A 111,198-nucleotide genomic window follows, 5' to 3' on the forward strand; every position below is an offset into this window, starting at 1 on the left:
CCGCAGAAAATGGCCGAGATCGGCCACGCCGAGTTGATGCGCGTCATGACGGCCGCGGGCTATACCGTGGAAACGGAAGGCTTTCCTAAGGGATAGCGGGAGCAAAAAGACCCCTCCCCAACCCCTCCCAACAAGGGGAGGGACTTAACTTGAGGCACCACCTCGCACCAGACAGCGGCCACCTTGCAAGAGAGAATGCCGCAATATGGGCGAGACAGCACGGCAGGTTGGCCCCTCCCCCTTGTGGGGAGGGGTTGGGGAGGAGAATTTTCCAACTTACGAGGAAAACACCAATGCCAAATCTCAAGATGAAACCATCCGGCACGCATGGCCGCGTCACGCATGTCACCCCGGAAAATGCCGGCTGGACCTATGTCGGCTTCGATCTGCATCGGATGAAGCCGGGCGAGACCGTTTCGGGAGAGACGGGCGATCGCGAAGTCTGCCTCGTCTGGGTGACCGGCAAGGGCAAGGCGTCTGCCGGCACCAAGGATTTCGGCACGCTCGGCGGCCGGATGAACCCGTTCGAAGGCGCCCCGCATGCGCTCTACATCCCGATGGAATCGACATGGTCGGTGACGGCGGAGACCGATCTGGAGCTCGCGGTCTGCTCCGCACCCGGCGGCGGCAGCTATCAGGCGAAGGCCATCCCGCCCGGCACGCACCCGCAGGTGACGCGTGGCAAGGGCACGAATGTGCGCTACGTCAACAATATCATGCCGGAAGACGACAGCTCGGCGCATTCGCTGCTGGTCGTCGAGGTGATTACGCCTGGTGGACACACCTCTTCCTATCCGCCGCACAAGCACGACCAGAACGACCTGCCGAACGAGAGCTTCCTGGAAGAGACCTATTATCATCGCCTCAACCCGCCGCAGGGCTTCGCTTTCCAGCGCGTCTATACCGACGATCGCTCGCTCGACGAGGCAATGGCGCTCGAGGACGGCGATGTGACGCTGGTGCCGAAAGGCTATCACCCCTGCGCCGCCTGCCATGGCTATGACCTCTATTACCTCAACGTCATGGCCGGCCCGCAGCGGATCTGGAAATTCCACAATGCCGCCGAGCACGAGTGGCTGCTGAAGGCGTAAGCGTCGCGCTCGATCGCTAAATAATCTGACAGCGCGAAAACGCCGCTGATGGTTCACTGCCTCCATCCAAACACGGATGGAGGATTACCATGCATAGCTCGAATTTCACGATACCGGCCCGAAATATTCGCTCTTCGCGTCTTACGCGACCCGGCCTGTTCCTTGCCGCAATCAGGTCGGCGCGCTGGCTGGCGCGCAAAGTAAACGAACGACGCAACCGGAATGCGTTAATGGAGCTTTCCGACGAACAACTGAAGGATATCGGCCTTTCCAGGGGGCAGACGGAAAGCGATGTTCATGTCTACAGCCGTTACTGAAGTGCTGTTATAAGTACTGTCGGTTCTGGCCTGTCTGATACGGAATATGCAATGTCGCAGTACTCAACGGCACCGCTTCTGAAAACGAAGATGGTCACCATTCGTGACATCGTCTGCAATGGCGAGTGCCGTCACAAGAGCGACGAGGAATGCGCCCACAGGACGAGCCTCGTCTATCCCTATCGCGGCGTCTTCATGCGGCATGTCGGCCGCAACGATACGGTGGCCGAAGCCAATCAGGTCCTGTTCTTCAATGCCGATCAGGGATATCGGATCAGCCATCCGATCGAGGGCGGCGATGCCTGCATCGATCTGGCGATCGACGAATCCATGCTCGAAGAGCTTACGCCGAAGGAGCAGGTGCAGCCCGGCCCGCCCTTTGCCTTCCGTCGCCAGCGCCGACGGATCGATCCGCGCGCACAGGCTCTGGTCGCTCTCCTGCGTCATGGTCTCAGCCGCAATGTCGCCGAGACGCTGGAGGCGGAAATATTGGCGCTGACGCTCGTGCGCCGCTCTCTCGGCGAGCGCACATCGCATGCGGCGGGCGCCAGCGCCGGCCGGCAGAAGCTCGTCGACCGGGCAAAGCTGGTGCTTTCCTCCGATCTCGCGCGGCGCTGGACACTTTCGGAAATCGCCGCCGAAGTGGGTGTCTCGCCCGTTTATCTCACCCAGGTCTTCCAACAGGTCGAGGCGACGCCACTTTACCGCTACCAGCTGCGGCTGCGGCTTGCCCGCGCGCTCGATCTGCTCGGCCAGTATGAGGATCTGACCGCGCTCGGTCTCGATCTCGGCTTTTCCAGCCACAGCCATTTCAGCGCTTCCTTCAAGCAGACTTTCGGGCAGACTCCGGCCGAATTCCAGCGCGCGGCGCAATTGCGGCGCAAGCGAAAGCCTACAGCGCCGCGCCTCTTTTCGAGAGCCGCAAAGGATGCTGTAGCACTTTGACCCCCCGCATAATTTCTTAAATCGATCCCGATTTAAGGAATTATGCGGGGGGTCAATCGCTAAAGATTTCGACAGCGGCGATGCGGTCTTCGATGATCTTATCAGCCTGTCCCGACCGCGGGACGATCAACGGAGGATCACCAGATGAAGAAGACCACCTGCGCTGCCTGCGACTGCGAACTCGGCGCGGAGACCATCGCCGTCAAACTCGGCGGCAAGACTGTCGAGGTCTGCTGCCAGGAATGCGCCGAGGCGCTGAACGAGGCGGAAGCCGCGACAACGGCCGCTTCGAGCGGCAAGGAATAGACGATGCAGGAAAAGCCGCGCTGGTGAGCGCGGCTTTTCCATCTATACTTTTGTTTTGCGCAATTCCGGACGATCGGTGCCGCCGTTTTGATGAAGACGCCAGCCAGCCGGTGAGAAAGGCATTGCCTTGGAAGAGATCGGACATGGAGAAATCCGTGCGATAGCGGGCGAGGCCCGATCCGGCTTAAAAATCCTGCAGATCCGGACCGCCTCAAAGAATGAAAGCTGGATTAAAGAATGAGAGCATGATGTTGTCCGAAAACCGCTCACACTTTTCGGCATCATGCTCTATAGATCGAGCACCAGATGCGGCACGCCGTTCGAGGTCTTTCTCGGCGAGATGCCGTCGGCATCAATCTGCGCGTTCACACGCTGGCGAAAGGCCGAGAAGCTCTCGAAGGTTACGACATCCACCGGCTCGTCGAAATGGATGGTGATCCTGTGGAGGTCGCCGCCCGGCAGGGCCGAAAGCGCCAGGACTTCGCCGGTGAACGGCTGGTTGAGATAACGGCCGCGAATATGCGCGCCGACGAAGAGCGGCGTCTTTGGAGCGGCATTGGGCTTTGCCGCAAGGGCCGCGAGCGTGTTCCAATCGCGCACGCCGTGCTGGCGGGCAATCATTTCCAGGGCCGCACTGTGGGTCAGCGTGGTGCCGCGATCGTTCATCGCCTGGCGCAGGCGCTTGGCCTGGGCCTTCAATTCGTCAATGGCAGGATAGGTCGTCGTCATGGCGTGAGCCTTCGCAAGGCATGCTCTTCGACTGCGGATGGGAGCTCGCATTGCCGTCAGTCAGCATGCACAAAGGGCCGTGACCATGATCGCGAGGACTTCACCATGGATTTTCATCCGCGAGCGGCCGGTGCCTCGAACCGGCCTTTGTATGCGCGAACGCCGCCGACATGTCAAGAATGGCGCATCTGCTTCAGGAATGCGCAGCTTTGGGGCAAATCTGCACGAAATCGATGCGATTTTCCCGCGGCTTTCACATAAGCATTCAATCTTAACGGTGTTCTTCAGCAAATGTCAGCATTCTTCGGCTAATATCCTGTCGTATTACAAGCGGAGGCTAAAAGGGCCTTTCAGATGCACCTCGACACAGAACACCCCAAGCCGGAACGTGCTTACAGGGAATTCAACCTCGACAGGCCCGGCAACATCATCTTCGTCGGCCATCACCTCAGCACCGGGACGCAGGTGCGCTGCCTGATCCGCACGATCACGCTTGCCGGCGCATTGCTCGAAGTCCGCCCGAACCTGGAAATGCCGAGCCATTTCTTTCTCGAAATCCTCGGCATCCATGACGAGATCGGTGCGACCGTGGTCAAGCGCGAAGGCGAAATGGTGACGATCAGCTTCAACATGCTGATCAATCCGGAATTCCTGCACCACGTGTTGCGATTGAACTTCGAAACCTGAGGCTTTCTCCGATCCGCGAATCATCGCGGCACGGCACCTTTGTTTCTGCATCCCGTCGTGCGACAAGGCGCGCGATGATCGGAACGGCCCAGAGAAATCCGCGCCATTCCGGACGATCGAGCGGATCGGCCAAGGGATCATGGCGGATCCGGCGATTGCCGATTTCGATTTCCCTAAAGAGAACAACCCAGTTGAGATCCATTGCTGCATTCTCCATCTATTTGGCTCAAGCACTTGAGCTAAGCCTTCGCGGCCTTCCGATGTAGAGGCGCTGGGGAAAGGGGGTTTTCATCCATGAAAGATGCGAGCTGGGACGACCTGCAGCTTTTCTTCCATGTTGCGACCGGCGGCGGGCTTTCGGCGGCGGCGACGCGCACCGGGCTCAGCGCACCGACGATCGGCCGGCGCATGCTGGCGCTCGAACGGGTGACGGGCCGCTCGCTGTTCAGCCGCGGCCCCACCGGTTATCTGCTGGCCAAGGACGGGCAGGAGCTGCTCGATCGCGTCCGACTGATGCAGGATGCGGCGCGTGGGATCTCCGACTGGCGCGGCGAGGTGCTGACGCTGCCGATCGTCTCGACGGCCGCCGACAGCTGGACCTCGCGCTTCGTCGCCGACCATCTGGCCAGCGTCTGGACGCCGAAGGACAGCTTCCGCATGTGCTACAAGACCTGCGATGCGAGCGTCGATTTCACCTATCGCGAGGCGCATATCGCCATTCGCCACAGCCGGCCGGAGAGCGGCAACGTCGCGATCCGCCGTTCGTCAAGGTGGCACATGCGGCTTATCAGGCGGCCGGCTATGACGAGAAAAACTGCAACTGGATCTCGCTCGGTACAGATACCGCCATCACGCCGGCGGACAAATGGACGTTCGAACAGCCGGATTCCTGGATTACCAGCTGGACGAACACGCCGCATATGCTCTTTTACCTCATCCGCGGCGGTGCCGGCCGCGGCGTACTCCCCTGTTTCATCGGCGATCAGGAGCGCAGGCTCGTCCGCGCCGGACCGGTCATCGAGGAACTGACCTACGACATGTGGATCGTTGCGCATGACGACGAGCGGCAACGCCCGGAAGTCAGGATCGTCATCGACCGCCTGGCGGCGCTCTTTGCCGATCATGAAGATCTGTTTGCCGGGCAGAAACCATCCGCGTGACGCGAAAACGCGGGCCTCTCGACCCGCGTTCCCTCAGATTGGGCTAGAGCGGTTCAGCTTCACGGGAAGCGCATAACCGCTCTAGCCGTCTGTTTTACACAATTCCGGACGGAAAACCGCTTCACACTTTTACTGGAATTGCTTTAACGGCTCAGGCGGCGAGATGCCGCTCGATCTCATCGACAGGCATATTGGTATAGTCTTTGGCCAATTCCGCGGAGATCGCTGCCTGCGTATCGGCGCTGAGTGCCGGCCGCAGCGCGCCGAGTGCTTTCGGCGGCGCAACGAGGACGATGCGGCGGACATCCTTTTCCTGCGCCAGCTCATCCAGCCTTTCCGCGACCTGTTTCAGGAATTGGGCTTCGGCCTGATCCTGCCAGTTGGTCTCCTCGACAGCACTGCGGCTGAAGCCATCGGCGGCATGGCTGCGGCCGGGCTTGTCGGCGCCGATCTCGCGGTCTGGCTCGCTCGGCTGCGTTAGAGTTTCCAGCACCTTCAGGTTCATCAGCTGGGCATCGCCGGCATTCTGCATGATCAGAGCCTTGGCTCCGTTGCAGACCACCACCCATGATTTCGAAGGGATTTTGACGTCGGTCATCTTCAACTCCTCGCTGTCGTCATTCGAAGCGCGCCGTGCTTCATCGATCAAGGCACAACGCTCGGCCATTGAAAGAGTTCGGGAAAATTGCGCCGAAATCGAACGAGGCGGCGATCCGGCCGACCCTTGCTGCGTAGAAGGCCAGGCTCGGGAGATTGACGATGAAGACATCACTGCTCGCCTATGCCGGCACCTTTCTCATCCTTCTCATCGGCGACGGGATATGGCTCGGCCTCATCGCCCGCAACTTCTACCGCGACCAGTTGGAAGCGCTGATGCTGCCCAATCTGGCGGTCGGCGCACTTGTTCTACCTGTTCTTCGCCGCCGCGATGGTTGTGCTTGCCGTGCTGCCGGCGCTGTCGGCGGGCTCGATCGCCACGGCGTTTCTCCACGGTGCCATTCTGGGACTGGCGGCCTATGGCACTTCACCAATCTCGCCACGCTTTGCAACTGGCCGCTCGCCATGAGCCTGGTCGACATGGCCTGGGGCACGGCGCTGACTGCAGTCGACGGATATCTCGCCGTCAGATTTTTTGGCTGAAACGGGAGCCTGGAGATGAAAGCCCGCGTCCCGATAATGGACATCAGGCGTCCCGCTTGGGAACAAAGTTTAAACTCGTTAAAATTGTAATTTTATATTTGACGAATGTGCAAAACATTCATGTGACCTTGGTTCGAGCAAGACCCCAGCTTGAATGAGATCAAGACCAGCTTGCTCGTGATCAAGACCAGCTTGCTCGCGATCAAGACCCCAAATGTGCCCTGTCTGACGGAGAATGTGAATGACTATGCTCCGCGCTACACACCTTGCCACGGTCAAATCCGCTGTCTACGACCTGCGCTGGGAAGAGTTCAACGTCAAACGACCCGCCCGCATCGTCGCTGTCCGTCCGTGCCTGACCGGTGTGTCGATGCGAAGCGCCGAGATCATCGATATCTCGCAGGGCGGCGCCACCTTCATCGTATCGACCACCGCCGGTCTGCCGAAACATTATTATCTCAACATTCTCGGCCTCGCCTACCGGATCGGCTGCGCCGAAGTCTACCGCCACAAAGAACGCATCGGGGTGCGGTTCATCAACATCATGGACCCCGAGGTTCTGCGCCGCGTCGTCCGCACCGATTTCATGATCGGCAACATGGAAGCGATCGACGCCCGGCGCGCGCCGATCTTCCGCGCGTAATCAGGCCGGCCACACGCGCGGCGCTGCCATTGCGGAAATAATCTTGCTTGCGTTGGCCGTGCCCGGGCCTATTGTTTCGCCGATTGTCAATATGTCCGGGAAGCTGCCTTCGCATGTCCGCCTTTTCGCGCTTCACACCTCTTGCCAGCGCCTTGCCCTCCACAGTTCCCTTCGTCGGCCCCGAGGCGATCGAGCGCCAGCGCGGACTTGCCGTTTCGGCGCGCATCGGCGCCAATGAGAACGGCTTCGGCCCAGCCGCCTCTGTCTTTGCAGCGATGCGCGAGGAGGCCGGCAATATCTGGAAATACAATGATCCGGAGAATTTTGCGCTCCGGGAAGCGCTTGCCGCCCATCTCGGCGTCTCGGCCACCAATATAGCCATCGGCAGCGGCATCGACGAATTGCTCGGCCAGATCGTCCGGCTGGTGATAGAGCCTGGCGCGCCCGTCGTTACGTCGCTCGGCGCCTATCCGACCTTCAATTTCCATGTCGCCGGTTTCGGCGGCCGGTTGGTGACCGTTCCCTACGCAAACGACCGCGAGGATCTTGACGGGCTGCTCGATGCGGTGAAACGCGAGAATGCGCCGCTCGTCTATTTCGCCAATCCCGACAATCCGATGGGAAGCTGGTGGGATGCCGACAGCATCGTCGCTTTCGCCCATGCGCTGCCCGAGACGACGCTGATGGTGCTCGACGAGGCCTATAGCGAGACGGGGCCGGCAGGGTCGCTGCCGTCGATCTCCTCGCTCATTGAGCTGCCGAACGTCGTTCGCACCCGCACCTTCTCCAAAGCCTACGGACTTGCCGGCTCACGCACCGGATACGCGATCTCGACGGCAGGCACGGCACAGGCCTTCGACAAGATCCGCAATCATTTCGGCATGAACCGGCTGGCGACGGCAGCAGCGCTCGCGGCGCTGAAGGACCAGGCCTATCTCGTCGAGGTGGTCGAGAAAATCCATGCCGGCCGGGAGCGGATCGGCGGTATCGCCCGGGCGAACGGCCTTCAACCGCTGCCCTCGGCGACGAATTTCGTGGCGATTGACGCCGATCGCGACGGCGCTTATGCCAGGGCGATCGTCGACGGATTGATAGAGCACGGGGTCTTCATTCGCATGCCTGGTGTGGCGCCGCTCAACCGCTGCATCCGCATCAGCGTCGGGCCGGAAGCGGATATGGCGCTCCTCGAAGAAGCGCTGCCGCGGGTGCTGAAACAGATCAGCCGATAAAACGAAGAACCGCGGCCGGTGGAGGATTCCGGTCGCGGTTCCGTTCTCCCGGCGTCGGCCCCGTCCAAAGCGCCCCGCCAGCCCCCTCTTTTTGAGGTTGTTATTGCTGCTCTTGTCGAATGCCTGATCGGAGACGGTCCTGGAGCATGATGCCGAAAAGTGTCAGCGGTTTTCGGACGACATCATGCTCTAACTATTTAATTTAGAACAGGATTCAGATTTTAGGCCGAAGCGGCCTAAAATCGTCCTGTTCTAGTGGACCGTCATCCACTCGCGGGCGGCGCGCAGCGCTGCTGCGAGCTGCATCTTGTCCATGGCGGCGGCCACGTCGGCGCGAAGCTCGGCGGCGCGATCGTTGCCCTTGATTGCGGCGATGTTCAGCCATTTGTGGGCTGCGACGAGATCGACTTCGCAGCCGCGGCCGGTCGCATACATCAGACCCATTTCGCAGAAGACATCGGCGCTGTTGTTGTCGCCACCCATGGTGGCCGTTTCAGCATTGTGCATTTCAAAGCGTGCCATCGGTTTTATCCCTGTTAGCCTGTTTATGACTGACCCTGTTTTACCTCTAGGCCTTGCCGTCTGTTGCGGCTTGCGGCCCTTTCGGTCCGGCGGGTTTGCCCCGCTCGTTTGATGGGTTCACTATGCCAAACGGCTTTCAAAAAACGCCTAAAATGCATGATTAATTTGAGACAAACAAAGTGCAAACACTTGGTAAAATTGGATTTTCGTTAAACATCGGACTCCCTGCGAATTAAGGATTTTCGAGCGGATTTTACGAAAGATTCAGATTTGAAAATAAACGGATCGTTCATCATGAAATCAGCAGGCGATCTCTTTCTAAGCTGGACGAACGGCTTTTTCTCGCGTTTTTCAGCCGGTCAGCTTGACAGCGATTGACCCTGTTTACCTTTACGTTCGCGTCAGTTATTTTCGCGACGATCAGGGATATCGTGGAGGAAAAGATGATCCGCAGCTTCGTTCTCGTCGGCGCCATAACAGTGATCGCGGGGTTCGCCCATGCCGAGGAGCCGATCGTCGGCAACTGGAAGACGGCCGCCGGCGATACGGCGGTGATCGCATCCTGCGGCGGCAGTTACTGCGTGACGCTGAAGACCGGTAAATATGCCGGCCGGAAGATCGGCACGCTTGCGGGAACCGGCGGCAGCTATGCCGGCGAGATCACCGACCCGGCCGCCGAGAAGACCTATAGCGGCTCGGGCAAGATTTCCGGCAATTCGCTGAGGATGCAGGGCTGCGTGATGAAGATCCTCTGCAAGTCGCAGACCTGGACGCGGCTCTGAGAGAATGCGGGGCGGATAGCGGGCAACGGCCGGGATGTGTTAGAGTGTACACAGCTCAACACAGGAGTTTTCGAAATGGCCGGCAGCACGACCATGACAATTCGAGTCCGCCCCGACGTAAAAGAAAAGCTCGACAGGATTGCGGCCGACACCCAACGCAGCAAATCATTCCTCGCCGGCGAGGCCGTAGCGGCCTATGTGGAGCGCGAGCTTGAAATCATCGAGGGTATCAAGCGCGGCATGGCCGATGCGGAAGCCGGGCGCGTTATACCGCACGAGCAGGCTGTCGCCGAAATGCGTAAGGTCATTGAGGATGCCAAGCGTAGGAAGACCCCGCGCGGATGAGGCCGGTTCTTTGGTCGAAGGAAGCACATCAAGATAATCTGGAAATTCTGCGTTACATCGCAAAGGACAACCCCGATGCGGCCGAAAGGGTTGTGGACGCCATCGAGGATTCCGGCAAGAAACTTGGCGATTTTGCAACCGGTCGGCCAGGACGAATAACCGGCACTTATGAAAAATCCCTCACCCGGCTCCCCTACATAATTTCCTATGAGCTGCGGTCGATCGCGGGACGCGAAAGCGTCGTCATCTTGCGTGTGATCCATACCGCGCGGGATTGGCCGGCCCAAGAATAGCCGAACCAACTTATAAGCGTATCGTAACGCACCTGCGCAACCATCATCCAAAACGCCAAACATGTCGACGCCCGCATGCCTCAAAGCCTTGGTCGGCCAGAGCCTGCCCGGCAAGCTGAACGGCTGATGAACCGGCATCTCAGCACTCGTTCAGCCGTCGCATGCCAAAACTCTTCTCACGATAGAGTTGCGTATCGGGGGTAAGGCAGTGAACCACTATATTCTGGCAAGACGCCTTAGCATCATCACACTGTTTGCGGCGATCTTCGCGGTCACGTTTTCGGCAGTCGTGGTGCACGAGGGCGGCGGCGGTGCGCAGTCGCATTTCGGGGCGAGCTATACCTGCCTGGAGAGAAACGGCACCTTCTGCGCGCCGACGGTGCGGTGACTGGCATCAGACACGGATGGAGATAAAAAATCGAATTCCGCCGGCGCGCGTCGTTTGCTTGTCAAGAACAACTCTCTATAATGCGTCATGAACAAACGAATCTCCCTTTTGTCGCCCCTCGACACATCCTCTCCACCGCCTTTCCAGCCTCAGAGCTTCGATGATCCCGCCAAGGCGGTCGAGACTTTGACAGCGCTTTACGAGCGCAACACGGCGTTCCTGATCGAGAGTTTCAGCGAACTTGCGCAGGGCGCTCCGATCTCCTCGCGCTACCGCGCATTTTATCCGCAGGTCAGCATCGAGACGACAAGCTTCGGCCATGTCGATTCGCGGCTTTCCTACGGTCATGTCACGGCACCCGGCATCTACACGACGACCGTCACCCGGCCGAAACTCTTCAAGCATTACTTGAAGGAGCAGCTGGCGCTCTTGATGAAGAGCCACAATGTGCCTGTGATCGTCTCGGAATCTGCGACGCCGATCCCCTTGCACTTCGCTTTCGGCGAGGGTGCGCATGTGGAAGCTTCGACCAACGCCTTCGTCGACGTTCCGATGCGCGATATCTTCGACACGCCCGACCTCAACACCACCGACGACGAGATCGCCAACGGCGAATATATCCCGCCGCCGGGAGAGCCCTCGCCGCTTGCGCCGTTTACCGCGCAACGCATCGACTATTCGCTTGCCCGGCTATCGCACTATACGGCGACGCATGCCGAGCATTTCCAGAATTTCGTTCTGTTCACCAACTACCAGTTCTATATCGACGAATTCTGCGGCTGGGCGCGCAAGCTGATGGCGGAGGGCGGCGACGGCTATACCGCCTTCGTCGAGCCCGGCAATGTCGTCACCCTTCCCGGCTCGAACGCGCCGGAAACGGATGCCGCCCTCACCCGCCTGCCGCAAATGCCGGCCTACCATCTGAAGAAGAAGGGCCATGCCGGGATCACCATGATCAATATCGGCGTCGGCCCCTCCAACGCCAAGACGATCACCGACCATGTCGCCGTGCTGCGCCCGCATGCCTGGCTGATGCTCGGCCACTGCGCCGGTCTTCGCAACAGCCAGCGGCTCGGCGACTATGTTCTCGCCCACGCCTATATGCGTGAGGACCATGTCCTCGACGACGACCTGCCGGTCTGGGTGCCGATCCCGGCGCTGGCCGAAGTGCAGGTGGCGCTCGAAGCGGCCGTTGCCGAAATCACCGGCTATGAAGGTTTCGAGCTGAAGCGCATCATGCGCACAGGTACCGTCGGCACGATCGACAACCGCAACTGGGAACTGCGCGACCAGCGCGGGCCGGTGAAGCGGCTCTCCCAGGCGCGAGCCATCGCGCTCGACATGGAATCGGCAACGATCGCCGCCAACGGCTTCCGCTTCCGCGTGCCCTATGGCACGCTGCTCTGCGTCTCCGACAAGCCGCTGCACGGCGAATTGAAGCTGCCGGGCATGGCAACGGCCTTCTACCGCACGCAGGTCAACCAGCATCTGCAGATCGGCATCCGCGCCGTTCAAAAGCTTGCCGCCATGCCGAAGGAAGCGCTGCATTCGCGCAAGCTGCGCAGCTTCTTCGAAACGGCCTTCCAATAGGCCGTTTCCTCATCTGCCGGTCATGACAGGCGCCGAGCCCTCGGCCAGCATCTGCGGCCTACCGGCGGCAAGATTCAGCCCTGATATCAGCAGGGTGAAGGCCACCACGACGAAAGCGATGCGCAGGAGAACCTTCAGCACATCGGCATCGTCGAGTACTACCAGCTGACGCTTCTCGTTGCGACGTGCCCAGATCTGGCTTGCCAGAGCGATTTCAAGAATGCTCATTTCCATTCTCCTCGACAGGTTTCGATGAAGCCTTGTCGAGTGCTGCCTTGCGATTTCGACACCTCGTCCGCACATTTTTTTTCGCGGCGCTGTCGAAATGCATGCAGGTCGTTCGTCCATGTTTATGGGAACAGGGTGAGGAGGCTGCCTGCGATGAAATATCTCTGTCAGGTCTGGTTCGATGACGGGGTACTCGACGCCATGACGCAAGAGGAAAAGACCGAACTCGATACCAATTCCTTGAATTATGACAAGGACCTCGTCGATAGCGGGCATATGATCGTCGCGCAAGCGCTGCAGCCGCCGAAATCGGCGGTGACCGTACGGGTGCGCAATGGCGAGATGTCGGTGACGGACGGTCCCTTCGCCGAGACGAAGGAGGCGCTTGGCGGCTTCATCCTGATCGAGGCAAAGGATCTCAACGAAGCGATCCGCATTGCCGCCGGTATCCCGCTCGCCAGGCTCGGCGCGATCGAGGTGCGGCCAATCCACGAATTCGAAGCTGAATGAGGAGAGACCAATGAAATTTCTATGCCAGATCTGGTTCGACACGGAAAAAAGCAAGCTGGTCCCTCAGACCGAATGGGATGCGCTCACACAGGAGTGCATCACCAGCGACAATCGCTGGCGCGAAAGCGGTCATCTGCTGGTGGCGCTCGCCTTGCATGAACCGTCAACGGCGATCACGGTTCGCCTGCGCAATGGCGAAGCCTTTGCGACCGATGGCCCATTTGCCGAAATCAAAGAGCACCTCGGCGGTTTTTTGCTGATCGAAGCCGAGACTATCGAGGAGGCGAAGACGATCGTGTCGAGTTTTCCGATCCTCAAATATTGCTCGATCGAAGTGCGCCCGACTTACTCCATTGAGGATGGGAAATAGCGATGCGCTACATCTGCCTGATTTATAACAGCACCGACACGGACGGAACGCTGACGCCTGATGAAACCGCCGAACTTATCAAAGCGCATTTCGCTTTCGATGAGGAGCTGAGCCGCGAAGGCATCATGATCCACTCCGATGCCTTGGAGATGCCTGACACGGCGACCGTGCTGCGCGTTCGCAACAACACGCTCTCCGCCACGGACGGTCCCTATGTCGAAACGAAGGAGCATCTGGCCGGCTTCTACGTCATCGAGGCGCCCGACATGGTCAAGGCCAAAGAGATCGCCGGGCGAATCCCGTCGGCGCGTTACGGCGCGGTCGAACTGAGGCCCGTGCGGACGCTGACCCTGCCAGACTGAGGTGCCTGATTGGAAAGCATTATCGAGGAAATCTACCGAACTCAGTCGCGCCGGGTGCTGGCGACGCTGATCCGTCTGCTCGGCGATTTCGACCGGGCGGAGGAGGCGCTTCACGACGCCTTTGCCGCCGCCGCCCGGACATGGCCGACGGACGGCATTCCCGGCAATCCCTTCGCCTGGCTCGTTTCGACGGGGCGTTTCAAGGCGATCGACACGATCCGACGGCGGGCGCGTTTCGATGCTTCGCAGCATCATATCGAAGACAGCCTCTACACGCCCGATGCAACGGAGATCGGCGACATGGAACCGATCGAGGACGACATGCTGCGGCTGATCTTCACCTGCTGCCATCCGCTCATCCCGGCCGATGCGCAGATGGCGATGGCGCTAAGGGAAATCTGCGGGCTGACCACCGAAGAGATCGCCCATGCCTTCCTCATTCCGGCGCCGACGGTGGCCCAGCGGATCGTGCGCGCCAAAGGCAGGATCCGGGCGGCGAAGATCCCCTACGAGGTGCCGGGCCGCGAGGCGCTGCCGCCGCGACTCGACCGGGTGCTGCACGTCATCTACCTCGTCTTCAACGAGGGCTATTCCGCCTCTTCGGGCGAGGAGGTGGTCCGCGCCGACCTGACCGCAGAAGCGATCCGTCTGGCGCGACTGCTTCTGGCGCTGCTGCCGCATCCCGACGTCTCCGGCCTGCTGGCCTTGATGCTGCTGCAGGATTCCCGTCGCACCGCCCGCCGCGTCGGAGACGGATCGCTGGTGCTGCTTGCCGATCAGGACCGCTCGCTCTGGGATCATGCGAAGATTACGGAAGGCCTGGCGCTGCTCGCCGCGGCGATGGAAGCGGGAGAGATCGGCACCTATACGCTGCAGGCGGCGATCGCCGCCGAGCATGCCAGGGCGCCGGCTGCCGAAGAGACCGACTGGCGGCGGATCGCCTTCTATTACGATCTGCTGCTGGCGGCGCAGCCCTCTCCAATCGTCGAGCTCAACCGCGCCGTGGCGATCTCGATGGCCGAAGGACCGGCAGAGGGGCTGGATCTGGTCGACGCCATTCTGGGGCGCCAGGAGCTTGAGGCCTATCACCTTGCCCATTCGGCGCGTGCCGATTTCCTGCGCAGGCTCGGCCGCACCGAAGAGGCGATTGCGGCCTATCAAACAGCGCTGTCGCTCTGCCGGCAGGAGCCGGAGCAGGCGTTTCTGAGAAAGCGGATTTCAGAGCTTGCCACGACGTCCGAGCGGTAGTGAGATCGCCGTTCCCGTCAGCGCCGAGACAATGATCAGCAGGTGGGCATTGACGCTCGCCTGCGCCACCGCGGCCAGGGCCAGCCGCTCGCTCGAGGCGCCCAAGGCGATGGCGCCGGCGGTGATGCCGGCCGGATAAGTGCCGACGCCGCCCGGCGCATGCATCGGCAGCACGGAGGAGAGCTCGCCGCCGAGCGCGCCGCCGAAACTTGCCGCCATCGGCAGAACGCCCATCAGGCCGAGGGCCCAGGCGAGCACCATCACCTTCACCAGCCAGTTGACGATGGTCATCGCCCAGGCGCGCGCAAAGGCGACGGCATCGAGCGGCAAGCCGTTTTCGATCTCGGCGACGAATTTCTGCGCCTTGTTCGGCAGCAGCCTAGCGGCCAGGCGCAGCAGCGGCTTACGGGCGGCGAAGGCCGCAACCGGCAGCAGCAGGAAGACAGTCCAGAGCGACCAGGCAACAGCGGCATCGGCTGAAGCGACGGCAAAGCCGATGCCGGCGGCGGCCAGAAGCGCGTGCAGGTCGAGCAGCCGCATGACGAACAGCGCCGAGGTTCCGCGCGTCAGCGGAATGCCGAATTCGGTGCGCATCAGCAGTGGAAAGCTGGTCTCGCCGGCGCGGAAGGGCAGCATGATGTTGAGCAGATTATGGATTTGCGTGACGCGGAAGAGGACCGCGAAACGGCCGGCTGTCTCGTTCGGGAAATAATCATAGATGCGCCAGGTGCGCAGGAAATAGGTGCTCGTCAGCAGCACCAGCGCAGCGATCACCGGACCCGCGCCGACATCGGCCCACTGCCTGATGATAACGGGCCAACCCCAGAACCATTGGATGAAGAGGCCATAGGCTGCGACGATGACGACCGTCAGAACGGTCATGCGATTGCGCATAAACCAGGATTGCCGGCTTTCAACGATCGAACTCTTCATGTAGTAGGCATTCCTCGCTTGGTGTCGGCATAGCGGTTCCGTCGCCAGGCGTTTTAGGAGAAATGAAGGTTGCGCACAACGGCGGAGTTGACGGCGACGGCGGCGAGATCGCCTTAAGGCCGACGATCCTCCAGGACGACCGAAAATAACGACGCCTTGCCGGCCTGACTTGGAGATCGATGTTGGAGCGCATTACCAGAAGCATTACGAGCGCAAGCCTGTTTCTGGCAGTCTATTTCCTGCTGAACATCGCGCTCCGCATCGCATTGCCTCATACGCTCGATCTCGACGAGGCGGAACAATCCTTCTACTCGCAATACCTGCTTGCCGGCTACGGTCCGCAGCCGCCCTTCTACAACTGGATCCAATATGCCATCGTTTCGGTGACCGGCATATCGATGTGGGTGCTCTCGGTGCCGAAGAACATCATTCTCTTCGGCTGCTATCTCTTCTACGGACTTGCTGCCCGCGAGGTGCTGAAGAGCCGTTCGCTCGCAGCCGTCGCCATGCTGAGCCTGATTACCCTGCCGCAGGTCGGACTGATGGCGCAGCGCGAACTGACCCATACGGTTGCCCTGCTGTTTGCGACCTCGCTCTTCCTCTTCGGTTTTTTCCGGACGCTGCGCCAGCCGACGATCTGGAGCTATCTTGTCATCGGCATCGCCACCGGCATTGGGCTCATCTCGAAGTATAATTTCGCCATCCTGCCATTTGCCGCCCTCATCGCCGTACTGCCGGAACGGAAATGGCGCAGCCGTCTCATCGACTGGCGTTTGCTGCCGGCCGCCGTCCTTGCCATTCTGATCGTGCTGCCGCATGCGCTCTGGCTGCCTGACAATCTCGCCAGCGCCTCCGCGCCGACGCTGGAGCGGATGACTGCCGAAGACCTGGCACCGGCCGGCCTCCCCCGCATCGGCCAAGGACTGCTGTCTCTTGTGATCGCCGTCCTCGGCTTCGTCGCTTTGCCGATCGTTCTCATCGCTGCCGCCTTCCGGCGCGACTTCTTTCGCGCGCTCTCCGCTTCCAGCCCGATGATCCGGGTGATCGAGCGGATGATGGTCATCAGCCTGCTCGCCTTCGTCGGCGTGGTCCTCTTCGCCGGTGCGAGCGACATCCACGAGCGCTGGCTCGACCCCTGCCTGCTCGTCCTGCTGATCTATCTGTTCTTGAAACTGGAAACCGCAGGCTTCGATCTTTCCGCCGGCCTTGCCCGCTTCCGACCCGTGGTGCCGGTCTTCATGGTCGCCATCCTGTCGATCCTTCTCTTCCGGATCGTCGGCATTCAATATATCGGCACTTACACGAGAACGAACGTACCCTTTTCCGGCTACGTGGCTGAATTGACCGCGACCCGCAAGCCGGTTCTCATCGTGGCGGCGACCAAATTCGTGGCCGGCAACATGCGGCTGAGATTTCCCGATATTCCCGTCGTGATCCCGTTCTTCCCCGGACCCGGGGTTCCCGAATATGCGGCTGCGAAGGGACCGGTGCTGGTTATCTGGCGCGGCGAGACCGCAGATGATCCAACAATTTCCCCCGGCTTCGCCAATGACCTGGTGAGATCGGGCATTCATCTGCAAGAGTTGAAGACGCTAACGCTGCCCTATCTCTTCGGTGACGGCAAACGCAGCTTCTCCATTGGCTACTCCTGGGTGGAAGGCGGCGCGAAATAGCGCCCCGGCAGATCAGCCGATTGCGGGAAACCAGCATTGCCCGCTGGCAACCGGCGGACACTTCATGTAGTAGCCTTCCGCAAGTGCGGCGGCAGCATTAAAGATTGCTCGGCTGTCCGGCCTTTTGGAGATGAAAGTTGCAGACAACGGTAGAGCCCATTCGCGATACGAATGATCCGGTACAATCGCTCGAGCTGTCGCTGGTCGTACCCATTTTCAACGAAGAGGAAAGCGTCGGCCCGCTTATCGAGCGTGTCGTGGCTGCGATGGTCAGCTACCCCCATCGCTGGGAGCTGATCCTGGTCGACGACGGCAGCACGGATCCGACGCTCGTCAACGCCCGGAAGTACGTCGGACGCGAGGGGTTGGCGCTCAGGATTGTCGAACTGCAGCGCAACTTTGGCCAGACAGCCGCCATGCAGGCCGGCATCGATACCGCCCGTGGCCGCCTGATCGCGACGATGGACGGCGACCTGCAGAACGACCCGAAGGACATTCCTTCGATGGTCTCCGAGCTGGAACGGCGTGAACTCGACCTCTTGGTCGGCTGGCGCAAGAACCGCAAGGACGGCCTGTTCCTGCGCAAGATCCCCTCCTGGTGCGCCAACTACCTGATCGGCCGCATTACCGGCGTCAAGCTGCATGATTACGGCTGCAGCCTGAAGATCTACCGCGCCTCGATCATCAAGCAGGTGAAGCTGATGGGCGAGATGCACCGCTTCATCCCCGCCTGGGTCGCCGGTGTCGTCCCGAGCTCGCGCATCGGCGAGATGGCCGTCACCCACCACGCCCGCGAGCACGGCGTTTCGAAATACGGCATTTCGCGCACCTTCCGCGTCATCCTCGATCTGCTGTCGGTGATGTTCTTCATGCGCTACAAGGCGCGGCCGGGGCATTTCTTCGGTTCGCTCGGTCTCGGCCTCGGCGCGCTCGCCATGCTGATCCTGCTCTATCTCGGCTTCGACAAGTTCATCCTCGGCAACGACATCGGCACGCGACCGATGCTGATGGTCGGCGTCGTGCTGCTGCTGTCGTCGGTGCAGATGATCACCACCGGCATCCTGGCGGAAATGATCGCGCGCACCTATTACCGCGACGACGCCTCTCCGAATTATATCGTGCGGCAGATCTTCGACGATCAAAGCCAAGCCTAAGCCGGCAGCACGATGCTGGAGCGCGTAACGAGGACGATCAGAACCGCGGGCCTGCTGCTTGCAGCCTATTTCGTGCTCAACATCGCGCTGCGCATCGCGCTTCCGCATTCACTGGAGCTCGACGAGGCGGAGCAATCCTTCTTCTCGCAATATCTGCTGGCGGGCTATGGCCCGCAGCCGCCCTTCTACAACTGGATGCAATATGCCGTCGTTTCGGTGACGGGCATGTCGATCGGCGCTTTGATCGTTCCGAAGAACATCCTGCTGTTCCTGTCCTATCTCTTCTATGGCCTTGCCGGGCGGCGCGCGCTGAAGGACGAGGCGCTTGCCGCCGTCGGCATGCTGGCGCTGCTCACCCTGCCCCAGGTCTCCTACATGGCCCAGCAGGATCTGACCCACACGACGGCGCTGCTCTTTGCCAGCTCGCTGTTTCTCTACGGCTTCTTCCGCACGCTCGACCGGCCTGATATCACGAGCTACCTGCTGCTCGGGCTTGCGACCGGCATCGGGTTGATCTCGAAATATAATTTCGCGCTGATGCCTGTCGTCGCCTTGATGGCCATCCTGCCCGATGCCGAATGGCGGCGCCGGGCGCTTGACTGGCGCATGCTGGCAGCGATCGCTGTTGCGCTCGTCATCGTCCTGCCGCACGCGATCTGGCTGCAGGGCAATCTCGCATTCGCCTCCTCCGACACTCTGGTCAAGATGGCCGCCGGCAGCGAACCCGCCGGCGCCGTGCGGATCGGCAAAGGGCTTGTCGCCTTCCTCGTCGCCATCATCGCCTTTGCGGCGCTGCCGGTCGCTATATTCGCCGCCACCTTCCGTCGGGATTTCGTCCGGGCGCTTTCGGCGGGCAACCGCTGGACCGGCATGATGGAGCGGATGATGCTCGCAAGCCTCGCCGGCATCGCTCTGATCGTGCTGTTGACCGGCTCCACCACGGTGCGCGAGCGCTGGCTCGACCCCTTCCTGCTGGTGCTGCCGATCTATTTCCTTGCGAAGATGCAGGCTGCCGGGTTCGACCTTTCCGCCGGACTGCGCCGCTTCCGGCCGGTGTTGCCGGTGCTGATGGCTTGCGTGCTGATCGCCCTCGGCTTCCGCGTCATCGGCGCCGGACTGATCGGCACCTACAGCCGGCCGAATGTGCCGATGGCGGGTTTTTCGCGCGAGATGACGCGACAGGCGCAACCGGCGCTGGTGATCGCCTCCGACACCTATATCGGCGGAAACATGCGGCTGCAATTTCCCGATGTGCCGGTGGTGATCCCGGATTTTCCGGCACCGGGCATTCCGGCCTATGCCGAGGCCAAGGGGCCGGTGCTGATCGTCTGGCGCGGCAAGAAGACGGCGACTGCTGCCGATGCGATCATGCCGGAGCGTTTTTCCTCGGCGCTGACGGCGGCTGATATCGCGTTGCAGGAGATCGGCTCGCTCTCGCTTCCCTATTATTTCGGCCGCCAGGGCGACAATTTCGCGCTCGGCTACGCCTGGGTTCGGCCGGAGACCAGATAGAATGACCGAGAGCAACCGTCGCGACATCAGTTGGATCTTCGCCCTGCTGGCGGCCTATTTCGTGCTTCAGGTCGGCGTGCGGCTTGCAACCTCGCATTCGCTCGATCTCGACGAGGCCGAACAGGCCTTCCGCTCGCAATGGCTTGCCGCCGGCTACGGCCCGCAGCCGCCGTTCTACAACTGGCTGCAGTACACCGTCTTCCAGTTTGCCGGCGTCTCGCTGATCGCCCTTTCCATCGTGAAGAACCTTCTGCTGTTCATCTCTTACGTGCTCTACGGCCTGACCGCGCGGCTCGTGCTGCGCGACAAGGCGCTGGTGGCGATCGCCACGCTCGGGCTGCTGACGATCCCGCAGATGGCTTTCGAGATGCAGCGCGACCTGACGCACACGGTCGCGGTGTTCTTCTCGGCCAGCATCTTCTTCTACGGCTTCATCCGCAGCCTGAAGCAGCCGAGCCTTGCTTCCTATCTGATATCAGGCATCGGCATCGGTTTCGGCCTGCTTGCCAAATATAATTTCGCGATCCTGCCGGCGGCAGCCCTGATCGCCGCGCTTTCGGATGCGCGCCTGCGGCCGCGGATCTTCGACCGGCGGCTGGTGCTGACGGCGGCGGTGGCGCTCGTCATTACCCTGCCGCATCTCTTCTGGCTAAAGGACAATCTCGATTTCGCCACCGCACGCACGCTGGAGAAGATGACTGCGAGCGGCGATGCGAGCTATCTCACGCAGGTCGCCATGGGCGTCAGCTCGCTCGCTCTCGCCATCATCAGCTTTGCCGCATTGACCGTGACAGTATTCGCGATTGTCTTCGGCAAGAGCCTTCGTCCGGCGCTCGGCTCCGGCTCGGAATGGACGCGGCTTCTCGAGCGGATGATGCTCGTCTTCTTGGCCGGTATTCTGCTTCTGATCGTCTTCGGCGGTGCGGCCGGCATCAAGGATCGCTGGCTGGTGCCGATGCTCTTCATCCTGCCGCTCTATTTCTGCCTGAAGATCGAGGCAGCAGGCGTCACGACAGACAGAGCGTTTCGGCGTTTTATACCGATCCTCGCCGTCATCATGATCGGCGTGCCGGCGGCCCTTTACGGGAGCGTCGCGACTGCGCGCTTTACCGGCCATTACGAACGGCTGAACAGGCCCTATGCCGGTATGCTGGAAACATTGCGCAAACAGGCCGAACCGGCGGGGATTCTTGCCGGCGACAGCCTGCTTGCCGGCAATCTCAGGCAGGATATTACGAGCGTTCCGGTTCTCTCCGTGGACTATCCCGGCTTCAACCCGGATCTTACCAGCCGGCGACCGCTTCTCCTCGTGTGGCTCCTCCCCAAGGGCGGAAGCGAAGCGCTGCCGCCGGCCATGGCTCAATGGCTGCAGGCCAATCTCGGCGCGTCCGCACCGCAGGCGTCGGTGATCGACGTGCCCTATGTCTATGGACGCGGCGACGACAGCTATCGTTTCGGCTATGCCTGGGTCAACCAGCCGGGCTGAGCGAAGATTTCAGCTCCTTCCAGGCCAAATCCAGCGCCAACCTGGTAATCCTCGCCATCTCGTCCACCTCGGAGTGGCTGATAACGAGAGGCGGCGAGGCGAGCATGCGGTCGCCGGTGGCGCGCAGCACCAGACCGTTTGCCAGCGCGTGGTTGCGCACCAGCGCACCGACTTGATCGGGCTTGGCATAACGGGTGCGCGTGCTCTTCTCGGCGGTAAGCTGCAGGCCGCCCATCAAGCCGATGCTGACGGCTTCGCCGGCGAGATCATGGCCTGCCAGCGCTGCCCAGGCTTTGCCGAAATAGGGGCCGATATCGTCGCGCACGCGTTCGACCAGTCTTTCCTCTTCGATGATACGCAGGTTTTCGAGTGCTGCGGCAGCGCAGACCGGGTGGCCGGAATAGGTGAAGCCGTGGTTGAAGTCACCGACCTCGTTGATCAGCACGTCGGCGATGCGGTCGCTGACGAGCACGCCGCCGATCGGCAGATAGCCGGAGGAAAGTCCCTTGGCGATTGGCGCCAGATCGGGCTCGACGCCGAAATACTGGTGACCGAACCATGCGCCTAGGCGGCCGAAACCACAGATGACCTCGTCGGTCACCAGCAGGATATTGCGCGCCTTGCAGATGCGGTCGATCTCCGGCCAGTAGGTCTCGGGCGGGATGATGACGCCGGCAGCCCCCTGCACCGGCTCGGCGACGAAGGCGGCGACATTCTCCTCACCGAGTTCGTCGATCTTCGCTTCGAGCTCGCGGGCAACCTTGAGACCGAATTCGGCGGGCGAGAGATCGCCGCCCTCGCCGTACCAATAGGGTTGGCCGATATGGACGATGCCGGGAATCGGCAGGTCGCCCTGCTCATGCATGTATTTCATGCCGCCGAGGCTGGCGCCGGCGACGGTCGAACCGTGATAGCCGTTCCTCCTCGATATGACGATCTTCTTCGACGGCTTGCCGACGGCGCTCCAGTAGACCCGGGCCATGCGGAACCAGGTGTCGTTCGCCTCCGAGCCGGAGCCGGTGAAGAAGATGTGGTTGAACCGCTCACCGGCATGGGATGTGACCTTCTGCGCCAACAGCGTCGCCGGCGTCGAGGTCGTGCCGAAGAAGGTGTTGTAATAGGGCAGTTCATTCATCTGCCTGGTGGCGGCATCGGCGATCTCCCGGCGGCCATAACCGATATTGACGCACCAGAGGCCGGCGAAGCCATCGAGATATTTCCTGCCGTGATTGTCGAAGATGTAGACGCCCTCGCCGCGCTGGATGATACGCGCGCCCTCGGCATTCAGCTTCTTCATGTCGGCGAAGGGGTGCAGGTGGTGCGCGGCGTCGATCGCGGCAAGATTCGAGGGTGGGTAAGTAAAGACCCTCGCGGATTGAAAGGCTGATGTCGATGGGATAGGAGCTTGGCCTTGTCCCGGAGGATTTTCAAGGTCATGGCGAGCGACAGGATGGACGGCAAGACGAAAGGCGACGACCCGCGTTTCGAGATCCTGATCGTCGGCATGAACGGCGACCTGCGTGGCAAGCAGCTTCCGCCCGATGCCGAAGACAAGGTCTGGGCCGGTGACATCCGCCTTCCGACCTCGACGCAATCGCTCGACATCTGGGGCGACGATAATGACGACATCACCGGCCTGTCGCTGACGATCGGCGATCCTGACGGCAAGGTCATCCCCGACCGGCGCAGCTTGGCGCCGATGCCCTGGGCGCCCGAGGGTTCGATGCAGGTGCTCGCCACCATGCATGAATTCGACGGCAGCCCGAGCTTCATGGATCCGCGCGCCATCCTCGCTTCAGTGCTGGAGCGCTATGCGGCGCGCGGACTGACGCCCGTCGTCGCCACCGAGCTGGAATTCTACGTGATGTCGGGAGACTGGCGCGAGACCGGGCGCCCCTGCCCGCCCGAGAGCCTCACCTATCGCGGCGAACCGAACGGTTTCCAGCTCTACGACATGAGCGCCGTCGATGCGCTCGATGGCTATTTGCAGACGCTGAGGGCCTATGCGAAGGCGCAGAACCTGCCGGCGGATGCGACGACGGCGGAATTCGGTCCGGGCCAGTTCGAGGTCAACCTGCTGCACCGCGCGGATGCGCTGGCAGCCGCCGACGATTGCCTCTATCTCAAGCGCATCGCCGAACAGGCGGCGCGCCGGCACGGGCTGAAATCGACCTGCATGGCCAAACCCTATTCCGAACATGCCGGCTCCGGCCTGCATGTGCATGCGAGCATCATCGACGAGCAAGGCCGCAACATCCTCGATGCCAAGGGCGGTGAACCGAAGATGCTCAAATCGGTGATATCAGGCCTGCTCGACACCATGCGCGCAGCGCAGCTGATCTTCGCCCCCTTCGCCAATTCCTACCGCCGCTTCCAGCCGGGCTCGTTTGCGCCTGTGGATCTGACCTGGGGCAGCGGCCATCGCGGCACGGCGATCCGCATCCCCGACAAGGATGGTCCGGCCGCACGCATCGAACACCGCGTCGCCGGCGCCGACGCCAATCCCTATCTGCTGCTGGCAGCGATCCTCGGCGGCATGCTCACCGGTCTCGACGGTGAACTCGATCCCGGTGAGGAGACGACGCCCTCGCACATACCTGCGAATACGAGGCGGCTCACGCATGATTTCCTGAGCGCCGTCGACACCTTCCGCACCTCGCCCTTCATCGCCGATATCTTCGGTGCGCGTTATCAGGCGCTCTACGGCGACACCAAGCGCAAGGAAGCGCTTGCGCATCTGCGCACCGTCTCGGATTTCGACTACCGCACTTATCTGCCGCGGCTCTGAAATTACGAGGGCACCGACCTACGCAGCGGGCCGACTTACGCAGCGGGCTCGCGGCGTTCGTCAGCATTCACTTGAGCGGCGAGACCCTGCTTGACAAGAACCTTCAATTCGCCCGGATGCAGCCGGATCAAGACGTCGCGTTCGAGCGGCAGCAACTCGCCGTCCATGACACAGTTGGCCTTGGAGCGCAGTTTCGGGAAATGCAGGTGCACTTCGGCCGGGTGCATCACCATGACATCGGCATTCTCCCGGACCTTGCCGCGCAGCATGTCGATGGCGAGACGGGCCACACCGAGGGGTTTCAGCGGATTTGCCGTGTAGAAGCCGAGCTCGCCGCTTCTCAAATTATCGGCGTAGAGCAGCGCGTTCTCGCCGAAGGGATTGTTGGAGACCGATATCGCCGACACCCTGCGGCGCTCGCGCATGCCGATCGCCTCGAACTCGACCTCGAATTCCGGCGGGTTGAAGATGACGCCTAAAGCCGCCTTGGTGCTCGCCCGCATCTTGCCCAGTCGGGAACGATAGCTGTAAGCGTTGCGGTAGCGCACCATGCGGGCATGAAGGCCGGCGGAAAACTGGTGGATGAAGGGCCGGCCGTTGGCGCTGGCGATATCGACATTGTCGACCTCGCCGGAGGCAAGCACATCGAGCGCCTGCCAGATATCGAGTGGCACACGCAGCGAGCGGGCAAAGAGGTTCATCGTGCCGGCGGGCACGACGCCGAGCGCAATTCCGTTTTTCCAGGCAATCGATGCCGCTGCCGAAATCGTGCCGTCGCCGCCGCCGGCGACGATGCCGTCGATATCATCGCGCTTGGCCGCCCTCTCCATGGCGGGAACGATTTCCTTTCCTGAGAAGACGATGGCGTCGAAATCGTGCCCCGCTTCGCGGAAAGCCGTCTCCGCCCTTTTTTCATAGGCCAGCATGTCGGTGGTCTTGAAGGTCCCGCCGTCGCGATTGAAAAAGCCTACAAGCTTCATAAGAGCTCCCGTCCCTGGCGCGGAAATGCTCCTGCCTTGCCCCTGAGATGGTTGCGGTATCGCCGATTTCAAGCGCAACCTTCTTTCCTGACAAAGGGCAGAAATGCAAAAATTGCAACAGACGTATGCACATAGCAGGACGCTGCACTGCAAAAAATGCACTCGACGGCGGCCGAGAGGTCACGGATAGATGGCGTACCGGAGACGTACTCTCCACCTCCCGCCATTTCAACGATCGGTCCGCGGTCGCGCCTGCGCCAAGGCCATTGCAGAGCAGAAAACCGCCTCGAGGAGCTCTCGTGAGTGAGATCGCCGTCAATGTTTCCATCGATACCCCGGACGAAGAGCTGCCGTCGGCAACGACCGTAGCGCTGGTTCAGCTGGCGCTTGCCTGCGGCGGCTTCGGCATCGGCACCGGCGAATTCGCAATCATGGGATTGCTGCCCAATGTCGCCGAGACCTTCTCGGTCACGACACCGCAGGCCGGCTACGTCATCAGCGCCTATGCGCTCGGCGTCGTCGTCGGCGCACCTGTCATTGCGGTACTCGCCGCGAAGATGGCGCGGCGCACGCTGCTTTTGACGCTGATGCTGATCTTTGCCGCCGGCAATATATCGAGCGCCATGGCGCCGACCTTCGAAAGCTTCACGCTGCTGCGCTTCGTCAGCGGCCTGCCGCATGGCGCCTATTTCGGCGTCGCGGCCCTTGTCGCCGCCTCGATGGTGCCGGCGCATCGCCGCGCCCGTGCCGTTGGCCGCGTCATGCTCGGCCTGACCGTTGCGACACTTCTCGGCACGCCGTTGACGACCTTCTTCGGCCAGTCGCTCGACTGGCAGGTGGCGTTTTTCTCGGTCGGCGTGCTCGGCCTGCTGACGGTGGCGCTGATCTGGTTCTACGTTCCGAAGGACAGGGTTTCCGCGGAAGCGGGCTTCCTGCGCGAACTCGGCGCATTCCGCCGGCCGCAGGTGTGGCTGACGCTCGGCATCGCCGCTGTCGGTTACGGCGGCATGTTCGCGATGTTCAGCTATATCGCCTCGACGACGACTGAGGTGGCGATGCTGCCGGAAACGGCCGTTCCGATCATGCTGGTCCTCTTCGGTGTCGGCATGAATGCGGGCAATTTCATCGGCTCGTGGCTCGCCGACAAATCGCTGCTCGGCACGATCGGCGGGTCGCTGATCTATAATATCGTCGTGCTGACCACCTTCTCGCTGACCGCCGCCAATCCCTATTTGCTCGGCCTCTCCGTCTTCCTCGTCGGCTGCGGCTTTGCCGCCGGCCCGGCGCTGCAGACGCGGCTGATGGATGTCGCCGCCGACGCGCAGACGCTTGCGGCCGCGTCCAACCATTCCGCCTTTAACATCGCCAATGCGATCGGCGCCTGGCTCGGCGGCCTCGTCATCGCCGGGGGTTACGGTTTTGCGGCGACCGGTTATGTCGGCGCAGCACTATCCTTCCTCGGCCTGTTCGTCTTTGCAGCCTCGCTACGCCTCGAGCGCCGCGACCGGAGCGCGCAGGCCGTCTGAGGCCAGGCGCAGTTCGCGGCCTTCCGGACTGCAGAAGACATAATCGTCACCCCAGGCGGCCAATGCCTGGATGACGGGCTTCAGCGTCATGCCGAGCGGCGTCATTGCATATTCGACCCTCGGCGGCACAACCGGATAGACGGTGCGTGATACCAGGCCGGACTCTTCCAGTTCACGCAGCTGCTTGGTCAGCATGCGCTGGGTCACAGCCGGCAGCTTACGCCGCAATTCGTTGAAGCGCAGAGTTCCTTGCATCAGGTGAAAGAGGATCACGCCCTTCCACTTCCCGTCGAGGTAAGTCAGCGTCGCTTCGACCGGGCAGCCGGGGAAATTCTGGACGAGCTTGGCGCGTGGCAATGACATTTTACGGTATCCTTTTGGGTACTACGTACAGAATTTGTGCATTCTTGCGTTGTCAGAACTTAGTGCGCATCTACCTTCCGTGCAACGAACACAGGAGTTTCCCATGCGCGCCGTCGCCTATAAAACGCCACAACCGATCTCCGCCGAAACCTCGCTGATCGATGTCGAGCTGCCGATGCCGGAGGCTGGGGGACACGATCTGCTCGTCGAAATCAAAGCCGTTTCGGTCAATCCCGTCGACGTGAAGGTGCGCGCCCATTCCGCGCCGCCCGCGGACGAACTCAAGGTGCTCGGCTGGGATGCCGCCGGCATCGTCAAGGCCATCGGCGCCGATGTCACTCTGTTCAGGCCGGGCGACGAGGTGTTCTACTCCGGGGTCATCAGCCGCCCGGGCAGCAATGCCGAATTCCATCTCGTCGACGAGCGCATCGTCGGCACCAAACCGAAGAGCCTCGATTTCGCTGCCGCGGCCGCCCTGCCGCTGACCTCGATTACGGCCTACGAGGCACTGTTCGACCGGCTGAAGGTGCAGGACGCGGTTTCGGGAGGGGCACGCTCCATCCTGGTCATCGGCGGCGCCGGCGGCGTCGGCTCGATCGCCATTCAGATCGCCCGGGCCTTGACCGACCTGACGGTGATCGCCACGGCCTCGCGGCCGGAAACGCAGGACTGGGTGAAGGAACTCGGCGCGCATCATGTCGTCGACCATTCCAAGCCGATCGCGCCGCAGGTGGCAGCGCTCGGCATCGGCGCGCCCGGATTCATATTCTCGACCACCAATACCGACAGCCATATCGGCGACATCGTCGAAGCGATCGCGCCGCAGGGCCGCTTCGCTTTGATCGACGATCCGAAGACGCTCGACATCATGCCCTTCAAGCGCAAGGCCGTCTCGGTTCATTGGGAGCTGATGTTCACCCGCCCGCTCTACGGCACACCTGACATGATCGAGCAGCACAAGCTGCTGAACAGGGTCTCCGAGCTCGTCGATGCCGGGAAGATCCGCACGACGCTTTCAGAAATCGTCGGGCCAATCAATGCGGCGAACCTCAAGTCGGCGCATGCCATGGTCGAAAGCGGCAGGATGAAGGGCAAGGCGGTGCTTGCGGGATTCTGAGACCGCTTCGGGCCAGCAAGGCTACAAACCATACCCGTCTAGAATGCCGCATCGCGGGTGCGGCATTCTGGCGTTAAGCATTTATCCCGCTTGATTTTTTCCGCGTCCGGGACCACGTAGCATTCACGTGGATGACGCTCGTCAGCCACGGATTTCAACGGAGCCATCATAACGATGCCAAGCGACAGTAGCAGTCGATTGCCTTTGCCGTACGCGGCCCTCGTGCGCTGACCGACTCCTGTCGGCTCGCCCGATCGGACGCTACGGCGGATCGACGGAAAGGCGAGCCTCAAATGAATATCAATCGCTTCCCTCTTCGGGCAGGCCATGCCGCCCGTGCCTTCATCAACAACAGCCGCGGCGCAACGATCGCCGAACGCGTCGAAGCGTTGAATGCGCTGAGCGTCCAGGACGCCGGGCGGGTGCTGACCGGCATGCCGCTCGACTATGCGGTCAACATTCTCGACCGGCCGGAGCTTCGCAACGCCACACAGATTCTTGCGCTGATCAGCGCCGAGGACGCCGCACGGCTGCTGCACGGCATGTCGAACGACCGCGTCGCCGACGTGCTGCTCGAACTCGACGGCGAGACCCGCTCCCGGCTGTTCTCCAGCCTCGACGAACCGGTGCGCATCGCCATCCAGCACCTGATGGGCTATCCGCCGCGCACGGCCGGCGGGATCATGACGACGGAGTTCGTCAGCGTGCCTGACAGCTGGACCGTCGCCCGCACACTCGACCATGTGCGCCAGGTCGAACGCTCGCGCGAGACCGTCTACGCCATCTATGTGCTGGACGAGGTCAGCCATGCGCTGCTGCATGTGGTGACGCTGCGTCGCCTCATCACCGGCGAGCCGGAGGCTTCGATCCTCTCGGTGGCACAGAAGGGCGTGCCGGTTTCGGCCGATCCGCTGATGAAGCAGGAGGATGTCGCCCGGCTGATCCGTAAGCACGACCTGCTCGCCCTGCCCGTCACCGACGAACAGGGGCAGATACTCGGCATCGTCACCGTCGACGACGTGATCGACACGATGATCTCAGACACGACGGAAGCGGCCCAGAGGTTCGGCGGCATGGAGGCGCTCGGCCAGCCCTACATGAAGATCAGCTTCGCCGGCATGATCCGCAAGCGCGCCGGCTGGCTCGCAGCCCTGTTCCTCGGCGAGATGCTGACGGCAAGCGCCATGCAGCATTTCGAAGGCGAGCTGGAAAAGGCCGTGGTGCTGACGCTGTTCATCCCGCTGATCATGAGCTCGGGCGGCAATTCCGGTTCGCAGGCGACGTCGCTGATCATCCGGGCGCTGGCGCTCGGCGAGCTGAAGCTTTCGGACTGGTGGAAGGTGCTTTTGCGCGAACTGCCGACCGGCATCGTGCTCGGCGCGATCCTCGGCCTCGTCGGCTTCATCCGCATCGTCTTCTGGCAGTCGGCCGGGCTCTACGATTACGGCCCGCACTGGCAGATGGTCGCCGTCACGGTGTTTGCCGCCCTGATCGGGATCGTCACCTTCGGTTCGATCTGCGGTTCGATGCTGCCCTTCGTGCTGCAGAAGCTCCGGCTCGATCCGGCCAGCGCCTCGGCCCCCTTCGTCGCCACGCTGGTCGACGTCACCGGGCTCGTCATCTACTTCTCGGTGGCGCTGCTCATCCTCAGCGGGACGCTGCTCTAACCCGCAAGCAGGCCCGAGGGGAATTATTTTCCCTCGGGCAACTTCAACGGCCCGTGCGTCTTGATGCTGCGGATGGCGAAGTTCGAGCGGATGTCGCTGACATTCGGCAGGGTCAACAGCGTTTCGGTCAGAAGCCGTTCATAGGCGGCGAGATCTTCCACCACCACTTCGGCGAGGAAATCGGCGGTACCCGAAATCAGGAAGCAGGAGACGATCTCGGGGATCGCAAGCAGCGCCTTCTGCTGCGCCTCGGAATTCTCGCGGCTGTGATGGACGACCTTGAATTCGACGAAGACGGTGAGGCCGAGACCAACCTCCTTGCGGTCGATATCCGCGGTGTAACCACGGATGATGCCGGACCGTTCGAGATTGCGGATGCGGCGCAGGCAGGGCGACGGCGAAAGGTTCACCTTCTCGGCGATCTCGACATTGGTGGCGCGCGCATCCTCCTGCAGGCACTTCAGGATGGCGATATCGAATTTATCGAGATTTGGCATTTCTGCGATCCCAGTTGGCACTAATTGGCAGAAGATTGCGCATAGCATCATTTAAGAGCCATAGATAGCAAGGACATGCCTCGGCCTGTGGCGCTAATCTTTTCTTCAACCGGACAAGCTCCGGATGGAAGAAAGGATTGAGACGATGACCACCATTGCATTTACAAACGACAAGTCGCCGTCGCAGGTGCTGGGTTATGCGGGCGGCACTATTACCGTGCTGATCTGGGCGACATGGTTTCTCGTCACCCGCCACAGCGCCGCAACGCCGCTCGGCTCGATCGATATTGGGCTGATCCGCTTCGGAATTCCGGCGCTGGTGCTTTCGCCCGTCTGGCTGAAGACGGGGCTGCTGCCGAAGGCCCTGCCGCTTCACCTGCTGGCGATCATGGTGTCCGGTTCCGGCGCCGTCTTCTTCCTGCTGACGACGCTGGCAATCCACTCCACGCCGGCCGCCTCTTCGGGGATTCTGCTTGGCGGCTCGATGCCGCTCGCCGCGGCGCTGATCGGCATTGTGCTGTTTCGCGAAAGACCTGACGGCACCCGCATCGCCGGGCTCGTTGCGATCGTCGCCGGCGTGCTGATCCTGCTCACACGCAGCCTTGCCGACGCCTCGCTGCCATGGACGAGCTTCGTGCTGCTGCCGGCCGGCGCTATGCTCTGGGCAAGCTACACGCATGCCTTCCGCCGTTCCGGTCTGACCGCCGTAGAGGCAAGCGCCCTGATCGCCGTCTGGTCCTTCCTGATCATGGGTGCGCTTGCCCTCATCTTCGGCGCCTCGCTGCCACAGGCTACTCTCCCGGAGATCGGCCTGCAGGTGCTGAGCCAAGGCGTTCTTTCCGGCCTGGTCGCCATGGTCGCCTACGGCACCGCCGTCAGAACACTCGGCGGAACACAGGCCGCCGCCTTTACGGCGCTGACGCCGGTGCTCGCGACGCTCGGCGGCGGCTTGCTGCTTGGCGAAGCGATCGGCATGACGGAAATCAGCGCCGCCGTGATCACCGGCATCGGCGTGGCGCTTTCGACAGGTATCGCCACGCCGCGCCGCTGAAATCCAACAGCAGCAGCAGATGGAAAGCCGCCTGCAGCCATCGCTGCGGCGGCCTTTTCAATGGAGAGGGCATCGTTACCCAGCTTGGGGCGGCCACCTCAGGCCTGGATGACGACGACCCTGGCGCCGACTTCGACGCGGCTATAGAGGTCGATCACGTCGTGGTTCATCATGCGGATACAGCCGCTCGACATGGCAAGACCGATCGATTGCGGCTGGTTGGTGCCATGAATGCGGAAATGCGTGTCGCCGCCGCCGCGGTAAAGATACATCGCCCGCGCACCGAGCGGGTTGTTCGGGCCGCCCGGCATGCCGCCGGCGAGCTTGCGATAGCGCTCTTCGCGGCGCTGCATGTTTTCGGTGGGTGTCCAGCTCGGCCACTCCGACTTGCGGCCGATATAGGCGTTGCCGGCAAAGGCCAGCCCCTCGCGGCCGACACCGACGCCATAACGCATCGCCCTGCCGCCGCCGAGAACGTAATAGGCGCGGCGGGCGGGTGTGTCGACGATCACGGTGCCGGCGGCATGCGTGGTTTCGTAGGCCACTTCTTGGCGGCGGAGCTCCGGCTTGATCTTGTCGATCGGCACCTGCTTCAACGGGAATTTTTCATCCGGAAGTGCGGCATAATTCGTCTGGCTGTTCAGACCGGTCGAAGAGCAGCCGGCCACGAAAAGCGGCAGAGCGATCAGAAAGCCCCGGCGGGAGATCGTCATGAATGTGTCCTTAGTGCGTCAACTTGATGTCGCAAGCTAAGGAAATTATGGTTAACGAACGGCTAACAGCCTCCGGCAGAAGGCGGTCACGAAGGCGTCAGCACGCAAGAATTGTCGCGGTGGGGATAATCCGCATCACATATTCGGATAGACCGGCCCCTCGCCGCCCTGCGGCGGCACCCAGTTGATGTTCTGGTTGGGATCCTTGATGTCGCAGGTCTTGCAGTGCACGCAGTTCTGGGCATTGATGACGAAGACCTCTTCGCCGTCCTTCTCCACCCATTCGTAGACGCCGGCCGGACAGTAACGCGTCGACGGGCCGGCATAGATATCGTGCTCGGAACGCTTCTGCAGCGCCATGTCCTTGACCTGCAGATGCACCGGCTGGTCCTCCTCGTGATTGGTGTTCGACAGGAACACCGAGGAGAGCCGGTCGAAGGTCAGGACGCCATCCGGCTTCGGATAGGCGATCGGCTTGTGCTGCGACGCCGGCTCCAGGCTCTCAGCATCCGTCTTGCCATGCTTCAGCGTGCCGAAGACCGAGAAGCCGAAGAGCTGGTTCGTCCACATGTCGAGACCGCCAAGGGTAACGCCCAGCCCCGTGCCCAGCTTCGACCAGAGCGGCTTGACGTTGCGCACCCGCTTCAAATCCTTGCCGATGTCGCCCTTGCGCCATTCATTCTCGATCTCGGCCACCTCGTCATGGCTGCGGCCGGTTTCGATCGCGGCGGCGATCTTCTCGGCCGCCAGCATGCCCGACAGCACCGCATTGTGGCTGCCCTTGATGCGCGGCACGTTGACGAGACCGGCCGAACAGCCGATCAGCGCCCCGCCGGGGAAGGAAAGCTTCGGCACCGACTGGTAGCCGCCCTCGGTGATGGCACGCGCCCCATAGGACAGGCGCTTGCCGCCCTCGAAGGTGGTGCGGATGGCCGGATGGGTCTTGAAGCGCTGGAATTCCTCGAAGGGATAGAGATAGGGGTTCTTGTAATTGAGGTGGACGACGAAGCCGACGGCAACCAGATTGTCTTCCAGGTGATAGAGGAACGAGCCGCCGCCGGTCTTCATGCCGAGCGGCCAGCCGAAGGAGTGCTGTACCAGGCCCGGCCTGTGGTTTTCCGGTTTGACCTGCCAGAGTTCCTTGAGGCCGATGCCGAATTTCTGCGGTTCGCGGTCTTTTTGCAGATCGAACTTGGCGATCAGCTGCTTGGCGAGCGAGCCACGCACACCCTCACCGATCAGCACGTATTTGCCGAGCAGTTCCATGCCGCGGGTATAGTTCGGGCCGGGTTCGCCGTTCTTCTCGATACCCATGTCGCCGGTGGCGACACCGACGACCGCACCTTCGTCATTGTAGAGCACTTCGGTTGCGGCAAAACCCGGATAGATCTCGACACCGAGTTCTTCGGCCTTGGTCGCCAGCCAGCGACAGACGTTTCCGAGCGAGACGATGTAGTTGCCGTGATTGTTCATCAATGGCGGCATCAGGAAGTTCGGCAGGCGAACAGAGCCGGCGGGGCCGAGCAGCAGGAAGTGATCGGCCGTGACCCTGGTCTTGAACGGATGATCGGCCTCGTCGCGCCAGCCGGGCAGCAGCCGGTCGATGCCGACCGGATCGACCACGGCGCCCGAGAGGATATGCGCGCCGACTTCCGCGCCCTTCTCCAGCACGACGACCGACAGTTCCGGATTGACCTGCTTCAGCCGGATCGCCGCCGACAGACCAGCCGGACCGGCGCCGACGATCACAACGTCGAATTCCATGCTCTCGCGTTCGGGCAGCTCAGTCGTCTCGGTCATTCACTCGTCTCCGCTTGGCGGCACGCGGCCGTCATCCCGTCATGGCACTTTCTTGTCAAAACGAGAAAGCATTGTCGAGCCGGGATACGACAGCCAATCTTCCAATTCGCACAATGATGAGGCCTCGTGGAAAAGAATTACATAACGCTTACGTTAACGTCAATTATCAAACACTGCCGAACCGGTTACATGCCCTTTCCTTTTCCGCCGCTTGCGCCTTATACATCGCTCAAAGCTATCGGAGGACAATCATGGATCTCGGCATCAAGGGCAAACGGGCACTCGTCCTCGCCTCCTCGCGCGGCCTTGGCCTCGGCATCGCCGTGGCACTGGCGCGGGAGGGCGCAAACGTGCTGCTCTGCGGGCGCAGCGGCGAACAGCTGGAGGCCAATTGCAAGGCGATCAATGGCGAAGGTAAAGGCCGGGGCGACTGGATCTGGGCCGACCTCGGGGACGAACGCTTCGTCGAGATGACGACAACGGCGGTGAAGGAAAAGTTCGGTGGGCTCGATATCCTCGTCAACAATACCGGCGGACCGACGCCCGGCACGACGGAAGACATGACGGGCGAAAAGCTCGAAAGCTACTTCCTCTCCATGGTCGCTCGCGTGATCACGCTCACCAATGCGCTGCTGCCCGGCATGAAGGCGCAGGGCTGGGGCCGCATCCTGACGGTCGCCTCATCCGGCGTGATCGAACCAATCGCCAATCTGGCGCTGTCGAATACGCTGCGCCCGGCCCTTGCCGGCTGGAGCAAGACGCTTGCCTCGGAAGTGGCGGGCTTCGGCGTCACCACCAACCTGCTCTTGCCGGGCAGTATCCTGACGGCACGGCTCGACGATCTCGATGGAGCTGCGGCAAAGCGGACCGGCAAGAGCCTCGAGGAGATCCGCACCGACAAGGAAGCGCGCATTCCGGTCGGCCGCTACGGCAAAGTAGAGGAATTCGCCGCAACGGCTGCCTTCCTGTGCAGCCAACCGGCAAGCTATATCACCGGCTCGCTCATCCGCTGCGACGGCGGCGCGGCACGATCCGTCTGACGGCTTAGCCGACGCGGGCCGCCGTCGCCCATGTCGCCACACTTCGGATCATCTGTTCGACGTTAGCCGGATCGTCCGCAAGTTCGGCGAGCTCGGACAGACGATGGAAACCGGTCAGGATTGCAATGCGCCGCCGGTCGAGCCTGCGTCCGGTCAGCATTTCATAGGCCGATATGATGCGGGCGGTCAGATCGGGCGAGATGAAGTTCGAGTAGATGAATTCCTGGTGCAGCGGGCCAAAGCCGGAATCGGCGAAATCGTAAATGCCGTTCAGCCTCCTTTGCGCATGGTCGAAGGCCATGTTCCAGCCATGACCGTCGAAGAAGCCGTAGATGTTGCCGTACGGATCTGGCGGCAAGGCCTCGAAATCCGCGATCATGGCCTGCGCGAAGCTCGCGATGTCAGGCGGCAGCAGCGGCAAAGCCTTGGTTCGCACGGCCTCAGGCGATTGCCATGGCTGGATCGCTCCGGCACCCGCCGACCGTATGCGATCGGCATCGAGCGCATGCAGCTCGGCGTAAAAACGCGCGAGATCATCGGCGAGGCGCTGACGATTGCCTTCGCCAAGCGCATCGTAATCTTCGGTAATGAGATGTTCGCCGTCGAGCTTGGCATGGCTGGAGAAGATCGGAGGCCCGTCGTGAATGCGCATGTCGGGAACTGCCATCGACAGCGACGGCCGAACGATGTCGAGCAAGGCGGCTTCCTTCACAAGCGCTCTTTCCGCACTTGAATGGCGGGGAAACTTGAAGATCAGCGTGTCATCGACGTCGACGGCAAGCGAATCCCAGCCCTTCGCCGCCAGCTTGAAGACGGAGGCCGTGAGTTCAGGAAATACGCTTACGATCAGAGAACGAAATTCGCTGGCATCCAACTCAGTCATAACGACCTGCCTTCTCTCGTTTTTCCGTGTTCTTCCCGCGCGATGGACGGCAATAGGGGTCGGCATCGTCACCTGGCGAACCACCCTCGCCGCCGGCGTCGGACGGCATCGGACTACACTGGTTCTATATTAGTATAATTTGAATATTACGGAATATTCATTACAAAATTTTAAGCCATTATAACCACTTAGTGATCGCATACCGGGAATTATGTCCTTTTTGCGCCGCAATATAAGCAGCTCAATCAGAGCATAAAGTTTGCAACCTTGCTCAAGACCGGTTCCCGCCCATGAAGAAATTTTGGATCACCGTCAGCTTTATCGCAATTGCCGCCATCGGCGTCTGGCAATTCGGGAATCTGGTCCCTTATGCCTCCCGAATTCCCTACCTCTCGCAGTTCATCAAGCAGCCGGCCGGCGGCAATGGCGGCGGGCAGCAGGCGCAGGTCGATCAAAGTCAGGGAGCCAGTCAGGATGGGGGGCAACATCAGGGCGGCGGGCGCAGGCGGGGCGGCGGCCCGACCGTCGTCAAAACAGTCGCAGCCGTGAAAACAACGCTGCCGATGGATGTGACGGCGACCGGCTGGGCCGATGCCGATGACAATACGACCATTGCCGCACAGGAACAGGGCCTGATCGTCAGCATCGATGCGCAGGACGGGGCGACCGTCAAAGCCGGCGAGCTGATCGCCAAGCTGGACGACCGGACGGCCAAGGCAACCGTCGACAAGGACAATGCGATGATCGTGCGCGATACGGCAACCCTTTCGGAAGCCGAGACCGCATTGACACGTGCGCAGGACCTCTTCAACCAGAAGGCCGGCACCCAGCAGAGCCTCGACCAGGCGGTCGCCGCCCGCGATACCGCCGCAGCCACGGTCGATGCCGACAAGGCGTCGCTGGCCTCCGACCAGATCCTGCTCGAGCACACCGACATCCGTGCTCCCTTCGATGGCCGGCTTGGCGATATCGCCGTCAGCAAGGGCGCGTTCCTCAGTGCCGGCGCGGCAATCGTCACCATTGCGAAATACGACCCTATCTACGTGAAGTTCCACCTGCAGGAACGCTATTTGCGGGAGCTGAAGAACGCTCTGGCGAGCGGTCCGGTCGAGGTCAGCACCGCTCCGAATTCCAGCAAGGGGCAAGTCCGAAAGGGCGAGATCAGCTTCTACGACAACACAGTCGACACGGCCTCGGGCACGATCCTCGCCAAGGCGAAATTCGAGAATGCCTCCGGCGCGCTCTGGCCCGGCCAGTCGGTCAATATCGTCGTGCATTTCAACAATGATGAACAGCAGGTGGTCGTGCCGACGGTCGCCGTCAGCCCAGGCCCGGAGGGTTTCTTCGCCTTCGTCGCCAAGGATGGCAAATCGCATCTGACGGCCGTCACCGTTGCCCGCGCCAACGGCGGCTTCACCGCCATCGCCTCGGGCCTTTCGGAGGGCGACCATGTTGTCGTCGAGGGACAGGGCCAGCTCAGCGACCAGCAGGCGATCAACGAGCAGTTCGACGAAAAGGCGCTTGATGTCGCCTCGGCCGAAGCGCCTCGGCAACAGCAGCCGTCCGAGACGATCGCGGTGGGAGCGCAGCAATGATCCCGAATTTCTGTATCCAGCGCCCCGTCGCGACGACGCTGCTTGCCATCGGCGTCATTCTGGCCGGTCTTGCCGGCTATAGGCTCGTGCCGGTCGCCGCCCTGCCGCAGGTCGATTTTCCGACGATCAACGTTTCGGCGCAATTGAGCGGCGCTTCGCCGCAGACGATGGCGACCTCGGTTGCTACGCCGCTGATCAAGGAGTTCGAAACCATTCCCGGGATCAGCGAAATCAGCGCCTCGAGTTCGCTCGGCAGCACCAGCATCGTGCTGCAATTCGACCTCAACCGCGACATCGACGCGGCCGCTGCCGACGTGCAGGCGGCGATCTCGCATGCGACCCGGCAGCTGCCCGACAATCTGACGACACCGCCGAGCTACCGCAAGACCAACCCGGCCGATGCGCCTGTGATGCTGCTCTCCGTGCAGAGCAACACCATGCCGCGCAGCAAGCTTGACGACATCGCCGAGAACATCATCTCGCCGTCGCTTTCAACGCTTCCCGGCGTTGCCCAGGTCAGCGTCTATGGTGCGCAGACCTATGCCGTGCGCGTCGAGGTCGATCCCAACAAGCTGCTCACCCGCGGCATCGGCATCGACACCGTCAACAAGGCGCTTGCTGCCGCCAACAGCCAGCAGCCTGTGGGAACACTGCAGAACAATTCGCAGAGCATGACCATCACCGCGAATACGCAGCGCACCAGCGCCGAGCAGTTCCGTTCGCTGGTCATTGCCAATCCGAACGGTGCACCGATCCACCTTGGCGATATTGCCGACGTGCAGGACAGCGTCCAGAACCAATATACCGGCAGCTGGTATGACGGCCAGCGCGGCATCATCCTCGCCATCCAGCGCCAGCCTGATGCCAATACGGTCGATGTCGTCGATGCGATCAACGCCAAGCTGCCGCAGCTTCACGCGGAAATCCCGCCTTCGGTCAACACGGTCGTCATGAACGATGCCGCAAAGCCGATTCGCGATGCCATTGCCGACGTGAAGTTCACGCTGCTCCTGACGATCGGGCTCGTCGTTCTGGTCATCTACCTCTTTACCGGCCATGCCGCGGCAACGATCATTCCCGGGCTTGCCGTTCCGCTGTCGCTGATCTCGACCTTCGGTATGATGTATGTGCTGGGCTACAGCATCGACAACATCTCGCTGCTCGGGCTGACGCTCGCGGTGGGGCTCGTGGTGGATGATGCCATCGTCATGCTCGAAAACATCCTGCGCCATGTCGAGGAAGGCATGCCGGTGCGGGAAGCGGCGATCAAGGGTGCGGGCGAAGTCAGCTACACCATCATTTCCATGTCGGTTTCGTTGATCGCGGTCTTCATCCCGATCCTGCTGATGGGCGGCGTTGTCGGCCGGGTGTTCAACGAATTCGGCATGGTGGTTGCGATTGCGATCATCTCTTCGGCAATCGTCTCGCTGACCGTGACTCCGATGCTCGCCTCGCGTCTGTCCAGCCACCAGAGCCGCCCGCCGCTCATCATCCGCATCTTCGATGCCGGCTTCGAACGGACGCTGCGCGGCTATGACAGGGCGGTCGGCTGGTGCCTCCAACATCGCGTCATAATCCTCGGCGTTTTCCTCGGCTCGGTGGCGCTGACGATCTATTTCTTCATGACGCTGCCGACGAGCTTCTTTCCGCAGGAGGATATCGGCCGCCTGACGATCAGCACGCAGGCGCGGCAGGACATTTCCTATTCGGCCATGGAGGCGCTGCAGCAGCAGGCGGCAGCCGCCGTCAAGGCGAACCCGGCGGTCAACCACGTGATGTCGACGATCGGCGGCAATCCCAACAAGCCACAGAACAACGGCTCGATGTTCGTCGAACTCAAGGATAAGGACCAGCGCCCGGCGCTTGACCAGACGCTGCGCGAGCTGCGCACGGCGATCAACAAGATTCCCGGCATTCAGGCCTTCGTGACGCCGAACCAGAGCCTGCGCTTCGGCGGCCGCCAGACCGCCAGCCAGTATCAGCTGGTGGTGCAGGCGCTGAGTGCCGACCAGACCAACCTCTGGGCCGGCAAGATCCAGGCGGCGATGCGCAAGGATCGCCTGTTCACCGATGTGACGTCGGACGCCCAGAACAATGCCCTGCAGGCCAATATCGTCATCGATACGGAGCGGGCGGCCGCCTACGGGATCGACAACGATACCCTGCGCACGACGCTGCAGGAATCCTTCAGCGGATTTGCAGCCGCGGAAATCCAGTCGACGGGCGACAGCTACGACGTCATCGTCGAATACGACACCAGCAAACCGTGGGACGACCAGAAGCTCTCGGAAATCCGAGTCGCATCGGCCAATGGCAGCCTGGTGCCGCTTTCGAACTTCGCGCATGTCGAGCGCACTGTCGGCCCTGTGACCATCAACCAGACGGGTCAGCTCGTCTCGACCACCGTTTCCTTCAACCTGCCGGAAGGCGTCTCGCTCAGCGATGCGACGGCGGCAATCGACCAGATCAAGAAGGAGATCAGCGTGCCGACCGATGTCTTCACCTCCTATGGCGGTACGGCGGAGATCTTCCAGCAGTCGCAGGGCAATACGCCCTATCTGATCCTGGCGGCGGTGCTGACCATCTATGTCGTGCTCGGCGTACTCTATGAAAGCTTCATCCATCCGCTCACCATTCTATCCGGGCTGCCGGCCGCGGCCTTCGGCGCGCTGCTTGCCTTGAAGATCATGGGCTTCGACCTTTCGATCATCGCCCTTATCGGCCTGCTGATGCTGATCGGCATCGTCAAGAAAAACGCGATCATGATGATCGACGTGGCGGTGGAGACGATGCGCACGACCGGCGAAAAGGCGACGGCGGCGATCCACGAGGCCTGCGTGCGGCGCTTCCGGCCGATCATGATGACGACCTTCTGCGCCCTGCTCGGGGCTCTGCCGATCGCGCTCGGCACCGGCGCAAGTTCGGAACTGCGCCAGCCGCTCGGCATCGCCGTCGTCGGTGGCCTGATCGTGTCGCAAATGCTGACGCTCTTCATCACCCCGGTCATCTTCGTCGAGATGGACCGCTTCGGAAACTTCCTCGGCCGCCTGATCGGCCAGAAGAAGGCCGAGGAGCCGGAGCTGGAAGAGGCAAGGGCGATGGCCGCCGAATGAGGGCGTCGGCCGCGGGATGCCGATCAGCCTCGCGACTCGCAGCATTTCTGCGCGGCATAGGAGCCTTCAATCCTCTTGAATGTGTCACGCCCCTGTGGCATCACCCGCCCTCCTGATTCCGGGGCGTGCTTATGCCCTTTCGCGGAGCGATGCTCCGTCTCCAATAACAATCGGCATGAAGAGGTGCGGGCATGGCTCAGGCGCTGGGTTTCGACTTCGGCACGACGAATACGGTTCTCGCCATGGCGGATGGCGGGGCGACGCGCTCGATGGCGTTCACGAGCACGGAGGGTACGGCAGACAGCATGCGCACGGCGCTTTCCTTCATGAAGGATGCCCAGCTCGGCGCTTCGGCGCTGAAGGTGGAGGCGGGCCATGCGGCGATCCGCCAATTCATCGACAATCCCGGCGAATGTCGCTTTCTGCAGTCGATCAAGACCTTTGCGGCGAGCGCGCTGTTCCAGGGCACGCTGATCTTCGCCAAGCGGCATAATTTCGAAGATCTGATGGAGATCTTCGTGCGGCGCCTGCGCAACTATGCCGGCGACAACTGGCCTTCGGATGTCGGTCGCATCGTCACCGGCCGGCCGGTGCATTTTGCCGGCGCCAGCCCCGATCCGGCGCTGGCGACCGAACGCTACAACGCGGCGTTGTCGCGCTTCGGCTTTCCCGAAATCCACTATGTCTACGAGCCGGTCGCCGCCGCGTTCTACTTCGCGCAGAACCTGAAGCAGGACGCCACCGTGCTGGTCGCCGATTTCGGCGGCGGCACCACCGACTATTCGCTGATCCGCTTCGAGACCGTCGCCGGCAAGCTGACGGCAACGCCGATCGGTCATTCCGGCGTCGGCGTCGCCGGCGACCATTTCGACTACCGGATGATCGACAACATCGTCGCGCCGCTAATCGGCAAGGGCAGCCATTTCAAAAGCTTCGACAAGATCCTCGAAGTGCCGTCCAACTACTATTCCAGCTTCGGCCGCTGGAACCAGCTGTCGATCTTCAAGACAACGCGCGAATTCGAGGATCTGAAGAAGCTGGTGCGCACCAGCCTGGAACCGGAAAAGCTCGAAATCTTCATCGACCTGATCGATCATGACGAGGGCTACCCGCTCTATCAGGCGGTGTCGGCGACGAAGATGGCGCTCTCGGCCGCAGAAGAGGCGCCTTTCGATTTCGCGCCGCTTGGCCGCAGTGGACATCGCAGCATCAAGCGCAGCGACTTCGAAGGCTGGATCGCCGATGATCTCGCTCGCATCGAAGGCGCGCTCGACGACGTGCTCGACAAGACCGAGACGAAACCATCGGAGATCGACAAGGTGTTCCTGACCGGCGGCACCTCCTTCGTGCCGGCGGTGCGCCGCATCTTTACCGAACGCTTCGAGCGCGACCGGATCGAAAGCGGCGGCGAGCTGTTGTCGATCGCCCATGGCCTGGCGCTGATCGGCGAACGCGACGACATCGCGCAATGGACTGTGCAATAGAGCAGACAAGAGCGGGCAATCTGTCGCCCGCCCTTTCAATGCCTCTGTCACTCCGCTAAACTTGCCGCATGATCTCCGCCAACGACCTTTCCTCCGCCGAGCTCGCAGCGCTTCTGCATTTCCATGCCGATGCCGGCGTGGAATGGCTGCTGGAGGAAGAGGCGATCGACCGCTTCGCCGAGTTCGAGGCGATGAAGGCCGCCCGCCGTCCGGCGGCACAGGCGCAGCAGCAACGTCCCGCCGCCGGGGAGCGCCCTGCCCCAGGTCAGGCACCGGTGCGCCCGAATGCAGCGGCACGCCCAGCGCCTGCCGAACGCGCAGCGTCCGGCCCACAACCGGCAATCCCGGATGGCGAGGCGGTGCAGCAGGCGCGCTTCGTCGCCGAAACCGCGCGATCGCTCGTCGAGCTCAAGACCGCGATCGAAGCCTTCAATGGCTGCAACCTCAAGCACAGCGCCCGCTCGACCATCTTTGCCAGCGGCGATGCCGAAAGCGGGATCATGGTGATCGGCTCGGCGCCAAGCGCCGAAGACGATCGCGAGGGCATGCCCTTCTCAGGAAAATCCGGCCAGCTGTTCGACAAGATGCTGGGGGCGATCGGGCTGACGCGCTCAGCCATTCTGTTGACGCAGGTCATCCCCTGGCGACCACCTGGCAATCGTGCGCCCTCGGCCGCGGAAATGGACATCTGCCGACCCTTCATCGAGCGGCAGATCGCGCTTGCCGAACCCAAGGCGATCCTGCTGCTCGGCAATTTCTCGGCGCGCTTCTTCTTCGGCGAAAACGATACGATTCACGGGTTGCGCGGCCGCTGGAAGGAGATTGCCGTTGCGGACTGTGTCATTCCTGCCATAGCCAGCCTACATCCGCAGGATCTGTTAACCGCACCTGTAAACAAGCGGCTGGCCTGGAATGACCTGCTGGCTTTTCAGGCGAAACTTAAGTCTCTCTCTTTGCTTAGAAATTAGCCAAAGTTGAATAATTTGTGAATCAGCCTATGCGTTTTTCGCATGGCTGCATCCCGCCGTGATGCATTGCGGAATCTATGCTGCATCGCAATATCAGCTGTGTCTTGGGAGGAATCACAGGAACCAAGGCCATGAACAAGCGTTTTCGTCCTATCCATAGCGGGTTTGAAACCCTGCGCCTCGCCGGCGACCAGGTTCGTTCCACTCAAGGCTACAGCCGTTTCGGCTTTGCCACGAACGAACAGATGATTGCCCGCGGCACCGGCATCAACAGCCGTACGGCGCGCCCGAACGCCATCTTTTCGGACTTCCAGCAATATTGAGCAGAGACTCAAAGTGTGCTGTGTGCTTTGTGCGTCTGAAAAGACGCGCGGCGCTGCAAGCGCTTCGCCTGCCCTTTCGTGTCAAGAGTACCCAACATGTCGACGATCCTGATATCGCTTCTGCGCAACATCGAAACCTTCGAGCACATCCGCGTCGCGGTCTGCGCCGCGCGGGAATATGAGCGCGAGCTTTCGGTCAAGCCGGCCGATGCCGGATCCCGCATTGGCGCAGGTACAGCGGCGATCGTTCTCTAGAACATTTCCGAGTCATGGAAATGCTCTATCTCTTTGTTTTCACGCATTCCGGACGCAAAACCGCTGCGTACTTTTGCTGGAAGCGCTCTGGTCAGATGGCCATTTCCTCGATCTGGGCCTTCGCCCATTCGAAGGCTTCGTCGACATAGGCGAACTTGACCGCCTGCCAGGCGCAATATTCCTCGACGAAATCCCGCGATATCCATAGGTGCGTCTTGCGCGGCTCGTCACGCCAGCCGACGCAGCCGCGTTGCGCCGCTTTTGCCAGCAACCGCTGCAGATGGGTGCGCGACATCATGAAATCGGCCGCGAGCGCGCGGGTTTCGACACGGCCGACGGACAGCCTATCCGGCTCGCTGCTTTCTATAGCCATCCGCGCGATGAAGTTGTCGACGACGAGGCCGCCGGCTTCCGTCCAGAGGAAGAGCGCTACCTGCTCCGGCGGTTCGCGCCAGGCGGCATCTTCGAGGCAATGGCGGGCAATGCGCGGCTGAATGAGCCGCATCAGTGATGGATTTGCTTGAAAAAAGGCGGCCCTTTGACCGCCGTCGAGCAGGTCGAGCGCACCGAGATTGGAGAAAAGCCAGGCAAACATTCCCTGATGGCTGACGTCAGCCGGTTCGAAATGACGCGGCCGCCGCCGCTCGTCGCCCGGCGTGTGGGTTATGAAGCGGTAGGTATAGAGTTCTTCGATGAAAGCGAGCACGGTGTTGCGGCTCGCCACCTTGTGCGCGGTGATGCGCCCGGTCAGCCGAACGGCAGTGAAACCCGACGTCGGGTCGCGCGGATCATATTCCAGGTGGAGGGCATAGGCAGTCTGGGTCAGAAGCCAGCGTTGATGGGAGGCGAGCAGTCGCGCCAGCCGCGGACCGGCATCGAACATGCCGCGCATCTGCCCAGCCAAAAAGCGAATGCTCATCAGAAAGGAAGAGTTCCCCACCAATTGCTCCGCTGTGAATGCCATTATGCTTTTCTCCACCCCCGCTCGCCGGCCAGCGTTCGGAGCAATGACACCGAGAGATCCTCCGGCATCAGCGGCCATTCAGACATGCACAGCTTGGAATAAATGATACTCTCTCATGTTCAACAATCATATTCCGCAGACCGAGGATATCCCAAGAATTCACCATTCTTTTCACTCTTTGAGCGCAATTTTCAAGCCGCTGCAATCCCTGCGTTAAAACCTTGATAAACATACGCTTGCAGGTCTCAGGCTTGCGGCGTCGTGGCCTTGCGCGCCTCTCTCTGCTCGATGCCCAGCTGATGCTCGCGATAGATGATGAAGATGCCGGCGGCGACGACGATGACGGTGCCGATCAGCATGGTCACACTCGGCACGTCGCCGAAGACGAAGTAGGCGACAATGCCGCCGAGCAGGATCGACGTATATTCGAACGGCGCGATGGTGGAGACGTCGGCATGGCGGTAACTTTCCGTCAGCAGGATCTGCGCGACGCCGCCGCAAAAGCCGGCGGCGATCAGATAGAGCGCCGTCGACCATGCCAGGATGAGCCAGCCGAAGGGAAGAGAAGCCAGCGAGAAGACCGAGGCGGTGATCGAGAAATAGAGCACGATCGTCGCCGTCTTCTCTTCCTCGACGAGGCGACGCACTTGGATCATCGCCACGCCGCCGAGAACGGCCGAGAGCAGCACGGAGAGAGCGCCGACGGCCTGTTCTGCTTCCATGCCGCCGTCGCGAAACAGCGTGAGTTTCGGCCAGGAAACGATGGCGACGCCGACGATGCCGGCCAGGACGGCGCTCCAGCGATAGATGCGTACGGTCTCGCCGAGAAAAACGGCAGCGAAGATGACGGCGACGAGCGGCAGCGCATAGCCGAGCGCGATCGCCTCCGGCAGCGGCAGATGCAGCAGGCCGTAGAAACCGAAAGCCATCGACAAGATGCCGATCGTGCCGCGCTTCAGGTGACCGATTGGATTGGCGGTGTAGAAGGCGGCGCGCAACTGCCTGTTATAGGCCAGATAGGCCATGATCGGAAAAAGCGCGAAGAACGACCTGCAGAAGGTGACCTGCCCCGGCGGGATGTCTGAGCCCGCCAGCTTGATGAAGGTCTGCATGGCCAGGAAGACCACGACCGACGAGACTTTTAGCGCAATGCCTCTCATCGGGTTTCTGAGAACCGAGTGCATGATCCTGGCTCTTGATACTGACTTAACCGGAACGGGGAGACGCGTTCGACTCGGGAACGCAGCAGGTGACGTCGCCCATCGTAGCGAAAGAAAAGCCCGATTGGCGAAAAAACCGCAAGCAACATGGGAGAATCACAGAATCGCCGTCAGCCGGGGGCTCAACCGTGCTGCTTATGCTCCACCGCTCTGAAATTTCTCGTTTTGAGCCATTCACCCCGAAAATGTTCATCTCGTGAGGCTGGCCGTTAACCAATTGAAAACCATAGGCAAGCATCGTTTTTATCGCTAATCTCGAAATTTTCTTCACCGCACAACAATTGCCCGCTCCTTTCAGGATCTCATTTGATGAAGCCGCTTAGCGCCGAAACCATTGCCCAGTCGCAGAATGCGACACCGCGCTCCATGCGCGTCGTCACCGACGGCATCAGCACCGACCTCGAGCGCTTCAGCGCCGACAACACCCATATCGTCAAGCAGATCAAGCTGCTGGCGATCAATGCGCTGATCGAGGCGGCCAGGGCCGGCGAGACCGGAAAGGGCTTTGCCGTCGTTGCCAACGAGGTGCAGCGGCTGGCGCAGATCGCGACCGACATCACCGGCAGGTTCGAGAGCAACGTGCTCGGCCGCATCGGCCTCAGCCGCGCCATGGCCGACTCGCTGGTCGAGGAGATGGAGGGCGTTCGCCTCACCGATCTGGCGCAGACACTGGTGCAGCTCATCGTCCGCAATCTCTTCGAGCGCACGGCCGATGTGCGCTGGTGGGCGACGGACCCGGCGCTCTGGCAGGCGCTGCAGAACCCGGGCCGGGAAAGCGTTGCCTTTGCGGCGGAGCGTCTCGACGCCATCAACCGCTTCTACACCGTCTATCTCGATCTCGTCATGACCGATCTCTCGGGCAAGGTGATCGCATCCGCCAATCCCAAGTTCCAGCGCAAGATCGCAGGCACGAGCCTTGCTGGCGATCCGTGGTTCCGCGCGGCGTCGGCCTGCTCCTCCGGCGACGCTTATATCGTCGACGACGTCAAAGCGAGCCCGCTCCACGACGCCAGGCATGCGCTCGTTTATGCCACAGGCATCCGCGAAGAGGGCAAGCTCGACGGGCGGCTGATCGGTACGCTCGGCGTCTATTTCGACTGGCAGAACCAGGGCCAGGCGATCGTCGAGAAAGAGGCCAACCTGCCACCGCAACTGGCGGAAAAAACGACGGTCATGCTGCTCGACGGCAAGAGCCGGGTCATCGCCACCACCAATCCCGCCTTGCTCTTTTCCCATTTCGCGCTCGCCAACCCATCCGGCAAGGCAAAAGGCAGCTACTACGACAATAACGGCTCGATCGTCGCCTTCGCCCGCACTCTCGGCTACGAGGATTACGACGGCCTCGGCTGGTACGGCGTCGTCGTGCAGCAGACGGAAAACGACGCGACGATCAAGGCCGCACTCAACCTGAAGTAGATATTGTCTCGAGCCAGCGGCGTTCATCCGTTTCCAATAAGATATTTTGCCCGCGAACTTGGTGTTCGCGGGCAATTTGCTTTAACTTTAGTTCAGACTTTAATGTAATCATCCCCGGCAAAATTTATGGCAGAGTGCGCCCGCCTCTGCATTCCGCGGTTATCAAATAACGGTCTTCAGGAAACACCATGCGAACAGATACCGGCCAGGTCATTCATCTGGCAGATTACCGTCCCACCGACTTCGTGCTGGAACGTGTGGACCTGACCTTCGAACTCGACCCGACGGAGACAAAGGTCGAGGCACGTCTGATCTTTCATCGTCGCCCGGGCACCGATCCGGCAGCGCCGATCGTTCTCGACGGCGACGAACTGACGCTGTCGGGGCTGCTGTTGGACCAGGTGGAACTGGACCCTTCGCGTTACGACGCAACACCGGAAAGCCTGACGGTGCGCGACCTGCCGGAGAGCGCACCCTTCGAGCTGACGATCACCACCGTCATTAACCCTGGGGCCAATACCAAGCTGATGGGCCTTTACCGCACCGGCGGCATCTACTGCACGCAGTGCGAGGCGGAAGGTTTCCGCCGCATCACCTATTTCCCCGACCGGCCCGATGTGCTTGCGCCGTTCACGGTCAACATCATCGCCGACAAGGACGCCAACCCGCTGCTTTTGTCGAACGGCAACTTCCTGGGCGGCGCCGGCTACGGCCCCGGCAAACATTTCGCCGCCTGGTTCGATCCGCATCCGAAGCCGAGCTATCTTTTTGCGCTCGTCGCCGGCGATCTCGGGGTCGTTGAAGACACGTTCACGACCATGTCCGGCCGCGAGGTGGTGCTGAAGATCTATGTCGAACACGGCAATGAGCCGCGCGCAACCTATGCCATGGACGCGCTGAAACGCTCGATGCGGTGGGACGAAGAGAGGTTCGGACGTGAATACGATCTCGACATCTTCATGATCGTCGCCGTCTCCGATTTCAACATGGGCGCGATGGAGAACAAGGGCCTCAACGTCTTCAACGACAAATACGTCCTTGCCGATCCCGAAACCGCGACCGATGCCGACTATGCCAATATCGAAACGATCATCGCGCATGAATATTTCCACAACTGGACCGGCAACCGCATCACCTGCCGCGACTGGTTCCAGCTGTGCCTCAAGGAAGGCCTGACGGTCTATCGCGACCACGAATTCTCTTCCGACCAGCGCTCACGCGCCGTCAAGCGCATCGCCGAAGTGCGCCACCTGAAATCGGAGCAGTTCCCGGAGGATGGCGGCCCGCTCGCCCATCCGGTGCGGCCGACGACATATCGCGAGATCAATAATTTCTACACGACGACCGTCTACGAAAAGGGCAGCGAAGTCACGCGGATGATCGCGACGCTGCTCGGCAAGGACGGCTTCAAGAAAGGTATGGACCTCTATTTCGACCGCCATGACGGTGAAGCCGTGACGATCGAGGATTTCGTCAAATGCTTCGAGGATGCAAGCGGACGCGACCTCACGCAATTTTCGCTCTGGTACCATCAGGCCGGCACGCCGCTCGTCACCGCATCGGGCAGCTATGATGCGGCGGCCGGCAGCTTCACGCTGTCGCTCGAACAGATGATCCCGGCAACGCCCGGCCAGCCGAGCAAGGAGCCGATGCATATTCCGCTCAGCCTCGCGTTGTTTGGTGAAAACGGCGGCAAGATCGAGCCGACCTCGGTCGACGGCGCGGAATATACCGGCGAGGTGCTGCATCTCACCGGCCGCACGCAGACGGCCGTGTTCCATGGCATTGGCTCGCGGCCGGTCGTTTCGATCAACCGCAGCTTCTCGGCGCCGATCAACCTGCATTTCGATCAGAGCCCGGCCGATCTTGCCCGTCTCGCCCGCCATGAGACTGATCATTTCGCCCGCTGGCAGGCATTGACCGACCTGGCGCTGCCGAACCTGCTGAAAGCGGCACGCGACGCCCGCGAGGGCAAGCCTGTGGTCTGCGAGGCGACCTTCGTCGAGACGCTGATTGCCGCCGCCGACGGCGAGAGCCTCGAACCTGCCTTCCGTGCCCAGGCGCTGGCTCTGCCGAGCGAATCCGATATCGCCCGGGAACTTGGCGGCAACAACGATCCCGATGCCATCCATGCCGGCCGGCAGGCGGTCCTGAAACAGATCGCCGATGCCGGAAAGGATGTCTTTGCCGGCCTCTACGCAGCGATGACGACATCGGGCGATTTCAATCCGGATGCGAAAAGCGCCGGCCTGCGGGCGCTGCGCAATAGCGCCCTCACCTACCTCTCGCATGCCGAAGAGACGCCGACCCGCGCCAAGGCCGCCTTCGATGCGGCCAACAACATGACCGATCTCAGCCATGCGCTGACCATCCTCGCCCATCGTTTTCCCGACAGCGCGGAGACGAGCGAGGCGCTCGCCACCTTCCGTGACCGCTTCGCGGAAAATGCGCTCGTCATCGACAAATGGTTCGCGATCCAGGCCGGCATTCCGGGCGCAAAAACCCTGGGACGGGTCCGCGCCCTGATGGACGATCCGCTCTTCAAGCGCACCAATCCGAACCGGATGCGGTCGCTGGTCGGCACCTTCGCCTTTGCCAACCCGACCGGATTCGGCCGCGCCGATGGCGAAGGCTATCGCTTCCTCGCGGATCAGATTCTCGATATCGACGGGCGCAACCCGCAGCTTGCCGCCCGCATCCTCACCTCGATGCGCTCCTGGCGGTCGCTCGAATCCGTGCGTGCCGATCACGCCCGCTCGGCGCTGATCGAGATCGAGCGGGCCGCCGATCTTTCGACCGACGTGCGCGATATCGTCGAGCGCACGCTTAAAGGGTAATTTGATTCGACCGGCCATCAGGAGAAATTCGGCGGTCGGTCGCCCAGCACCTCGAATCACCTGGAAAAACCCGAGATTATAAATAGTTAACGGATTTTTACCTTTGCCTCTGGACAAGGCGAATCACCCATGATTCTCTAGGTCAGGTTCGAGCGAGCGGCGCGCGAATCACACGAGGGACAAGGCGAAGAGATGATGGACGTGCGGCGGGCAACCGTGGCCGGAGGACGGCTGCGTGTCGATTTTGACGGGCTGAAAGCCTGGCGCGACAGCCTTTCGGGCCATGCGACATCGGAACCACTTCTCCGTTATCTGCCGAAGGCCGAGCTGGTCTTGAAGCGGGCCATCCCGGCGCTGATCGTCGCCTTCCTCTCCGTCGTCGCCGCCTCGCATTTCTTCGGCATGATGAGCGAATATGGACGTCTGGAAGCCTCGGCCCGCCATGCCACCGCACTTTCGGCAGCGACCGCCTCTGCGGTGTTTGCCGATGCGGCCGACATCTTCGACAGCGGCGATATCACCGGGGCGCAGGGGCGCCTTACCAAATACCTGCCGCAGGACCGGCTGGGCAGCGGCGCTTTCGTGCTGCTCGTGCAGGCAAGCGGCAAGGTTTTTGCCGCGACCACCGCCGGGCTTTCGCATGTTGGCAGCAATGTCGGCGATTTCTTCCCCGAGGTCTCGGCGATCCGCCGGTTCGGCGATCGCGCCGGCGTCATCGAAACGACGATCGGCGGCGTGCCCCACTATGCCGAGATCACGCTGATGGGCAATGCCGGCGGTTACATCGTCGCTGCCACCTCGCTCGACGAAATCGATCGGCTCTGGCGCGAGGAACTGGCGCTCAACGTCACGCTGTTTGCCGGTATCTCCTCGATCCTGCTCGTCATCCTCTATGCCTATTACACGCAGGTAAAGCGCGCCCGCGACGCCGACGACATCTTCCTGGAATCGAACCTGCGCGTCGAGACGGCGCTGTCGCGCGGCCGCTGCGGCCTCTGGGATTTCGATTTCGAGAACCGCGAATTCTTCTGGTCGCGCTCGATGTACGACATGCTCGGCCTGCCGGGCTCCGACAAGACGATGGGTTTCGGCGAGGCCGCCCGGCTGATGCATCCCGATGACGGCGGGCTCTACGAGATCGCGCGCGCCATCGGCAAGGGCGCTTCCGGCCAGGTCGATCAGATCTTCCGCATGCGCCATGCCGGCGGCCACTATGTCTGGATGCGGGCACGTGCCCAGGTGATCCGCAGCAATTCCGGCCGCATGCACCTGATCGGCATCGCCATGGACGTGACCGAACAGCATCGGCTCGCCCAGCGCTACGCAGAAGCCGACCAACGCCTGGCTGACGCCATCGAATGCACCTCGGAAGCCTTCGTGCTCTGGGACAAGAACGATCGGCTCGTCATGTGCAACACGCATTTCCAGCAGGCCTATGGCCTGCCGGACAGCGTGCTCGTGCCCGGCACCGAGCGCTCGACCGTCAATGCCGCCGCCGCCCGGCCTGTCATCGAACGGCGGATTTCCGATGCCGACGGCTCCGGCTATTCGCGTACGACGGAGGTGCAGCTTGCCGACGAGCGCTGGCTGCAGATCAACGAGCGGCGCACCCGCGACGGCGGCAGGGTCTCGGTCGGAACCGACATCACGCTGATGAAACGCCATCAGGAGCGGCTGCGCGAATCCGAGCGCCGGCTGATGGCGACGATCGGCGATCTGTCCGCCTCGCGCCAGACGCTGGAGATCCAGAAATCCGAGCTTTCGACGGCCAACGCCAACTACCAGGCGGAGAAGGAACGCGCCGAGGCCGCCAACAAGGCGAAATCGGAATTCCTCGCCAACATGTCGCATGAGCTGCGGACGCCGCTCAACGCCATCCTAGGCTTCTCGGAAATCCTGCAGAACCAGATGTTCGGGCCGCTCGGCTCGCTGAAATACGACGAATATGCCCGCGATATCCATGACAGCGGCAAACATCTGCTCAACGTCATCAACGACATTCTCGACATGTCAAAGATCGAAGCCGGCCATGTCAGGCTGCATTGCGAGCGCATCGATCTTGTGCCGCTGATCGAGGAAAGCCTGCGCTTCACCGCCATGCCCGCGGCTGAAAAGAACATCGTCATCGAACAGCGCATCTGCTCCGGCCTGACGCTGATGGCCGACCGCCGGGCGATGAAACAGGTTCTGCTCAACCTGCTCTCCAATGCGGTGAAGTTCACCGACAATGGCGGCCGCATCGCGCTGCGCACCCGCCGCGTCGACGGCGCCGTCGTCGTCACCATCGCCGACACCGGCATCGGCATTCCACGCTCGGCGCTGTCGAAGATCGGCCAGCCCTTCGAGCAGGTGCAGAGCCAATATGCCAAGAGCAAGGGCGGTTCCGGTCTCGGGCTCGCCATCTCCCGCTCCCTGACCTCGCTGCATGGCGGCCGCATGAAGATCCGCTCACGCGAAGCGGTCGGCACCGTGATCTCGCTGCGCATTCCCGACGATATTTAGGTGTCGGACAAAGGGCCCGAATGATGCGCTCATCCCGGCCCCTAACTGGTTTTCACAGCTAGCTGGCAGCCACAGCCTTTCATTGCGGGTCGACGCTGAGTGATGCCGTCAGACGGCAATCTTGCCGCCGCCGGCCTTGGTGATCGCAACGACCGCAGGACGGACCGGCATATCAGGCTTGAAGTCCGGCCAGCGGCTGACGCGGACCGCTTCTCAGAAAAGCAGCGCAAAAACGGCGATCACGCCGTCCTCACTTTTCATTGCTCCTCCTTGATCTCGTGAATTTGTCTTTTTAAAACATAGGCTTATTGCACTTCAAGTGATTGTCAACAAATGTCGAACAGTTCGTCGCTGTTTCGGGAAGGCTGAGCACCCGCTAGGGAAACGCTGCACGCAATGTGCTGTCAAAACAATTCAAGGATCAGCGATGTTTTCCATTAAGTCCGCCCTTGTTGCCGGTGTCCTGGCACTTGCGTCCTCCACTGCATATGCGCAGACCATCGATGTTCCTGCCGGCACCTACCGGGCGGATGTGACCCATACCAACGTTCTGTGGAGCGTCGTCCATTTCGGCCTTTCCAACTATATCGGCCGCTTCGACAAGATTTCCGGGACGCTCGAGCTCGACCCTGCGGACGTTACGAAGTCGAAACTGACGGCAACCATCGACCCGACTTCTGTCAGTACAAACTATCCGGCAAGCGACAAGAGCTTTGATGCAGAGATTGCCGGTGAGATGTTCTTTGATGCGGCCAAGTTCAGCGAGATCACTTTCGTTTCCACGGCCATCGACGTCAAGGACGGCAAGACCGGAACCGTCACCGGTGACCTGACGTTCCACGGCGTCACCAAGCCCGTCACGCTCGACGTTACCCTGAACGCAGCGCTCAACCCGCACCCGATGTCCAAGAAGCCGACCGTCGGCTTTTCAGCAACCGGCGTGATCAAGCGCTCCGATTTCGGCGTCGCCGCTTTGGTCGGTCCTGTCAGCGACGACGTCAAACTGACCATCGAAACCGAGTTCGTCGCTCAGTAGGTGTTCGTTGCCGGCGCAGCCCGACATCGTCGGGTTGCGCCGGCTCTTTTGCGTTCCCATTGAGACCACTGGAAGTCACCCATGTCAGCTACACATTCGGTCCGGGCCTACAGCATGGGTGCAATGATCCTGCACTGGCTCATCGGTGCGCTCATCCTGACCCAGCTTGCCATGGGTTTTCTGATGAGCCGCGTGGAGAGCGTTCCAGATACGCTGCGTTTTGCGATGTTCCAGTGGCACAAGACGTTCGGCATCGCGGTCCTAACCTTGACGATCGCCCGCATCGCCTGGCGCCTGTTCCACACGCCGCCCGCGCATGCGCCGATGAGACGGGCGGAACAGGTCGCGGCCGGCATCGTCCATGCACTGTTCTATGCGCTGATGCTGGTCGTGCCTTTGACCGGCTGGCTGCTGGTGTCGGCGTCCTCTACAGGGATTCCCACCCTTCTGTTTCTCTCCGATGCCCTGGTCTGGCCACATCTGCCCATTCCGGTCTGGATGCGCGCAACGGTTGAGGCCGCGTCCGAGAATGCGCATGTCATTCTGGCCTATGGTTTCGGGTTGCTTCTGGTTCTGCATGTGGCCGGCGCGCTCAAGCATTCGGTGATCGACCGGATGCCCTCCTTTTCGCGAATGATACCTGTCGGCTGGCTGCGCCGGATGCCCTCCTCCGCAATCGGCGTGCTGGTCTCCGTCGTTCTGGCACTGTGCTTTATCGGCGGCGGACTGTTGATCTCCAGAACGGGCGGCACTGCATCCGTCAATGCCGCGGACCTTGGATCGACTGAAGCATCGCCATCCGGCTGGGTGATCGATAAAACGAAGTCTGCACTGACCTACACGATCAATTTTTCCGGAACGCCGACTGCCGGCACGATCGGAAAATGGGACGCATTCATCGAATTCGATCCGGACAATCTTGGCGCCGCCAAGGCGCGGATTGCCATAGATGCCGCCTCCATCGATTTCGATAATTCATTCGTCAGGCCCAATATCGGCGGCGACGACGGCCTGCAGACGGCCACCCATCCGCTGGTGGAGGTTGTGCTCGACCATTTCGAAACGGCGGGCGAGGCCTATTTCGGCAAGGGCTATGCCCTTGTCCGCGGTGTGACGGTGCCTGTGTCGGTCCCGTTTACGATGCAGCGCGACGGAGCGGGACGGGCCATCGTTGCCGGCACGGCGGAGCTGGATCGTCTGGCCCTTGGACTTGGCCGTCAGAATGACGGAAAGGGTGAATGGCTCGACAAGGTCATCCGCGTAACCTTCAAGCTCGAAGCGACGCCGTCCGGGCCGATGAGCTAAGCCGGAAAGTCGTTGGATTTGCGCTGGATCACGGTGCAGACGTTGGAGCGCCACTACTCATTCTGAAGCACTATTATCCCGAAGAACAGCCGCGGCAAGGTCTGGAAGTTATACAGAGACCTTGCCGCTCCATTTTATTTGGCAAGCGGTCTCGGCGATCCAGGGTCACGACCAGAGCCGACCTTCGTCAGCCGTTCGATGCGGCGGTGAAAACCGCCAATTGAGCCGCGAAAGCACGCTTGTATGCCGGCCGCGCTTCGGCCCGGGCGACATAGGCGGAGAGGTTCGGATATTCCTCCAGTATGCCTGATCCTTTCAATCTGAGAAGCACCGTCACCATCAGCAAGTCGCCGGCGCTGAACGCACCGTCGAGCCAGTCGGCATCGCCAAGGCGACGGGAAAGATCGCCCAGCCGTTTTCGGATGCTGACCTCAAGGCCGGAAAGGCGCTGATCGTACCAAGGCTTATCGCGCTCGAGGATCGTGACGAGAGCGCGGTCGAAGATCGGCGGTTCCACGGTGTTGAGCGCGGCAAACATCCATGTGAGCGCGCGTGCCCTGGCATTCGCATCGTCCGGCAATAGGCCCGCATGGCGCTCGCCGATATGAAAGACGATCGCTCCGGACTCGAACAGTGCGAGATCGCCTTCTTCATAGGTCGGGATCTGCCCGAAAGGCTGCAGTGCGAGATGGGCGGGTTCTCTCATCGTCTTGAACGAAACAAGACGAACGTCGTAAGGCTGGCCCACTTCTTCGAGCGCCCAGCGAACGCGCATGTCACGCGCCAGACCCCTGCCGCGATCGGGCGACCGTTCAAAGGCGGTAATGGTAACCGTCATTGGTGTTCTCCATAGCTTTGTCCTGAAGACGGCTGACTAAACGAGAATCCGACAGGCGCTCGAGATAATCCTCGCGGTCGTTCCATCTGATGTGAGATCAGGCTTTCACGACATTCAGGAATATTTTCCGAGCCGCTTTCGACAGCCGCTTCACCTCCGCTTCCAGTGTCTTGATGTCAGGGCAGTCGCCGGCGCGGCAGACGAGTTCGACGAGGCCCGCCGGCGCATCCTTCGGATCGAACAGGCCGTCGATGGAGAGGCGGATCAGTTGCGAAAGGCCGGTATAAAGCGTGAAGGCCTCGAGACATATGTCGAGATCGGACTTCGCCATCAGCGGGTCGCCAAGCACTTTCAGGGCCTCGCCGGTGCTCATCCCATTGACGGCAATGCCGACGCCCCTGGTCGGTGCGATCAGCGCCAGATACTGGGCGATGAATTCGAGATCGATGACGCCGCCGGGAATTAGCTTCAGGTCCCACGGGCCGGAGGGCGGCTTTTCCTTGTCGATCAGTTCGCGCATCTCGGCGACATCATGCGCCACCTTGGCAATATCGCGATCGGCCGACAGCACCTCGCGGACGATAAGTTCCGCCTCGGCGATCAGGCTCTCATTGCCGCAAATCAGCCGGGCGCGGCTGAGTGCCATATGTTCCCAGGTCCATGCCTCTTCGCGCTGATACTTGCCGAAGGCATTGATGCGGGTGGCGACAGGCCCCTTGTTGCCGGATGGGCGCAGCCGCATGTCGACGTCATAGAGCACACCTTCGGCGGTCGGCGCCGACAAGGCGGCCATCAGCCTCTGGGTGATGCGGGTGAAGTAACGCGTCGCATCGAGCGGCTTCGGCCCGTCGGATTCGGAGGCCGTGTCATCATAATCATAGAGCAGGATCAGATCGATGTCGGAACCGGCCGTCAGCTCGAAGCTGCCGAGCTTGCCCATGCCGGCGATGGCGATGCGCCCGCCGGGATAGTCGCCGTGTGCTGCCCGCATCTCGCCGACCACGGCATCGAGTGCCGCCGCAATGATGAGATCGGCGAGATGGGTGAAGGCGCGTGCGGCCATCACGCCGTTGATCGCGCCGGTCAGCAGGCGGATGCCGATCAGGAAGCGCTGCTCGGCGGCGAAGATGCGCAGCCGGTCGAGCACCTCTTCATAGTGGCGGGCCTGGGCAAGCGAGCCCTTCAGCCGTTCGCCGAGATAATCGCGCGTCGGCAGCTCGGCCATCAGGCCGGGATCGAGCATGCCGTCGAAGACATGCGGCCTGGCAGCAATCACCTCGGCAAGCCGGGGTGCGGAGGACATGATGTTGACGATCAGCGACAACAGCGCCGGGTTGCTGCCGAGCAGCGAGAACAGCTGGATGCCGGAGGGAAGGCCGGAGATGAAGCTGTCGAAGCGCAGCAGCGCCTCGTCGGCGCGCTTGCTTTCGCCGAAGACCCGCAGGAGCTGCGGCGCCAGTTCCGTCAGCCTTTCACGCGCCTCGACCGATTGCGTCGCCCGGTAGCGGCCGTAGTGCCAGGTGCGGATGATGCGGGAAATATCGGAAGGTCTGTTGAAGCCGAGTTTCTTCAGCGTCTCCAGCGTATCGGGGTCGTCGCCCTGGCCGGTGAAGACGAGATTTCCGGTGTCGGTGGAAAGCCTGCTCTCCTGTTCGAAGAGGTGAGCATAACGCCGCTCGACCGTCTTCAGCACGCCGACCAGCCGTTCGGAGAAGCTCGGCGTGTCGGAAAAGCCCGTCATGAAGGCGATGCGTTTCAGGTCGGCATCCGTTTCCGGCAACAGGTGGGTCTGCTCGTCGCGCACCATCTGGATGCGATGCTCGACATCGCGCAGGAACCAGTAGGCCTCCGTCAGTTCGTCACGGGTTTCCGCATCGATCCATTTCGCCTTGGTGAGTTCACCGAGCGTCTCCTCCGTCGACCGGCCGCGCAAGGCCGGCATGCGGCCGCCGGCGATCAGCTGCTGCGTCTGGACGAAGAATTCGATCTCGCGAATGCCGCCGCGGCCGAGCTTGACGTTATGGCCCTTGACCGCGATGGCGCCGTGGCCCTTATGCGCATGGATCTGCCGCTTGATCGAATGGATATCGGCAATCGCCGCGTAATCCAGATATTTGCGGAAGACGAAAGGGGCGAGCCCGCGCAGGAAATCGCCGCCAGCCTTGAGGTCGCCGGCAACGGCGCGCGCCTTGATGAAGGCTGCCCGCTCCCAGTTCTGGCCCCTGCCCTCGTAATAGATCATCGCCGCATCGACCGGGATCGCCAGCGGCGTCGAGCCGGGATCGGGACGCAATCTGAGATCGGTGCGGAAGACGTAGCCATCGGCTGTCCGCTCCTGCAGGATGCGCACCAGACGGCGCATCATCCTCGGGAAGACCTCGATCGCATCATCCGGGTCGGGCACGATGCCTGCCTGTTCGTCGAAGAAGACGACCAGGTCGATATCGGAGGAATAGTTGAGTTCAGATGCGCCGAGTTTGCCCATGCCGAGCACGATTAGCCCGGAGCCGTCGCTCGGTGCCGCCAGATCCCGCAGCCTGAGCTTTCCACTCTCATGTGCCGCCAGCAGCAGATGATCGATGGCGGCGGCAACCGATGCTTCGGCGAGCTCGCTCAGCCACGCCGTCGTCGCCCGCCCGTCGAAGATGCGCGCAAGATCGGCGAGTGCGACGAGGAAGGCCACCTTGCGTTTGATGATGCGCAGCCTGCTCATCACCACGGATTCGGCAGGTGCAGCCCCCTCGCCATCTGGCCGCCAGCAGCCCCGCGCCTCGGCGACCAACGCCTCGATCTGCGGCTCCAACGGTTGGGTGATGGCGCCGGCGAGGATGGTGGGGTCGAGATTGACGATTTCGCGCAGATAAGGTGACAGCGTCAGCACGGCCGCAATGAAATCGCGAAGCGGACCTTCCGTCTTCAGCATCGCAGCCACCGACGGCTCGCTCCTGCCGGCCTCCTGAAGGTCGGCCAGCGCCAGCTTCAACTCCGTCTGGTTCAGCGGACGCAACAACCCTTCGGCCACATCCTTCAGGCCATGCGTCGATTTCGTCAGCATGCGCTCTCCTGCTTTAGTGCCTAGGAACGACCACGCAGAATCGCGGGAACGCCTCCTTCGACCGGCATTAAACTAGGGTCTTGGCGGCAAACCGCCAACATACGATTCAACCGATCGTATTTCGGCGGAAAAAGCTCAAGCAGCCTTGGCCGGGAAGATCATGCTGACGGTCAATCCGCGCTTTTCGGGATTGTCGGGATCGGTATCGGAAAGTTCCAACCGGCCGTTGTGCAGCTCCATCACCGCTTCCACCAGCGAAAGCCCGAGCCCCGTTCCCGGCTTCGACCGGCTTTCATCGAGGCGGACGAAGCGCTTCACCACGTCGTCGCGACGGTCGGCCGGAACGCCCGGCCCGTGGTCGACCACCGAAAGGCAGATGCCATCCGGGCGGCGGGAGAGCTTCAGCAATACCTTGCCCACCCCTTCCGTATCGGAGGAATATTTGATGGCATTGTCGAGCAGATTGAAGATCGCCTGACCGATCAGCTCTCGATTGCCCTGCACCTCGACATCCGGTTCGATGCTTGAGGTGAGGCCGAGCCCCGCCTCCTCCGCCGCCGGTTCATAAAGCTCGGCGCTGTCGGCGACGATGGCCGAAAGCTCTACCGGCGACATCTCGGCAGCGACCGATCCGGCCTCGACGCGGGAGATCATCAACAGCGCGTTGAAGGTGCGGATCAGCTGGTCCGATTCGGAAATGATGCCTTCGAGGGCTGCGCGCCGCGCCACGCCGTCACCGATGTCCAGCGCATCGGCCGCCTTGTTGCGCAGCCGCGTCAGCGGCGTCTTGAGATCGTGGGCGATGTTGTCGGAGACCTGCCGCAGGCCCTCGTTCAGCTTCTCGATGCGCTCCAGCATGGTGTTCAACGATATCGACAAGCGGTCGAATTCATCGCCGGATCCGCCCACAGGCAGGCGCTGCGACAGGTCTCCGGCCATGATCTTCTTGCTCGCATCCGACATGCGGTCGATGCGTTTCAGCGCGTTGCGGCCGATGGCGAACCAGATGATGATGGCGCCGAGCCCCATGATCGCCAAGGCAACCATCAGCGCCTGGCGCACCAGCAGACGGAAACGCTCGGGGTCGCCAAGGTCGCGGCCGATCAGGATTCTGAGGCCATTGTCGAGAACGAAGATATTGGCAATCGCCTTGTGGCGGCGCTCGATGCCGCTGTCGGTATAACGCTGGTAGCCGAAGGGCGCGGAGGTCCAGCCGATCTCCTCGAAGACCCCCGGCTGCACCGAGGCGACGTTGCCGGCGAGAATATCGCCTGAGGGACCGGCGATGATGTAGAGGTTGGCGCCCGGCTGGCGGGCACGCCGCTCCATCATGCGCAGCAGAAGGTTCATGCCGCCGGTGTCATAGGCGCGCTGCACCTGCTCCACCTCCTGCCTGACGGCGTCGCGAATCTGGCCCGACAGCAGCCTTTCCGACATTGCCGTCACATAGAAGACGAGCGTCGCGGCACAGATGGCGAAAAGCAGGATATAGAGTGCCGAAAGGCGGACTGCGGTGGACTTGAAGAGAACCTTGAAACGGCTCATCCCTCATCCTTGATCATGTACCCCGCGCCGCGAATGGTCTTCAGGAGCGGCTGGCTGTAGTCCTTTTCGATCTTCGAGCGCAGTCGCGAGACATGGACGTCGATGACGTTTGTCTGCGGGTCGAAGTGATAGTCCCAGACATTTTCGAGCAGCATGGTGCGGGTCACCACCTGGCCGGCATTCTTCATCAGATATTCCAGCAGGCGGAATTCGCGCGGCTGCAGCGGGATCTCCTTGCCGCCGCGGCGCACCTCGTGGGAGAGCCGGTCGAGTTCGAGATCGCCGACGCGATAGACGACGTCCTGATCCGGCGTGCCCTTGCGGCGGCCGAGCACCTCGACGCGTGCCAGCAACTCGCTGAAGGCATAGGGCTTCGGCAGGTAATCGTCGCCGCCGGCACGAAGACCGGTCACGCGGTCATCGACCTGGCCGAGCGCCGAGAGGATGAGGACCGGCGTATGGATGGCCTTGCGGCGCAACTCGCTGATGACGGAAAGCCCGTCCCGGCGCGGCAGCATGCGGTCGATGACGATCACGTCGTAGGTATTTTCCGACCCCATGAACAGGCCGCTCTCGCCGTCGCTGGCGTGATCGGCGACGATGCCCGCCTCGCGAAAGGCTTTCGTGAGGTAGACCGCGGCTTCGAGATCATCTTCGATGATGAGAATCTTCATGCGGCCGACATTACCCGCCGGCTGCGTTTCGGCAAGGCTCAAAGCATCTTCCTGCGGGGCGGCGCTCATGGCGATCATCCTTCAAGGTCAGAAGAATCGAGCCGCGCGGAGTTTCGTCCGCACGGCTCCAAGTTGTCTTGAGGCATCAGCCCTGGCCGTTGATCGGAAGCGCGACGAAACGGCTTCCTTCATTGGACTGGATCTGGAAGAGCGCGCGGGTGCGCCCGTCCTTCTTGGCCTGGTTCAGCACCCTGACGACATCGTCGGGGCTGGCGACCTCCTGGTTGTTGACCGAAGTGATCTTTTCGCCTTCCTTGATGCCCTTGTCGGCAGCGTCGGAGTCCGGATCGATGCCTGTTATCGCCAGGCCCTTGCCATCGTCAGACGGGCCAACCGTCAGGCCGAGATCGGCAAGCGCCTTTTCGGAAGCCGGTGCCTCAGGCTGCTGCGGCTGGCTGTTGTCATCGGCGGACGCATCCTTCTGGTCGATCGGCAGCGTACCGAGTTCGACGGTGAGAGGCTGGGCCTTGCCGGCGCGCCAGACCGAAAGCTCGACCTTGCTGCCCGGCTGCATCGCGCCGATGCGGCGGCTGAGATCACGCGCATCCTTGATCGTCTCACCGTTCAGAGCGGTGACGACGTCGCCGGCTTTCATGCCGGCCTTGTCACCCGGCGAACCGGCCTGCGGGGCAACCACGAGGGCGCCGCTCGGCTCGGAGAGACCGATGGATTCAGCGATATCCTTGGTCACCGGCTGGATCTGCACACCCAGCCAGCCACGCGAGACCTGGCCGTCCTTCATCAGGTCGGCAACGACGTCCCTGGCGGTCGAGGCGGGGATGGCGAAGGCGATGCCGACGCTGCCGCCCGACGGCGAGAAGATCGCGGTGTTGATGCCGACGACTTCGCCGCTGAGGTTGAAGGTCGGACCGCCGGAGTTGCCGCGGTTCACGGCGGCATCCACCTGCAGGTAATCGTCATAAGGACCGGAGCCGATATCGCGGCCGCGGGCCGAGACGATGCCGGCTGTGACCGTGCCGCCGAGGCCGAAGGGGTTGCCGACGGCAACGACCCAGTCGCCGACGCGGACGTTGTTGTCGTCGGCCCAGTTGACGTAGGTGAACTTCTTGCCCTTGCCGTCGACCTTCAGCACGGCGAGGTCGGTGCGCGGATCCTTGCCGATCAGCTTGGCATCGAGTTCGGTGCCGTCATTCGTGACAGCGACGAAGGCCTGGCCATCGGAAACGACGTGGTTGTTGGTGACGATATAGCCGTCCTCGGAGATGAAGAAGCCGGAGCCCTGGGCGACGGGGCGGAGGCGACCCTTGCCGCCCGGACCATTCGGACCGCCGTTCGGGCCGTTCTGGCCGAAGCGCCTGGAATGGCCCTGCGGATCATTCGGATCCTGGCCGAACTGCTTGAAGAACCGCTTCAGCGGATGATCGTCGGGAAGGTCGTCGAAGCCACGGCCATTGAAATCGAAGGAGAAGCCGTCATTGTTGTCGGCGACGGGGTTGACGCGGTTTTCGACCCGGACGGAAACGACGGCCGGCGAAACGGCGTCGACGACATTGGCGAAGCTCGGAACGGCAGGCGCCTGGATCTTGACAGCTTCGGCATAAGACCGGGTGATTTCGAGCGGAACGCCGGTTGCGAGCACAGCGGCTGCGATACCGGCGACGGTAGAAGCCTTGAGCACAGTAGCGAGGGACGGACGTCCGTTGAAATTCTTGAGCATTGGAGCACCTTCTCTTGTTCTTAGATCTTCAGACCGGCGGCGCCGGATCAGTCGATGACTAAAGATATAGGACGCCGCACCTTACTGCGAACTGTCCGGCCAATGAAAAGTTCGTAATGTTTGCAAGGTTTGCTTTCGGCCAAATGTGCCGCCGGCTTCTCTGGCGGCCAGAAATGCCAGCCTACCGGCTCAGCCTGGGCGATTATTTCTTCAGAAGCTCGCTCAGCCGCGCCTGTTCATCGGCCGTCAGCTTGCTGCCGGTCGGCTTGCCGGCCCTCTTGCGTGCAAAGACGAGCAATGACAGCCCTCCGGCGAGCACCAGCAGCCCCGGCGCACCCCAGAGCAGCACCGTCTTCATGCTGACACGCGGCTTCAACAGCACGAACTCGCCGTAGCGCGAGACGATATAGGTCAGCACCGCCTCGTCGCTATCGCCATCGGCGATGCGCTCGCGCACCAGCAAGCGCAAATCCTTGGCCAGATCAGCGTTGGAATCGTCGATCGACTGGTTCTGGCAGACCATGCAGCGCAGTTCCGCCGAAAGGGCGCGGGCGCGCGCTTCGAGCGCCGGATCTGCCAGCACCTCGTCAGGATTGACGGCGAAGGCGGAAACGGGCGCAAAGAGAACGAAAAGGACGATGAGGAGCCGGGAGAGAAGCCGCATTCCCCTTCTCCCCTCGGGGAGAAGGGGCCCGGCAGGGCGGATGAGGGGGCGGCCCCTCGCGGCGCAACCGATCTTTCGCTTGCGCTCAAGCTCCTCGCGGCTCTGCCGCTCGGCCCCCTCATCTGCCCTTCGGGCATCTTCTCCCCGCTGGGGAGAAGGGGAAAAAAGGTGTGAGCGCATCATTCCGCAGGCTCCATTGCGGGAGCTGCCGGCTTCGCCTTGCGGCGCGGGGCGCCGACACGCAGGCGCCGATCGCTGAGCGAGACGAGGCCACCGAAGGCCATGAACACCGCTCCGCCCCAGATGCAGAGAATGAACGGCTTCCACCAGATGCGCACGACGATGCCGCCGTCCTTGGTGGCGTCACCCAGGGAAACATAGAGCTGGCTGAGCCCGAAGGTCAGTATGCCCGCCTCGGTCGTCGGCATCTGGCGGGCGGTGTAAAGGCGCTTGGCCGACCAGGTATCGGCAACCGCGACACCGGCGCGCCGGACGGTGAAGTGGCCGCGGTCCTCGGTATAGTTCGGCCCGGTCGCCGGCTGCATGCCGTCGAAATGCAGGCTGTAACCGCCGGCCTCGGTCACCTGCCCCGGCTTCATCTCGATGACATGCTCGCTCTCGAACGTCGTGACCGCGACGATGCCGAGCACGGTGACGCCGAGCCCGGCATGGGCGAGCGCGGTGCCGAAGGCAGAACGCGGCAGCCCGGAAAGCCGGCGCCAGGCGAGACTGCCCGCGACCTTGCCGATGCCGGCGCGGTACCAGAGATCGGCCACCGCACCGAGGATCAGGAACAGCCCGGCAGCGAGGCCGAGCACCGAAAGCACCGGCCCGCCATGTTCGATATAGAAGAAGGCCACCGCGGCAAGGAAGGCCAGACCTGCGACGACATAGAGCCGCTGCAGGGCCCCGAGCAGATCGCCGCGCTTCCAGGCGAGCATCGGCCCGAAGGGCACGATGACGACCAGCGGCGCCATCAGCAGGCCGAAGGTCAGGTTGAAGAAGGGCGCTCCGACGGAAATCTTATCGCCGGTCAGAGTTTCCAGCAGCAGCGGATAGAGCGTGCCTGTGAGCACCGTGCCGCAGGCGACCGTCAGGATCAGATTGTTGACGACAAGCGCGCCCTCGCGCGAGATCGGCGCGAACAGCCCGCCTGCCGACAGCTTCGGCGCGCGGAAGGCAAAGAGCGACAGCGCCCCGCCGATGAAGATCAGCAGGATGCAGAGGATGAAGACGCCGCGGGAGGGGTCGCTGGCAAAGGCATGCACAGAGGTCAGCACGCCGGAGCGCACCAGGAAGGTGCCCATCAGCGACAGCGAGAAGGTGAGGATGGCGAGCAGCACGGTCCAGATCTTCAGCGCCTCGCGCTTTTCCATGACGAGCGCCGAATGCAGCAGTGCGGTGCCGGCGAGCCACGGCATGAAGGAGGCGTTTTCCACCGGGTCCCAGAACCACCAGCCGCCCCAGCCGAGCTCGTAATAGGCCCAGTAGGAGCCCATGGCGATGCCAAGCGTCAGAAAGGTCCAGGCGGCCAGCGTCCAGGGCCGCACCCAGCGCGCCCAGGCGGCGTCGATGCGTCCTTCCAAGAGGGCAGCGACGGCAAAGGAGAAGCAGACGGAGAAACCGACATAACCGAGATAGAGCAGCGGCGGGTGGATCGCGAGGCCGACATCCTGAAGAACCGGGTTGAGATCGCGGCCCTCGGCCGGCGCCGGATCGAGACGGAGGAAGGGATTGGAGGTCAACAGGATGAACAGCGTGAAGGCGACCGAAATCCAGGCCTGCACGGCCAGTACGTTGGCCTTCAGCGTCTCCGGCAGATTGCGGCCGAAGACAGCGACCAGCGCGCTGAACAGCGTCAGGATCAACAACCAGAGCATCATCGATCCCTCGTGATTGCCCCAGACACCGGAATATTTATAGAGCAACGGCACCAGCGAATGCGAATTCTCCCAGACGTTCTCGACCGAGAAATCCGAGACGACATGGGCGTAGGTCAGCACGCCGAAGGAGAAGGCCACGAGCGCAAACATCGCCAGTGAGCCGATCGTCGCCACATCCATCATCGCCCGGTCGTGACGACGGGCTCCGATCACCGGCACGATGGAGAGCACGAGCGCCGTGGCAAGCGCCAGCACCAGCGCGTAATGACCGATCTCGATGATCATGGCGTCGCCTTCACTTGCTGGCCCTGAGCTTGCTTCCCAGGGTTTTCCTGGCCCTGAGCTTCCTGGCCTTGCCCTTCCTTCCACAGCCCCTGGGATTTCAGCCTGTCGGCCACGTCTTTCGGCATATAGGTCTCGTCATGCTTGGCAAGCACGGTATCGGCGACGAAGACGTTCGTCCCGGCGGCAAACATGCCTTCGGTGACGACGCCCTGGCCCTCGCGGAAGAGATCGGGGAGAATACCGGTATATTTGACTTTCACGGCATTGGTGCTGCCGTCGGTGACGGCAAATTCCACCGTCGAGCCGGTGCCGCGCACGACGCTGCCCTCGCCGACCAGCCCGCCGAGGCGGATGCGGGTTTCCGGCGCCACCGGCGTCTTGGCGAGATCCGCCGGCATGTAGAAATAGGCGACCGACTGGCTGAAGGCGAACATGACCAGCAGCACGGCGGCGATGATGAAGCCCATGCCGCCGCCGATCACCGCGAGGCGCTTCTGCTTGCGCGTCATTGCGTCGCTCCCTCCGTGGCTATGCCGAGTTCCCTGGCAAGCGCCAGCAATTGCCTGCCCTGTTCGCCGGGCGGCGGAAAGGCCGCAAGCCCGCGCTTCAGGGCGCCGGCTGCGCGATCCTTGTCGTTCAATACGGCATAAGAGCGGACGAGCCGCACCCATCCCTCGAAATTGTTCGGATCCTCGCTGAGCTTGGCGTCGAGGCTGTCGACCATGCCGCGGATCATCTGCTGCCGGTCGCCGGCGCTCATAGTCTCGGCCGCCGCCACATCTTGCTGCGTGGGATTGCCGGGGGCAGCCTGATCGGCGCCCGGGGCAGCCGGACCGGCGCCCGGGGCAGCCGGATTGGCGCCCGGGGCAGCCGGATTGGCGCCCGGGGCAGCCGGATCGGCGCCTGACTTCGCGCCGCCGTTCATGGCGATATGCTCGTTGACCAGCGGCAGCCAGGGCGCATCGGCGGGCGATTGTTTTGCCAGCGCCTCGAAAGCCTGGCGCGCCTCATCGAGCCGTCCCGCCTGCTCCATGCTGAGGGCGATGTAGAAGCGGGCACGCGGATTGTCGGGTTCGAGCGTCAGCGATTGCTCCAGCACTTGCCGCGCCTCCTCCGTCACCACGCCGTCCGAGACCGCCATCAGCGTCTCGGCAAGACCATCGAGCCGGACAGGGCTCGGGCCGAGAAGCCGGATCGCATTGCGATAGGCCACTTGCGCGTCGTTGACGCGCATTGTGCGGAAATAGATCGGCGCCAGCACATCCCAGCCCTTGCCGTCATCGGGCTTCTCAGCCAGGTGCCGTTCCGCCTTGGTGATCAGCACCGCCACGTCGTTGCCAGGGTTTTCCAGCCGCGCTTCCAGCGGCTGCGAGGGCAGGTCCGGCCTGCCCGTCGTCAAATAAAGACAGAGCCCGAGAACCGGCAGGACCAGGAGGACGAAGGCCTCGGTGAAATGGTGATGCCGTGCGAGTTTCGGCGTCTCGGCCGGCTCGTCGGCAGAGACGGCGATCAGCCGCCGGCCGATTTCCGCCCTGGCGTAATCAGCCTCCTCCGGAGTGATCAGCCCGCCATTGAGATCGCGGTCCAGTTCGCGCAACTGGTCGCGATAGACCGCCGCCTCGCCCGCACGGATATTCTCCGCCGCCTTCGCTCCGCGCAGAAGGGGGTAGAGCAGGATAACGGCGAGGGCTGCCGTCATAACGGCAACGAGAATCCAGAACAGCATGTCGCCCAAATACGTGAAGCGCGCCTTCATTCCAACTGCCAAAGCCGGAATGACGAAGATTTGAGGCTAGCGCATACCCCCGAGAATCGGAATCGATTTTCGGAAGGATTATGCGCCATTTAAAGTGATAGAGCGTCCTTGGCGCGTCCTGTCGGACGCGCGGCGCTCTATTGGCCGCAATTCAGAGCGGCGACCAGCTGCCGTCGTCGTTGCGGCAGGCAGCGCCGCGCGCCACCGTGTCCTTGCCGTCGACGGTCAGCGTGTGGGTATATTGCCGGCAGTTCTGCGAACCGACCTGATAGGGTGCAGCCGCCACCACCTTTCCGGTGACGTCCTTGCCGGTCCAGAGCATCGGCTGGCCGACGGCAGCCCCTTCCAGAGCCCGATATTCCGCCTCGAGCGCCCGCTGCTTGTCGCTGTCGGTCAAGCTCACGCCGCTGCGGCCGATGATGCCGCCCTGCAACGCGGTGATGAAGGCGGTCGATGCCGAGGGCTTGCTCGAAAAAATGCCGCGCGAAGCGGCACTCTTCGTCGTCGTGCAACCGGACAGCGCGACGGCGACGAGAAGAGCGGAAACGATCATGCCTTGCGAGCGTAAAATCATTGCGTCGAACCACGATCAGGGGTCAATTTCAGCCGATCGAAGTGCAGCGTCCCCGTGTCAGCATTAAGGCAAAGCATGCTATACATTTGCCAGTATCTTTGTGACATCAAGCAGTTGCTCATGCAACATCCTTTGTGACGCCGGGCAGGATAAGCTTGGCCTTCAGCCCGCCCCATTCACCGCGGGAAAGCTCGAGCCGTCCCTGGTACTCGTTGGAAATCTCGGTGACGATCGAAAGGCCGAGCCCGGTTCCGGGCTTGCTTTCGTCGAGCCTGCGGCCGCGCTTCAGCGCCTCGCGGATCTGGTCCGGCTCCAGGCCCGGCCCGTCATCCTCGACGGCGAGCTCCACCCAGTGGCGGCGCCCGCTCGCTTCCACCCCCTTTACATCCTCGCCGGCCTCGACGGCCGAAAGCCGCACCCTGCTTTTGGCAAAACGCGCCGCATTTTCCAGAAGATTGCCGACGGTCTCCTCGAGATCCTGCTGCTCCATGGCGACGGCCAGATGCGGTGGCGAGACGACGAGATCGAATTCGGTATCGACGTTCAGCCGGCGCATGACGCGCACCAGCCGTTCAAGCGCCGGCTCGGCATCGGTGCGGGCGAGTACGGATTCGCGCTGCGCGGCGATGCGCGCCCGATTGAGATAGGACTGCACCTGCCCCTGCATCGATTCCGCCTGGCTGCGCACCAGCTCGCCATGGGATTTTTCGAGCACGCGCGCCTCGTTCAGGAGCACGGCGATCGGCGTCTTCAGCGAATGCGCGAGATTGCCGACCTGCATGCGGGCCCGCTCGACGATACGGCGATTGCTGTCGATCAGCGCGTTCACCTCGTTGGCGAGCGGCAGGATTTCGCGCGGGAAGTCGCCTTTCAGCTGTTCGCTCTCGCCGGCGCGAATGCGCTCCAGCGCGGCGCGTGCCTTGTCGAGCGGCTTCAGGCCATAGAGAATCGCCAGCGCGTTGACGATCAGGCTGCCGACGCCGAAACCGGCGAGCGCCAGATAGAGGCTGTGGGAAAAGGTACGCACGTCGTCTTCGACGACATCGACGTTGCCGGTGACGCGGAAGCGCGCCGCGCGCCCGTCGGTATCGAGCACCACTTCGGTTTCGGCCACTTGCACACGGTTCCCGGAAGCATCCGTCACCTGATAATAGCGCTCGTAATTCTTGTCAAAGGGCGCTTCGACGACGGAGGGAACCGGAATGAGCGCCGAGCCGAGCGAAGGCGAGACCAGCGGTGCCGTCGTATAGGTGCCGAGCGGCTCCACCACCCAGTACCAGCCGGTCTTCGGCTGGGCAAAACGCAGGTCGCCGAGCTGCGGGCTGCCGCTGAGCGCACCCTGATCGCCGATCGTCACCGAATTGATGACGTTATAGAGCTGCGCCCGCAACAGATCCTGGAAACCGCGTTCGGCGCTCTTGCGGTAGAGGGTGGAGATCAGCAGACCGATCACCACCAGCGCCACCGTCGACCAGACCGTGGTCAGCAGCAACACACGTGCGGTGAGCGACTTAATTCGCATGTTTCGGCGCTTGGATACGGTAACCGAGACCGCGCACCGTTTCGATCAGGTCGACCCCCATTTTCTTGCGCAGCCGGCCGACGAAGACCTCGATCGTGTTGGAATCGCGGTCGAAATCCTGGTCGTACATATGCTCGACCAGTTCCGTGCGCGAGACGACCTCGCCCATGTGATGCATGAGATAGGAAAGCAGGCGATATTCGTGCGAGGTCAGCTTCAGCGTCGTGCCGTTGACCGTCGCCTTCGAGGATTTGGTATCGAGCCGCACCGGCCCGCAGATGATCTCGGATGAGGAATGCCCGGCTGCGCGCCGGATCAGCGCCCGAATGCGGGCCAGCACTTCCTCGACATGGAAGGGCTTGGTGACGTAGTCGTCGGCACCGGCGTCGATGCCGGCGACCTTGTCGCTCCAGCGGTCGCGCGCCGTCAGGATCAGCACCGGCACGCCGCGGCCGGCGCCGCGCCATTTTTCAAGAACGGTCACCCCGTCCATCTCCGGCAGGCCGATATCAAGGATGATGGCGTCATAGGGCTCGGTGTCGCCGAGGAAATGGCCTTCCTCGCCGTCGAACGCCTGGTCGACGACATAACCCGCCTCCTTCAGCGTGTCGGCCAACTGCCGGTTCAGATTAACGTCGTCTTCGACTACCAGGATGCGCATCGGTTCGCCTTCGTCCGCTTCAAATCGTTCAATGTCCTGAATAAGCCGATTCCGCCTACATCGGAACCTTTACCGTGACTTTGCGTGGACGCTGGCCATTGCCGGACACGAGAACGGTGATGATGCAGGTATCGCCCACCGGTTGCACGGACAGGAGCTGGCCGCCCGTCTGCTCGACGACCTGGGCTGCGGCGGCGCTGCAATCGCCTCCGATACGCACGACAAAAGTGCCCGCGGCGTCCGGTGAGGGCGCCGATACCACCAGTCCGGCGGCCAATGCTGCGACGCTCAGAGGAAAGGCCATGTGTTATGCTTTCAAGGTAATGCCAACTTGCCCCGAATATGTACTCACGCGACCTGAATGGCAAATGAATGCGCTGTAATGCAGGGTGTTTAGAACTGTTCTCGACTGTTCGGGGCAGCCGGTTTCAGCGCCTGTAAACCGCCGCCGCAGCAAGCTCCGGCGGCCGCCGTTGCGGCCAAAAACGATACCATCAGCCTTGGTATCCAAGCATTCTTCATCACCTCCGGTAAAGGCGGAAAGCCGGCGGGACCGACACACAGTCTTTGTCTGCGAATCGGCCGCGCTCTTCCGATTTCCGCCGCCCGCAGCTTTCACCGGCCGGTTGAAACTGTTATGTCCTTGCTGCCCCACTTTTCAGACCGTTTCAGCACCAATGCCAAAATTCTCCCGCTTCCGCTCGGCGCAGACGGTCACCGTCCTTGCCGTTACCCAGCTGATCGGCTGGGGCACGACTTTCGACATGCTCGGAGTCATGGGCCGCGTCGTGGCGCCCGATCTCGGCCTGCCGAACGAGGTGGTGTTTGCCGGCCTGACGATCATGATGGTAGTCAGCGCCATCGTTGGTCCGGCAACCGGCCGCTGGCTCGGCCGCTATGGTGCTGCCCGGGTACTTTCGGCCTCCTCGCTGACCTTTGCGCTTGGCCTGCTTCTGCTGGCTGCCGCAAACGGCATCGTGCTCTATGCCGGCGCCTGGATCATCATCGGCATCGGCGGCGCGTTCGGCCTCTCGGCACCGGCCTATACCGCCGTCGTCGAGCGCGAAGGGGCGAACGGCAAACGCGTCATCGCCATCCTGATGCTGTTCACCGGGCTTTCGAGCGCCATCTTCTGGCCGATCCTCAGCCTGCTCAACGAGGCGGTCGGCTGGCGCCTCACCTTCGTGGTTTGTGCGGCGCTGCAATTCTTCGTCTGCCTGCCGCTGCATCTTTTCGCCCTGCCGAAGCCGATCGCAACACATGTCGACGGCGGCACAGCCGAAATCGCTCCGGTGCCGCTGTCGAAGGCCAAGCAGCGCAAAGCCTTTCTGCTGATCGCCGCGGCGACGACGATCTCGACCTTCGTCACCTTCGGCATCTCGCCATCACTGCTCGAAATCTTCCGCCAGTCCGGCGCTTCGCCGGCCTTTGCGCTGCAGCTCGGCTCGGCACGCGGCGTCCTCGGCATCTCCGCGCGCTTCCTCGACATGCTGCTCGGTCGGCGCGGCAACTCCATGCTCAGCGCGGTCATGGGGATCAGCCTGATGATGATGAGCTTCCTGATCATGCTGGTCGCCAGCCCGTCGACGCCGCTGCTCGTCACCTTCGTCCTGCTCTACGGGTTTGGCACCGGCGTCATGACCGTCGCCCGCGCGCTGCTGCCGCTGGCGCTGTTCTCACCGCGCGAATTCGGACTGCAATCGGCCCGGCTGTCGCTGCCGCAGAACCTCGCCAACGCCATCGCCCCTGTCATCTTCACCGCCATCCTCGACCGCGCCGGCACCGGGCCGGCGCTCGCCGCCTGCGCCGTTCTGGCGGCATTGTCGCTCATCTTCGTGCTGATGTTGATGGCGCTGGTGCGCGGCGCCCGTGCGTCGGAATCAGCCATTCTTGATGTGTCTTGATTATCATCCACGCATAGACGAGAGCGGCTTTCCGTCCACCCGCGCCGACCGCTGCGGTCGACCCGACCATGAACAAGCAGCCGCTTTTGACGAATCTTTTGAATCGCTTGCCGCCGCTTTTTCGAAAGTTGAGTCCGGTGGTTCGGAAGTTGAGCCAGCTTCAGAGCGATCCGAATCCGGAAAATCATTCATCCATTTGAAATTTCAATGGAATACAGCGTGGCCGAACTCTTTCGCAAGTCAGAGCGGCCGCGTCACCGCCGTGCGGCTGTCGTAATCGGCGGCGATGCGCTTTTCCCGGAGCGGCCGCACGCGATCGATCGAGAGCTGATAATCGGGATGCGCCTTGTAAGCAGCAAGGGCCGCTTCGTCGTCGAATTCGCCATAGACCACGAGATCGATCTCGGTGCCCAACTGATCGGTCTTCACATTGGTGCCGATTTCCAGCAGCCGCGCATGCGGAATGCCGGTCAGTATAGAAAGCCCGGCCCTCACCTCCTGCAGATGTTTCTCCTGCACGGTGAAGAAGACGATATGACGGATCACGCGGAAGCTCCTGTCAGATGTATAAAATGATGGAGCGACCTTGGCGCACCCTATCGGACGCGCCGCACTCCAGCTGTCAGCCGCGCGATAACATGCGCGCCCCAGGCCTTCAACCGCGCGAGCATGCCATGGGCCGCATCGGGACGTATCGCCGCATCGAAGACCATGGCATAGGCGGCGAGCTTTTCCGCCCGGTCGGTGCCATTGACGATGCGGCGCGCATTCACCCAGTCGGCGGTCGTTGCATTCAGATGATCGGCGAGCTTGTGGCCGGTAAAGCTGCCCTGCAGCATGCCCTCGATCAGGATCGTCACCGCCGCATCCATCTCCATCGCCCGGTCGGGTCGGGCAACGAGGTCGATCCCCGTCAGCGCACTCATCGCCTCATAGTTCCGCTTATGGGTCAGCTGCACCAGGCCGCGGCCAAGCCAGCTGCAGCCATCCTCGTCCGGCCGCCAGTAGGGCGTCTTCACCCAGGAGAGCCGGCCTGCGGCAAAGGCCGTCTCCAGGATCTCGACCGCGCGCGCATCGCTTTCCGCCAGCGTCTCACGCACCGGCTGCATCGTATAAGCGGTCTCGTGGTAAGCGGTTGCGAGGATGTAAGCGAGCCACCGCCGGTCGGCATCGGCAAACCGTTCTTCCCAGGCGTCGAGGATCGCCGTGATACCCACTACCTGAGGCTGCGTCAGCTCTCCCTTGAAGAGTCCGTGCCGCACAACATCGAAAAAGAATGCCCGGTCCATGTGGACAACCATTCCGCGCTTCCCTCAAATATCAAGGTTAAAACTATCTTAATCGATTAAATTCGATTTAATCGTTTAAAGTGTTTAAGCCACTGATTTACACGCCTTTTGTCTTGTGCAATGCATCTTCCTGCCCTGAAGCCTTACCACGAAAAGAGGAGACTTCCGATGCAGACCTCCGCCAATGCCCCAACCACCATTCCCCAGCATGTCGTCGACCAGATGGAAAACGAATGGCGCCAGGTTCGCCCTGAACGGGAAAATACGCGCCCGGCCCAGCAGCCTCAACAGCAACGCTGAAATAGACGCAAAGCAATACCGATGGAAGCTCGAGCGCCGCCCCAGCGCCCGATCAATGCCCCGGCCAGTCACTCGTGGCCGGGTGAATTTTTTCATAGGTACAATAAACGTCCCAGCGGTTTGACCGCCCCTCATCGCATCACAGAATCAAACCGTTTCGCCAGCGTGTCCAAGGACCGGGTGAAAACCACCCTGTCGTCCAGCGCACGCGATAGCACCAGCGCGCCCTGAATACCCGCGACGCCCTCCTCGGCGAGCGTTTGCGCCTCCCCCTCAGAGCAGCCTGCCCGCATCAGCGCTGACAGCAAGGCGTCGATCCAGCGGATAAAATAATCGCCGATCTCTGCCGAAAACCGCTCGCGGGTCTCGTCAAGCGCGAAGGCACCGACGAGGCAGATGCGGCGACCGGAGCGGAAATAATCGTTCACATTCGTCCACATTGCCGCGATCGCCTCACGGGCGTCGTCCTTTCTCAGCGGCTGATAGATCGCATGTTCGAACCAGGCATCGACATCGGCGAGCACGGCGCCCGCCATCTCCTCCTTGCCTCCGGGAAAGAAGTGGTAAAGGCTGCCCTTGCCGATGCCGGTACGTTCGGTGATGCGGCTGAGCGACGTGCCCTCATAGCCGAGTTCGCGGAAGATTTCGGCGAGCAGCGGCACGATGTCGGCGCGTTCGTAGACAGTTTTCACCCGCGAACTTCCCTTGGCTTGATCAGAGGCCGAGTTCGGTCAGACCGGGATGCTCGTCCGGCCGGCGGCCGAGCGGCCAATGGTACTTGCGCTCCGATTCCCGGATCGGCAGGTCGTTAATGCAGGCGAAGCGGCGCTGCATCAAACCGGCGGCGTCGAACTCCCAGTTTTCGTTGCCATAGGAGCGGATCCAGTTGCCGCTGTCATCGTGCCATTCATAGGCGAAGCGCACGGCGATGCGATGATCGGTGAAGGCCCAGATCTCCTTGATCAGCCGGTAATCCAGCTCCTTTGCCCACTTGCGGGTGAGGAAGGCGACAATCTCGGCGCGGCCGGTGATGAATTCGGCGCGGTTCCGCCAGCGGCTGTCCAGCGTATAGACGAGCGAGACGCGCTCGGGATCACGGCTGTTCCAGCCGTCCTCGGCAAGACGGACTTTCTGGGTGGCAGTCTCAAGGTTGAAAGGCGGGACGAGGCTGGACATAGGTTCTCCGGGGCGTTCCTGTACTGAACAGTTATCATTGTACTGATCGGTACAATGAGTGGCAAGCCGCTTCGAGACGGTATCAAAGGCCGGAAGGCAGGCTCCACCGCAGCGGCAGGGCATCCGGGCGAAGCACGATCTCTTCCGGCGTGAAACGCCACAGCCGTTCCGCCCGTTGAAAGGCGGCGACCTCGGGCGAATCCAGCAGCACCTCGACGTTTCCCGTCATTTGCAGCATGTCGCCGGTTTCGAAATCGATGAAGACCAGCCCTGCCTTCGGGTTGACGAGGAAATTGCCCAGCGTGTTGAAGAACCGATTGCCGGGAAAATCGGGAACGGTCAGCACGCCGTCGGCGCCGACACGCACGAAGCCGGCATCGCCGCCGCGATGGGACACGTCCACCTGCCGCTCGCCATTGTCACGATCGACATAAGAGGCGACGAAAAACGTATCGGCGCCCTCCATCATCTGTCGCGCCCGATCGTCGAGTTGGCCGGAATGAATGGGTGCCATCGTCGTGGGCATATCGGGATCGCGGACGAAGGCGGAAGAGCGAAGCTGGATATACCGCGGACAATTGCCGAAGCTCTGGCAGACGCGCACCTGGAATGCTCCAGCATCCGTCCTGCGGATCACGCCGTTCAGCCGGTTGCGCCGCCGGCTCTCGAGCTGGATCCCGAGCATCGCGATCGCGTCACCATCCTCCATGCCGGCATCGGCAGGATCGGCTGCGTCGCGCGGCAGATGCACCTCGAGAATCTCCGGCTCCGGCGAGGCCATGAAACCAGGGCGCTCGGCCCTGACCGTTGCCCAGACATCACCCTTCGCATCGACAGCGCCGAGCACGACGAAAGGCAGCATCGGAAAGAAGGCGCGGTGCTGCTCCGGCATGGCCTTGCGGACGAAATTACGGCCCGGCCCGTCCATGCGTTCGGCGACACCGACGCTGCGCTGCATGGCGAGTTCGCCCGCATGCCAGGGCGATGCGGCGTTCTGTCTTGTCTGTTCCAGTATCACGGCCTCCTTCAGGGCAGCACTTGGGGAACCGGGGCAGCGTCCCTGCCCCGGCGGTTTCTCACGCGGCAAGGCCGATCTTGGTCTTGCGAAAGCCGACGAAACCCGGCAGCGCCTCGATGCGCGCAAGCCAGGCACGAACGCTTGGATAGGCCGAGATATCGACATTGCCCTCCGGCGCATTGGCAATGTAGCTGTAGAGCGCCACGTCGGCGATCACAGGATTGTCGCCGAGCAGGAAGCTGCGACCGGAGAGCTCCGCCTCGATCAGCGCAAGAATGCAGTGCGCCCGGGCAATCACCTCGTCGGTGCGGAAATCGGCGCCGAAGACGGTGACTAGGCGCGCAGCACATGGCCCATAGGCGATCTCGCCTGATGCAACCGAGAGCCATTTCTGTATCCGCGCCCCGGCCACCGCCTCTTCCGGCAGCCAGTCGGTGCGGCCGTATTTGCGCGCGAGATAGACGAGGATGGCGGAGGAATCGGCAATGACGGTGCCATTGTCGTCGAGCACCGGCACCTGGCCAAAGGGATTGAGCTTCAGAAAGTCCGGCGCCTTGTGGGCGCCAGCCGCCAGATCGACCTCGACCAGTTCATAGGACACGCCGAGCAGCGACAGAAACAGGTGGGCCCGGTGGGCATGGCCGGAAAGCGGGTGATGGTAGAGTTTCATGATGGTTCCTCTGGTCTTCTAATCGATGGGACGCGGTTGGCGATGGCCGCTTCGAACCATCTGCGGCATAATTTACTGCCTTCCATCTGGCTGCAGTAGAATGCTAATCTGGAAGGCATCTTACCAATTCATGGAAGGATAGAATGGACCGCCTCGACGCCATGACCGTGCTTCTTGCCGTTGTCGAACAGGGCAGCCTGTCGGCCGCCTCACGGCATCTGCGATCCCCGCTCGCAACCGTCAGCCGCAAGGTTTCGGAACTGGAAGCCCATCTCAACGCCCAGCTGCTGCAGCGGAGCAACCGGAAGATCACGCTGACGGAAGCCGGCCGCTCCTATGTCGAGGCGGCACGGGAAATTCTCGATCGGGTGGAAGAGGCGGAACGGACGGCCGCCGGCGAATACAGCGCCCCGAAGGGGGAGTTAACGATGACCGCGCCGATCGTCTTCGGTCGGCTGCATGTCCTGCCTGTCGTGGTGGATTTCCTGAAAGCCTATCCCGATATCAATCTGCGGCTGATGCTTGGCGACCGGCTGTCGAACCTCGTCGAGGATCATATCGACGTGGCGCTGAGGATCGGCAACCTGCCGGACAGCAACCTGATCGCCACAAGGCTCGGCGCGATCCGCCGCGCGGTCTATGCCAGCCCGGATTATCTGACACGGCACGCCCCGCCCCGGCACCCAGGCGATCTCGCCGGGCATGACTGCGTCACCTTCGAGGGTATGGCCTCGATGCTGAGCTGGACATTCACCGAGGGGAAACATGATCACGCCGTGCCGATCCGCTCACGGCTGGCCGTCAACACCGCCGAGGCCGCGGTCGATGCGGCTGTCGCCGGCCTCGGCATCACCCGCGTGCTCTCCTACCAGGCCGCGCGCGCCGAGATGGCCGGGCTGTTGGTGCCGCTGCTTGCCGATTTCGAACCACCGCCGGCGCCGGTGCATCTCGTCTATCCCGCGCAAGGCCTGGTACCCCTGAAGCTGCGGGCGCTGCTCGATTTCGCGACGCCGCGCCTGCGCGCGACGCTGAAATAGGCGTCAGGCAAGCTTGCCCTCTTCCGCCTTGTAGAAATACTGGCTGGCGACCAGCCAGCCCTTCAGCGGCCGGAGCGGCGGAATGCAGGTGGCGAGCATGAAGGGACCGGTGACTAGAAGCTGCACCCAGATCGGCGCTGAAAAGGCCACCTCCAGCCAGACGCCGAGCAGCACGCTCGGGATGCAGGCGAAGCAGATGACGAAGAAGGCCGGACCGTCGGCCGGATCGGCGAAGGAATAATCGAGACCGCAGACCTCGCATTCCGGCTGCAACGTCAGGAAGCCCTTGAACATATGGCCCTGGCCGCAGCGCGGGCAGCGTCCCTTGATGCCGGTCTGCATCGGAGGAAGTGGGGGATATTCCGTGTCCATGACGATCTCGCTTTCTTTGCTTCGCAGATATCGATACGATCAATACCTAAAATGACTGCATGCAATATAATTACATTAGATGGAAATTGCCAGTCAATTCGCCAGAATGCCGCAGAGCTCCCCAGCGCATGCCGGCAGCAAGTTGACTGCAGATTTATCAAGCAGCATTTGGGGCGCAGCCACGCCTGGCAGCCAGGGCGGATCAGCCGTGAACGTGACGGTTACGCTTCGCCCATGCCCGGATAGATCTGGGCGCGACCGATCTGATCTCAACCGCTCGTGCCTGATCAGCCCGAGGCGGGGTTCTGCGTCAGAAGAACGACGCCGCCATTTCCGGCGGGCCGTCCAGCGCGTGAGCCATGAATTCCAGTGCGCCCTGCAGTTTCTCCCGGGTGATCGGTCCGCCAAGGCAGACACGCACGGCCTCGGGTGCCGTGCCCTCGACCGTGAAGGCATCGCTTGCGACGACGCCGATGCCGGAGGAACGGGTATGGCTGCCGAAGGTAGAGCGGGTCCAGCCGTTGGAGAGCGGCAGCCAGATGTTGAAACTAATCGGATCGGCGCGGTAGCTGCCGGCCGGCAGGATGGCGGCGACCATTTGCTGGCGGGCGGCGGCTTCGGCACGGATGAAACGCAGGATCGTATCGGCGGTGCCGTCTTCGATCCAGCGGGTGGCGAGCGCCACGGTCAACGGCGAGGCCATGACATTGTTGGCGCGCATGGCGCTGACGAAGGGCCACACGGCCTTACTGTCAGGCGCCACGACATAGGCAAGTCGCAGACCCGCGCCGATGCATTTCGCCAGTCCGCCGATATGCCAGGTCAGATCGGGCGCTGTTGCGGCGAGCGGCGCCGGGCCGTGCTGCGGAATGAAACCATAGGCATCGTCCTCGACGATCGGCACGTGATATTTGCGGGCAACCGCGCAGATCTCCTCGCGGCGCCTGGCCGGAATGGTCAGCGTCGTCGGGTTCTGCAGCGTCGGATTGAGATAGAGCGCCTTCGGCTTCAATCTCTCGCAGGCCTCGGCAAAGGCGTCCGGCAGGATACCGTCCCCGTCCATCGGCAGACCGGCCAGATTGAGCCGCAGCTGGGCGGCGATCGAGCGCATACCGGGATAGGTGATGATTTCCGAAAGCACGGTCTCGCCCGGTTTTGCCAGCAGGCCGAAGATCGCCAGCAGGGCCGGATGGGCGCCGGGTGTGACGAAGATGCGCTCCTGCGAGGGCACCAACCCGCGACGGCTGAGCCAGGAGGCAGCAGCCTCCTTGTCCATGCTGGAGCCGCCGAAGCCCTGGTAGCGCAGAAGCGGAATGAGGTTCGCCGTCACCGCCGACATGCCCTCGCGCATGCGGGCGATCAGTTCGGGATCATCCGGTTCCGGCGGCATGTTCATCGAGAAATCGACAATGGAGGCGCGGCGGGGATCGGGCGCGGCGTCGAGCGCGAATCCCTGGCGCTCCTTGTCGGCGCCACCGGTAACGAAGGTGCCTCGGCCGACATGCGAATCCACAAGCCCGCGCTTCTGCGCCTCGACATAACCTCTCGCCACTGTCGTGAAATCGACGTTCAGCCGCTTGGCGAGTTCGCGTTGCGGCGGCAGCCGGTCCCCAACCACCAGATGCCCGCTGCGCAGATCCATTTCGATCACATCGGCGATCGCCATATAACGCGGGCTGCTGCTGCGGCTGAGATCGGGATGCCAGTCTTTCATGTCGCGTTCCGTGTCGGTCTGATTCCTGATGAGATTGACCGTATATTGTTGCACAATGCCGCTGTCACGAAAAATGTCGCGCGCCAAGTCCGGAGAACGACGCAGGACGGAATGGCGCAGCTTTGCGCATGCCCTAAAGACGGATTGTCGCGATTTGACTGCTGTTTGCGCAAATACAATCTGGCACGGCGACCGCGCTGTCGCAGGCCGATTTCGGCGGCGTTTGCGCCAATGACATGCTGACGATCTGCTCGGCTTGCCGATCGGGCTTTCACCCGAGAAGGCCCGGGTGAGGCGCGAGGACGGCAAGACAATCGGCGGCGTCTTCAGCGCGCCTTGACGAGGGTTTGCCGCGCGCTATGGCTTCAGGCGTAGGCCGCGAAAGCGTCAATGCCGGTCAGCCTTGCCGACAAGATCCACAGGCGTGCTGCCTCCTCGGGATCGGCTGCATGGTCGCTGACGCCGCCGGGTTCTCCAGCCGTTGCGCGGATGGCGATATCGCAGTCCTCGCAATAGAGGCCTCCCATACCGTCGAGTTGCGGCGAGGTCGCCGCCCAAACCAGCGTGGCGGCCCCCTGGGATGGCGTCTTGAATGTCGGATCAATCGGGTTGCCGTCCGCATCGATCCAGCCGGCACTGACCATTTCCTCCTTTGCGAGATGGCGCTGCAAGGGGGTAAAGATCTTGCCGGGGTGCAGGGAGAAGGCGCGGATGCCGGTGTCGCGCCCGAGCCTGTCCAGATGCACGGCGAAAAGTGCGTTGGCAGTCTTCGACTGTCCGTAGGCCCGCCATTTGTCGTAACCGGTCTCGAATTGCACATCCTCCCATCGTATGGCCGAGTTGTGATGGCCACCGGAGGAAACCGAAACGATGCGAGCGCCGGGCGAGATCGCCGGCCAAAGGCGGTTGACCAAGGCGAAATGGCCGAGATGATTGGTCGCGAACTGTGCCTCCCATCCGTCGCCGACACGCGTTTCCGGGCAGGCCATGATGCCGGCGCTGTTGATCAGGATGTCGATGCTGCGGCCAGACGCGACGAACCGCTCGGCAAAGACGCGAACGCTTTCGAGGTCGGAAAGGTCGAGCCGATCAATCTCTACGCCATCGATACCGGCGACCGCGCTGCGCGCCGCCTCGATGTTCCTTGCGCCGATGGTCACCTTGGCGCCGGCGCCCGCCAGAGCGCGCGTGGTCTCGAGCCCGAGGCCGGAATGGCCGCCGGTGACGATGGCGCGCTTGCCGGAAAGATCGAGACCGGCCAGAACCTCGCCGGCCGTCGTGTGGGCTCCAAATCCGGAGCCGATGGGGACTTGTTTGTCACTCATGATAATTGCCTTTGTTCTGCGACGTTGCCGTCGCTCGGGATTACGGTCGCGAGAATAAGGCGTGGTCTCCAGACGATCCATGCGGTAGAGTCCGACATCTCTTCGCCATCGTCCGGATTTTTATATGGACCCTTTATCCGATGTTCTCGCATTGCTCAAACCGCGCAGCTATGTTTCCGCGGGGCTTGACGCTGGCGGCGCTTGGGCGATCGATTTTCCGCCCCCTGATGGCATCAAGTTCAACGCGGTGATTTCAGGCGCCTGCTGGCTGAGCGTCGATGGCGTTGCCGAAGCTGTCCGCCTGGAGGAAAGCGACTGCTTTCTGCTGACGAGCCGCCGAGCCTTTCGTCTCGCCAGCGATCCGGGGCTCGAAGCGATCCCGTCCGATGCGATCTATTCGATCGCCCGCGACGGCATTGCGACTTGCAATGGCGGTGGCGATTTCTTCCTGATCGGCAGCCGTTTTTCCTTTTCAGGAGGAAATTCGGACATCCTTCTCGGAATCCTGCCACCGATCGTCCATGTGAAGAAGGATTCCGATCACGCCACCGTGCTGCGCTGGTGCCTCGATCGGATGACGCGCGAATTGCGCGACCAGCAGCCGGGTGGCTTTCTGATGGCGGAGCATTTTGCTCATGTCATGCTCATGCAGGTGTTGCGCCTCCATATCGCATCGCCGAATGCGCGCGGCGTCGGCTGGCTTTTCGCGCTTACCGACCGACGGATCGGCGCGGCTATCGGTGCCCTGCATGCCGATCCAGCCCGCAAGTGGACATTGCAGTCGCTGGCTGAACGGGCCTCGATGTCCCGGTCCAGTTTTGCTCTCCACTTCAAGGAAAAGGTCGGGCTTGCGCCGATGGATTATCTGACGCGCTGGCGCATGCTTCTCGGAGGTGACCGATTGACAAATTCGGACGAAGCAATTGCCGGTGTCGCCCTGTCGCTCGGTTATGAATCCGAAAGCGCATTCAGCACCGCTTTCAAGAGAGTGATGGGATGCTCGCCGCGGCAATATGGTCGCGCTCAGCCGCCCGCCGCTGCTATGCGAGATAGTCTCGGCGCTCAGTGAAACCTTGATTGGTGCAGGCATCGGAGGGAGGTCGCCGTTGACCTGCCAAAATTCCGTCCGATACGGTCTTGCACCCGCCGTCCATTCTCTTACCTATTCAAGGAAGAATGCGCCGGCTTTCGGCCTTTCGCGCCGGCGTCTATCGGGATGAAAGTATGAATATCGATCCGATTTTACGGTCAGTCGTGGCCGTCCGTTCCTCTATTCCGGAAGATGCCTTCACGGCGGAGACGCTGGGCACTGTCCGGGAAGGCAGCGGCGTGGTCATTCGCGACAACGGGCTGGTGCTGACCATCGGTTATCTCATCACCGAGGCCGAAGAGGTCTGGCTGACGACCCATGACGGGCGCGTGGTTCCCGCGCATGCGCTTGCTTATGATCAGGAAAGCGGCTTCGGCCTGGTCCAGGCGCTTGGGGCCCTGAATGCGCCGGCGGTGGATCTCGGCGACGCGGCCACGGCCAAGCCCGGCGATCCCGTCGTGCTGGCCGATGGCATCGGAGAATTCGTCGAGGCAAATATCGTCGCCCGGCAGGAATTTGCCGGCTATTGGGAATATCTGCTCGACGAGGCGATTTTCACAGCACCAGCCCATCCCTCATGGGGCGGCGCGGCCCTGATCGGTTCGGACGGCAGGCTTCTTGGCATCGGTTCGCTTCGCCTGCAAATGAGCCATGGCGACGAGGTTGCCGATATCAATATGGTCGTGCCGATCGACCTTTTGCCGCCGATCCTCGACGATCTCTTGAACCGCGGCCAGGTCAACAAGCCGCCGCGGCCCTGGCTCGGCGCCTTCTCCGCCGAGAGCAATGGCGGCGTGGTGGTCATGAGCGTGGCCGAAGACGGCCCGGCCGCCCAGGCGGGCCTGCGTCAAGGCGATATCATTTCGGAGATCCGCGACGAAGAGGTCGATGGCCTGGCCGATTTCTATCGCAAGCTCTGGAGCAGCGGCCCGGCCGGCGCCGAGATCCCCATACGGATCCTCAGGAACGGCCGGGAAGCCTGGCTGCGCGTCAAATCCGCAGACCGCAACAGCTTTCTTAAGAAACCGCAGTTGCAGTAAGGTTGCGCCAATTCTCCACGCGGCGTTTGAGACACACCTCGCCCTGGAGATTGCCGAAACCAGCCCCTCATCCGCCTGCCGGCACCTTCTCCCCGCCGGCGGGGCGAAGGGGGTATGCCGCGCCCTCTCCGTTCCCACCCACGTCTCGTTTGGCACGTCCCCTCTCCCCGTCAAAACGGGGAGAGGGTTAGGGTGAGGGGCAGTCACATGCGCAAACCGAACAATCGTGCGGATTGTCCAGGCCTCCTTATCCCGCCTCAGAGATTTTCCGGTGTGATCGTCAGGAAGCGCACCGGTTCGGCGCTGACCTCCACCTCGATGAGACCCAGCCTGTTCAGGGCAAGATCTATCGATCGCCTCGCCTGCACCTCCGGCGCCTGGTCGAGCACGATCGACATGATGCCACGACTGAGGTAGTCCTGCGTCTCACCCGTCAATTCGTGGCCGACCCAGAACGGCCGCCTCGCCTTGTTTGCCTCGAGCACCCTGGCAACTCCCTTGTTGTCGCCGCCTGCACTATAGACGCCGATGATGCCGGGTTCGCGCCGGAGGGCCGCGTGCAGCAGTTCGATGGCATTGTGCTCGTCATCGAGGTCGAACATGACCTCAATGAAACGATGTTCGTTTGAACCCTCATTCGAAGCATTGTCCGAGAGATAGCTGGAGAAGCCGCGGATCCGCTCCTTATGATTCTCATAGGCGCCGCTGTGGCAGAGAGCGACGAACGAACCGGGGCGCTGCGCCAGCATGCCCGACATGTAGTGAGCCGCGGTGCGTCCGGCAGCATAGTTGTCGATGCCGACATAGGGCAGTTCGGGGGCCGGACGGGTCATGATCTGGATGACGGGAATGCCGAGATCGGCCGCCTTGCGCACGCTGGTGACGACATCGGCATGGTCGGGCGCAACCACGATCAGCGCCGACCGGCGTGCCGTCGGGTTGGCGATGTAGCGGGCGAATTGCGCCGGCTCATCCTCGCGGACGAAGGTGCGGTGAACGACAATGCTGTCGTCGAGCGAGGCGGCGATGCGCTCGAACGCCCGGTTCAGACGCGAATAGAAGCTGGTTTCCGGACGAACGAGGATCACCTCTATCCGGATCAGGCCGCGATGGGCGACCGGCAGGCTCTGCCGGTATTCAAGCCGTCTTGCCGCCAGGAAGACTTTCTCCACCGTCTCCGGCCGCACGCCGCCGCGACTGTTGAGGACGCGCTCGACGGTCGCGGTGCCAACGCCGGCCTGCATCGCGACATCCTTCAGAGTCACCTTCATCAAGCTCACTCACTCCCAAAGCTGACACAGCAGAGCATCGGCCTGCTGCGCGGTCAATGATCAAATTTGATCAAGGAAGCATTGGAGCATGGGGGCACTGCAGCAGTATCGTGCTGGCAATCCGGGAGGAGCACCGGACGTCCGAAACAAACGAGATCAAGGATCACCCGCCGGTCCGATGCGGCCGAGGGATGACGGAGGAACCAGATGAAGATCGCACTCGACCCGCATATGCACCGTCACCTCAACCTGCGCGACCTCTGCCGCAAGGCGGCGGAACTCGGCTATGAGCATATCGAGCTTTCACCGCGCGACGATTTTCTGCCCTGGTGGGTGCGCCCGCGGGCACACAAGGAACGCATTGCGGAGTTCAAGTCGGCTCTGAAGGATCACGGCGTGCAGCTCGCTTCGATCCTGCCGATGTACCGCTGGGCGAGCCCGCATGAGGACGAGCGACAGGCAGCGGTGCGCTACTGGAAGGAAGCGATCGCGATTTCGGCCGAGATGGGCTGCGATACCATGAATTCGGAATTCGGCCGTGGACCGTCGCCGGATCGCAGCCACCGCGCCAGCTGCTGCGGCGGCATGCATACCCACGAGCACAGCGAGGCTGCCTGGTGGCGCTCGATGGAAGAGCTCGTTCCGGTGTTCGAGCGCGAGGGCGTCACGCTCAACATGGAACCGCATCCGGAAGACTGGTGCGAGACGCTGCATCCGGCGATCGACATGCTGAAGACCATCGGCTCGAAGAACGTTAGGTTCCTCTACTGCGCGCCGCATACCTTCTATTTCGGTGACGACATGGCGCGGATGATCCGCGATGCCGGCCCGCTGATCGCCCATGTGCATGTCGCCGATACCTATAATCACAAGGCGTCATCCGGGCTGCGCTATATCATCAATCCGCCGGGCGCGAAGGTCACCATCCATCAGCACATGGATATGTATCAGGGCGAGATCAATTGGGATGTGTTCTTCTCCTCGCTCGCGGCGGTCGGGTTCGACGGCATCATCACCGCCTGCGTCTTCGGCTGGGAGGAGCGTGCCGATGATTCCGGCCGCTTCATGCGCTCCGAAATCCAGAAATATGTCGACAAATACTGGCCCGGGAAACTTGGCTGATCGTCAACATCCGCCCGGCGCCACCACTTTTCAGGAATAAAACCGTGACCATCACGATTACGACAGCCCCCTGCTGCTGGGGCGTTGATGACGTCAACAATCCAAATCTTCCCGCCTGGGAGCGCGTCTTCGACGAGGCGGCGGCGGCCGGCTATGGCGGCCTCGAACTCGGGCCGTACGGCTACGTGCCGCTCGATGATGCGCTCGTTGCAAAGGCGCTTGCCGAACGCAATCTCTTCATCGTCGCCGGCACGATCTTCGACGATCTCGTCTCGCCTGAAAATCGGGAGACATTGCTGCGGCAGACGGAGGAAATCTGCGCCGTCATCACCAGGCTGCCGCAGCCGGAACAGGTGGCAGGCCAGCGGTTCAGGACCCCCTATCTCACGGTCATGGACTGGGGGCACGACGAGCGGGACTATGCCGCCGGCCATTCGGATCGTGCGCCGCGTCTCGACGACAAGGTCTGGACCGGGATGGTCGCGAACATCACGGCGATCGCCGAACTCGCGGCGCGTAAATACGGCGTGCGCGCCGTCATCCACCCGCATGCGGGCGGCTATATCGAATTCGCCGATGAGGTCGAGCGGGTGGCAGGTGACATTCCGAAGGAGATCGCCGGCTTCTGCCTCGACACCGGCCATAGCTATTATGCCGGCATGGATCCCGTGGAGATGCTTCGCCGCTATGCCGACAGGCTGGACTACGTCCACTTCAAGGATATCGACCAGACCGTCTTCGACCGTGTGCTTGGCGAAAAGATCCGCTTCTTCGATGCCTGCGGACAGGGTGTCATGTGCCCGATCGGCCGCGGCGTCATCGATTACCCCGCCGTCAAACGGACGCTCGAGGAGATCGGCTATCACGGTTTCATCACCGTCGAGCAGGAGCGCGATCCGAGGAATGTCGCCGGCAGCCTCGAAGATGTGAAGCAAAGCCGCGATTACCTCAGGTCGGTCGGATTTTAAGGATAAAACCATGACGAATGACAGGAAAAAGCCGATCCGCTGGGGCATGGTCGGCGGCGGCAGAGGCAGCCAGATCGGCTATATTCATCGCTCGGCAGCGCATCGCGACGACGTCTTTGCCCTTGCGGCAGGCGCCTTCGATATCGATCCTGAACGCGGCCGCGCCTTCGGCCTCGATCTCGGGCTCGACGAAGCCAGGAGCTACCGGGACTATGCAACGATGTTTGCGACTGAGGCCGGTCGGGCCGACGGCATCGAGGCCGTGTCGATCGCGACACCCAACAACACCCATTTTGCGATCTGCAAGGCAGCACTCGAACATGATCTGCATGTGATCTGCGAAAAGCCGCTCTGCTTTACGACCGCCGAAGCCGAGGAGCTGAAGGCGGTTTCCCAGGCGCGCGGCCGGATCGTCGGCGTGACCTATGGCTATGCCGGCCATCAGATGATCGAGCAGGCGCGCGCGATGGTCGGGAATGGCGATCTCGGCGAGATCCGCATCGTCAACCTGCAATTCGCCCATGGCTTCCATAGTGCTGCGGTGGAGGAGCAGAACCCCGCGACGCGCTGGCGCGTCGATCCGAAATTCGCAGGTCCCAGCTATGTGCTCGGCGACGTCGGGACCCACCCGCTTTATATCGCCAAGGTCATCCTGCCGCACCTGAAGATCAGGCGGCTGCTCTGCACCCGCCAGAGCTTCGTCAAAAGCCGCGCGCCGCTCGAAGACAATGCGGTGACCCTGATGGAATATGATAATGGCGCGATCGCCACCATCTGGTCGAGCGCCGTCAATGCCGGCTCCATGCACGGCCAGAAGATCCGCATCGTCGGCTCGAAGGCCAGCATCGAATGGTGGGACGAGCGGCCGAACCAGCTCTCCTACGAGATCCAGGGCGAACCTGCCCGCATTCTCGAGCGCGGCATGGACTATCTCTATCCCGAGGCCAGGATCGACGACCGGATCGGCGGCGGTCACCCGGAAGGTCTCTTCGAAGCCTGGGCGAACCTCTATCGCCGCTTCGGCTTCGCCATCAACAATGAGCGCGGCCTCGCCCCTGCGGGGATCGAAGAGCTGGTCTTTCCCGATGTTGATGCCGGACTGGAAGGGGTGCGCTGGGTGGAAAACTGCGTACGGTCCGCCGACGCCGGCGGGATCTGGCTGGACTATCGCTAGGTCGTCAACCGCGGTGCGGTGCTTTGCTCAGATAAGCGGGTCGTCGTCTTCCGCCGCCTGCGGCGCGCGGCGACGCGTGCTGTCGTTGGCGGCTTTCTTAGGCCCCTCGGCGGCTGCCTCGCGGATTTTCTTGACGCTTTCGCCGGCGTCTTCTGCGGCTGGCTGCGGGTCGTTCTTTTTCACGAAACGGATCATAGGTCATTTCCTGCTTCAACAGTGGGAGCGCTCCGCACATATATCGGAGCGCTCTGGTAAAACGGTGTCAGACGGCAAGCGCCGTGGCGCAGCCTTGAACACTTCGGCTATCGGCTGAAGTCTGCCCAGGCATGGTCGCCCAACCGCCGGCTTCAACGAACTGACGCTGCTTGTAGCCTTCGGTAATCGCCTTGAACTCGATCAGTTTAGCGCTCGCATCCGGCGCCGCCTTGAATCGCTCGACGCAAATGGCCGACGCCAGTTCTCCGCGCGCGGTCTCGCCGGCGGCGGCTGCCGCTTTGCTTGATGTGCCGCCGGTTACCCAACCTCCCCAGCTGAAGCCGATGATCATCGTGGCGATCGCCGTGACGACGCATGCCCAGGCGAGAAGCGTCTTGGATGGCTGGTAACTGTCGAAACGCTGGGTAATCGATGTCTTGCTGCTGCTCTGCACGGACATTGGAATTCTCCCTCTCTGTTGTTCGGATTGTGCCGTCCGGCGACGCCGGACCGGTTCAAGCTGGCCTTAGAACAGGATGATTTTAGGCCGGGTCTAAAATCTGAATCCTGTTCTACATTAAATAGTTAGAGCATGATGTCGTCCGAAAACCGCTGACACTTTTCGGCATCATGCTCTAGTATCCCATAGCGCCCATGCCGCCATTTCCGGCCGCAGGCGCAGAATTTTTTGCGGGAATGTCGGCGATCATCACCTCGGCGGTGATCAGCAGCGCCGCGATCGAGCCGGCGTCCTGCAGAGCAGTGCGCACGACCTTGGCAGGATCGACGATGCCGGCCTCGATCATATCGACATAGGTCTCCGTCTGTGCGTCGAAGCCCTGATTATGATCATTGCTGCCGGCGAGTTTTCCGACGACAATGGAGCCCTCGAACCCGGCATTGTCGGCGATCTGCCGGATCGGGGCTTCGAGCGCCCTGAGCACGATCGAGATGCCCGCCGTCACATCGGCGTTCTCCCCCGTCAGTCCCGTCAGCGCCGACTTCGCGCGCAACAGTGCCACGCCGCCGCCGGGCACGATGCCCTCTTCGACCGCCGCACGGGTGGCGTTCAGCGCATCGTCGATGCGATCCTTCTTTTCCTTGACCTCCGTCTCGGTCGCGCCGCCGACGCGGATGACCGCGACGCCGCCGGCGAGTTTCGCCAGGCGTTCCTGCAGTTTTTCCTTGTCGTAGTCGGAAGTGGTGTCTTCGATCTGCGCCTTGATCTGCTGGATGCGCGCCTGGATGGCCGCTTTCTCGCCGGAGCCGTCGATGATCGTGGTGCTTTCCTTGTCGATCAGCACGCGCTTGGCGTGGCCGAGCATATCGAGCGTGACGTTCTCGAGCTTGATGCCGAGATCCTCGGAAATCATCTGGCCAGCGGTCAGCACGGCAATGTCTTCCAGCATGGCCTTGCGGCGATCACCAAAGCCCGGCGCCTTGACGGCTGCGACCTTCAGGCCGCCACGCAGCTTGTTGACGACAAGCGTCGCCAGCGCCTCGCCTTCGACGTCCTCCGAGATGAGGAGCAGCGGTTTACCGGTCTGTACGACGGCTTCCAGGATCGGCAGCATCGCCTGCAGGCTGCCGAGTTTCTTCTCGTGAACGAGGATATAGGGCTCCTCCAGTTCAACGCGCATCTTCTCGGCATTGGTGACGAAATAGGGCGAGAGATAGCCACGATCGAACTGCATGCCCTCGACGACATCGAGTTCGGTCTCGGCGGTTCGCGCCTCTTCGACGGTTATGACGCCCTCATTGCCGACCTTGTCCATCGCCCTGGCGATCATCTCGCCGATAGTGGCGTCGCCATTGGCGGCAATGGTGCCGACCTGTGCGATCTCGCCTGACGATTTGACCTTCACAGCCCGCGCCTGGATTTCCTTGACGACGGCGATAACGCCGAGATCGATGCCGCGCCTCAGATCCATGGGGTTCATGCCGGCGGCGACGAGCTTTGCGCCTTCGCGGAAGATGGAGGCGGCGAGCACCGTTGCCGTCGTCGTGCCGTCGCCGGCAAGATCATTGGTCTTCGAAGCCACCTCGCGCACCATTTGCGCGCCCATGTTCTCGAACTTGTCTTCGAGCTCGATCTCCTTGGCGACGCTGACGCCGTCCTTGGTAATGCGCGGTGCACCATAGGCCTTGTCGATGACGACGTTGCGACCTTTCGGGCCAAGCGTCACCTTGACGGCATTGTTGAGCAATTCGACGCCGCGCAGCAGGCGGTCGCGCGCGTCGGTGGAGAACCTGATTTCCTTGGCAGACATGATATTTCTTCCCAGTTCGGTCTTGAGTTGCGGGTCACAAATTTTCGACCCTCAGGCGGCTTTGCCGGCAGCCGCTTCGGTCTTTTCGACGATGCCCATGATGTCGGTCTCCTTCATGATCAGAAGGGTTTCGCTATCGATCGTGACCTCGGTCCCCGACCATTTTCCAAACAGAATGAGATCGCCGACCTCGACATCGAGCGGGACGAGATTACCGCCTTTGTCGCGCAGGCCCGGGCCGACTGCGACCACTTCGCCTTGCTGCGGCTTCTCCTTGGCGGTGTCTGGAATGATGATCCCGCCCTTGGATTTGACATCGCCTTCCGCACGCCGAATGACGACGCGGTCGTGAAGTGAACGGAATTTCATAGAGGTCTTTCTGCTGCCGGCGCGTAGGGCGGCTGCAACTCATAAATAGCACCCGTGGCACTCGATTGATAGGAGTGCCAAGAAATATTGTTCACGCAGGGAATTTCTTTAAAAATTCAGGAAATCAATTTGAGCGAATATTTTGTAATAATCAGCAAATGAATAGAATTTTTACGCCATCACGTTCGATTTTATTTAACCGGTCGTCGAGTTAATTTGGCGTTTTTCATAGATAAATCCGAATTTATCTTGATTTAAACTCAATCGAGGCGCAATGATGGGCCTCGTCGATTTGGCCGACTTGGCTTCGCGGTGTCAGAGACCTACGACCCGCCATCACCACTGAATTTTCGATAGCAATCTATGACGTCGTTCCGGCGTTGATTTCGCCTATTCCGATCCGGAATGAGCTTGGCGCTGACCGCGGATGTACCGGCGGCCTCGAGTTCGTCCGGGTGGGATCTCAACGATACAGGAAACGCATCGGTGTCTTCCTGCGGAGGCCTCAGCCGTGACAAGTCGCACCACACAAACCGTCGTCCGCTTTTCATCCCCATTCCGCCTGCCCGGTTTCGACGGGGTGCAGCCAGCCGGAGAATACCGCGTCGATTATGACGAGGAATCGATCGATAGCGTTTCCAGGCTTGCCTGGCTAAGGGTCGGTGCCTTCATCCACCTGCCGGCGATCGCCGCGCAGAGTTCGACGCAGCAGATGATGCCTATCCACCTGTCAGATCTCGAAACCGCGCTCGAAAAGGACCACAAACCGTCATGACCGCTACGCGCATCTCGCAACGCAATGGACGCTCGATCCGGCGCGAGGCAGCAACACATATCTTCAAGGTGGGACAGACTGTCCGGGTGAAGGACGGGTTCCTGGTCGTTCCCTCCAAGCTCCCCGACACATACCGCATTACCGCCACGCTGCCTCTGAGAGGAAATGTGCTGCAATACCGCATCCGCAGTGACGATGAGCGTCATGAGCGGGTCGCGACGGAAGACAGCCTGGAGCTGGTAAACCTATCGCCCGCCGGCAGCGGCGCAACACTGATCGAGAGGACGTTTGGCCATGGCCACGGCCCGAATGACGAAAGGTTGACATCGTGAACAGCCATGAAGACGAAGCCGAACGAAGACGGAATGCCTTTGCCGTCGGCACATGGGAAAATAAATGTGGCGCGCCCGGCCGCTACTCCATGGAGATCGAACACGACCGCCGGATCGAATCCGCCCGTTCGTGGACCGTCTATCGTGTCTCAGCAGGCGTTCCAATGCACTCCGAGCATGCCGTGACCGGCAAGAGCCGTCCGGAGGCCGGGAAAGACATGATGTCCTTCAATCTTCTCAACATAGGATACCGGAAGGAATGGCTCAGGCTGTCGGATGCCGCCCGGAGCGCTCGTCAGACCCCGCCGGTTCAACCATGGCGCTAGCCTTTCTGAATCAAAGCCGCAGCTTCGATGCGGCGAGAAATGCGGTGCGCTTCGTCGGCCATGACGGCATGTTCCAGGTGTTGTTCTTCATCGAGGTTGACGCGCTGGCGAAATCCGACACCACATTGCAAAGAACCGAGCCTTCGGAAACGAGGTGGCTTTCGGCGTTCGACGCCCTGCGCAACTCCATTCAGGACGTGGCACACAAAGCCTATTCCTACCGCCGCCGCGCCTTTTATACTCTAACTGCGGCGGATTTCCGCTAGCGGGATCCGGACGCGCGAGAAACGCTCCATGTTGATCCGTTACGGCTATGAAATCACGCTGACCTGCCCGCAGCCGACCGCATTGGTGTGCCTGTTGTCGGTTCATGATGATCGTGCCGCCGACATCAGAATTCCGGAAACGGTCTTCACCACCCCCAATGTTCCCACATCGACTTATCGCGACCTCTTCGGCAACCGCTGTCTTCGGCTGGTTGCCCCAGCGGGCGACCTGACCATATGGGGCGATGCGACGATCGAAGACGATGGCCAACCGGACAGGTCGCTGCCAGGCGCCAGGGAACTCCCGGTTTCGGAGTTGCCGGATGATTGCCTCGTCTACCTGATGGGCAGCCGCTATTGCGAGACGGATCGTCTTAGTCAAATTGCATGGGATATGTTCGGCACCGTCTCACCCGGCTGGGGCCGCGTTCAGGCGATCTGCGACTTCGTTCACGGCCACATCCAATTCGACTACATGCAGGCGCGATCGACGCGGACAGCCTTCGAGGCGTTTCACGAACGTGTCGGCGTCTGTCGCGACTTTGCGCATCTCGCGGTGGCGCTGTGCCGTTGCCTCAACATTCCTGCCCGATATATCAATGGCCATCTCGGCGACATCGGTATTCCGGTCGTCGACCCGATGGACTTCAGCGCCTGGATCGAGGTTTTCCTCGACGGTGCATGGCATACATTCGATCCGCGCAACAATACGCCGCGGATCGGTCGTATCATCGTCGCACGCGGGCGCGACGCCGCCGACATACCGCTCATCAATTCCTTCGGACCGCATGTGCTGAAGGCGTTTCGAGTCTGGACCTATGAGGTGACGAACCTGCAGCAGATGCAAAGCGTCGCCGAGGGTGCTGGTTAGAACCAGACCTGGGCAGGATGCGGCATGCCCAGCCTCAGGCTGCCGCAGGTAGAACTGCTTGTCCGTTCCCGGTTCATCGCAGCCGCCCGCAGCAGCACCGAGCCGAACTGCGCCCTCCCCCCAAAATCACGTGACAGCGTCGCTCGCCTTGTCTTAACTGAGACATTGCCGGTTCGGGGCCGACTCGCGCCCGGAAGTCGGCGTCGATGTCTTCGAGTGGAGGGCCGCTTCAGATGAAAATCCTTGTCATAGGCGCGGCCGGAATGGCCGGCCGCAAGCTGGTGGCTGCGCCGGGCAATTCCGATGCGAGCCGGGCGCAGGCGCTCGGCTTCGGCGCTGAAACATCCTTCGACGAGATCATTCACGTACCTATCGAGGACGAGCTCGAAGGCCGCCTGCCGGAGCTTTCCTGACATGCTGCTTGGGGCGATTGCCGATGATTTCACCGGCGCCAGCGATCTTGCCAACACGCTTGCGAGAGGCGGCATGTCGACCGTTCAGTTCGTCGGCACCGGCCGCGGCAAGACGGATTGCGAGGCCGGCGTCGTCGCGCTGAAGACGCGCTCAGCGCCGGTCGACGATGCGGTGCGCCAGTCGCTGGAGGCGGCGCGCTGGCTGCTCGAGCAGGGCTGCGAGCAGATCGTCTTCAAATATTGCTCGACCTTCGATTCGACGCCTTCAGGCAATATCGGGCCGGTGGCTGAAGCGCTGCTGCGCCTCACCGGCACCGGCGTCGCCGTCGTCTGCCCGGCCTTTCCGGCGACCGGCCGAAGGCTTTTCATGGGACATCTCTTCGTCGGCGACCGGCTGCTTAGCGAATCCGGCATGCAGAACCATCCGTTGACGCCGATGACCGATCCCGACATCCGCCGCTGGCTGCAGCAGCAGACGAAAGGCGAAATCGGCAGCATTGCGCTCGACGTGGTGCGCTCGGGCGCTGCGGCCTTGCGCAACGGCCTGCGCGCCGAACTCACCGCCGGCCACCGCCTCGTCGTCGTCGACGCCATCGAGGACGACGACCTGGCGACGATCGCGGCCGCGGTCGCCGACCACAAGCTGGTGACCGGCGGCTCTGGCATTGCGCAGGGCTTGCCGCAGAATTTCCGCAACCAGGGCAAGCTCTCAGGTACGGCGGCCGAAGTGCCTCTGGTCGAGGGTCCTGGTGTCGTGATCTGCGGCTCCTGCTCCACGACCTCGCAGAACCAGGTCGCCTGCCACCTGCAGAACCATCCGGGGCTTGCGATCGATCCGGCGGTGCTGATGCGCGGATCAATGTCGGTGGAGCGCGCGGCACGCTGGGTGGAAGCGAATGCCGCCGAAAATCCGATCGTCTATTCGACAGCCGCTCCTGAAGTGGTGAGCTTCGTGCAGCAGCGTTTCGGGCGCGAGGACGTGGCTGAAAAAATCGAGACCTTCTTTGGCGGGCTGGCGCGGCGGCTCGCCGATGCCGGCATGCGGCAGATCGTCGTCGGCGGCGGAGAAACTTCCGGCGCGGTGGTGGAAGCGCTCGGTCTCAAGAACATGATGATCGGGCCGGAGATCGATCCCGGCGTACCGGTTCTCGTGGCCGACCGCTCCGGACCGCTCGGGCTTGCGCTGAAGAGCGGCAATTTCGGAGCCCCCGATTTCTTCGCCAAGGCGCTGGACAGAATCGCCGGCCATGAATGAGCGCGCAGGCCGCTGACGATGCGCCCGTTCGCTGACTTAGAACGACGGTTGAAAGATGTTGTCATCGTGCCATCTTGAGGGTGAGAGAGCTCACACCGGTGATGAGAGAGCTCACACCGGGGATGAGCAGAGAAGGAGTTCGCAGTCCATGTTCGATCATATCTCCATCGGCGTAAAAGACTTGGAAAGAGCCCGCCGTTTCTACGATGCGGCGCTGGCGCCACTCGGATATGAGCGCCTGTCTAATTCCGACACCATGATCGGCTACGGCCCGGAAACGGTCGGGCTCTGGGTGATGCAGGTCGAGCAGCCTGTTGTTGCCGACATGCGGTCCGGACTGCATTTCTGCTTCGTCGCGCCTGATGAGGCGGCGGTCGATGCCTTTCACGCGGCGGCGGTCGCATCCGGCGGCACGGATAAGGTGAACCGGGTGTCCGGCCGGATTACGGGCGCTTCTATTATGCCGCCTTCGTCATCGACCCGGACGGTTACCGCCTCGAAGCCTATTTCCACAAGGGCGAGCTCTAAAAATTCAGGCCGCCGCTCTGGATATGGATACGCGGCAGCCGGAGGCTTCGAGCGCTTGGCTGGCGACGTCGAGGAACAGGCGGCGGAACCAGCGCGCCCGGCCGTCCGCCTGGTCGACGCGGCGATAGAGCATGGTCACGGGATCGGCCGGTAGCGCAAGCGGCGGCGCGCAGATCGTCAGTCCATGCAGTTGCGCCATGCAGCGGCCGATCGATTCCGGCACGGTGGCGATGGCGGGCATCGCCCGCAGTGCCGTCGGCAAGGCGGAAAAACGCGGCACCGTCGCGACCACCTGTCTGACGTGGCCGGTGCGGCCGAGCGCGATGTCGATGCTGGTCGCGGCATTGCCTTCGAACGAGACGGTGAGATGGGCGGCATTGGCGAAATCTTCAAGGCTCAGCGGCGCCTTCAGCCGGAGCTGGGCGGCATCGTAAATGCAGATCGAGGCCTGATCGAACAGCGGCGCACGGATGTGCCAGGAGGCCGGTTCATCATGCACGGAGACGCTGAAGTCGAAGACGCCCTCGTCCAGCCGGCGCGCGGCATCGCGCTTTTCGGAAGCGATGCCGATCAACCGGGCGCCGGGTGAAAGCTTTAGAAGACGGGCGGCAAGCGGGCCGAAGAAAGCCGATTCGAGATTGTCGCACATGCCGATGCGGAACTCGCCCTGCCAGCTTGCCGGATCGAATTCGGCCTGCGGGCGGATGGCGCGCTCGATGCCCGACAGCGCATCCTCGATCGCCGGGGCGATGGAAAGGGCGCGCGGCGTCGGCTGCAGGCCGCGGCCGACACGCACGAACAGTTCGTCGTCCAGCGCCTCGCGCAGGCGCCGCAAAGCGGCCGACAGGCCCGGCTGGCCGAGCAGCAGCCGTTCGGCGGCGCGACTGACATTGCGCTCCTGCATCAGCACCGAAAAGGCCAGCAGGAGATTGAGATCGATCTTGCGAAGCGTGGCATCATTCATCATCGTCAGTAATACCTGGCATGGCTACTATCAATTTGCAATAGGAAAGGAAGCTGTACATTTTCTCGTTCCCTGCCGCCCGGCAACTCCCCCGATGAGGCGGCAGCAAAGAAGGAACGATTTCGATGACTCTTTCCAAATCGCGAAGCGGGGCGGGGCTGGCACTGCTGCTGCTCTGCACCGCCAACTTCCTCGACGCCATGGACGTCTCCACCATCGGCGTTGCCTTGCCTGCCATCCAGGCCGAACTCGGCATGGAGGCGACATCGCTGCAATGGGCCGTCAGCGCCTATGTGCTCGGTTATGGCGGCTTTCTGCTGCTCGGCGGCCGGGTCGCCGACGTCTTCGGCCATCGCCGCGTCTTCCTCTGGTCGCTGGCGATCTTTGCCGCCGCCAGCATCGCCGGCGGCTTCGTCGATAGCGGGCCGACGCTGATTGCCGCCCGCTTGATCAAGGGCATTGCCGCCGCCTTCACTGCGCCTGCTGCCCTTGCGCTGCTGCTCTCCGTCTTCGGCGAGGGAACAGCACGGGCAAAGGCGCTCGGGGTCTTCGCCTCGACCGGCGCCACCGGCTTCGTGCTCGGCATGGTGCTCGGCGGTGCCGCGACGATCTTCAGCTGGCGTGCGACGCTTGTCATGGGCGCGCCCGTGGCGATCCTGACACTCCTTCTTGCGCCGCTGGCGCTGCCGGCCGACCCGAAAAGGACAGGACCGCGGCCGAGCTTCGACTGGGCCGGCGCGCTGACGATCACGCCCGGACTGCTGCTCTTCGTCTTCGGCATCACCAATGCCGCAGCCGCCGGCTGGCGGGCCTTCCCGACCTGGGGTTCGCTCGCCGCGTCGCTGGTGCTGATCCTGCTCTTCCTCGTGGTCGAAGCCCGCCATACCGATCCGATGGTGCCGCTCGGCATGTTCCGCCGAGCCAAGCTCCGGCATGCCAACGCCATCGCCGCCCTCTTCCAGGGCGCCTATGTCGGCTTCCAGTTCCTGGCGACGCTCTATTATCAAAACGTCATCGGCTGGTCGGCCTTCACCACCGGCTTCTGTTTTGCGCTTGGCGGCGTCTTCGTAATGTTCCTGGCGCCACGTTTTGCGACGCTCGCGCAAAATCGCGGCGCCACTGGGCTGATGGCGGCGGGTGTCGGCCTGCAAGCGTTCAGCTATATCTTCTGGGTGACCGCACTCGGACATGTCGACCCGATCCTGCTCGTGCTGTTTTCGCAGATCCCGCTCGGCCTCGGTTACGCCATGACCTACCCCTCAGTGCAGGTCGCGGCCCTTTCCGACGTTGAGGACGATAAGTCGGGGCTCGCCTCAGGACTGCTCTTCGCCTCCTTCCAGATCGGCGGCGGCATCGTGCTTGCGGCGGCCTCGGCAGTCTTCGGCGCCGCACCGCACTTCGGCTGGGACCCCTATGTCGCCGGCATCGCCTTCGTGGCGCTGCTTGCGGTGGCGATTACCTTGCTTGCAGCCGCCGGTCCGCGGACATCGGCCGCCCGGAGACCCAACTATCAGGCGGCGGAATGACCGTCATCAGCCCGCACCCTGACCGGTGCGGGCTACTCATGAACCGGAGCGATATCTGCAGCAAGAATCCCGTTGCGTTGCCTGGGTGAAAGGCGCATGGTCGCAACTTCGGCAGCCAGTGTACGGGCGCTGCCGACTGAGGGTTTTTATACCCTTGCCCCGATGAAAGGAGGACCGATGTCTTCCACTTTCGAAAAGTCGCATCTGACTTCGTCCGATCTCGACATGCTGCAAGGCGTGCTCGACGACGCCGGCTACGACGCCAAAATTCTGATCGGCAACGAACGCGTCTTCAACGTCGCGGCCATACTGTTAATCAGGCTGTTCGAAGAGGGCGTCACCTCACCGGCCATGCTCTCACAAGCGCTCGAACACCATTTCGGCAAGCTGAAGACGCCGCCGAAACCGATAACCCCCGTCTTTAATCGATATGCGATACAGGGATTGCCCCGCGAAAGACGCGTCGCCGGCTAGAGCATGATGCCGAAAAGTGTGAGCGGTTTTCGGACGACATCATGCTCTCACTGATGTTCTAAAGCGCGTCGCGATCTTTCAGATTCACTCCTCGCGCTTTAGGTTTTTGTTTTACGCATGCCGTTAGCGCAAAACCGCTTCACACTTTTGCGCGACATGCTTTAGCGGCAATCGAGCCGCCCGGCTCCGAAGGAATATTGTGCGAAAAACCCTTTTGCTTTGTATCTGCGTCGCAGCGGCCGGTTATTTCGGATGGGTGCAATTCGGGGCTTACCAACAACGCGGGCAGGCTAGAGTTCTTGCTGTCACCGACAAGGAGCGCCGGGTGGCGCTCCTGGAAAGCGATGGCTGCCAGGCGAAAGTGGATCTGCTTCTGTCGATGACAGACCGCCTGCTCAAGGCCGGCGGCATGCTGGTGCCGCTCGATATCGGACGGGACATAGAACTCTGTTTGGCCCGCGGCATCATGTCTGCATCAGGCCGTGCGGAGATGGAAAGAACGAAGCTGATCCGCCTGTTTCCCGTGAATGACTAAGCGCGTCGGAAGATTCATCCCTCGCGCTTTAGCCCTATTGTTTCGCACGCTGTTATCGCAAAATCGCTGCCCAGTTTTGCGCGGCGCGCTTTATCCCCTGTGGAAATATGGCTTTCCTGCGGCGGTGGCCTTAATGGCACCTCAATTTTACTCTATAAGGAGGGCTCGCTGATTTGGCCGATGCGGCATTTGCGGTGACCGGGTTTCCGGCCCCGCCATTTTCCCGATCGCGAAAGCATGGTGACGTCCCGTCTCAACGTCGGGTTTGGCTTTCGGTGACCTCTCCGGTCATCCGCCTCCAGACTGCGATGCGGTTTCAGCAGACATCATTTTCATTCCATCCCTGCGGCCCGGTGTTGTCGGGCTGCCCCTCATGACGATCCCGCGATCTCCGATCGCGACCGACTAGCGGGGCGAATACCACGCAGGCTGCGGCTTTCAATTTCGATCTAAAGGGAGATTTTATCGATGGCAAAAGGACAAGTAAGAAGCAATCGCGAGGTCCGGAAGCCGAAGAAGGACAAGCAGGCAGCGAAGGTGGAAAGCACATTCGCCAATCAGATGAAGACGGCGACCAAAACCGCCCCGCAGGGCAGTGCTCCAAAGAAATAGAACCTCTTATCGAGCCCCCGCTCCGCCCCCGTGCGCATAACAGCGCAAGTGATAGCGCGTCTTGTCGAACGCGCCGCGCTCTGGCGTGACACCATCACCCATTGACATGTTTTCAGAAAAACAGGAATTGCTGTAACCATGACCACTCTTCATACGATGTACCACTTCGACTATCCGCTCTTCCTCATTCGCTCGGCCGTGGTGATTGCACTCGGCTTTTCGGCGATCACCGCCTTTCACGGCGTCACTCTGTGATCGAATCTACGCGCCGCAGCGAGTGCGAGGAAATCCAAGTGGCCCCTTTGGGTGAGCCCGACGACAACCCGGAGCGATCCGCGGAGCAAGCGGCGCTTTTCGCTGAAAAGCGCTGGCTGAAGATCCTTGCCGGATATCGCCAGCCGCGGGCCGGACGTAGCGCCTTCGAGCTTGCCGTCACCGTCGTCCCCTTCGCGCTGTTCTGGGCTGCCGCATGGGCAGCGGTTCATTACAGCTTCTGGCCCGGCCTGATCCTCGTCCTTCCCGCCGCCGCCTTCCTGCTCCGGCTGTTCATGATCCAGCATGATTGCGGCCACGGCTCGTTTTTCGCTCGCCGCCGCGTCGACGACTGGGTTGGACGCACGATCGGCATCCTGACGCTGACGCCTTACGACTATTGGCGCCGGGCGCATGCGGAACACCACGCCTCGGCCGGGAACCTGGACGAGCGCGGCGTTGGCGACATCGAAACGCTGACAACCGCCGAATATAATGCGCTGTCGCGCTGGGGCCGGCTCGGCTACCGGCTCTACCGGCACCCGATCGTAATGTTCGGGATCGGACCGGCATGGCTGTTCCTGTTCAAGCAGCGCCTGCCTTTCGGCATGATGCGCTCCGGCGCCCTGCCCTGGGTCTCGACTATGGCGACCAATCTTGCCATCGTAGTGGCCGCCGCGCTGCTGATCTGGGCGGTCGGGATCGTCCCCTTTCTCCTGGTGCATCTGCCGACCGTGCTTCTGGCAGGTGCCGCCGGCGTCTGGCTGTTCTACGTGCAGCATCAATTCGAGGAAACACATTGGTCGAAGAAGCCGGAATGGCAGTTCCAGCATGCGGCCCTCCATGGCGCCTCGCATTACGACCTGCCGCCGGTGCTGCGCTGGATCACCGGCAATATCGGCATCCACCACGTGCATCATCTGTCGAGCCGGGTGCCTTACTACCGGCTGCCGGAGGTGCTGCGAGATCATCCTGAGCTTGCCGATCTGGGCCGCATCACGCTCATGGAAAGCCTGCGTTGCGTCAAGCTGGTGCTGTGGGACGAGCAGACGAAGCGGCTGGTCTCGTTTCGCGAGGCGGCGCGGCTAGCCACAGCATGATAACGGGGCGTTAGAGCGGTTTAGCTTTCACGGAAGCGCGGAGCCGCTCTAACCTTTTGTTCCTGGAATTGCCAGTAAATCATCCTGTTCTAAATTAAATAGTTAGAGCATGATGTCGTCCGAAAACCGCTCACACTTTTCGGCATCATGCTCTAGCGATAGCCTGTCACATCCGCCAGTCTGCCCGGCTCCTGCACTTCCACCATGTAGCGCCAGCAATCCGGCCGCGAACCGTCGATATCGTCGAAACCATAGGTCTTGGCCACTCCGCCGCTCGACAGCGACTGGCCGTTCCAGCGGGCGCGATCGGGATCGGCAGCGATCGCCGCAACGGCCCGGCCGACGTAGCGCGGGGTTTCGGAAATGGCGAAATGCGGCTGTACTTTCGTCGCTTCGCGCCAGTTCTCCTCGCGAACACCATAAGCATCCAGCATCATTTCGGAGCGTAGCCAGCCGGGCGTGATCGAAACGGCGGTGGCGCCGTGTTTTTCCAAGTCTTGCGCATGCGCCCAGGCCATGCGGGTGACGCCTGTCTTGACGAGGTCGTAAAAGGGCGACAGCCGGTAATGGGTGGCATTGTATTCGGCCGTGCCGTCGGTCATCTCCACCAGCAGCCCGCCGGGCCGCTCGATCATCAGCGGCAGGGCGTAATGGGCGGTGATCAGATGCGTCTCGATGCCGAGCTGCAGCATGCGCAGGCCCTTGTCCAGCGAATGCTCCCAGACGGCCTTGTCCCATTCGAATAGTTTCTCACAGCCCCAGATGTCGTTGACGAGAATATCGAGCCGGCCGGCCTCGCCGCGGATGCGGGCGACCAGCGCCTCGACCTGCCGCTGGACGAGATGGTCCACCTGCACGGCAATGCCCTTGCCGCCGGCTGATGTCACCAGCTCGGCCGTCTCCTCGATCGTCTCCGGTCGGGCATACTCGGATTGCTGGGCACGCGTCGTGCGCCCGGTCACGTAGACGGTGGCGCCGGCGGCGCCGAGTTCCACCGCGATGCCTCGGCCGGCGCCGCGCGTAGCACCCGCCACCAAGGCCACTTTCTCCCGCAAGTTCGCTGTCACTTCTCCATCCTCCACGCTAGAACGCCTCATGCCGTAATGAAGCGCCAAGTATTAGCCAGCGCCCCTTGTTTATAAACGAATGATCGTTTATATATGACCTGAATGCAAGAGGAATTTCATGCCGCGCCGCCGCACACTGTCCGACAAACAGCTTCTCGCCATGGTGCTGGCGCTGATTCATGCCGAGGGGCCGGATGCAGCGACCTTTGCGGCGGTGGCGAAAGCCAGCGGACTTTCCGGTTCGACGCTGGTGCAGCGTTTCGCCACGAAAGCAGCGATGCTGCGCGCAGCGCTGCTTTATGCCTGGGACCGGCTGGATGCGGAAACGGCGCGGCTTGCCGAGACCGTGCCGAAAACGCCGGACGGCGCGGTCGCGCTGCTCGTCGGCCTGTCGCAGGATTACGGCGACAATGCCGCCGCCTATGGCGAGGGACTGCTGGTGCTTCGCGAGGATTTTCGCGATCCGGTACTGCGCGCCCGGGGTGCTGCCTGGGGAGCGGCACTGACCGCGGCGATCGCGCGATGTTTCGGATCGGCAAAGGCGCCGGAGACGATCGCCCGGCTGATGCTGTCGCAATGGCAGGGTTCGCTCATCTGGTGGGGTTTTGGCGCCGAGGGGCCGGTGGCCGCCTATGTGGAGACGGAGCTTCGGCGCTTCCTCGTCGCTGTACCTGTCCATTCAGCTTAAGAGGCTGTGAAGATCATCGCCTTGATAAAATAAAGCAAAGCGGCGGTCGCGACGATTGTCGCCAAGGTGAGCAGCAGTCCGATCAGGGTGACGAGACCATCCCGCTCCATCAGGGCGACGGCGAGCACCACCAGCGAGAACACCGGCAGAATATTGCCGAAGGGGATCGGCAGCGCGATCACCACGGCGAGCAGGAAGACAGGAATGCCGAGCAGCGCCTGCACCGTCGGGCCGGTGAAGGCCTCCAGCCGGCCGGCGCGCACGACCCTCTCCACCCGGGCGATCACCGGGACCGCGTGACCCACGACGAGATCAAGCGATGCGGACGAAACCCGGCGATCCCTGACGATGGCGGGCAGCCAGACCTTCCGGCCGCCCGCAACGATCTGGAGGGAGACCAGCGCAAGCGCGGTGCCGAAAATCATTCCGAACGGCCCGGGAATCGGGGTCAGCGCCGGGATTGCCAGGAACAGGATGGTGAAGGCGATGCTCGTCGAGCCCATCGCCTCCAGAGCCTCGCCGATGGAGAGGCCGCCCCTCACCCGGGCGAGTTCCAGCATCTCCCGGAGCCGCGCGGTGGCCACACCGTCTTGATCAGACATCACGCAGTCCATTTTCAGCTGACCACCGTCACGCACCCTCGTCGGCTCCCTTCAGGGCGCCGACGAGGGCTGCGCATTGCGGGTCGCTGCCGTCGAGAAGTTCGGCCGGCGCGGTATGGCCGATCGCTATGCTGACGACTGTGGCCGCCGCCCAGCCGTAGTCGCCGGCAGCGCGCTCTATGAGCTTCGGCCCCCGGGATGTCAGGCAGGCCTGGGATTGGCGGACGATCTCCACGGGAAGCCGGGCGCGCTCAGCCTGTTGCTGTATCTCAGCCTGCAACGGATCGACGACGAGCAGGGCAAAAATCCAGCCGATGAAATTTGAAATCATATCTGTTTCCTTCCTTTGTTAAGGTATTCCCTCGCAGAGCCCGCTCAGGCGGGCTGCTGCGGATCCCGCTTTTTGAGGAGGCTCCAGACCGCTCCGGCAGCGATGATCGCGAAAGCGATGCTGAGCAAGAGCGCGGCCGGAAATTTTTCAAGGCCCAACAGATCGGCGAGAAGGATCTTCGAGCCGATGAAGATCAGCACGATGGCAAGCGCCGGCTTCAGGTAACGGAAGCGGGGCGAAAAAGCTCGACCACATCCAGAGCGGCGTTCCCAGCCGCTCGACGAACAAAAAAGAGAGATTCAAGGATAGTCCCCTGTCGGCACTGGTTGTCGGAGAAGAGGTCCGACATCACAAGAGTGCCGAAGCTCTCGCCAGAGGGGCCCGGACCAGCGGGTCGCACTGCAAGTAGGGTCTCACTCTTCAATAATCAAGCAGCGGCCAATGCGGATTTTACGCATCGCGCGGAGGTAAGGCGTGCGCTGTGCGAATGCGTCATTCGCCCCGCAAGAGAAAGCCTTCGTCAGCCGTATCAGGCGTCCTCATCGTCCTTCTCCTCGCCCACAGTCAGCGGCCAGTCGACGACGTAGTCTTCGAGATCGTCGAGATCGATCTCATTTTCGTTGATCGCGCGGCCTCGCGCGGAAATGCCGGCGGCATGGACGGTCTCCGGGTCGCCGGAGACGAGCGGGTGCCACCAGTAGAGGTCGCGGCCTTCATTGACCAGCCGGTAGCCGCAGGTGGGCGGCAGCCAGGCGATATCGGGCACGTTCTCCTTGGTCAGCTGCACGCAGTCCGGCACGAAATCCCAGCGGTTCTCATAGCTGGAGCAGCGGCAGCTTTCGCCGTCGAGAAGCTTGCAGCTGACCGAGGTGAAATAGATATCGCCGCTATCCCATTCCTCGATCTTGTTGAGACAACAGAGGCCGCAGCCGTCGCAGAGGCTTTCCCACTCAGCGACGGTCATTTCGGCAAGCGTCTTACTCTTCCAGAAGGGCAGATCGTTCATCGTTCGTTTCTTGCAACAGCAACCCGCAAATTCGCGTGACCCTGATGCATCTCTCTTGTTATCAGCCGCAAAATCAATCAATCCTTCAGTATACTCCTGGTACTCGGAGAATTCTCTCCTCGTATCGGAGAGCTTTGCGGCCATATGCGGGCCTCGCGCTTTCGTCGGATATGACCGAAGCGAGATCAGGCGGGAATACAGGACGTGCAAGATCCGGACAACCCAGGAAATGGGCCAGGAAATGGGCCAGAAAACGGGCCAGAAAAAAGGCCCGGAAAAGCGGCGAACGAGGCGGCGGAAAAGCGGCCGGCGAAGAGCCGTCACATTCTGCTGCGCATCGATTCCTGGATCGATTCGACCGTCTGGAACGCCGGCTTCCGCGCCGCCGAGATCTGGGAAGACATTACCATCTTCTTCCGCCGCTTCCGCGTGCGCGGCTGGAAGCGCATGGTCTTCGAACTTGCCGGCGAAGGGCTGACGCTCGGAGCGGCCGGCTCGGTGCTGCTGCTGGTGCTTGCCCAGCCCGCTTTCGAGGCGACCAAGGAGGACTGGCGCAACCGCGGCGATTTCGCCGTCACCTTCACCGACCGCTACGGCAATGTCATAGGCCATCGCGGCGTCATCCATCAGAATTCCGTGCCGATCGACGAGCTGCCGGATTCGCTGATCAAATCGGTGCTCGCCACCGAGGACCGCCGCTTTTTCGACCATTTCGGTATCGATTTCATCGGCCTCTTCCGCGCCATGAGCGAGAATGCACGCGCCGGCGAAGTCGTGCAGGGCGGCTCGACGCTGACGCAGCAGCTTGCCAAGAACCTGTTCCTGTCGAACGAACGCTCGATCGACCGCAAGGTCACCGAGGCGTTCCTGGCGCTTTGGCTCGAGGCGAACCTTTCCAAGAAGGAAATCCTCTCCACCTATCTCGACCGCGCCTATATGGGCGGCGGCACTTTTGGCGCCGCGGCGGCGGCGCAGTTCTATTTCGGCAAGAACATCACCGATGTGAACCTTGCCGAATCCGCCATGCTTGCCGGCCTGTTCAAGGCGCCGGCGAAATACGCACCGCATGTCAACCTGCCGGCGGCGCGTGCGCGCGCCAATGAAGTGCTGACCAATCTGGTGCAAAGCGGGCTGATGACCGAGGGCCAGGTGATCGCCGCCAGGCGCAATCCGGCCACCGTCGTCGACCGCAACGAGGTGGAATCGCCCGATTTCTTCCTCGATTGGGCTTTCGACGAGGTGCAGCGGCTTTCGTCGCGCTTCCACCAGCATTCGCTGATCGTGCGCACGACGATCGACATGGGCATCCAGCAGGCGGCGGAGGATTCGGTCGAAACGTCGTTGCGAGAATATGGCGAGGCCTATCACGCCAAGCAGGGCGCGATGGTGATGATCGAAAACGGCGGCGCCGTCCGCGCCATGGTCGGCGGCCGGGATTACGGCGAGAGCCAGTTCAACCGCGCCAGCAGGGCGCTGCGCCAGCCAGGCTCGTCCTTCAAGGTCTACACTTATGCGGTGGCGATGGAGAGCGGCATGACACCGCAGACGACGATCGTCGATGCGCCGATCTACTGGGGCAACTGGAGCCCGCACAATTACGCAAACCGCTATGCCGGCCGCATCACGCTTGAGACCGCGATCGCCCAGTCGATCAACACCGTGCCGGTGCGGCTCGCCAAGGAAAAACTCGGTATTCAGCCGATCCGGGCGATGGCGAAGAACCTCGGCGTCGAAACGCCGATCCGCGACGACGTCACCATCCCGATCGGCACCTCCGAGGTGACGGTCCTCGACCAGGCGACGGCCTACGCCACCTTCCCGGCCGGCGGCTACCAGTCGCGCCGCCACGGCATCACCCAGATCCTCGATTACGACGGCGACGTTCTCTATGATTTCGACCGCGACGAACCGGCGCCGAAGCGTGTGCTCTCCGAACAGGCCGACGCCTATATGAACCAGATGCTGTCGCGCGTTCCCTATGTCGGCACGGCGCGCAAGGCGGCCCTCGACAACGGCATCCTGACGGCCGGCAAGACCGGCACGACCCAGGCCTATCGCGACGCCTGGTTCGTCGGATTCACCGGCAATTACACCTGCGCCGTCTGGTTCGGCAATGACGACTACACCTCGACCAACGAGATGACCGGCGGTTCGCTGCCGGCGATGACCTTCAAGCGCGCCATGGATTACGCCCATCAGGGTGTGACGCTGCGCGCCATCCCCGGCGTCGAAAACCCCCTGCCCTCGGAAAAGGACTTCGCCAAGACTGCCGCCGCCAAGCCGCAGGACGGATTGCCGCAGCTCATCCGGCCGCGCATGCTCTCGGTTCAATCGACTGGCATCCTCAAGAAGCTCGGCGAGAAGCTGAAGGATGCCGCCCCGCTCGCGCCGGCGAAGGTGGCGAGCGCGGAGTAGTTGGCGGGATCTTACGCGCGGGTTCCGAAATCTCCGGCCTGGGAGATTGCCGACGCCGGCCCCTCATCCGCTTGCCGGCACCTTCTCCCCGTAGACGGGGCGAAGGGGACACGCCGCAACCTCTCCGTTCCTCGCCCACATCTCGCAAGGCACGTCCCCTCTCCCCGTTTTACGGGGAGAGGGCTAGGGTGAGGGGCAGCCATCGGCCAGAACCGGACAGCCCTACATGACGGCTTTGCCGCACCTGGCAGACGGCTTTGCCGCACGGACATAAGCTGGGATCAATCGGCGCCTATGTCACGGCCCGGCATTCCACCCTGCCAGAATCAGTGGTAACCCTTTCATCCGATATGGTTTCCAAGGTCATGACGTGTTTCGATTCCCCCTCTTTATCGCGATCACGCTGATCGTCGCCTTCGGCGGCGGGATCATGATTTCGCTTTATGCGCTGGACGCGACACAGGGTTTCGGGGCGATCAAGCTCGGTGCCTGGGAGGCCTTTCCGGCGTTGCAGACAGTCGAGGCCGATCCTTACGCCAAATCGCATCGCGCGCGTGCCGGCAAGCTTCTCTATGGCAGCGCCGAGGGCCTGACCTTCACGGCGAGCGTCGACGACGAGGGCGCGCGGCTGAATGCCAATTGCCGCTACCGCATCAGCGGGCAGACGCCGCCTGCCCGGCTCTGGACGCTCTTTACCGCCGACAATGGCGGCAATCCGGCAGCGGTGAAGACCGGGCATCCCTCAGCGCTCAATTCCTGGACGGTGCTGCGCAATCAAGACAGCAGTTTCTCGATCGAGATCTCAGCCGTCGCGCAGCCGGGCAACTGGCTGGCCCTGCCGGAGGCCGGCACCTTCCGGCTGGTGCTGACGCTGTTCGACACCCCGACAGCCGGCAGTTCCGGCGTGATCGACCTCGCTATGCCGAAGCTCACCAAGACCGGATGCGGCAATGCTTAGGATATTTTTCGCCGTCCTGACCGGCCTTTTCGGCGCAGCCCTGCTGCATCTCGTCATCATCCTGTCGCTGCCGCATTTCACCGGCAGGGATGCGGCGACCCGCGTGGAGGCAGAGGGCGACCTCAATAATTTCTACCTGCTCGGCGACCAATATGACGAGGCTGGCCTTGCCAATGGCGACCCCTTCCTGCGCACCGCCGTCTGCTCCTTCGACGTCGAGGATGCGCCGGTACATTTCACCGCCAAGGGCAACGTGCCCTTCTGGTCGATCGCGATCTATGACAGTGCCTCCAACGAGGTCTTCAGCATGAACGACAGAACATCGGTCGGCGGCGCGCTCGACGTGCTGGCCGGCAGTCCCATCCAGCTGACCGACCTGCGCAAGAACTTGCCGCAGGAGCTGCAGCAGGCGATCCTGGTGGAAATGGCACGGCCGGACGGCTATGCCGTGCTGCGGACGCTGGCGCCGCAGGCGAGCTTCGATGAGGCTGCGCGCAACTTCCTGACGGAAGCCGGCTGCGAGCAATTCGCCGCTCGCTGAGGTTGAAGAGCGGTTACTTCTTGTTGACGCGCGGCGCGGGCGCCGGACGATGTTTCGGGCTCTCGGCCAACCGCTCGTAGCGGACGCCGGTGAACCAAAGGATCTTGGCTTCGCGGGGCTCCTTGTCCGGGCGCCGCGGCGCCCGCGGCGGCCGATCCGCCAATGCAATTACTATTGCCATTCTCGTCTCCATGCACTGCCCGAGACGGATGAAGTTGCGATGGATTTCACCCTGCCCGCCAATGTGCGGGCCGGCGCGTCCTGCAGTGCCGGGATGACCGGACCGAGGGCATTCGCGCCTTTCCCACGGCACCTGATTGAAATACCGTGATGCGGAGTTTCAACGATCCAAATACTCAAATCGCGTCGTTCCTATCCGAATTGAGACAGATGACAGTTAACAGTTTACTAATACTCGGCCGATGCCGAACACAGTTCACGTTACTTCCCCTTTAACGCTCGAAGAGTTGATTTGGTTTCACCCCGCCTGCGCAAACGGCCGGCTGGAGATCAACGGATAAAATTAGAAACAATTCATATAGTTGACATCGGCGCTGCAATCCGCCGGCCGGGAAAAAGGGCGATGTTGCAAAAAAACATCATGAAAATATTTAATTGCGAGGCGCTCAGATGCGCGTATGTTCGCTCATGTCGATCACACGTTTCCGGCTTCCGATCGATCGGGATTTCCACGTTCTTGCCGGAATGCGGAGGGCAAGCGGTGTCTTTGCTGGTGAATTCATCTTTCTCGCCTGAAGATCTCGACGTGCTGCGCAGTGCGCTTGATGCCTGGTGCGCAGAACGGCGCATCGACATCAAAAGCGTCGACGCGCAATTCGCGGCATCCGCAGCACTCGACCTTTATCAGGCCGGTTACGACAGCCGCGAAAAACTACTGCACGCGCTGCGCGATCACAGGATCGCCTGAGTTTTCCACCATCTCAGCGGTTATGAACTATCGTCGCGGCGCACCTTCTAAACCATGAATTTTTATGTGCCGGCTAACCATTTTTGGACACGCCGCGCGTGTATATCTCTGTTACATTTTAATAAAATCTTCAGCATGCATTAACCGTACCGGTGTAGGATTTGTTCATAACCGTATGGCCTGACATGCGTTCCGCCAACGCATATCGGCCCTTGGTCCCCTTGTTCTGCGTTTTCGGGGTGTATTTGTGCGTGACCGGTTTCGAGACCTAGAAGGCCCCTTGGCCGTCAGGAAAAAGGACGTGGTATTGATGGCGACTGTCAGCAGTTTCGAGAACCTGTCTCATCCGACACGGTCCGAACTGCGCCAATTCGCCGAACTTTTCATGCCGCTGTTCCAGGCCTCCTCCGACGAGGCCAAGCGCCAGGCGGTCGCCGCCCTTTCTCAATGCAAGAACATGCCAGCCGCGGTGGCGCTGTTCATCGGCAACCAGCCGATCGAGATCGCTGCCCCTTTTCTTGCCGCCTCAAAGGCAATCGCCGACGATACGCTGATCACCATCGCGCGCATGCAGGGTGCAACGCATGTCAAGGCGATCGTCAGCCGCGATTCACTCTCGCCGAAGGTCATCGATGCTTTGGTGGCGCTACGCCAGAGCCAGCCGCGGTCGCCGGCCGCATCGGCGCCGATCATGGAATCGCCAGCGGTCCCGCTTTCGCCAGCAGCGGCAGAGACCAACGAGGCGGACGCGCTGGAGGAACAGCGGGTTGCCAATGAAGAGGCGCTGCGCGAGCGTATCCTCGGGCTTGCCGGTCATCTCGGCCGGGCCGACGAGGACAGGCTCGGCCTGCGCACGCTCACCGACATTCAGGAGGCGCTGCTGGTGCGCTTCGCCCGCTCGCGCGAGGCGACGCATTTCGCGACCGCACTTGCCGATGCGCTTTCCGCCAGCCGCTGGCTTGCCGAGCGCATCATGCTCGATCTTTCCGGCCAGCAGCTCGCCACGACGCTGACCAGCCTCGGCATGAGCTTTCTCGATGCTGTCTTCGTGCTCGAAAGGCTCTATCCGCACCTTGCCGAACAGCAGCACAATGTCACTCGCGGCTGGATGGTGCTCGATGCGCTCGACCCGGAAGAATGCCACGAACGCGTCGAAGCCTGGCGGCGCGCCGACCGCTACACCTATAGGCACGACGTACCCAATGTGCCCGCACCTCAGGAAACGCCCAACCACCGCTTCATCCGCCAAGCGCCGCCGCAGCGCGACATGCGCGTCATGGGGCGGCGGTCTCGCTGAATTAGAACGACTAACCTCACCGCATGGCGAGCTGTTCGAAAAGGTGAAAGCTGACGCACGCCTTGGCTGTCAGCCGTCCCTGGCCAGCGGGATCATGTCGCCCAGTTCCTCCGCCTCCAGCTCAACGATCCAGAGATCGGGGTCGAATTTGCGTTCGCGCTCCAGCATCGCACGCACCGCTTCCGGATCGCTGCGCGACAGGCGGACCTCGAACAGACGGTCGCCGGCCTGGCCTTCGTCGAAAGCGGTCTGCGGCGCCGGCGCATAGAGCGTTTCCAGGCCGTCGCGGAAGTGCTGGCGGATGAAGATCGCACCCGCCTCCTCCGCACCCTTCTTCTCGACGGCGGCGAAATCGCCGCTGGCGAAGACGCGGCGCAGGAGGGCTGAAACGAAGATGTCGGCGCGTAATCTCATCGGCGCGGTATAGACCGGCGCGCCGGTGGCGGCAATGCAGGGCCAGAGTTTGACCCCGGGGTCAAACCTTGATCCCCAAGTCAGACCTTGACTGCCAGCCGCAATCCTCCCCAATGCCGTCCGCGGACGGTGATCGG

General features: G+C 62.0%; 115 protein-coding genes and 3 pseudogenes (2 of these 118 running past the window's edge). 67 read left to right on the forward strand and 51 right to left on the reverse strand.

Annotation, left to right across the window (positions count from 1 at the left end):
* The 5 genes from iolE to V8P77_RS21300 form a co-directional block, all read left to right on the forward strand.
* Positions 1–96, forward strand: partial view of a myo-inosose-2 dehydratase gene (iolE, locus tag V8P77_RS21280; RefSeq protein WP_335914129.1) — the 3' portion only. It extends 822 nt beyond the left edge of the window; only the last 96 of its 918 coding nucleotides appear in the window; its start codon lies beyond the left edge, outside the window; it ends in the stop codon at positions 94–96.
* A 197-nt stretch (positions 97–293) separates the two neighbouring features.
* Positions 294–1,091, forward strand: coding sequence for a 5-deoxy-glucuronate isomerase (gene iolB / locus V8P77_RS21285; RefSeq protein WP_335914130.1), 798 nt, complete (start codon positions 294–296; stop codon positions 1,089–1,091).
* A gap of 89 nt (positions 1,092–1,180) precedes the next feature.
* On the forward strand, positions 1,181–1,408 hold the full coding sequence (locus tag V8P77_RS21290) for a DUF1127 domain-containing protein (protein ID WP_335914131.1): 228 nt from the start codon (positions 1,181–1,183) through the stop codon (positions 1,406–1,408).
* A gap of 51 nt (positions 1,409–1,459) precedes the next feature.
* Complete coding sequence (locus V8P77_RS21295; protein ID WP_335914132.1) at positions 1,460–2,353, forward strand: helix-turn-helix domain-containing protein; 894 nt, start codon at positions 1,460–1,462, stop codon at positions 2,351–2,353.
* A gap of 144 nt (positions 2,354–2,497) precedes the next feature.
* The gene (locus V8P77_RS21300; RefSeq protein WP_335914133.1) at positions 2,498–2,659 is read left to right on the forward strand and encodes a hypothetical protein; all 162 of its coding nucleotides are present in this window, start codon (positions 2,498–2,500) and stop codon (positions 2,657–2,659) included.
* A gap of 288 nt (positions 2,660–2,947) precedes the next feature.
* On the opposite strand, the gene V8P77_RS21305 is transcribed toward V8P77_RS21300, so the two are convergent.
* Positions 2,948–3,388, reverse strand: a complete 441-nt coding sequence (locus tag V8P77_RS21305) for a glyoxalase superfamily protein (RefSeq protein ID WP_335914134.1) — start codon at positions 3,386–3,388, stop codon at positions 2,948–2,950.
* Between the two features lie 354 nt (positions 3,389–3,742).
* On the opposite strand from V8P77_RS21305, the gene V8P77_RS21310 reads away from it, so the two are divergent.
* Complete coding sequence (locus V8P77_RS21310; protein WP_335914135.1) at positions 3,743–4,075, forward strand: hypothetical protein; 333 nt, start codon at positions 3,743–3,745, stop codon at positions 4,073–4,075.
* On the opposite strand, the gene V8P77_RS21315 is transcribed toward V8P77_RS21310, so the two are convergent.
* Positions 4,026–4,277, reverse strand: a complete 252-nt coding sequence (locus V8P77_RS21315) for a hypothetical protein (RefSeq protein WP_335914136.1) — start codon at positions 4,275–4,277, stop codon at positions 4,026–4,028. The two genes, V8P77_RS21310 and V8P77_RS21315, sit on opposite strands and share 50 nt — an antisense overlap.
* A 92-nt stretch (positions 4,278–4,369) precedes the next feature.
* Here V8P77_RS21315 and V8P77_RS21320 point away from each other — a divergent pair.
* Positions 4,370–5,235: pseudogene (locus tag V8P77_RS21320) on the forward strand (LysR family transcriptional regulator).
* A gap of 151 nt (positions 5,236–5,386) precedes the next feature.
* Here the strand turns inward: V8P77_RS21320 and V8P77_RS21325 are convergent.
* The gene (locus V8P77_RS21325) at positions 5,387–5,833 is read right to left on the reverse strand and encodes a baeRF12 domain-containing protein (RefSeq protein ID WP_335914137.1); all 447 of its coding nucleotides are present in this window, start codon (positions 5,831–5,833) and stop codon (positions 5,387–5,389) included.
* 161 nt (positions 5,834–5,994) lie between these two features.
* On the opposite strand from V8P77_RS21325, the gene V8P77_RS21330 reads away from it, so the two are divergent.
* From V8P77_RS21330 to V8P77_RS21340, 3 genes are all read left to right on the forward strand, one after another.
* Positions 5,995–6,375, forward strand: coding sequence for a DUF2177 family protein (locus V8P77_RS21330; RefSeq protein ID WP_444965440.1), 381 nt, complete (start codon positions 5,995–5,997; stop codon positions 6,373–6,375).
* A gap of 241 nt (positions 6,376–6,616) precedes the next feature.
* A complete protein-coding gene (locus V8P77_RS21335; RefSeq protein WP_003546879.1) occupies positions 6,617–7,018 on the forward strand; it encodes a hypothetical protein in 402 nt (133 codons plus the stop codon).
* 113 nt (positions 7,019–7,131) lie between these two features.
* Positions 7,132–8,247: a pyridoxal phosphate-dependent aminotransferase gene (locus V8P77_RS21340; RefSeq protein ID WP_335914138.1), complete on the forward strand. Its 1,116-nt coding sequence runs from the start codon at positions 7,132–7,134 to the stop codon at positions 8,245–8,247.
* Positions 8,248–8,499: 252 nt separating this feature from the next.
* On the opposite strand, the gene V8P77_RS21345 is transcribed toward V8P77_RS21340, so the two are convergent.
* Entirely contained in the window at positions 8,500–8,769 is a 270-nt protein-coding gene (locus V8P77_RS21345; RefSeq protein ID WP_003546876.1) for a sel1 repeat family protein, read from the reverse strand.
* A gap of 443 nt (positions 8,770–9,212) precedes the next feature.
* Here V8P77_RS21345 and V8P77_RS21350 point away from each other — a divergent pair, with 443 nt between their 5' ends.
* The 5 genes from V8P77_RS21350 (at position 9,213) to V8P77_RS21370 (ending at position 12,167) form a co-directional block, all read left to right on the forward strand.
* Positions 9,213–9,551 carry a DUF2147 domain-containing protein gene (locus V8P77_RS21350; protein WP_335914139.1) on the forward strand — a complete coding sequence of 113 codons (339 nt, stop codon included), beginning with the start codon at positions 9,213–9,215 and terminating at the stop codon, positions 9,549–9,551.
* A gap of 75 nt (positions 9,552–9,626) precedes the next feature.
* Positions 9,627–9,896, forward strand: coding sequence for a CopG family ribbon-helix-helix protein (locus tag V8P77_RS21355; RefSeq protein WP_335914140.1), 270 nt, complete (start codon positions 9,627–9,629; stop codon positions 9,894–9,896).
* Positions 9,893–10,189, forward strand: coding sequence for a type II toxin-antitoxin system RelE/ParE family toxin (locus V8P77_RS21360; protein WP_335914141.1), 297 nt, complete (start codon positions 9,893–9,895; stop codon positions 10,187–10,189). Before V8P77_RS21355 ends, V8P77_RS21360 begins: the two co-directional genes overlap by 4 nt.
* A gap of 208 nt (positions 10,190–10,397) precedes the next feature.
* The gene (locus V8P77_RS21365) at positions 10,398–10,577 is read left to right on the forward strand and encodes a hypothetical protein (RefSeq protein WP_335914142.1); all 180 of its coding nucleotides are present in this window, start codon (positions 10,398–10,400) and stop codon (positions 10,575–10,577) included.
* An 87-nt stretch (positions 10,578–10,664) separates the two neighbouring features.
* Positions 10,665–12,167, forward strand: coding sequence for an AMP nucleosidase (locus tag V8P77_RS21370; protein ID WP_335914143.1), 1,503 nt, complete (start codon positions 10,665–10,667; stop codon positions 12,165–12,167).
* A gap of 9 nt (positions 12,168–12,176) precedes the next feature.
* Here V8P77_RS21370 and V8P77_RS21375 read toward each other — a convergent pair whose 3' ends face one another.
* Positions 12,177–12,395, reverse strand: coding sequence for a hypothetical protein (locus V8P77_RS21375; RefSeq protein ID WP_335914144.1), 219 nt, complete (start codon positions 12,393–12,395; stop codon positions 12,177–12,179).
* 153 nt (positions 12,396–12,548) lie between these two features.
* Here V8P77_RS21375 and V8P77_RS21380 point away from each other — a divergent pair, with 153 nt between their 5' ends.
* Genes V8P77_RS21380 through V8P77_RS21395 form a run of 4 tightly spaced genes read left to right on the forward strand, consistent with a single transcriptional unit; the run spans position 12,549 to position 14,885 of the window.
* Positions 12,549–12,905, forward strand: a complete 357-nt coding sequence (locus V8P77_RS21380; protein ID WP_335914145.1) for a YciI family protein — start codon at positions 12,549–12,551, stop codon at positions 12,903–12,905.
* 10 nt (positions 12,906–12,915) lie between these two features.
* On the forward strand, positions 12,916–13,275 hold the full coding sequence (locus V8P77_RS21385) for a YciI family protein (protein WP_017959729.1): 360 nt from the start codon (positions 12,916–12,918) through the stop codon (positions 13,273–13,275).
* A 2-nt stretch (positions 13,276–13,277) separates the two neighbouring features.
* Positions 13,278–13,637, forward strand: a complete 360-nt coding sequence (locus tag V8P77_RS21390; protein WP_020049276.1) for a YciI family protein — start codon at positions 13,278–13,280, stop codon at positions 13,635–13,637.
* Between the two features lie 9 nt (positions 13,638–13,646).
* Entirely contained in the window at positions 13,647–14,885 is a 1,239-nt protein-coding gene (locus tag V8P77_RS21395; protein WP_335914146.1) for an RNA polymerase sigma factor, read from the forward strand.
* On the opposite strand, the gene V8P77_RS21400 is transcribed toward V8P77_RS21395, so the two are convergent.
* Entirely contained in the window at positions 14,856–15,818 is a 963-nt protein-coding gene (locus V8P77_RS21400) for a lysylphosphatidylglycerol synthase domain-containing protein (RefSeq protein WP_335914147.1), read from the reverse strand. The two genes, V8P77_RS21395 and V8P77_RS21400, sit on opposite strands and share 30 nt — an antisense overlap.
* A gap of 179 nt (positions 15,819–15,997) precedes the next feature.
* Here V8P77_RS21400 and V8P77_RS21405 point away from each other — a divergent pair, with 179 nt between their 5' ends.
* The 4 genes from V8P77_RS21405 to V8P77_RS21420 all read left to right on the forward strand — a co-directional run bounded on the left by V8P77_RS21405 (position 15,998) and on the right by V8P77_RS21420 (position 21,643).
* The gene (locus V8P77_RS21405; protein ID WP_335914148.1) at positions 15,998–17,491 is read left to right on the forward strand and encodes an ArnT family glycosyltransferase; all 1,494 of its coding nucleotides are present in this window, start codon (positions 15,998–16,000) and stop codon (positions 17,489–17,491) included.
* A 137-nt stretch (positions 17,492–17,628) separates the two neighbouring features.
* Positions 17,629–18,645: a glycosyltransferase family 2 protein gene (locus V8P77_RS21410; protein ID WP_335914149.1), complete on the forward strand. Its 1,017-nt coding sequence runs from the start codon at positions 17,629–17,631 to the stop codon at positions 18,643–18,645.
* Between the two features lie 12 nt (positions 18,646–18,657).
* Positions 18,658–20,157 carry an ArnT family glycosyltransferase gene (locus V8P77_RS21415; RefSeq protein ID WP_335914151.1) on the forward strand — a complete coding sequence of 500 codons (1,500 nt, stop codon included), beginning with the start codon at positions 18,658–18,660 and terminating at the stop codon, positions 20,155–20,157.
* A 1-nt stretch (position 20,158) separates the two neighbouring features.
* A complete protein-coding gene (locus V8P77_RS21420; protein ID WP_335914152.1) occupies positions 20,159–21,643 on the forward strand; it encodes an ArnT family glycosyltransferase in 1,485 nt (494 codons plus the stop codon).
* Here V8P77_RS21420 and V8P77_RS21425 read toward each other — a convergent pair.
* Entirely contained in the window at positions 21,627–23,042 is a 1,416-nt protein-coding gene (locus V8P77_RS21425) for an aspartate aminotransferase family protein (RefSeq protein WP_335914239.1), read from the reverse strand. The genes V8P77_RS21420 and V8P77_RS21425 overlap by 17 nt on opposite strands.
* Positions 23,043–23,078: 36 nt before the next feature.
* Here V8P77_RS21425 and V8P77_RS21430 point away from each other — a divergent pair, with 36 nt between their 5' ends.
* Positions 23,079–24,431 carry a glutamine synthetase family protein gene (locus tag V8P77_RS21430; protein WP_335914153.1) on the forward strand — a complete coding sequence of 451 codons (1,353 nt, stop codon included), beginning with the start codon at positions 23,079–23,081 and terminating at the stop codon, positions 24,429–24,431.
* A gap of 35 nt (positions 24,432–24,466) precedes the next feature.
* Here the strand turns inward: V8P77_RS21430 and V8P77_RS21435 are convergent, their stop codons facing one another.
* Entirely contained in the window at positions 24,467–25,411 is a 945-nt protein-coding gene (locus V8P77_RS21435) for a diacylglycerol/lipid kinase family protein (protein ID WP_335914154.1), read from the reverse strand.
* 299 nt (positions 25,412–25,710) lie between these two features.
* Between V8P77_RS21435 and V8P77_RS21440 the strand changes: the two genes are divergently transcribed.
* The gene (locus tag V8P77_RS21440; RefSeq protein ID WP_335914155.1) at positions 25,711–26,937 is read left to right on the forward strand and encodes an MFS transporter; all 1,227 of its coding nucleotides are present in this window, start codon (positions 25,711–25,713) and stop codon (positions 26,935–26,937) included.
* Here V8P77_RS21440 and V8P77_RS21445 read toward each other — a convergent pair.
* A complete protein-coding gene (locus tag V8P77_RS21445; RefSeq protein WP_020049265.1) occupies positions 26,896–27,300 on the reverse strand; it encodes a winged helix-turn-helix transcriptional regulator in 405 nt (134 codons plus the stop codon). The genes V8P77_RS21440 and V8P77_RS21445 overlap by 42 nt on opposite strands.
* Positions 27,301–27,403: 103 nt before the next feature.
* Here V8P77_RS21445 and V8P77_RS21450 point away from each other — a divergent pair, with 103 nt between their 5' ends.
* Positions 27,404–28,417 carry a zinc-binding alcohol dehydrogenase family protein gene (locus tag V8P77_RS21450; protein WP_335914156.1) on the forward strand — a complete coding sequence of 338 codons (1,014 nt, stop codon included), beginning with the start codon at positions 27,404–27,406 and terminating at the stop codon, positions 28,415–28,417.
* A 293-nt stretch (positions 28,418–28,710) separates the two neighbouring features.
* The gene (gene mgtE / locus V8P77_RS21455; RefSeq protein ID WP_335914157.1) at positions 28,711–30,084 is read left to right on the forward strand and encodes a magnesium transporter; all 1,374 of its coding nucleotides are present in this window, start codon (positions 28,711–28,713) and stop codon (positions 30,082–30,084) included.
* A gap of 23 nt (positions 30,085–30,107) precedes the next feature.
* On the opposite strand, the gene V8P77_RS21460 is transcribed toward mgtE, so the two are convergent.
* Positions 30,108–30,629, reverse strand: coding sequence for an Lrp/AsnC family transcriptional regulator (locus V8P77_RS21460; RefSeq protein WP_222409260.1), 522 nt, complete (start codon positions 30,627–30,629; stop codon positions 30,108–30,110).
* Between the two features lie 97 nt (positions 30,630–30,726).
* On the opposite strand from V8P77_RS21460, the gene V8P77_RS21465 reads away from it, so the two are divergent.
* Entirely contained in the window at positions 30,727–31,632 is a 906-nt protein-coding gene (locus V8P77_RS21465) for a DMT family transporter (protein ID WP_335914158.1), read from the forward strand.
* A gap of 98 nt (positions 31,633–31,730) precedes the next feature.
* Here the strand turns inward: V8P77_RS21465 and V8P77_RS21470 are convergent, their stop codons facing one another.
* Together V8P77_RS21470 and V8P77_RS21475 are read right to left on the reverse strand one after the other, a co-directional pair.
* Positions 31,731–32,345 (reverse strand): L,D-transpeptidase, encoded by a 615-nt coding sequence (locus V8P77_RS21470; RefSeq protein WP_335914159.1) that lies wholly within the window; start codon positions 32,343–32,345, stop codon positions 31,731–31,733.
* Positions 32,346–32,480: 135 nt separating this feature from the next.
* A complete protein-coding gene (locus tag V8P77_RS21475; RefSeq protein WP_335914160.1) occupies positions 32,481–34,145 on the reverse strand; it encodes an electron transfer flavoprotein-ubiquinone oxidoreductase in 1,665 nt (554 codons plus the stop codon).
* A gap of 251 nt (positions 34,146–34,396) precedes the next feature.
* Between V8P77_RS21475 and V8P77_RS21480 the strand changes: the two genes are divergently transcribed.
* Positions 34,397–35,185, forward strand: a complete 789-nt coding sequence (locus tag V8P77_RS21480; protein ID WP_335914161.1) for an SDR family oxidoreductase — start codon at positions 34,397–34,399, stop codon at positions 35,183–35,185.
* 4 nt (positions 35,186–35,189) lie between these two features.
* Here V8P77_RS21480 and V8P77_RS21485 read toward each other — a convergent pair whose 3' ends face one another.
* Positions 35,190–36,068: a phosphotransferase family protein gene (locus V8P77_RS21485; RefSeq protein WP_335914162.1), complete on the reverse strand. Its 879-nt coding sequence runs from the start codon at positions 36,066–36,068 to the stop codon at positions 35,190–35,192.
* A gap of 290 nt (positions 36,069–36,358) precedes the next feature.
* Between V8P77_RS21485 and V8P77_RS21490 the strand changes: the two genes are divergently transcribed.
* From V8P77_RS21490 to V8P77_RS21515, 6 genes are all read left to right on the forward strand, one after another.
* A complete protein-coding gene (locus V8P77_RS21490) occupies positions 36,359–37,663 on the forward strand; it encodes an efflux RND transporter periplasmic adaptor subunit (protein WP_335914163.1) in 1,305 nt (434 codons plus the stop codon).
* Positions 37,660–40,776, forward strand: a complete 3,117-nt coding sequence (locus V8P77_RS21495) for an efflux RND transporter permease subunit (RefSeq protein ID WP_335914164.1) — start codon at positions 37,660–37,662, stop codon at positions 40,774–40,776. The genes V8P77_RS21490 and V8P77_RS21495 overlap by 4 nt, the downstream gene beginning before the upstream one ends.
* A 191-nt stretch (positions 40,777–40,967) precedes the next feature.
* Positions 40,968–42,260 (forward strand): Hsp70 family protein, encoded by a 1,293-nt coding sequence (locus tag V8P77_RS21500; RefSeq protein ID WP_077976075.1) that lies wholly within the window; start codon positions 40,968–40,970, stop codon positions 42,258–42,260.
* Between the two features lie 68 nt (positions 42,261–42,328).
* Complete coding sequence (locus V8P77_RS21505) at positions 42,329–43,228, forward strand: uracil-DNA glycosylase (protein ID WP_335914165.1); 900 nt, start codon at positions 42,329–42,331, stop codon at positions 43,226–43,228.
* Between the two features lie 131 nt (positions 43,229–43,359).
* Complete coding sequence (locus V8P77_RS21510) at positions 43,360–43,551, forward strand: hypothetical protein (protein ID WP_003546802.1); 192 nt, start codon at positions 43,360–43,362, stop codon at positions 43,549–43,551.
* A 96-nt stretch (positions 43,552–43,647) separates the two neighbouring features.
* Positions 43,648–43,806: a hypothetical protein gene (locus V8P77_RS21515; RefSeq protein ID WP_164902133.1), complete on the forward strand. Its 159-nt coding sequence runs from the start codon at positions 43,648–43,650 to the stop codon at positions 43,804–43,806.
* A 91-nt stretch (positions 43,807–43,897) separates the two neighbouring features.
* On the opposite strand, the gene V8P77_RS21520 is transcribed toward V8P77_RS21515, so the two are convergent.
* Both V8P77_RS21520 and V8P77_RS21525 read right to left on the reverse strand, forming a co-directional pair.
* Positions 43,898–44,770 (reverse strand): hypothetical protein, encoded by an 873-nt coding sequence (locus V8P77_RS21520; RefSeq protein WP_027665169.1) that lies wholly within the window; start codon positions 44,768–44,770, stop codon positions 43,898–43,900.
* Between the two features lie 245 nt (positions 44,771–45,015).
* Positions 45,016–45,954 (reverse strand): DMT family transporter, encoded by a 939-nt coding sequence (locus V8P77_RS21525; RefSeq protein WP_335914166.1) that lies wholly within the window; start codon positions 45,952–45,954, stop codon positions 45,016–45,018.
* 345 nt (positions 45,955–46,299) lie between these two features.
* On the opposite strand from V8P77_RS21525, the gene V8P77_RS21530 reads away from it, so the two are divergent.
* The 5 genes from V8P77_RS21530 to V8P77_RS21550 all read left to right on the forward strand — a co-directional run bounded on the left by V8P77_RS21530 (position 46,300) and on the right by V8P77_RS21550 (position 55,086).
* Positions 46,300–47,406 carry a methyl-accepting chemotaxis protein gene (locus V8P77_RS21530; protein ID WP_335914167.1) on the forward strand — a complete coding sequence of 369 codons (1,107 nt, stop codon included), beginning with the start codon at positions 46,300–46,302 and terminating at the stop codon, positions 47,404–47,406.
* A gap of 188 nt (positions 47,407–47,594) precedes the next feature.
* Positions 47,595–50,243 carry an aminopeptidase N gene (gene pepN / locus V8P77_RS21535; protein ID WP_335914168.1) on the forward strand — a complete coding sequence of 883 codons (2,649 nt, stop codon included), beginning with the start codon at positions 47,595–47,597 and terminating at the stop codon, positions 50,241–50,243.
* A 192-nt stretch (positions 50,244–50,435) separates the two neighbouring features.
* A complete protein-coding gene (locus tag V8P77_RS21540; protein WP_335914169.1) occupies positions 50,436–52,745 on the forward strand; it encodes a PAS domain-containing sensor histidine kinase in 2,310 nt (769 codons plus the stop codon).
* A 427-nt stretch (positions 52,746–53,172) separates the two neighbouring features.
* Complete coding sequence (locus V8P77_RS21545) at positions 53,173–53,781, forward strand: YceI family protein (RefSeq protein ID WP_335914170.1); 609 nt, start codon at positions 53,173–53,175, stop codon at positions 53,779–53,781.
* An 81-nt stretch (positions 53,782–53,862) separates the two neighbouring features.
* On the forward strand, positions 53,863–55,086 hold the full coding sequence (locus tag V8P77_RS21550; RefSeq protein WP_335914171.1) for a cytochrome b/b6 domain-containing protein: 1,224 nt from the start codon (positions 53,863–53,865) through the stop codon (positions 55,084–55,086).
* A 187-nt stretch (positions 55,087–55,273) separates the two neighbouring features.
* Here the strand turns inward: V8P77_RS21550 and V8P77_RS21555 are convergent, their stop codons facing one another.
* The 13 genes from V8P77_RS21555 to V8P77_RS21615 form a co-directional block, all read right to left on the reverse strand.
* Positions 55,274–55,924, reverse strand: coding sequence for a glutathione S-transferase family protein (locus tag V8P77_RS21555; protein ID WP_335914172.1), 651 nt, complete (start codon positions 55,922–55,924; stop codon positions 55,274–55,276).
* Between the two features lie 97 nt (positions 55,925–56,021).
* Positions 56,022–58,979, reverse strand: coding sequence for a bifunctional [glutamine synthetase] adenylyltransferase/[glutamine synthetase]-adenylyl-L-tyrosine phosphorylase (locus V8P77_RS21560; RefSeq protein WP_335914173.1), 2,958 nt, complete (start codon positions 58,977–58,979; stop codon positions 56,022–56,024).
* Between the two features lie 135 nt (positions 58,980–59,114).
* Positions 59,115–60,524 (reverse strand): sensor histidine kinase, encoded by a 1,410-nt coding sequence (locus V8P77_RS21565; protein ID WP_335914174.1) that lies wholly within the window; start codon positions 60,522–60,524, stop codon positions 59,115–59,117.
* Complete coding sequence (locus tag V8P77_RS21570; protein WP_017990850.1) at positions 60,521–61,276, reverse strand: response regulator transcription factor; 756 nt, start codon at positions 61,274–61,276, stop codon at positions 60,521–60,523. Before V8P77_RS21570 ends, V8P77_RS21565 begins: the two co-directional genes overlap by 4 nt.
* 67 nt (positions 61,277–61,343) lie before the next feature.
* Entirely contained in the window at positions 61,344–62,936 is a 1,593-nt protein-coding gene (locus V8P77_RS21575) for a Do family serine endopeptidase (protein ID WP_335914175.1), read from the reverse strand.
* A gap of 202 nt (positions 62,937–63,138) precedes the next feature.
* Positions 63,139–63,600 (reverse strand): cytochrome c-type biogenesis protein, encoded by a 462-nt coding sequence (locus V8P77_RS21580; protein ID WP_025393867.1) that lies wholly within the window; start codon positions 63,598–63,600, stop codon positions 63,139–63,141.
* 179 nt (positions 63,601–63,779) lie between these two features.
* Positions 63,780–65,768, reverse strand: a complete 1,989-nt coding sequence (locus tag V8P77_RS21585; RefSeq protein ID WP_335914176.1) for a heme lyase CcmF/NrfE family subunit — start codon at positions 65,766–65,768, stop codon at positions 63,780–63,782.
* Positions 65,765–66,277: a cytochrome c maturation protein CcmE gene (ccmE, locus tag V8P77_RS21590; RefSeq protein ID WP_335914177.1), complete on the reverse strand. Its 513-nt coding sequence runs from the start codon at positions 66,275–66,277 to the stop codon at positions 65,765–65,767. Before ccmE ends, V8P77_RS21585 begins: the two co-directional genes overlap by 4 nt.
* Positions 66,274–67,494, reverse strand: coding sequence for a c-type cytochrome biogenesis protein CcmI (gene ccmI / locus V8P77_RS21595; RefSeq protein ID WP_444965441.1), 1,221 nt, complete (start codon positions 67,492–67,494; stop codon positions 66,274–66,276). The genes ccmE and ccmI overlap by 4 nt, the downstream gene beginning before the upstream one ends.
* 181 nt (positions 67,495–67,675) lie before the next feature.
* Entirely contained in the window at positions 67,676–68,098 is a 423-nt protein-coding gene (locus V8P77_RS21600; RefSeq protein WP_335914179.1) for an RT0821/Lpp0805 family surface protein, read from the reverse strand.
* A 118-nt stretch (positions 68,099–68,216) separates the two neighbouring features.
* Positions 68,217–69,620, reverse strand: a complete 1,404-nt coding sequence (locus V8P77_RS21605) for an ATP-binding protein (protein WP_335914180.1) — start codon at positions 69,618–69,620, stop codon at positions 68,217–68,219.
* Positions 69,610–70,281 (reverse strand): response regulator transcription factor, encoded by a 672-nt coding sequence (locus tag V8P77_RS21610; RefSeq protein ID WP_003546765.1) that lies wholly within the window; start codon positions 70,279–70,281, stop codon positions 69,610–69,612. Before V8P77_RS21610 ends, V8P77_RS21605 begins: the two co-directional genes overlap by 11 nt.
* A gap of 55 nt (positions 70,282–70,336) precedes the next feature.
* On the reverse strand, positions 70,337–70,585 hold the full coding sequence (locus tag V8P77_RS21615; RefSeq protein WP_020049234.1) for a hypothetical protein: 249 nt from the start codon (positions 70,583–70,585) through the stop codon (positions 70,337–70,339).
* Positions 70,586–70,958: 373 nt separating this feature from the next.
* Here V8P77_RS21615 and V8P77_RS21620 point away from each other — a divergent pair, with 373 nt between their 5' ends.
* The gene (locus tag V8P77_RS21620) at positions 70,959–72,185 is read left to right on the forward strand and encodes an MFS transporter (protein WP_335914181.1); all 1,227 of its coding nucleotides are present in this window, start codon (positions 70,959–70,961) and stop codon (positions 72,183–72,185) included.
* Between the two features lie 240 nt (positions 72,186–72,425).
* On the opposite strand, the gene V8P77_RS21625 is transcribed toward V8P77_RS21620, so the two are convergent.
* Together V8P77_RS21625 and V8P77_RS21630 are read right to left on the reverse strand one after the other, a co-directional pair.
* Positions 72,426–72,731, reverse strand: a complete 306-nt coding sequence (locus V8P77_RS21625) for a Dabb family protein (protein WP_335914182.1) — start codon at positions 72,729–72,731, stop codon at positions 72,426–72,428.
* A 50-nt stretch (positions 72,732–72,781) separates the two neighbouring features.
* A complete protein-coding gene (locus V8P77_RS21630; protein WP_335914183.1) occupies positions 72,782–73,486 on the reverse strand; it encodes a hypothetical protein in 705 nt (234 codons plus the stop codon).
* 156 nt (positions 73,487–73,642) lie between these two features.
* On the opposite strand from V8P77_RS21630, the gene V8P77_RS21635 reads away from it, so the two are divergent.
* Positions 73,643–73,774 (forward strand): hypothetical protein, encoded by a 132-nt coding sequence (locus V8P77_RS21635; RefSeq protein WP_257785305.1) that lies wholly within the window; start codon positions 73,643–73,645, stop codon positions 73,772–73,774.
* A 131-nt stretch (positions 73,775–73,905) separates the two neighbouring features.
* Here V8P77_RS21635 and V8P77_RS21640 read toward each other — a convergent pair whose 3' ends face one another.
* The 4 genes from V8P77_RS21640 to V8P77_RS21655 all read right to left on the reverse strand — a co-directional run bounded on the left by V8P77_RS21640 (position 73,906) and on the right by V8P77_RS21655 (position 76,638).
* Entirely contained in the window at positions 73,906–74,466 is a 561-nt protein-coding gene (locus V8P77_RS21640) for a TetR/AcrR family transcriptional regulator (RefSeq protein ID WP_335914184.1), read from the reverse strand.
* Positions 74,467–74,488: 22 nt separating this feature from the next.
* Positions 74,489–74,950, reverse strand: coding sequence for a nuclear transport factor 2 family protein (locus tag V8P77_RS21645; protein ID WP_335914185.1), 462 nt, complete (start codon positions 74,948–74,950; stop codon positions 74,489–74,491).
* An 82-nt stretch (positions 74,951–75,032) separates the two neighbouring features.
* On the reverse strand, positions 75,033–75,965 hold the full coding sequence (locus tag V8P77_RS21650; RefSeq protein ID WP_335914240.1) for a pyridoxamine 5'-phosphate oxidase family protein: 933 nt from the start codon (positions 75,963–75,965) through the stop codon (positions 75,033–75,035).
* Positions 75,966–76,026: 61 nt separating this feature from the next.
* Positions 76,027–76,638 carry a glutathione S-transferase family protein gene (locus tag V8P77_RS21655; RefSeq protein WP_335914186.1) on the reverse strand — a complete coding sequence of 204 codons (612 nt, stop codon included), beginning with the start codon at positions 76,636–76,638 and terminating at the stop codon, positions 76,027–76,029.
* A gap of 143 nt (positions 76,639–76,781) precedes the next feature.
* Here V8P77_RS21655 and V8P77_RS21660 point away from each other — a divergent pair, with 143 nt between their 5' ends.
* Positions 76,782–77,675, forward strand: coding sequence for a LysR family transcriptional regulator (locus V8P77_RS21660; protein WP_335914187.1), 894 nt, complete (start codon positions 76,782–76,784; stop codon positions 77,673–77,675).
* A gap of 3 nt (positions 77,676–77,678) precedes the next feature.
* Here the strand turns inward: V8P77_RS21660 and V8P77_RS21665 are convergent, their stop codons facing one another.
* From V8P77_RS21665 to V8P77_RS21675, 3 genes are all read right to left on the reverse strand, one after another.
* Entirely contained in the window at positions 77,679–78,047 is a 369-nt protein-coding gene (locus V8P77_RS21665; RefSeq protein WP_027665144.1) for a DUF983 domain-containing protein, read from the reverse strand.
* A 310-nt stretch (positions 78,048–78,357) separates the two neighbouring features.
* Entirely contained in the window at positions 78,358–79,761 is a 1,404-nt protein-coding gene (locus tag V8P77_RS21670) for an aminotransferase-like domain-containing protein (RefSeq protein ID WP_335914188.1), read from the reverse strand.
* 365 nt (positions 79,762–80,126) lie between these two features.
* Positions 80,127–81,086, reverse strand: coding sequence for an SDR family NAD(P)-dependent oxidoreductase (locus V8P77_RS21675; RefSeq protein WP_221940159.1), 960 nt, complete (start codon positions 81,084–81,086; stop codon positions 80,127–80,129).
* 124 nt (positions 81,087–81,210) lie between these two features.
* On the opposite strand from V8P77_RS21675, the gene V8P77_RS21680 reads away from it, so the two are divergent.
* Together V8P77_RS21680 and V8P77_RS21685 are read left to right on the forward strand one after the other, a co-directional pair.
* On the forward strand, positions 81,211–82,155 hold the full coding sequence (locus V8P77_RS21680; RefSeq protein WP_335914189.1) for an AraC family transcriptional regulator: 945 nt from the start codon (positions 81,211–81,213) through the stop codon (positions 82,153–82,155).
* 155 nt (positions 82,156–82,310) lie between these two features.
* Positions 82,311–83,216 (forward strand): S1C family serine protease, encoded by a 906-nt coding sequence (locus V8P77_RS21685; RefSeq protein ID WP_335914190.1) that lies wholly within the window; start codon positions 82,311–82,313, stop codon positions 83,214–83,216.
* 257 nt (positions 83,217–83,473) lie between these two features.
* Here V8P77_RS21685 and V8P77_RS21690 read toward each other — a convergent pair whose 3' ends face one another.
* Complete coding sequence (locus V8P77_RS21690; protein WP_335914241.1) at positions 83,474–84,487, reverse strand: LacI family DNA-binding transcriptional regulator; 1,014 nt, start codon at positions 84,485–84,487, stop codon at positions 83,474–83,476.
* A 207-nt stretch (positions 84,488–84,694) separates the two neighbouring features.
* Between V8P77_RS21690 and V8P77_RS21695 the strand changes: the two genes are divergently transcribed.
* Genes V8P77_RS21695 through V8P77_RS21705 form a run of 3 tightly spaced genes read left to right on the forward strand, consistent with a single transcriptional unit; the run spans position 84,695 to position 87,751 of the window.
* On the forward strand, positions 84,695–85,609 hold the full coding sequence (locus tag V8P77_RS21695) for a sugar phosphate isomerase/epimerase family protein (protein WP_335914191.1): 915 nt from the start codon (positions 84,695–84,697) through the stop codon (positions 85,607–85,609).
* Between the two features lie 44 nt (positions 85,610–85,653).
* Positions 85,654–86,577: a TIM barrel protein gene (locus V8P77_RS21700; RefSeq protein ID WP_335914192.1), complete on the forward strand. Its 924-nt coding sequence runs from the start codon at positions 85,654–85,656 to the stop codon at positions 86,575–86,577.
* Positions 86,578–86,587: 10 nt separating this feature from the next.
* Positions 86,588–87,751 (forward strand): Gfo/Idh/MocA family protein, encoded by a 1,164-nt coding sequence (locus V8P77_RS21705; protein ID WP_335914193.1) that lies wholly within the window; start codon positions 86,588–86,590, stop codon positions 87,749–87,751.
* Positions 87,752–87,778: 27 nt separating this feature from the next.
* On the opposite strand, the gene V8P77_RS21710 is transcribed toward V8P77_RS21705, so the two are convergent.
* From V8P77_RS21710 to V8P77_RS21725, 4 genes are all read right to left on the reverse strand, one after another.
* On the reverse strand, positions 87,779–87,946 hold the full coding sequence (locus V8P77_RS21710) for a hypothetical protein (protein WP_017959667.1): 168 nt from the start codon (positions 87,944–87,946) through the stop codon (positions 87,779–87,781).
* 67 nt (positions 87,947–88,013) lie between these two features.
* Positions 88,014–88,406 (reverse strand): hypothetical protein, encoded by a 393-nt coding sequence (locus V8P77_RS21715; protein ID WP_020049215.1) that lies wholly within the window; start codon positions 88,404–88,406, stop codon positions 88,014–88,016.
* A 175-nt stretch (positions 88,407–88,581) separates the two neighbouring features.
* Complete coding sequence (gene groL, locus V8P77_RS21720; RefSeq protein ID WP_335914194.1) at positions 88,582–90,216, reverse strand: chaperonin GroEL; 1,635 nt, start codon at positions 90,214–90,216, stop codon at positions 88,582–88,584.
* Between the two features lie 51 nt (positions 90,217–90,267).
* Entirely contained in the window at positions 90,268–90,585 is a 318-nt protein-coding gene (locus V8P77_RS21725) for a co-chaperone GroES (RefSeq protein WP_168323103.1), read from the reverse strand.
* 511 nt (positions 90,586–91,096) lie between these two features.
* Between V8P77_RS21725 and V8P77_RS21730 the strand changes: the two genes are divergently transcribed.
* From V8P77_RS21730 to V8P77_RS21765, 8 genes and pseudogenes are all read left to right on the forward strand, one after another.
* Positions 91,097–91,360, forward strand: a complete 264-nt coding sequence (locus V8P77_RS21730) for a hypothetical protein (protein WP_222054862.1) — start codon at positions 91,097–91,099, stop codon at positions 91,358–91,360.
* Complete coding sequence (locus tag V8P77_RS21735; protein WP_335914195.1) at positions 91,357–91,692, forward strand: hypothetical protein; 336 nt, start codon at positions 91,357–91,359, stop codon at positions 91,690–91,692. The genes V8P77_RS21730 and V8P77_RS21735 overlap by 4 nt, the downstream gene beginning before the upstream one ends.
* Entirely contained in the window at positions 91,689–92,018 is a 330-nt protein-coding gene (locus V8P77_RS21740; RefSeq protein ID WP_335914196.1) for a hypothetical protein, read from the forward strand. The genes V8P77_RS21735 and V8P77_RS21740 overlap by 4 nt, the downstream gene beginning before the upstream one ends.
* Positions 92,009–92,284, forward strand: coding sequence for a DUF1488 family protein (locus tag V8P77_RS21745; protein WP_077976041.1), 276 nt, complete (start codon positions 92,009–92,011; stop codon positions 92,282–92,284). The genes V8P77_RS21740 and V8P77_RS21745 overlap by 10 nt, the downstream gene beginning before the upstream one ends.
* Positions 92,285–92,312: 28 nt before the next feature.
* Positions 92,313–93,155 (forward strand): transglutaminase-like domain-containing protein, encoded by an 843-nt coding sequence (locus V8P77_RS21750; protein ID WP_335914197.1) that lies wholly within the window; start codon positions 92,313–92,315, stop codon positions 93,153–93,155.
* A gap of 233 nt (positions 93,156–93,388) precedes the next feature.
* Entirely contained in the window at positions 93,389–93,568 is a 180-nt protein-coding gene (locus V8P77_RS21755) for a hypothetical protein (protein ID WP_077976039.1), read from the forward strand.
* A 1-nt stretch (position 93,569) separates the two neighbouring features.
* On the forward strand, positions 93,570–94,823 hold the full coding sequence (gene otnK / locus V8P77_RS21760; RefSeq protein ID WP_077976038.1) for a 3-oxo-tetronate kinase: 1,254 nt from the start codon (positions 93,570–93,572) through the stop codon (positions 94,821–94,823).
* 148 nt (positions 94,824–94,971) lie between these two features.
* Positions 94,972–95,351 (forward strand): annotated as a pseudogene (locus V8P77_RS21765) (VOC family protein).
* A gap of 4 nt (positions 95,352–95,355) precedes the next feature.
* On the opposite strand, the gene V8P77_RS21770 reads toward V8P77_RS21765, so the two are convergent.
* Complete coding sequence (locus V8P77_RS21770) at positions 95,356–96,318, reverse strand: LysR family transcriptional regulator (protein ID WP_335914198.1); 963 nt, start codon at positions 96,316–96,318, stop codon at positions 95,356–95,358.
* Between the two features lie 122 nt (positions 96,319–96,440).
* Here V8P77_RS21770 and V8P77_RS21775 point away from each other — a divergent pair, with 122 nt between their 5' ends.
* The 5 genes from V8P77_RS21775 (at position 96,441) to V8P77_RS21795 (ending at position 100,814) form a co-directional block, all read left to right on the forward strand.
* The gene (locus tag V8P77_RS21775) at positions 96,441–97,841 is read left to right on the forward strand and encodes an MFS transporter (RefSeq protein ID WP_335914199.1); all 1,401 of its coding nucleotides are present in this window, start codon (positions 96,441–96,443) and stop codon (positions 97,839–97,841) included.
* Between the two features lie 96 nt (positions 97,842–97,937).
* On the forward strand, positions 97,938–98,315 hold the full coding sequence (locus V8P77_RS21780; protein ID WP_017959655.1) for a hypothetical protein: 378 nt from the start codon (positions 97,938–97,940) through the stop codon (positions 98,313–98,315).
* A 199-nt stretch (positions 98,316–98,514) separates the two neighbouring features.
* Positions 98,515–98,850 (forward strand): hypothetical protein, encoded by a 336-nt coding sequence (locus V8P77_RS21785; RefSeq protein WP_335914201.1) that lies wholly within the window; start codon positions 98,515–98,517, stop codon positions 98,848–98,850.
* A 468-nt stretch (positions 98,851–99,318) separates the two neighbouring features.
* The gene (locus V8P77_RS21790) at positions 99,319–99,462 is read left to right on the forward strand and encodes a hypothetical protein (protein ID WP_003546677.1); all 144 of its coding nucleotides are present in this window, start codon (positions 99,319–99,321) and stop codon (positions 99,460–99,462) included.
* A gap of 302 nt (positions 99,463–99,764) precedes the next feature.
* Positions 99,765–100,814, forward strand: coding sequence for a fatty acid desaturase (locus V8P77_RS21795; protein ID WP_335914242.1), 1,050 nt, complete (start codon positions 99,765–99,767; stop codon positions 100,812–100,814).
* A gap of 152 nt (positions 100,815–100,966) precedes the next feature.
* On the opposite strand, the gene V8P77_RS21800 is transcribed toward V8P77_RS21795, so the two are convergent.
* On the reverse strand, positions 100,967–101,881 hold the full coding sequence (locus V8P77_RS21800) for an SDR family oxidoreductase (protein ID WP_335914202.1): 915 nt from the start codon (positions 101,879–101,881) through the stop codon (positions 100,967–100,969).
* A 118-nt stretch (positions 101,882–101,999) separates the two neighbouring features.
* Here V8P77_RS21800 and V8P77_RS21805 point away from each other — a divergent pair, with 118 nt between their 5' ends.
* Positions 102,000–102,569, forward strand: a complete 570-nt coding sequence (locus V8P77_RS21805; RefSeq protein WP_335914203.1) for a TetR family transcriptional regulator — start codon at positions 102,000–102,002, stop codon at positions 102,567–102,569.
* Here the strand turns inward: V8P77_RS21805 and V8P77_RS21810 are convergent.
* The 4 genes and pseudogenes from V8P77_RS21810 to V8P77_RS21825 form a co-directional block, all read right to left on the reverse strand.
* Positions 102,566–103,171: an exopolysaccharide biosynthesis protein gene (locus V8P77_RS21810; RefSeq protein WP_335914204.1), complete on the reverse strand. Its 606-nt coding sequence runs from the start codon at positions 103,169–103,171 to the stop codon at positions 102,566–102,568. The two genes, V8P77_RS21805 and V8P77_RS21810, sit on opposite strands and share 4 nt — an antisense overlap.
* Before the next feature lie 28 nt (positions 103,172–103,199).
* A complete protein-coding gene (locus V8P77_RS21815; RefSeq protein WP_335914205.1) occupies positions 103,200–103,502 on the reverse strand; it encodes a hypothetical protein in 303 nt (100 codons plus the stop codon).
* Between the two features lie 44 nt (positions 103,503–103,546).
* Positions 103,547–103,735: pseudogene (locus V8P77_RS21820) on the reverse strand (TerC family protein); the annotation flags it as partial.
* A gap of 296 nt (positions 103,736–104,031) precedes the next feature.
* Positions 104,032–104,508: a YcgN family cysteine cluster protein gene (locus tag V8P77_RS21825; RefSeq protein WP_012756671.1), complete on the reverse strand. Its 477-nt coding sequence runs from the start codon at positions 104,506–104,508 to the stop codon at positions 104,032–104,034.
* A 204-nt stretch (positions 104,509–104,712) separates the two neighbouring features.
* On the opposite strand from V8P77_RS21825, the gene V8P77_RS21830 reads away from it, so the two are divergent.
* The 3 genes from V8P77_RS21830 to V8P77_RS21840 all read left to right on the forward strand — a co-directional run bounded on the left by V8P77_RS21830 (position 104,713) and on the right by V8P77_RS21840 (position 108,422).
* The gene (locus V8P77_RS21830) at positions 104,713–106,923 is read left to right on the forward strand and encodes a transglycosylase domain-containing protein (protein ID WP_335914206.1); all 2,211 of its coding nucleotides are present in this window, start codon (positions 104,713–104,715) and stop codon (positions 106,921–106,923) included.
* A gap of 370 nt (positions 106,924–107,293) precedes the next feature.
* Positions 107,294–107,881 carry a DUF1214 domain-containing protein gene (locus V8P77_RS21835; RefSeq protein ID WP_017959644.1) on the forward strand — a complete coding sequence of 196 codons (588 nt, stop codon included), beginning with the start codon at positions 107,294–107,296 and terminating at the stop codon, positions 107,879–107,881.
* Entirely contained in the window at positions 107,874–108,422 is a 549-nt protein-coding gene (locus V8P77_RS21840) for a DUF1254 domain-containing protein (protein ID WP_017963550.1), read from the forward strand. The genes V8P77_RS21835 and V8P77_RS21840 overlap by 8 nt, the downstream gene beginning before the upstream one ends.
* A 13-nt stretch (positions 108,423–108,435) precedes the next feature.
* Here V8P77_RS21840 and V8P77_RS21845 read toward each other — a convergent pair whose 3' ends face one another.
* Positions 108,436–108,603 (reverse strand): hypothetical protein, encoded by a 168-nt coding sequence (locus V8P77_RS21845; protein ID WP_335914207.1) that lies wholly within the window; start codon positions 108,601–108,603, stop codon positions 108,436–108,438.
* 540 nt (positions 108,604–109,143) lie between these two features.
* Here V8P77_RS21845 and V8P77_RS21850 point away from each other — a divergent pair.
* Both V8P77_RS21850 and V8P77_RS21855 read left to right on the forward strand, forming a co-directional pair.
* Entirely contained in the window at positions 109,144–109,350 is a 207-nt protein-coding gene (locus tag V8P77_RS21850; protein ID WP_077976028.1) for a hypothetical protein, read from the forward strand.
* 247 nt (positions 109,351–109,597) lie between these two features.
* Positions 109,598–110,647: a DUF2336 domain-containing protein gene (locus V8P77_RS21855; RefSeq protein ID WP_335914208.1), complete on the forward strand. Its 1,050-nt coding sequence runs from the start codon at positions 109,598–109,600 to the stop codon at positions 110,645–110,647.
* Positions 110,648–110,716: 69 nt separating this feature from the next.
* On the opposite strand, the gene V8P77_RS21860 is transcribed toward V8P77_RS21855, so the two are convergent.
* Both V8P77_RS21860 and V8P77_RS21865 read right to left on the reverse strand, forming a co-directional pair.
* Positions 110,717–111,061 carry a DUF1491 family protein gene (locus V8P77_RS21860; protein ID WP_335914209.1) on the reverse strand — a complete coding sequence of 115 codons (345 nt, stop codon included), beginning with the start codon at positions 111,059–111,061 and terminating at the stop codon, positions 110,717–110,719.
* An 80-nt stretch (positions 111,062–111,141) separates the two neighbouring features.
* Positions 111,142–111,198, reverse strand: the end of a protein-coding gene (locus V8P77_RS21865) for a methyl-accepting chemotaxis protein (protein WP_335914210.1). The gene runs 1,392 nt beyond the window's last position; the window shows 57 of its 1,449 coding nt (coding positions 1,393–1,449); its start codon lies off the right edge, out of view; its stop codon occupies positions 111,142–111,144.

The organism is Rhizobium aouanii (assembly GCF_037002925.1).
Taxonomy (GTDB): Bacteria; Pseudomonadota; Alphaproteobacteria; order Rhizobiales; family Rhizobiaceae; genus Rhizobium; species Rhizobium aouanii.

Excerpts from the sequence above, each read along its gene's own strand:
- iolB (WP_335914130.1), top strand. The coding sequence starts at position 294 with ATGCCAAATCTCAAGATGAAACCATCCGGCACGCATGGCCGCGTCACG.
- V8P77_RS21290 (WP_335914131.1), top strand. The coding sequence starts at position 1,181 with ATGCATAGCTCGAATTTCACGATACCGGCCCGAAATATTCGCTCTTCG.
- V8P77_RS21295 (WP_335914132.1), top strand. The coding sequence starts at position 1,460 with ATGTCGCAGTACTCAACGGCACCGCTTCTGAAAACGAAGATGGTCACC.
- V8P77_RS21300 (WP_335914133.1), top strand. The coding sequence starts at position 2,498 with ATGAAGAAGACCACCTGCGCTGCCTGCGACTGCGAACTCGGCGCGGAG.
- V8P77_RS21305 (WP_335914134.1), bottom strand. The coding sequence starts at position 3,388 with ATGACGACGACCTATCCTGCCATTGACGAATTGAAGGCCCAGGCCAAG.
- V8P77_RS21310 (WP_335914135.1), top strand. The coding sequence starts at position 3,743 with ATGCACCTCGACACAGAACACCCCAAGCCGGAACGTGCTTACAGGGAA.
- V8P77_RS21315 (WP_335914136.1), bottom strand. The coding sequence starts at position 4,277 with ATGGATCTCAACTGGGTTGTTCTCTTTAGGGAAATCGAAATCGGCAAT.
- V8P77_RS21325 (WP_335914137.1), bottom strand. The coding sequence starts at position 5,833 with ATGACCGACGTCAAAATCCCTTCGAAATCATGGGTGGTGGTCTGCAAC.
- V8P77_RS21330 (WP_444965440.1), top strand. The coding sequence starts at position 5,995 with ATGAAGACATCACTGCTCGCCTATGCCGGCACCTTTCTCATCCTTCTC.
- V8P77_RS21335 (WP_003546879.1), top strand. The coding sequence starts at position 6,617 with ATGACTATGCTCCGCGCTACACACCTTGCCACGGTCAAATCCGCTGTC.
- V8P77_RS21340 (WP_335914138.1), top strand. The coding sequence starts at position 7,132 with ATGTCCGCCTTTTCGCGCTTCACACCTCTTGCCAGCGCCTTGCCCTCC.
- V8P77_RS21345 (WP_003546876.1), bottom strand. The coding sequence starts at position 8,769 with ATGGCACGCTTTGAAATGCACAATGCTGAAACGGCCACCATGGGTGGC.
- V8P77_RS21350 (WP_335914139.1), top strand. The coding sequence starts at position 9,213 with ATGATCCGCAGCTTCGTTCTCGTCGGCGCCATAACAGTGATCGCGGGG.
- V8P77_RS21355 (WP_335914140.1), top strand. The coding sequence starts at position 9,627 with ATGGCCGGCAGCACGACCATGACAATTCGAGTCCGCCCCGACGTAAAA.
- V8P77_RS21360 (WP_335914141.1), top strand. The coding sequence starts at position 9,893 with ATGAGGCCGGTTCTTTGGTCGAAGGAAGCACATCAAGATAATCTGGAA.
- V8P77_RS21370 (WP_335914143.1), top strand. The coding sequence starts at position 10,665 with ATGAACAAACGAATCTCCCTTTTGTCGCCCCTCGACACATCCTCTCCA.
- V8P77_RS21375 (WP_335914144.1), bottom strand. The coding sequence starts at position 12,395 with ATGAGCATTCTTGAAATCGCTCTGGCAAGCCAGATCTGGGCACGTCGC.
- V8P77_RS21380 (WP_335914145.1), top strand. The coding sequence starts at position 12,549 with ATGAAATATCTCTGTCAGGTCTGGTTCGATGACGGGGTACTCGACGCC.
- V8P77_RS21385 (WP_017959729.1), top strand. The coding sequence starts at position 12,916 with ATGAAATTTCTATGCCAGATCTGGTTCGACACGGAAAAAAGCAAGCTG.
- V8P77_RS21390 (WP_020049276.1), top strand. The coding sequence starts at position 13,278 with ATGCGCTACATCTGCCTGATTTATAACAGCACCGACACGGACGGAACG.
- V8P77_RS21400 (WP_335914147.1), bottom strand. The coding sequence starts at position 15,818 with ATGAAGAGTTCGATCGTTGAAAGCCGGCAATCCTGGTTTATGCGCAAT.
- V8P77_RS21405 (WP_335914148.1), top strand. The coding sequence starts at position 15,998 with ATGTTGGAGCGCATTACCAGAAGCATTACGAGCGCAAGCCTGTTTCTG.
- V8P77_RS21415 (WP_335914151.1), top strand. The coding sequence starts at position 18,658 with ATGCTGGAGCGCGTAACGAGGACGATCAGAACCGCGGGCCTGCTGCTT.
- V8P77_RS21420 (WP_335914152.1), top strand. The coding sequence starts at position 20,159 with ATGACCGAGAGCAACCGTCGCGACATCAGTTGGATCTTCGCCCTGCTG.
- V8P77_RS21430 (WP_335914153.1), top strand. The coding sequence starts at position 23,079 with ATGGCGAGCGACAGGATGGACGGCAAGACGAAAGGCGACGACCCGCGT.
- V8P77_RS21435 (WP_335914154.1), bottom strand. The coding sequence starts at position 25,411 with ATGAAGCTTGTAGGCTTTTTCAATCGCGACGGCGGGACCTTCAAGACC.
- V8P77_RS21445 (WP_020049265.1), bottom strand. The coding sequence starts at position 27,300 with ATGTCATTGCCACGCGCCAAGCTCGTCCAGAATTTCCCCGGCTGCCCG.
- V8P77_RS21450 (WP_335914156.1), top strand. The coding sequence starts at position 27,404 with ATGCGCGCCGTCGCCTATAAAACGCCACAACCGATCTCCGCCGAAACC.
- mgtE (WP_335914157.1), top strand. The coding sequence starts at position 28,711 with ATGAATATCAATCGCTTCCCTCTTCGGGCAGGCCATGCCGCCCGTGCC.
- V8P77_RS21460 (WP_222409260.1), bottom strand. The coding sequence starts at position 30,629 with ATGCTATGCGCAATCTTCTGCCAATTAGTGCCAACTGGGATCGCAGAA.
- V8P77_RS21465 (WP_335914158.1), top strand. The coding sequence starts at position 30,727 with ATGACCACCATTGCATTTACAAACGACAAGTCGCCGTCGCAGGTGCTG.
- V8P77_RS21470 (WP_335914159.1), bottom strand. The coding sequence starts at position 32,345 with ATGACGATCTCCCGCCGGGGCTTTCTGATCGCTCTGCCGCTTTTCGTG.
- V8P77_RS21475 (WP_335914160.1), bottom strand. The coding sequence starts at position 34,145 with ATGACCGAGACGACTGAGCTGCCCGAACGCGAGAGCATGGAATTCGAC.
- V8P77_RS21480 (WP_335914161.1), top strand. The coding sequence starts at position 34,397 with ATGGATCTCGGCATCAAGGGCAAACGGGCACTCGTCCTCGCCTCCTCG.
- V8P77_RS21485 (WP_335914162.1), bottom strand. The coding sequence starts at position 36,068 with ATGACTGAGTTGGATGCCAGCGAATTTCGTTCTCTGATCGTAAGCGTA.
- V8P77_RS21490 (WP_335914163.1), top strand. The coding sequence starts at position 36,359 with ATGAAGAAATTTTGGATCACCGTCAGCTTTATCGCAATTGCCGCCATC.
- V8P77_RS21495 (WP_335914164.1), top strand. The coding sequence starts at position 37,660 with ATGATCCCGAATTTCTGTATCCAGCGCCCCGTCGCGACGACGCTGCTT.
- V8P77_RS21500 (WP_077976075.1), top strand. The coding sequence starts at position 40,968 with ATGGCTCAGGCGCTGGGTTTCGACTTCGGCACGACGAATACGGTTCTC.
- V8P77_RS21505 (WP_335914165.1), top strand. The coding sequence starts at position 42,329 with ATGATCTCCGCCAACGACCTTTCCTCCGCCGAGCTCGCAGCGCTTCTG.
- V8P77_RS21510 (WP_003546802.1), top strand. The coding sequence starts at position 43,360 with ATGAACAAGCGTTTTCGTCCTATCCATAGCGGGTTTGAAACCCTGCGC.
- V8P77_RS21515 (WP_164902133.1), top strand. The coding sequence starts at position 43,648 with ATGTCGACGATCCTGATATCGCTTCTGCGCAACATCGAAACCTTCGAG.
- V8P77_RS21520 (WP_027665169.1), bottom strand. The coding sequence starts at position 44,770 with ATGGCATTCACAGCGGAGCAATTGGTGGGGAACTCTTCCTTTCTGATG.
- V8P77_RS21525 (WP_335914166.1), bottom strand. The coding sequence starts at position 45,954 with ATGCACTCGGTTCTCAGAAACCCGATGAGAGGCATTGCGCTAAAAGTC.
- V8P77_RS21530 (WP_335914167.1), top strand. The coding sequence starts at position 46,300 with ATGAAGCCGCTTAGCGCCGAAACCATTGCCCAGTCGCAGAATGCGACA.
- pepN (WP_335914168.1), top strand. The coding sequence starts at position 47,595 with ATGCGAACAGATACCGGCCAGGTCATTCATCTGGCAGATTACCGTCCC.
- V8P77_RS21540 (WP_335914169.1), top strand. The coding sequence starts at position 50,436 with ATGATGGACGTGCGGCGGGCAACCGTGGCCGGAGGACGGCTGCGTGTC.
- V8P77_RS21545 (WP_335914170.1), top strand. The coding sequence starts at position 53,173 with ATGTTTTCCATTAAGTCCGCCCTTGTTGCCGGTGTCCTGGCACTTGCG.
- V8P77_RS21550 (WP_335914171.1), top strand. The coding sequence starts at position 53,863 with ATGTCAGCTACACATTCGGTCCGGGCCTACAGCATGGGTGCAATGATC.
- V8P77_RS21555 (WP_335914172.1), bottom strand. The coding sequence starts at position 55,924 with ATGACGGTTACCATTACCGCCTTTGAACGGTCGCCCGATCGCGGCAGG.
- V8P77_RS21560 (WP_335914173.1), bottom strand. The coding sequence starts at position 58,979 with ATGCTGACGAAATCGACGCATGGCCTGAAGGATGTGGCCGAAGGGTTG.
- V8P77_RS21565 (WP_335914174.1), bottom strand. The coding sequence starts at position 60,524 with ATGAGCCGTTTCAAGGTTCTCTTCAAGTCCACCGCAGTCCGCCTTTCG.
- V8P77_RS21570 (WP_017990850.1), bottom strand. The coding sequence starts at position 61,276 with ATGATCGCCATGAGCGCCGCCCCGCAGGAAGATGCTTTGAGCCTTGCC.
- V8P77_RS21575 (WP_335914175.1), bottom strand. The coding sequence starts at position 62,936 with ATGCTCAAGAATTTCAACGGACGTCCGTCCCTCGCTACTGTGCTCAAG.
- V8P77_RS21580 (WP_025393867.1), bottom strand. The coding sequence starts at position 63,600 with ATGCGGCTTCTCTCCCGGCTCCTCATCGTCCTTTTCGTTCTCTTTGCG.
- V8P77_RS21585 (WP_335914176.1), bottom strand. The coding sequence starts at position 65,768 with ATGATCATCGAGATCGGTCATTACGCGCTGGTGCTGGCGCTTGCCACG.
- ccmE (WP_335914177.1), bottom strand. The coding sequence starts at position 66,277 with ATGACGCGCAAGCAGAAGCGCCTCGCGGTGATCGGCGGCGGCATGGGC.
- ccmI (WP_444965441.1), bottom strand. The coding sequence starts at position 67,494 with ATGCTGTTCTGGATTCTCGTTGCCGTTATGACGGCAGCCCTCGCCGTT.
- V8P77_RS21600 (WP_335914179.1), bottom strand. The coding sequence starts at position 68,098 with ATGATTTTACGCTCGCAAGGCATGATCGTTTCCGCTCTTCTCGTCGCC.
- V8P77_RS21605 (WP_335914180.1), bottom strand. The coding sequence starts at position 69,620 with ATGCGAATTAAGTCGCTCACCGCACGTGTGTTGCTGCTGACCACGGTC.
- V8P77_RS21610 (WP_003546765.1), bottom strand. The coding sequence starts at position 70,281 with ATGCGCATCCTGGTAGTCGAAGACGACGTTAATCTGAACCGGCAGTTG.
- V8P77_RS21615 (WP_020049234.1), bottom strand. The coding sequence starts at position 70,585 with ATGGCCTTTCCTCTGAGCGTCGCAGCATTGGCCGCCGGACTGGTGGTA.
- V8P77_RS21620 (WP_335914181.1), top strand. The coding sequence starts at position 70,959 with ATGCCAAAATTCTCCCGCTTCCGCTCGGCGCAGACGGTCACCGTCCTT.
- V8P77_RS21630 (WP_335914183.1), bottom strand. The coding sequence starts at position 73,486 with ATGGTTGTCCACATGGACCGGGCATTCTTTTTCGATGTTGTGCGGCAC.
- V8P77_RS21635 (WP_257785305.1), top strand. The coding sequence starts at position 73,643 with ATGCAGACCTCCGCCAATGCCCCAACCACCATTCCCCAGCATGTCGTC.
- V8P77_RS21645 (WP_335914185.1), bottom strand. The coding sequence starts at position 74,950 with ATGTCCAGCCTCGTCCCGCCTTTCAACCTTGAGACTGCCACCCAGAAA.
- V8P77_RS21655 (WP_335914186.1), bottom strand. The coding sequence starts at position 76,638 with ATGAAACTCTACCATCACCCGCTTTCCGGCCATGCCCACCGGGCCCAC.
- V8P77_RS21660 (WP_335914187.1), top strand. The coding sequence starts at position 76,782 with ATGGACCGCCTCGACGCCATGACCGTGCTTCTTGCCGTTGTCGAACAG.
- V8P77_RS21665 (WP_027665144.1), bottom strand. The coding sequence starts at position 78,047 with ATGGACACGGAATATCCCCCACTTCCTCCGATGCAGACCGGCATCAAG.
- V8P77_RS21670 (WP_335914188.1), bottom strand. The coding sequence starts at position 79,761 with ATGAAAGACTGGCATCCCGATCTCAGCCGCAGCAGCAGCCCGCGTTAT.
- V8P77_RS21675 (WP_221940159.1), bottom strand. The coding sequence starts at position 81,086 with ATGAGTGACAAACAAGTCCCCATCGGCTCCGGATTTGGAGCCCACACG.
- V8P77_RS21680 (WP_335914189.1), top strand. The coding sequence starts at position 81,211 with ATGGACCCTTTATCCGATGTTCTCGCATTGCTCAAACCGCGCAGCTAT.
- V8P77_RS21685 (WP_335914190.1), top strand. The coding sequence starts at position 82,311 with ATGAATATCGATCCGATTTTACGGTCAGTCGTGGCCGTCCGTTCCTCT.
- V8P77_RS21690 (WP_335914241.1), bottom strand. The coding sequence starts at position 84,487 with ATGAAGGTGACTCTGAAGGATGTCGCGATGCAGGCCGGCGTTGGCACC.
- V8P77_RS21695 (WP_335914191.1), top strand. The coding sequence starts at position 84,695 with ATGAAGATCGCACTCGACCCGCATATGCACCGTCACCTCAACCTGCGC.
- V8P77_RS21705 (WP_335914193.1), top strand. The coding sequence starts at position 86,588 with ATGACGAATGACAGGAAAAAGCCGATCCGCTGGGGCATGGTCGGCGGC.
- V8P77_RS21710 (WP_017959667.1), bottom strand. The coding sequence starts at position 87,946 with ATGATCCGTTTCGTGAAAAAGAACGACCCGCAGCCAGCCGCAGAAGAC.
- V8P77_RS21715 (WP_020049215.1), bottom strand. The coding sequence starts at position 88,406 with ATGTCCGTGCAGAGCAGCAGCAAGACATCGATTACCCAGCGTTTCGAC.
- groL (WP_335914194.1), bottom strand. The coding sequence starts at position 90,216 with ATGTCTGCCAAGGAAATCAGGTTCTCCACCGACGCGCGCGACCGCCTG.
- V8P77_RS21725 (WP_168323103.1), bottom strand. The coding sequence starts at position 90,585 with ATGAAATTCCGTTCACTTCACGACCGCGTCGTCATTCGGCGTGCGGAA.
- V8P77_RS21735 (WP_335914195.1), top strand. The coding sequence starts at position 91,357 with ATGACCGCTACGCGCATCTCGCAACGCAATGGACGCTCGATCCGGCGC.
- V8P77_RS21745 (WP_077976041.1), top strand. The coding sequence starts at position 92,009 with ATGGCGCTAGCCTTTCTGAATCAAAGCCGCAGCTTCGATGCGGCGAGA.
- V8P77_RS21750 (WP_335914197.1), top strand. The coding sequence starts at position 92,313 with ATGTTGATCCGTTACGGCTATGAAATCACGCTGACCTGCCCGCAGCCG.
- V8P77_RS21755 (WP_077976039.1), top strand. The coding sequence starts at position 93,389 with ATGAAAATCCTTGTCATAGGCGCGGCCGGAATGGCCGGCCGCAAGCTG.
- otnK (WP_077976038.1), top strand. The coding sequence starts at position 93,570 with ATGCTGCTTGGGGCGATTGCCGATGATTTCACCGGCGCCAGCGATCTT.
- V8P77_RS21770 (WP_335914198.1), bottom strand. The coding sequence starts at position 96,318 with ATGATGAATGATGCCACGCTTCGCAAGATCGATCTCAATCTCCTGCTG.
- V8P77_RS21775 (WP_335914199.1), top strand. The coding sequence starts at position 96,441 with ATGACTCTTTCCAAATCGCGAAGCGGGGCGGGGCTGGCACTGCTGCTG.
- V8P77_RS21780 (WP_017959655.1), top strand. The coding sequence starts at position 97,938 with ATGGTCGCAACTTCGGCAGCCAGTGTACGGGCGCTGCCGACTGAGGGT.
- V8P77_RS21790 (WP_003546677.1), top strand. The coding sequence starts at position 99,319 with ATGGCAAAAGGACAAGTAAGAAGCAATCGCGAGGTCCGGAAGCCGAAG.
- V8P77_RS21805 (WP_335914203.1), top strand. The coding sequence starts at position 102,000 with ATGCCGCGCCGCCGCACACTGTCCGACAAACAGCTTCTCGCCATGGTG.
- V8P77_RS21810 (WP_335914204.1), bottom strand. The coding sequence starts at position 103,171 with ATGTCTGATCAAGACGGTGTGGCCACCGCGCGGCTCCGGGAGATGCTG.
- V8P77_RS21815 (WP_335914205.1), bottom strand. The coding sequence starts at position 103,502 with ATGATTTCAAATTTCATCGGCTGGATTTTTGCCCTGCTCGTCGTCGAT.
- V8P77_RS21825 (WP_012756671.1), bottom strand. The coding sequence starts at position 104,508 with ATGAACGATCTGCCCTTCTGGAAGAGTAAGACGCTTGCCGAAATGACC.
- V8P77_RS21840 (WP_017963550.1), top strand. The coding sequence starts at position 107,874 with ATGCTTAGGATATTTTTCGCCGTCCTGACCGGCCTTTTCGGCGCAGCC.
- V8P77_RS21845 (WP_335914207.1), bottom strand. The coding sequence starts at position 108,603 with ATGGCAATAGTAATTGCATTGGCGGATCGGCCGCCGCGGGCGCCGCGG.
- V8P77_RS21860 (WP_335914209.1), bottom strand. The coding sequence starts at position 111,061 with ATGAGATTACGCGCCGACATCTTCGTTTCAGCCCTCCTGCGCCGCGTC.